The organism is Lysinibacillus sp. FN11, assembly GCF_024628845.1.
Classification (GTDB): Bacteria; Bacillota; Bacilli; order Bacillales_A; family Planococcaceae; genus Lysinibacillus; species Lysinibacillus capsici.
This window is the reverse complement of record NZ_CP102383.1, coordinates 2,018,501-2,132,270: the sequence shown is the minus strand read 5'-3', so window position 1 is coordinate 2,132,270 and position 113,770 is coordinate 2,018,501. Positions and strand designations below refer to the sequence as shown.

Annotated in this window: 144 protein-coding genes, 6 pseudogenes and 1 other annotated feature (2 of these 151 cut by a window edge); of the genes and pseudogenes, 115 read left to right on the top strand and 35 right to left on the bottom strand. The window is 37.0% G+C overall.

Features of this window, described 5'->3' with window-relative positions; genetic code table 11:
• The 6 genes from NP781_RS11525 to NP781_RS11505 all read left to right on the top strand — a co-directional run.
• Positions 1–165 carry the end of a GNAT family N-acetyltransferase gene (locus NP781_RS11525; RefSeq protein ID WP_221682934.1) on the top strand. The gene continues 309 nt to the left of window position 1, outside the view, so only the last 165 of its 474 coding nucleotides appear in the window; the start codon falls outside the window, past its left edge; the stop codon is at positions 163–165.
• Between the two features lie 46 nt (positions 166–211).
• Positions 212–868 carry a hypothetical protein gene (locus tag NP781_RS11520; RefSeq protein WP_257522333.1) on the top strand — a complete coding sequence of 219 codons (657 nt, stop codon included), beginning with the start codon at positions 212–214 and terminating at the stop codon, positions 866–868.
• A 159-nt stretch (positions 869–1,027) separates the two neighbouring features.
• Entirely contained in the window at positions 1,028–1,783 is a 756-nt protein-coding gene (locus tag NP781_RS11515; RefSeq protein ID WP_257522332.1) for an SDR family oxidoreductase, read from the top strand.
• Between the two features lie 343 nt (positions 1,784–2,126).
• Positions 2,127–3,002: a cation diffusion facilitator family transporter gene (locus NP781_RS11510; RefSeq protein WP_306831947.1), complete on the top strand. Its 876-nt coding sequence runs from the start codon at positions 2,127–2,129 to the stop codon at positions 3,000–3,002.
• Positions 3,003–3,093: 91 nt separating this feature from the next.
• Entirely contained in the window at positions 3,094–3,216 is a 123-nt protein-coding gene (locus NP781_RS25640; protein WP_341275683.1) for a hypothetical protein, read from the top strand.
• Positions 3,217–3,488: 272 nt separating this feature from the next.
• Positions 3,489–3,689, top strand: a complete 201-nt coding sequence (locus NP781_RS11505) for a cold-shock protein (RefSeq protein WP_004225195.1) — start codon at positions 3,489–3,491, stop codon at positions 3,687–3,689.
• Positions 3,690–3,913: 224 nt separating this feature from the next.
• On the opposite strand, the gene NP781_RS11500 is transcribed toward NP781_RS11505, so the two are convergent.
• The 4 genes and pseudogenes from NP781_RS11500 to NP781_RS11485 form a co-directional block, all read right to left on the bottom strand.
• Positions 3,914–4,312 carry a hypothetical protein gene (locus tag NP781_RS11500; RefSeq protein ID WP_257522330.1) on the bottom strand — a complete coding sequence of 133 codons (399 nt, stop codon included), beginning with the start codon at positions 4,310–4,312 and terminating at the stop codon, positions 3,914–3,916.
• Between the two features lie 218 nt (positions 4,313–4,530).
• On the bottom strand, positions 4,531–4,647 hold the full coding sequence (locus NP781_RS11495; protein ID WP_004225198.1) for a YjcZ family sporulation protein: 117 nt from the start codon (positions 4,645–4,647) through the stop codon (positions 4,531–4,533).
• Between the two features lie 348 nt (positions 4,648–4,995).
• Positions 4,996–5,103 (bottom strand): annotated as a pseudogene (locus NP781_RS11490) (manganese catalase family protein); the annotation flags it as partial.
• 92 nt (positions 5,104–5,195) lie between these two features.
• A complete protein-coding gene (locus NP781_RS11485; RefSeq protein ID WP_257522329.1) occupies positions 5,196–5,705 on the bottom strand; it encodes a DUF3231 family protein in 510 nt (169 codons plus the stop codon).
• Positions 5,706–5,975: 270 nt separating this feature from the next.
• Here NP781_RS11485 and NP781_RS11480 point away from each other — a divergent pair, with 270 nt between their 5' ends.
• From NP781_RS11480 to NP781_RS11440, 9 genes are all read left to right on the top strand, one after another.
• Positions 5,976–6,113, top strand: coding sequence for a hypothetical protein (locus tag NP781_RS11480; protein ID WP_221682930.1), 138 nt, complete (start codon positions 5,976–5,978; stop codon positions 6,111–6,113).
• Positions 6,114–6,208: 95 nt separating this feature from the next.
• Positions 6,209–7,054, top strand: a complete 846-nt coding sequence (locus NP781_RS11475) for an MBL fold metallo-hydrolase (protein WP_257522328.1) — start codon at positions 6,209–6,211, stop codon at positions 7,052–7,054.
• 343 nt (positions 7,055–7,397) lie between these two features.
• The gene (locus NP781_RS11470; RefSeq protein ID WP_257522327.1) at positions 7,398–7,703 is read left to right on the top strand and encodes a YfzA family protein; all 306 of its coding nucleotides are present in this window, start codon (positions 7,398–7,400) and stop codon (positions 7,701–7,703) included.
• A 15-nt stretch (positions 7,704–7,718) separates the two neighbouring features.
• A complete protein-coding gene (locus NP781_RS11465; RefSeq protein ID WP_036076388.1) occupies positions 7,719–8,090 on the top strand; it encodes a GntR family transcriptional regulator in 372 nt (123 codons plus the stop codon).
• Positions 8,091–8,095: 5 nt separating this feature from the next.
• Positions 8,096–8,962, top strand: coding sequence for an ABC transporter ATP-binding protein (locus NP781_RS11460; RefSeq protein ID WP_004225204.1), 867 nt, complete (start codon positions 8,096–8,098; stop codon positions 8,960–8,962).
• Entirely contained in the window at positions 8,955–9,560 is a 606-nt protein-coding gene (locus NP781_RS11455) for an ABC-2 transporter permease (protein ID WP_221682928.1), read from the top strand. The genes NP781_RS11460 and NP781_RS11455 overlap by 8 nt, the downstream gene beginning before the upstream one ends.
• Positions 9,561–9,891: 331 nt before the next feature.
• Positions 9,892–10,266: a DUF6713 family protein gene (locus NP781_RS11450; RefSeq protein ID WP_257522326.1), complete on the top strand. Its 375-nt coding sequence runs from the start codon at positions 9,892–9,894 to the stop codon at positions 10,264–10,266.
• Between the two features lie 95 nt (positions 10,267–10,361).
• On the top strand, positions 10,362–10,730 hold the full coding sequence (locus NP781_RS11445) for a hypothetical protein (protein WP_048392639.1): 369 nt from the start codon (positions 10,362–10,364) through the stop codon (positions 10,728–10,730).
• Positions 10,731–11,183: 453 nt separating this feature from the next.
• Complete coding sequence (locus NP781_RS11440; protein ID WP_257522325.1) at positions 11,184–11,663, top strand: GNAT family N-acetyltransferase; 480 nt, start codon at positions 11,184–11,186, stop codon at positions 11,661–11,663.
• Between the two features lie 131 nt (positions 11,664–11,794).
• Here the strand turns inward: NP781_RS11440 and NP781_RS11435 are convergent, their stop codons facing one another.
• Together NP781_RS11435 and NP781_RS11430 are read right to left on the bottom strand one after the other, a co-directional pair.
• A complete protein-coding gene (locus NP781_RS11435; RefSeq protein ID WP_257522531.1) occupies positions 11,795–12,205 on the bottom strand; it encodes a DMT family transporter in 411 nt (136 codons plus the stop codon).
• 168 nt (positions 12,206–12,373) lie between these two features.
• Positions 12,374–12,735: pseudogene (locus NP781_RS11430) on the bottom strand (DMT family transporter); the annotation flags it as partial.
• Between the two features lie 273 nt (positions 12,736–13,008).
• On the opposite strand from NP781_RS11430, the gene NP781_RS11425 reads away from it, so the two are divergent.
• Complete coding sequence (locus NP781_RS11425; protein WP_257522324.1) at positions 13,009–13,569, top strand: hypothetical protein; 561 nt, start codon at positions 13,009–13,011, stop codon at positions 13,567–13,569.
• Positions 13,570–13,903: 334 nt separating this feature from the next.
• Here NP781_RS11425 and NP781_RS11420 read toward each other — a convergent pair whose 3' ends face one another.
• A complete protein-coding gene (locus tag NP781_RS11420; protein ID WP_257522323.1) occupies positions 13,904–14,068 on the bottom strand; it encodes a DUF2197 domain-containing protein in 165 nt (54 codons plus the stop codon).
• A 28-nt stretch (positions 14,069–14,096) separates the two neighbouring features.
• Complete coding sequence (locus tag NP781_RS11415; RefSeq protein WP_257522530.1) at positions 14,097–14,657, bottom strand: TetR/AcrR family transcriptional regulator; 561 nt, start codon at positions 14,655–14,657, stop codon at positions 14,097–14,099.
• Between the two features lie 572 nt (positions 14,658–15,229).
• Here NP781_RS11415 and NP781_RS11410 point away from each other — a divergent pair.
• The 3 genes from NP781_RS11410 (at position 15,230) to NP781_RS11400 (ending at position 17,327) form a co-directional block, all read left to right on the top strand.
• Complete coding sequence (locus NP781_RS11410; protein WP_257522322.1) at positions 15,230–15,634, top strand: helix-turn-helix domain-containing protein; 405 nt, start codon at positions 15,230–15,232, stop codon at positions 15,632–15,634.
• 255 nt (positions 15,635–15,889) lie between these two features.
• Positions 15,890–16,279: a VOC family protein gene (locus NP781_RS11405; protein WP_009370423.1), complete on the top strand. Its 390-nt coding sequence runs from the start codon at positions 15,890–15,892 to the stop codon at positions 16,277–16,279.
• 727 nt (positions 16,280–17,006) lie between these two features.
• Positions 17,007–17,327 (top strand): DUF1827 family protein, encoded by a 321-nt coding sequence (locus tag NP781_RS11400; RefSeq protein WP_221682921.1) that lies wholly within the window; start codon positions 17,007–17,009, stop codon positions 17,325–17,327.
• A gap of 213 nt (positions 17,328–17,540) precedes the next feature.
• Here the strand turns inward: NP781_RS11400 and NP781_RS11395 are convergent, their stop codons facing one another.
• The gene (locus NP781_RS11395; RefSeq protein WP_257522321.1) at positions 17,541–17,738 is read right to left on the bottom strand and encodes a hypothetical protein; all 198 of its coding nucleotides are present in this window, start codon (positions 17,736–17,738) and stop codon (positions 17,541–17,543) included.
• Between the two features lie 193 nt (positions 17,739–17,931).
• Between NP781_RS11395 and NP781_RS11390 the strand changes: the two genes are divergently transcribed.
• Both NP781_RS11390 and NP781_RS25635 read left to right on the top strand, forming a co-directional pair.
• The gene (locus NP781_RS11390; protein ID WP_004225224.1) at positions 17,932–18,180 is read left to right on the top strand and encodes a hypothetical protein; all 249 of its coding nucleotides are present in this window, start codon (positions 17,932–17,934) and stop codon (positions 18,178–18,180) included.
• A 656-nt stretch (positions 18,181–18,836) separates the two neighbouring features.
• Entirely contained in the window at positions 18,837–18,986 is a 150-nt protein-coding gene (locus NP781_RS25635; RefSeq protein ID WP_373880554.1) for a phosphatase PAP2 family protein, read from the top strand.
• 244 nt (positions 18,987–19,230) lie between these two features.
• Here NP781_RS25635 and NP781_RS11380 read toward each other — a convergent pair whose 3' ends face one another.
• The 3 genes from NP781_RS11380 to NP781_RS11370 form a co-directional block, all read right to left on the bottom strand.
• Entirely contained in the window at positions 19,231–19,653 is a 423-nt protein-coding gene (locus NP781_RS11380; protein WP_221682918.1) for a ferritin-like domain-containing protein, read from the bottom strand.
• A 66-nt stretch (positions 19,654–19,719) separates the two neighbouring features.
• Positions 19,720–19,983 (bottom strand): translation initiation factor 2, encoded by a 264-nt coding sequence (locus NP781_RS11375; RefSeq protein WP_255601712.1) that lies wholly within the window; start codon positions 19,981–19,983, stop codon positions 19,720–19,722.
• A gap of 214 nt (positions 19,984–20,197) precedes the next feature.
• Positions 20,198–20,539, bottom strand: a complete 342-nt coding sequence (locus NP781_RS11370; protein WP_004225235.1) for a hypothetical protein — start codon at positions 20,537–20,539, stop codon at positions 20,198–20,200.
• Between the two features lie 1,173 nt (positions 20,540–21,712).
• Here NP781_RS11370 and NP781_RS11365 point away from each other — a divergent pair.
• From NP781_RS11365 to NP781_RS11355, 3 genes and pseudogenes are all read left to right on the top strand, one after another.
• Entirely contained in the window at positions 21,713–21,979 is a 267-nt protein-coding gene (locus tag NP781_RS11365) for a hypothetical protein (protein ID WP_221682916.1), read from the top strand.
• A gap of 152 nt (positions 21,980–22,131) precedes the next feature.
• Positions 22,132–22,650 (top strand): annotated as a pseudogene (locus tag NP781_RS11360) (terminase small subunit).
• Positions 22,622–22,819 (top strand): hypothetical protein, encoded by a 198-nt coding sequence (locus tag NP781_RS11355; RefSeq protein ID WP_221682968.1) that lies wholly within the window; start codon positions 22,622–22,624, stop codon positions 22,817–22,819. Before NP781_RS11360 ends, NP781_RS11355 begins: the two are co-directional and overlap by 29 nt.
• A gap of 175 nt (positions 22,820–22,994) precedes the next feature.
• Here the strand turns inward: NP781_RS11355 and NP781_RS11350 are convergent, their stop codons facing one another.
• Both NP781_RS11350 and NP781_RS11345 read right to left on the bottom strand, forming a co-directional pair.
• The gene (locus NP781_RS11350; protein ID WP_221682913.1) at positions 22,995–23,525 is read right to left on the bottom strand and encodes a hypothetical protein; all 531 of its coding nucleotides are present in this window, start codon (positions 23,523–23,525) and stop codon (positions 22,995–22,997) included.
• Positions 23,526–23,696: 171 nt separating this feature from the next.
• Positions 23,697–23,957 carry a hypothetical protein gene (locus NP781_RS11345; RefSeq protein ID WP_221682912.1) on the bottom strand — a complete coding sequence of 87 codons (261 nt, stop codon included), beginning with the start codon at positions 23,955–23,957 and terminating at the stop codon, positions 23,697–23,699.
• A 146-nt stretch (positions 23,958–24,103) separates the two neighbouring features.
• Between NP781_RS11345 and NP781_RS11340 the strand changes: the two genes are divergently transcribed.
• The 3 genes from NP781_RS11340 to NP781_RS11330 all read left to right on the top strand — a co-directional run bounded on the left by NP781_RS11340 (position 24,104) and on the right by NP781_RS11330 (position 25,688).
• Positions 24,104–24,289 (top strand): hypothetical protein, encoded by a 186-nt coding sequence (locus NP781_RS11340; protein ID WP_257522320.1) that lies wholly within the window; start codon positions 24,104–24,106, stop codon positions 24,287–24,289.
• A gap of 257 nt (positions 24,290–24,546) precedes the next feature.
• Positions 24,547–25,368, top strand: coding sequence for a DUF2785 domain-containing protein (locus tag NP781_RS11335; protein WP_257522319.1), 822 nt, complete (start codon positions 24,547–24,549; stop codon positions 25,366–25,368).
• Between the two features lie 98 nt (positions 25,369–25,466).
• Complete coding sequence (locus NP781_RS11330; RefSeq protein ID WP_004225265.1) at positions 25,467–25,688, top strand: hypothetical protein; 222 nt, start codon at positions 25,467–25,469, stop codon at positions 25,686–25,688.
• Between the two features lie 42 nt (positions 25,689–25,730).
• Here NP781_RS11330 and NP781_RS11325 read toward each other — a convergent pair whose 3' ends face one another.
• The 4 genes from NP781_RS11325 to NP781_RS11310 form a co-directional block, all read right to left on the bottom strand.
• A complete protein-coding gene (locus tag NP781_RS11325) occupies positions 25,731–25,919 on the bottom strand; it encodes a hypothetical protein (protein ID WP_257522318.1) in 189 nt (62 codons plus the stop codon).
• Positions 25,920–26,073: 154 nt separating this feature from the next.
• On the bottom strand, positions 26,074–26,196 hold the full coding sequence (locus NP781_RS11320; RefSeq protein WP_004230338.1) for a hypothetical protein: 123 nt from the start codon (positions 26,194–26,196) through the stop codon (positions 26,074–26,076).
• 114 nt (positions 26,197–26,310) lie between these two features.
• A complete protein-coding gene (locus tag NP781_RS11315; protein WP_257522317.1) occupies positions 26,311–26,547 on the bottom strand; it encodes a hypothetical protein in 237 nt (78 codons plus the stop codon).
• A gap of 56 nt (positions 26,548–26,603) precedes the next feature.
• A complete protein-coding gene (locus NP781_RS11310; protein WP_257522316.1) occupies positions 26,604–26,900 on the bottom strand; it encodes a hypothetical protein in 297 nt (98 codons plus the stop codon).
• A gap of 226 nt (positions 26,901–27,126) precedes the next feature.
• Here NP781_RS11310 and NP781_RS11305 point away from each other — a divergent pair, with 226 nt between their 5' ends.
• On the top strand, positions 27,127–27,540 hold the full coding sequence (locus NP781_RS11305) for a LuxR C-terminal-related transcriptional regulator (RefSeq protein ID WP_257522315.1): 414 nt from the start codon (positions 27,127–27,129) through the stop codon (positions 27,538–27,540).
• A gap of 36 nt (positions 27,541–27,576) precedes the next feature.
• Here NP781_RS11305 and NP781_RS11300 read toward each other — a convergent pair whose 3' ends face one another.
• Positions 27,577–28,344, bottom strand: coding sequence for a MerR family transcriptional regulator (locus NP781_RS11300; protein WP_257522314.1), 768 nt, complete (start codon positions 28,342–28,344; stop codon positions 27,577–27,579).
• Between the two features lie 395 nt (positions 28,345–28,739).
• Between NP781_RS11300 and NP781_RS25630 the strand changes: the two genes are divergently transcribed.
• The 7 genes and pseudogenes from NP781_RS25630 to NP781_RS11270 all read left to right on the top strand — a co-directional run bounded on the left by NP781_RS25630 (position 28,740) and on the right by NP781_RS11270 (position 32,514).
• On the top strand, positions 28,740–28,865 hold the full coding sequence (locus NP781_RS25630; protein WP_373880545.1) for a phage terminase small subunit-related protein: 126 nt from the start codon (positions 28,740–28,742) through the stop codon (positions 28,863–28,865).
• Positions 28,866–28,892: 27 nt separating this feature from the next.
• Complete coding sequence (terS, locus tag NP781_RS11295; protein ID WP_373880544.1) at positions 28,893–29,522, top strand: phage terminase small subunit; 630 nt, start codon at positions 28,893–28,895, stop codon at positions 29,520–29,522.
• Positions 29,522–30,061: pseudogene (locus NP781_RS11290) on the top strand (PBSX family phage terminase large subunit); the annotation flags it as partial. The gene terS and the pseudogene NP781_RS11290, both read left to right, overlap by 1 nt.
• Positions 30,040–30,396, top strand: a complete 357-nt coding sequence (locus NP781_RS11285; RefSeq protein WP_221682902.1) for a phage portal protein — start codon at positions 30,040–30,042, stop codon at positions 30,394–30,396. The pseudogene NP781_RS11290 and the gene NP781_RS11285, both read left to right, overlap by 22 nt.
• The gene (locus NP781_RS11280; RefSeq protein ID WP_257522313.1) at positions 30,393–31,409 is read left to right on the top strand and encodes a phage head morphogenesis protein; all 1,017 of its coding nucleotides are present in this window, start codon (positions 30,393–30,395) and stop codon (positions 31,407–31,409) included. Before NP781_RS11285 ends, NP781_RS11280 begins: the two co-directional genes overlap by 4 nt.
• A gap of 141 nt (positions 31,410–31,550) precedes the next feature.
• Positions 31,551–31,772: a hypothetical protein gene (locus NP781_RS11275; RefSeq protein ID WP_066036394.1), complete on the top strand. Its 222-nt coding sequence runs from the start codon at positions 31,551–31,553 to the stop codon at positions 31,770–31,772.
• A gap of 205 nt (positions 31,773–31,977) precedes the next feature.
• Positions 31,978–32,514, top strand: a complete 537-nt coding sequence (locus NP781_RS11270) for a DUF4355 domain-containing protein (protein WP_257522312.1) — start codon at positions 31,978–31,980, stop codon at positions 32,512–32,514.
• Positions 32,515–32,842: 328 nt separating this feature from the next.
• On the opposite strand, the gene NP781_RS11265 is transcribed toward NP781_RS11270, so the two are convergent.
• The 4 genes from NP781_RS11265 to NP781_RS11250 all read right to left on the bottom strand — a co-directional run bounded on the left by NP781_RS11265 (position 32,843) and on the right by NP781_RS11250 (position 36,140).
• A complete protein-coding gene (locus tag NP781_RS11265; RefSeq protein WP_257522311.1) occupies positions 32,843–34,012 on the bottom strand; it encodes a tyrosine-type recombinase/integrase in 1,170 nt (389 codons plus the stop codon).
• Between the two features lie 136 nt (positions 34,013–34,148).
• Positions 34,149–34,649: an ImmA/IrrE family metallo-endopeptidase gene (locus NP781_RS11260; protein WP_257522310.1), complete on the bottom strand. Its 501-nt coding sequence runs from the start codon at positions 34,647–34,649 to the stop codon at positions 34,149–34,151.
• Positions 34,650–34,741: 92 nt separating this feature from the next.
• Entirely contained in the window at positions 34,742–35,809 is a 1,068-nt protein-coding gene (locus tag NP781_RS11255) for an ImmA/IrrE family metallo-endopeptidase (protein WP_257522309.1), read from the bottom strand.
• A 16-nt stretch (positions 35,810–35,825) separates the two neighbouring features.
• Positions 35,826–36,140: a type II toxin-antitoxin system RelE/ParE family toxin gene (locus tag NP781_RS11250; RefSeq protein WP_257522308.1), complete on the bottom strand. Its 315-nt coding sequence runs from the start codon at positions 36,138–36,140 to the stop codon at positions 35,826–35,828.
• Between the two features lie 109 nt (positions 36,141–36,249).
• Here NP781_RS11250 and NP781_RS11245 point away from each other — a divergent pair, with 109 nt between their 5' ends.
• Entirely contained in the window at positions 36,250–37,059 is an 810-nt protein-coding gene (locus NP781_RS11245; protein ID WP_257522307.1) for a sce7726 family protein, read from the top strand.
• A gap of 329 nt (positions 37,060–37,388) precedes the next feature.
• Here the strand turns inward: NP781_RS11245 and NP781_RS11240 are convergent, their stop codons facing one another.
• From NP781_RS11240 to NP781_RS11230, 3 genes and pseudogenes are all read right to left on the bottom strand, one after another.
• Positions 37,389–38,162: a beta family protein gene (locus NP781_RS11240; protein WP_257522306.1), complete on the bottom strand. Its 774-nt coding sequence runs from the start codon at positions 38,160–38,162 to the stop codon at positions 37,389–37,391.
• A 332-nt stretch (positions 38,163–38,494) separates the two neighbouring features.
• A complete protein-coding gene (locus NP781_RS11235) occupies positions 38,495–38,689 on the bottom strand; it encodes a hypothetical protein (protein WP_237898084.1) in 195 nt (64 codons plus the stop codon).
• A gap of 224 nt (positions 38,690–38,913) precedes the next feature.
• Positions 38,914–39,144 (bottom strand): annotated as a pseudogene (locus NP781_RS11230) (helix-turn-helix domain-containing protein); the annotation flags it as partial.
• Positions 39,145–39,302: 158 nt separating this feature from the next.
• Here NP781_RS11230 and NP781_RS11225 point away from each other — a divergent pair.
• From NP781_RS11225 to NP781_RS11150, 17 genes are all read left to right on the top strand, one after another.
• Complete coding sequence (locus NP781_RS11225; protein WP_257522305.1) at positions 39,303–39,536, top strand: helix-turn-helix transcriptional regulator; 234 nt, start codon at positions 39,303–39,305, stop codon at positions 39,534–39,536.
• Positions 39,537–39,607: 71 nt separating this feature from the next.
• A complete protein-coding gene (locus NP781_RS11220; protein WP_237898081.1) occupies positions 39,608–39,874 on the top strand; it encodes a helix-turn-helix transcriptional regulator in 267 nt (88 codons plus the stop codon).
• A gap of 187 nt (positions 39,875–40,061) precedes the next feature.
• Positions 40,062–40,784 carry a Rha family transcriptional regulator gene (locus tag NP781_RS11215; protein ID WP_257522304.1) on the top strand — a complete coding sequence of 241 codons (723 nt, stop codon included), beginning with the start codon at positions 40,062–40,064 and terminating at the stop codon, positions 40,782–40,784.
• Positions 40,781–41,089, top strand: coding sequence for a hypothetical protein (locus NP781_RS11210; RefSeq protein WP_257522303.1), 309 nt, complete (start codon positions 40,781–40,783; stop codon positions 41,087–41,089). Before NP781_RS11215 ends, NP781_RS11210 begins: the two co-directional genes overlap by 4 nt.
• Before the next feature lie 134 nt (positions 41,090–41,223).
• Positions 41,224–41,502, top strand: coding sequence for a helix-turn-helix domain-containing protein (locus NP781_RS11205; protein WP_237898078.1), 279 nt, complete (start codon positions 41,224–41,226; stop codon positions 41,500–41,502).
• On the top strand, positions 41,490–41,765 hold the full coding sequence (locus NP781_RS11200; RefSeq protein ID WP_257522302.1) for a hypothetical protein: 276 nt from the start codon (positions 41,490–41,492) through the stop codon (positions 41,763–41,765). The genes NP781_RS11205 and NP781_RS11200 overlap by 13 nt, the downstream gene beginning before the upstream one ends.
• Before the next feature lie 60 nt (positions 41,766–41,825).
• Positions 41,826–41,960, top strand: coding sequence for a hypothetical protein (locus tag NP781_RS11195; protein WP_255409617.1), 135 nt, complete (start codon positions 41,826–41,828; stop codon positions 41,958–41,960).
• A gap of 193 nt (positions 41,961–42,153) precedes the next feature.
• Complete coding sequence (locus NP781_RS11190) at positions 42,154–42,312, top strand: hypothetical protein (protein ID WP_257522301.1); 159 nt, start codon at positions 42,154–42,156, stop codon at positions 42,310–42,312.
• A 104-nt stretch (positions 42,313–42,416) separates the two neighbouring features.
• Positions 42,417–43,136: an ERF family protein gene (locus NP781_RS11185; RefSeq protein ID WP_237898075.1), complete on the top strand. Its 720-nt coding sequence runs from the start codon at positions 42,417–42,419 to the stop codon at positions 43,134–43,136.
• Positions 43,137–43,324: 188 nt separating this feature from the next.
• Positions 43,325–44,332 (top strand): DnaD domain-containing protein, encoded by a 1,008-nt coding sequence (locus NP781_RS11180; protein WP_257522300.1) that lies wholly within the window; start codon positions 43,325–43,327, stop codon positions 44,330–44,332.
• Between the two features lie 4 nt (positions 44,333–44,336).
• Positions 44,337–44,639 (top strand): DUF6877 family protein, encoded by a 303-nt coding sequence (locus tag NP781_RS11175; RefSeq protein WP_257522299.1) that lies wholly within the window; start codon positions 44,337–44,339, stop codon positions 44,637–44,639.
• Positions 44,632–45,216 (top strand): single-stranded DNA-binding protein, encoded by a 585-nt coding sequence (ssb, locus tag NP781_RS11170; protein ID WP_257522298.1) that lies wholly within the window; start codon positions 44,632–44,634, stop codon positions 45,214–45,216. Before NP781_RS11175 ends, ssb begins: the two co-directional genes overlap by 8 nt.
• 12 nt (positions 45,217–45,228) lie before the next feature.
• Positions 45,229–45,417, top strand: a complete 189-nt coding sequence (locus NP781_RS25625; RefSeq protein WP_312130982.1) for a DUF6011 domain-containing protein — start codon at positions 45,229–45,231, stop codon at positions 45,415–45,417.
• Positions 45,407–45,952, top strand: coding sequence for a Holliday junction resolvase RecU (locus NP781_RS11165; RefSeq protein ID WP_257522297.1), 546 nt, complete (start codon positions 45,407–45,409; stop codon positions 45,950–45,952). The genes NP781_RS25625 and NP781_RS11165 overlap by 11 nt, the downstream gene beginning before the upstream one ends.
• Before the next feature lie 2 nt (positions 45,953–45,954).
• Entirely contained in the window at positions 45,955–46,698 is a 744-nt protein-coding gene (locus NP781_RS11160) for a hypothetical protein (RefSeq protein ID WP_257522296.1), read from the top strand.
• A gap of 11 nt (positions 46,699–46,709) precedes the next feature.
• The gene (locus NP781_RS11155) at positions 46,710–47,228 is read left to right on the top strand and encodes a hypothetical protein (protein ID WP_257522295.1); all 519 of its coding nucleotides are present in this window, start codon (positions 46,710–46,712) and stop codon (positions 47,226–47,228) included.
• Positions 47,209–47,640: an ASCH domain-containing protein gene (locus NP781_RS11150; protein WP_257522294.1), complete on the top strand. Its 432-nt coding sequence runs from the start codon at positions 47,209–47,211 to the stop codon at positions 47,638–47,640. The genes NP781_RS11155 and NP781_RS11150 overlap by 20 nt, the downstream gene beginning before the upstream one ends.
• Before the next feature lie 53 nt (positions 47,641–47,693).
• On the opposite strand, the gene NP781_RS11145 is transcribed toward NP781_RS11150, so the two are convergent.
• Positions 47,694–47,816, bottom strand: coding sequence for a hypothetical protein (locus NP781_RS11145; RefSeq protein ID WP_257522293.1), 123 nt, complete (start codon positions 47,814–47,816; stop codon positions 47,694–47,696).
• 333 nt (positions 47,817–48,149) lie between these two features.
• Entirely contained in the window at positions 48,150–48,437 is a 288-nt protein-coding gene (locus tag NP781_RS11140) for a hydrolase (protein ID WP_257522292.1), read from the bottom strand.
• 437 nt (positions 48,438–48,874) lie between these two features.
• Here NP781_RS11140 and NP781_RS11135 point away from each other — a divergent pair, with 437 nt between their 5' ends.
• The 35 genes from NP781_RS11135 to NP781_RS10965 all read left to right on the top strand — a co-directional run bounded on the left by NP781_RS11135 (position 48,875) and on the right by NP781_RS10965 (position 73,701).
• Positions 48,875–49,360: a sigma-70 family RNA polymerase sigma factor gene (locus NP781_RS11135; RefSeq protein ID WP_257522291.1), complete on the top strand. Its 486-nt coding sequence runs from the start codon at positions 48,875–48,877 to the stop codon at positions 49,358–49,360.
• 468 nt (positions 49,361–49,828) lie between these two features.
• Complete coding sequence (locus tag NP781_RS11130; protein WP_257522290.1) at positions 49,829–50,383, top strand: hypothetical protein; 555 nt, start codon at positions 49,829–49,831, stop codon at positions 50,381–50,383.
• 127 nt (positions 50,384–50,510) lie between these two features.
• Positions 50,511–51,473: a terminase small subunit gene (locus NP781_RS11125; protein ID WP_257522289.1), complete on the top strand. Its 963-nt coding sequence runs from the start codon at positions 50,511–50,513 to the stop codon at positions 51,471–51,473.
• Positions 51,460–52,920, top strand: coding sequence for a phage terminase large subunit (gene terL / locus NP781_RS11120; RefSeq protein ID WP_257522529.1), 1,461 nt, complete (start codon positions 51,460–51,462; stop codon positions 52,918–52,920). The genes NP781_RS11125 and terL overlap by 14 nt, the downstream gene beginning before the upstream one ends.
• Before the next feature lie 6 nt (positions 52,921–52,926).
• The gene (locus tag NP781_RS11115; protein ID WP_257522288.1) at positions 52,927–54,267 is read left to right on the top strand and encodes a DUF1073 domain-containing protein; all 1,341 of its coding nucleotides are present in this window, start codon (positions 52,927–52,929) and stop codon (positions 54,265–54,267) included.
• A complete protein-coding gene (locus tag NP781_RS11110) occupies positions 54,260–55,030 on the top strand; it encodes a phage minor head protein (protein WP_257522287.1) in 771 nt (256 codons plus the stop codon). The genes NP781_RS11115 and NP781_RS11110 overlap by 8 nt, the downstream gene beginning before the upstream one ends.
• Before the next feature lie 293 nt (positions 55,031–55,323).
• A complete protein-coding gene (locus tag NP781_RS11105) occupies positions 55,324–56,445 on the top strand; it encodes a DUF2213 domain-containing protein (protein WP_257522286.1) in 1,122 nt (373 codons plus the stop codon).
• A 26-nt stretch (positions 56,446–56,471) separates the two neighbouring features.
• Complete coding sequence (locus NP781_RS11100) at positions 56,472–56,918, top strand: structural cement protein Gp24 (protein ID WP_257522285.1); 447 nt, start codon at positions 56,472–56,474, stop codon at positions 56,916–56,918.
• 16 nt (positions 56,919–56,934) lie between these two features.
• Entirely contained in the window at positions 56,935–57,834 is a 900-nt protein-coding gene (locus tag NP781_RS11095; RefSeq protein ID WP_257522284.1) for a DUF2184 domain-containing protein, read from the top strand.
• Positions 57,834–58,154 (top strand): hypothetical protein, encoded by a 321-nt coding sequence (locus tag NP781_RS11090; protein ID WP_257522283.1) that lies wholly within the window; start codon positions 57,834–57,836, stop codon positions 58,152–58,154. Before NP781_RS11095 ends, NP781_RS11090 begins: the two co-directional genes overlap by 1 nt.
• 21 nt (positions 58,155–58,175) lie before the next feature.
• On the top strand, positions 58,176–58,550 hold the full coding sequence (locus NP781_RS11085; protein WP_257522282.1) for a DUF4054 domain-containing protein: 375 nt from the start codon (positions 58,176–58,178) through the stop codon (positions 58,548–58,550).
• Entirely contained in the window at positions 58,551–59,012 is a 462-nt protein-coding gene (locus tag NP781_RS11080) for a phage virion morphogenesis protein (RefSeq protein ID WP_257522281.1), read from the top strand.
• Entirely contained in the window at positions 59,012–59,353 is a 342-nt protein-coding gene (locus tag NP781_RS11075; protein WP_257522280.1) for a hypothetical protein, read from the top strand. The genes NP781_RS11080 and NP781_RS11075 overlap by 1 nt, the downstream gene beginning before the upstream one ends.
• Positions 59,350–59,835 carry a phage neck terminator protein gene (locus NP781_RS11070; protein ID WP_257522279.1) on the top strand — a complete coding sequence of 162 codons (486 nt, stop codon included), beginning with the start codon at positions 59,350–59,352 and terminating at the stop codon, positions 59,833–59,835. The genes NP781_RS11075 and NP781_RS11070 overlap by 4 nt, the downstream gene beginning before the upstream one ends.
• A 4-nt stretch (positions 59,836–59,839) precedes the next feature.
• Complete coding sequence (locus NP781_RS11065) at positions 59,840–60,865, top strand: DUF3383 domain-containing protein (protein WP_257522278.1); 1,026 nt, start codon at positions 59,840–59,842, stop codon at positions 60,863–60,865.
• A 13-nt stretch (positions 60,866–60,878) separates the two neighbouring features.
• Positions 60,879–61,268 carry a DUF3277 family protein gene (locus tag NP781_RS11060; RefSeq protein ID WP_257522277.1) on the top strand — a complete coding sequence of 130 codons (390 nt, stop codon included), beginning with the start codon at positions 60,879–60,881 and terminating at the stop codon, positions 61,266–61,268.
• 29 nt (positions 61,269–61,297) lie between these two features.
• The gene (locus tag NP781_RS11055) at positions 61,298–61,567 is read left to right on the top strand and encodes a hypothetical protein (RefSeq protein WP_257522276.1); all 270 of its coding nucleotides are present in this window, start codon (positions 61,298–61,300) and stop codon (positions 61,565–61,567) included.
• A 13-nt stretch (positions 61,568–61,580) separates the two neighbouring features.
• On the top strand, positions 61,581–61,814 hold the full coding sequence (locus tag NP781_RS11050) for a hypothetical protein (protein ID WP_257522275.1): 234 nt from the start codon (positions 61,581–61,583) through the stop codon (positions 61,812–61,814).
• 4 nt (positions 61,815–61,818) lie between these two features.
• A complete protein-coding gene (locus NP781_RS11045; protein WP_257522274.1) occupies positions 61,819–63,957 on the top strand; it encodes a phage tail tape measure protein in 2,139 nt (712 codons plus the stop codon).
• Positions 63,958–63,968: 11 nt separating this feature from the next.
• Positions 63,969–64,493 carry a phage baseplate protein gene (locus NP781_RS11040; protein ID WP_257522273.1) on the top strand — a complete coding sequence of 175 codons (525 nt, stop codon included), beginning with the start codon at positions 63,969–63,971 and terminating at the stop codon, positions 64,491–64,493.
• The gene (locus tag NP781_RS11035; protein ID WP_257522272.1) at positions 64,490–64,807 is read left to right on the top strand and encodes a phage baseplate plug family protein; all 318 of its coding nucleotides are present in this window, start codon (positions 64,490–64,492) and stop codon (positions 64,805–64,807) included. Before NP781_RS11040 ends, NP781_RS11035 begins: the two co-directional genes overlap by 4 nt.
• A complete protein-coding gene (locus NP781_RS11030) occupies positions 64,800–65,636 on the top strand; it encodes a phage protein (protein WP_257522271.1) in 837 nt (278 codons plus the stop codon). The genes NP781_RS11035 and NP781_RS11030 overlap by 8 nt, the downstream gene beginning before the upstream one ends.
• Positions 65,633–66,130 (top strand): Gp138 family membrane-puncturing spike protein, encoded by a 498-nt coding sequence (locus tag NP781_RS11025; RefSeq protein ID WP_257522270.1) that lies wholly within the window; start codon positions 65,633–65,635, stop codon positions 66,128–66,130. The genes NP781_RS11030 and NP781_RS11025 overlap by 4 nt, the downstream gene beginning before the upstream one ends.
• A 17-nt stretch (positions 66,131–66,147) precedes the next feature.
• A complete protein-coding gene (locus NP781_RS11020; RefSeq protein ID WP_257522269.1) occupies positions 66,148–66,462 on the top strand; it encodes a PAAR domain-containing protein in 315 nt (104 codons plus the stop codon).
• 9 nt (positions 66,463–66,471) lie between these two features.
• Entirely contained in the window at positions 66,472–66,828 is a 357-nt protein-coding gene (locus tag NP781_RS11015) for a contractile injection system sheath initiator (RefSeq protein ID WP_257522268.1), read from the top strand.
• Positions 66,806–67,984: a baseplate J/gp47 family protein gene (locus NP781_RS11010; RefSeq protein WP_257522267.1), complete on the top strand. Its 1,179-nt coding sequence runs from the start codon at positions 66,806–66,808 to the stop codon at positions 67,982–67,984. The genes NP781_RS11015 and NP781_RS11010 overlap by 23 nt, the downstream gene beginning before the upstream one ends.
• Positions 67,977–68,645: a DUF2612 domain-containing protein gene (locus NP781_RS11005; RefSeq protein WP_257522266.1), complete on the top strand. Its 669-nt coding sequence runs from the start codon at positions 67,977–67,979 to the stop codon at positions 68,643–68,645. The genes NP781_RS11010 and NP781_RS11005 overlap by 8 nt, the downstream gene beginning before the upstream one ends.
• Entirely contained in the window at positions 68,642–68,950 is a 309-nt protein-coding gene (locus NP781_RS11000; protein ID WP_257522265.1) for a hypothetical protein, read from the top strand. Before NP781_RS11005 ends, NP781_RS11000 begins: the two co-directional genes overlap by 4 nt.
• On the top strand, positions 68,943–69,542 hold the full coding sequence (locus NP781_RS10995; protein ID WP_257522264.1) for a hypothetical protein: 600 nt from the start codon (positions 68,943–68,945) through the stop codon (positions 69,540–69,542). Before NP781_RS11000 ends, NP781_RS10995 begins: the two co-directional genes overlap by 8 nt.
• 2 nt (positions 69,543–69,544) lie before the next feature.
• A complete protein-coding gene (locus NP781_RS10990; protein ID WP_257522263.1) occupies positions 69,545–71,971 on the top strand; it encodes an Ig-like domain-containing protein in 2,427 nt (808 codons plus the stop codon).
• Complete coding sequence (locus NP781_RS10985; RefSeq protein WP_257522262.1) at positions 71,971–72,186, top strand: XkdW family protein; 216 nt, start codon at positions 71,971–71,973, stop codon at positions 72,184–72,186. Before NP781_RS10990 ends, NP781_RS10985 begins: the two co-directional genes overlap by 1 nt.
• Positions 72,186–72,341, top strand: coding sequence for an XkdX family protein (locus tag NP781_RS10980; RefSeq protein ID WP_257522528.1), 156 nt, complete (start codon positions 72,186–72,188; stop codon positions 72,339–72,341). The genes NP781_RS10985 and NP781_RS10980 overlap by 1 nt, the downstream gene beginning before the upstream one ends.
• 67 nt (positions 72,342–72,408) lie before the next feature.
• The gene (locus NP781_RS10975; protein WP_004227828.1) at positions 72,409–72,732 is read left to right on the top strand and encodes a hypothetical protein; all 324 of its coding nucleotides are present in this window, start codon (positions 72,409–72,411) and stop codon (positions 72,730–72,732) included.
• Position 72,733: 1 nt separating this feature from the next.
• A complete protein-coding gene (locus NP781_RS10970) occupies positions 72,734–73,000 on the top strand; it encodes a holin (RefSeq protein ID WP_036079338.1) in 267 nt (88 codons plus the stop codon).
• Positions 73,000–73,701, top strand: a complete 702-nt coding sequence (locus tag NP781_RS10965) for a peptidoglycan recognition protein family protein (protein ID WP_081977510.1) — start codon at positions 73,000–73,002, stop codon at positions 73,699–73,701. The genes NP781_RS10970 and NP781_RS10965 overlap by 1 nt, the downstream gene beginning before the upstream one ends.
• A gap of 57 nt (positions 73,702–73,758) precedes the next feature.
• On the opposite strand, the gene NP781_RS10960 is transcribed toward NP781_RS10965, so the two are convergent.
• Together NP781_RS10960 and NP781_RS25520 are read right to left on the bottom strand one after the other, a co-directional pair.
• Positions 73,759–74,724: a Ger(x)C family spore germination protein gene (locus NP781_RS10960; protein WP_306831830.1), complete on the bottom strand. Its 966-nt coding sequence runs from the start codon at positions 74,722–74,724 to the stop codon at positions 73,759–73,761.
• Positions 74,696–74,920, bottom strand: coding sequence for a Ger(x)C family spore germination protein (locus tag NP781_RS25520; protein ID WP_306831827.1), 225 nt, complete (start codon positions 74,918–74,920; stop codon positions 74,696–74,698). Before NP781_RS25520 ends, NP781_RS10960 begins: the two co-directional genes overlap by 29 nt.
• A 1,179-nt stretch (positions 74,921–76,099) precedes the next feature.
• Here NP781_RS25520 and acnA point away from each other — a divergent pair.
• A complete protein-coding gene (acnA, locus tag NP781_RS10955; RefSeq protein WP_048393126.1) occupies positions 76,100–78,805 on the top strand; it encodes an aconitate hydratase AcnA in 2,706 nt (901 codons plus the stop codon).
• Positions 78,806–79,018: 213 nt separating this feature from the next.
• Positions 79,019–80,509, top strand: a complete 1,491-nt coding sequence (locus tag NP781_RS10950) for an S-layer homology domain-containing protein (RefSeq protein ID WP_257522261.1) — start codon at positions 79,019–79,021, stop codon at positions 80,507–80,509.
• A gap of 54 nt (positions 80,510–80,563) precedes the next feature.
• Here the strand turns inward: NP781_RS10950 and NP781_RS10945 are convergent, their stop codons facing one another.
• Positions 80,564–81,148 (bottom strand): DJ-1/PfpI family protein, encoded by a 585-nt coding sequence (locus NP781_RS10945; protein WP_257522260.1) that lies wholly within the window; start codon positions 81,146–81,148, stop codon positions 80,564–80,566.
• A gap of 141 nt (positions 81,149–81,289) precedes the next feature.
• On the opposite strand from NP781_RS10945, the gene NP781_RS10940 reads away from it, so the two are divergent.
• The 7 genes from NP781_RS10940 to ileS all read left to right on the top strand — a co-directional run bounded on the left by NP781_RS10940 (position 81,290) and on the right by ileS (position 88,329).
• On the top strand, positions 81,290–81,733 hold the full coding sequence (locus NP781_RS10940; protein ID WP_221682896.1) for an Lrp/AsnC family transcriptional regulator: 444 nt from the start codon (positions 81,290–81,292) through the stop codon (positions 81,731–81,733).
• A 63-nt stretch (positions 81,734–81,796) separates the two neighbouring features.
• Complete coding sequence (locus tag NP781_RS10935) at positions 81,797–82,312, top strand: sigma-70 family RNA polymerase sigma factor (RefSeq protein WP_221682895.1); 516 nt, start codon at positions 81,797–81,799, stop codon at positions 82,310–82,312.
• Positions 82,305–82,442, top strand: a complete 138-nt coding sequence (locus NP781_RS10930; RefSeq protein WP_257522259.1) for a hypothetical protein — start codon at positions 82,305–82,307, stop codon at positions 82,440–82,442. Before NP781_RS10935 ends, NP781_RS10930 begins: the two co-directional genes overlap by 8 nt.
• Positions 82,439–83,272 carry a DUF3221 domain-containing protein gene (locus tag NP781_RS10925; protein WP_257522258.1) on the top strand — a complete coding sequence of 278 codons (834 nt, stop codon included), beginning with the start codon at positions 82,439–82,441 and terminating at the stop codon, positions 83,270–83,272. Before NP781_RS10930 ends, NP781_RS10925 begins: the two co-directional genes overlap by 4 nt.
• A gap of 197 nt (positions 83,273–83,469) precedes the next feature.
• Complete coding sequence (locus NP781_RS10920) at positions 83,470–84,015, top strand: hypothetical protein (RefSeq protein WP_257522257.1); 546 nt, start codon at positions 83,470–83,472, stop codon at positions 84,013–84,015.
• A 19-nt stretch (positions 84,016–84,034) separates the two neighbouring features.
• Complete coding sequence (locus tag NP781_RS10915) at positions 84,035–84,877, top strand: DUF2785 domain-containing protein (protein ID WP_257522256.1); 843 nt, start codon at positions 84,035–84,037, stop codon at positions 84,875–84,877.
• Positions 84,878–84,936: 59 nt separating this feature from the next.
• Positions 84,937–85,175: a binding site (T-box leader), on the top strand.
• A 61-nt stretch (positions 85,176–85,236) separates the two neighbouring features.
• Positions 85,237–88,329, top strand: a complete 3,093-nt coding sequence (ileS, locus tag NP781_RS10910; protein ID WP_257522255.1) for an isoleucine--tRNA ligase — start codon at positions 85,237–85,239, stop codon at positions 88,327–88,329.
• Positions 88,330–88,371: 42 nt separating this feature from the next.
• Here the strand turns inward: ileS and NP781_RS10905 are convergent, their stop codons facing one another.
• Positions 88,372–88,974, bottom strand: a complete 603-nt coding sequence (locus NP781_RS10905; RefSeq protein WP_221682890.1) for a LysE/ArgO family amino acid transporter — start codon at positions 88,972–88,974, stop codon at positions 88,372–88,374.
• A 110-nt stretch (positions 88,975–89,084) separates the two neighbouring features.
• Between NP781_RS10905 and NP781_RS10900 the strand changes: the two genes are divergently transcribed.
• Together NP781_RS10900 and NP781_RS10895 are read left to right on the top strand one after the other, a co-directional pair.
• Positions 89,085–90,539 carry an aminotransferase-like domain-containing protein gene (locus NP781_RS10900; protein ID WP_257522254.1) on the top strand — a complete coding sequence of 485 codons (1,455 nt, stop codon included), beginning with the start codon at positions 89,085–89,087 and terminating at the stop codon, positions 90,537–90,539.
• A 324-nt stretch (positions 90,540–90,863) separates the two neighbouring features.
• Entirely contained in the window at positions 90,864–92,048 is a 1,185-nt protein-coding gene (locus NP781_RS10895) for an oxalate decarboxylase family bicupin (RefSeq protein WP_263081739.1), read from the top strand.
• Positions 92,049–92,084: 36 nt separating this feature from the next.
• Here the strand turns inward: NP781_RS10895 and NP781_RS10890 are convergent, their stop codons facing one another.
• A complete protein-coding gene (locus NP781_RS10890) occupies positions 92,085–93,236 on the bottom strand; it encodes an MFS transporter (protein ID WP_221682887.1) in 1,152 nt (383 codons plus the stop codon).
• Between the two features lie 97 nt (positions 93,237–93,333).
• On the opposite strand from NP781_RS10890, the gene yeiL reads away from it, so the two are divergent.
• From yeiL to NP781_RS10875, 3 genes are all read left to right on the top strand, one after another.
• Positions 93,334–93,996, top strand: coding sequence for a transcriptional regulator YeiL (yeiL, locus tag NP781_RS10885; RefSeq protein ID WP_257522253.1), 663 nt, complete (start codon positions 93,334–93,336; stop codon positions 93,994–93,996).
• Between the two features lie 385 nt (positions 93,997–94,381).
• Positions 94,382–96,133, top strand: a complete 1,752-nt coding sequence (locus NP781_RS10880; RefSeq protein WP_257522252.1) for a methyl-accepting chemotaxis protein — start codon at positions 94,382–94,384, stop codon at positions 96,131–96,133.
• Between the two features lie 172 nt (positions 96,134–96,305).
• The gene (locus NP781_RS10875) at positions 96,306–97,865 is read left to right on the top strand and encodes a methyl-accepting chemotaxis protein (protein ID WP_257522251.1); all 1,560 of its coding nucleotides are present in this window, start codon (positions 96,306–96,308) and stop codon (positions 97,863–97,865) included.
• Positions 97,866–97,887: 22 nt separating this feature from the next.
• Here NP781_RS10875 and NP781_RS10870 read toward each other — a convergent pair whose 3' ends face one another.
• On the bottom strand, positions 97,888–98,199 hold the full coding sequence (locus NP781_RS10870) for a hypothetical protein (RefSeq protein ID WP_257522250.1): 312 nt from the start codon (positions 98,197–98,199) through the stop codon (positions 97,888–97,890).
• 284 nt (positions 98,200–98,483) lie between these two features.
• Between NP781_RS10870 and NP781_RS10865 the strand changes: the two genes are divergently transcribed.
• On the top strand, positions 98,484–99,464 hold the full coding sequence (locus NP781_RS10865) for a diaminopimelate dehydrogenase (protein WP_009371727.1): 981 nt from the start codon (positions 98,484–98,486) through the stop codon (positions 99,462–99,464).
• A 331-nt stretch (positions 99,465–99,795) separates the two neighbouring features.
• Here the strand turns inward: NP781_RS10865 and NP781_RS10860 are convergent, their stop codons facing one another.
• A complete protein-coding gene (locus tag NP781_RS10860; RefSeq protein WP_257522249.1) occupies positions 99,796–100,110 on the bottom strand; it encodes a hypothetical protein in 315 nt (104 codons plus the stop codon).
• Between the two features lie 211 nt (positions 100,111–100,321).
• Here NP781_RS10860 and NP781_RS10855 point away from each other — a divergent pair, with 211 nt between their 5' ends.
• The 12 genes and pseudogenes from NP781_RS10855 to NP781_RS10800 form a co-directional block, all read left to right on the top strand.
• Entirely contained in the window at positions 100,322–103,510 is a 3,189-nt protein-coding gene (locus NP781_RS10855) for a winged helix-turn-helix domain-containing protein (RefSeq protein ID WP_221682882.1), read from the top strand.
• Positions 103,511–103,714: 204 nt separating this feature from the next.
• Positions 103,715–104,533: an alpha/beta fold hydrolase gene (locus tag NP781_RS10850; protein ID WP_257522248.1), complete on the top strand. Its 819-nt coding sequence runs from the start codon at positions 103,715–103,717 to the stop codon at positions 104,531–104,533.
• A 1-nt stretch (position 104,534) separates the two neighbouring features.
• Positions 104,535–105,068, top strand: coding sequence for a GNAT family N-acetyltransferase (locus tag NP781_RS10845; protein WP_221682880.1), 534 nt, complete (start codon positions 104,535–104,537; stop codon positions 105,066–105,068).
• A 380-nt stretch (positions 105,069–105,448) separates the two neighbouring features.
• Positions 105,449–106,684, top strand: coding sequence for a substrate-binding domain-containing protein (locus NP781_RS10840; protein ID WP_257522247.1), 1,236 nt, complete (start codon positions 105,449–105,451; stop codon positions 106,682–106,684).
• A 60-nt stretch (positions 106,685–106,744) separates the two neighbouring features.
• Entirely contained in the window at positions 106,745–107,521 is a 777-nt protein-coding gene (locus tag NP781_RS10835) for an ABC transporter ATP-binding protein (protein WP_221682878.1), read from the top strand.
• Positions 107,496–108,202: pseudogene (locus NP781_RS10830) on the top strand (ABC transporter ATP-binding protein). Before NP781_RS10835 ends, NP781_RS10830 begins: the two are co-directional and overlap by 26 nt.
• 15 nt (positions 108,203–108,217) lie before the next feature.
• Positions 108,218–109,090, top strand: a complete 873-nt coding sequence (locus NP781_RS10825) for a branched-chain amino acid ABC transporter permease (RefSeq protein WP_004227888.1) — start codon at positions 108,218–108,220, stop codon at positions 109,088–109,090.
• Positions 109,087–110,103 carry a branched-chain amino acid ABC transporter permease gene (locus tag NP781_RS10820; RefSeq protein WP_221682875.1) on the top strand — a complete coding sequence of 339 codons (1,017 nt, stop codon included), beginning with the start codon at positions 109,087–109,089 and terminating at the stop codon, positions 110,101–110,103. The genes NP781_RS10825 and NP781_RS10820 overlap by 4 nt, the downstream gene beginning before the upstream one ends.
• A complete protein-coding gene (locus NP781_RS10815; RefSeq protein ID WP_257522246.1) occupies positions 110,100–111,104 on the top strand; it encodes a 3-oxoacyl-ACP synthase in 1,005 nt (334 codons plus the stop codon). Before NP781_RS10820 ends, NP781_RS10815 begins: the two co-directional genes overlap by 4 nt.
• A gap of 12 nt (positions 111,105–111,116) precedes the next feature.
• Complete coding sequence (locus tag NP781_RS10810) at positions 111,117–112,028, top strand: intracellular short-chain-length polyhydroxyalkanoate depolymerase (RefSeq protein ID WP_257522245.1); 912 nt, start codon at positions 111,117–111,119, stop codon at positions 112,026–112,028.
• The gene (gene fabG, locus NP781_RS10805; protein ID WP_257522244.1) at positions 112,012–112,743 is read left to right on the top strand and encodes a 3-oxoacyl-ACP reductase FabG; all 732 of its coding nucleotides are present in this window, start codon (positions 112,012–112,014) and stop codon (positions 112,741–112,743) included. The genes NP781_RS10810 and fabG overlap by 17 nt, the downstream gene beginning before the upstream one ends.
• Before the next feature lie 14 nt (positions 112,744–112,757).
• Positions 112,758–113,770, top strand: partial view of a class I adenylate-forming enzyme family protein gene (locus NP781_RS10800; RefSeq protein ID WP_257522243.1) — the 5' portion only. The gene runs 463 nt beyond the window's last position; the window shows 1,013 of its 1,476 coding nt (coding positions 1–1,013); the start codon lies at positions 112,758–112,760; its stop codon lies off the right edge, out of view.

Genomic DNA, 113,770 nt, shown 5'->3' with positions numbered 1-113,770 from the left:
GTGAAATGTGTTACGTCGCCTATTAACGAAGTGTCCATCGCCTTCCATAAGAATCTCGGTTTTAGAATGGAAAAGGGTGACAAGGTGATCGATAATACGTCCATTCATAGTAATTATGGTGGTGAAAATCAAGATCGTGTGTTGTTTTATAAAATTCTACCGTAATTTACTTTAGATAATTGGCATATAGTCCCGAATAAGGGGGCTATACATGTTTATTAAAAGGTTATTTACGTTATGGTTTCTACTTTTAAGCATTGTTTGTGGTGCATTTTTCTTTTTTGCAAATGCACCTATTCAATATGCTGAAAAAACCAATGTTTCTATGTCACAACCTAGTAATGATGAATTATTGCGTTATATTCAGCAATATCAATTTTTAATTAGTGAGATTTCTTATACATTGCGCAAAGAATCCTATAGCTTTCTATTAGATTATGGAATTTTACCTAATGGAAAAATAGAGCTCCTTGTGTCATTACCCGACAAGGTCGATCACAAGACAAAGCAACATATAGAAGAAACAATGCTGGACGTTATCAAAGCTAATGAATTAAACCCCATCTCTTTTCAAATAACATTAAAGCAACTCTATGAGCCAGCAGAAACGATCTCAACTCGGCTAAGTTATAATGATGTCATGGCCAATCTATTTGAGACAATGTTTACACAAGATTTTGGCACTTTCAGCGTTGACCATAGTATGACGTCTGAGGAAATTCAAGTAAGGATTAATTTAACAGAAGAGAAAAATGACAAGGCTAAAAAGAAGGCTCAACAGTTAGCCGAAGATACGATAAAGCAACATCAATTTGATGTAGAAGCCTTTTCTATTGAAGTTCAAAATCAGATTAAAGTTTTAGATTAGAAAATTAACACGAATTTTGTTTGACTAGGTATGGTGGTCATTTCAAAGGATGTTCAGTGTAAGGGCTTTGATTTCTAAAAACGGAGCAGACCATTATGGTAATGCTCTTTTTTTATTAATAATCTCAATAACCATCAAAAAGCATGGGGGTAAAAAGAAATGAAAAAAACAAAACGTAAAATAGCAATCATTACAGGTGCAAGCCACCCTCAAGATATTGGAACAGCTATTTGTAGAAGATTGGCTACGGACGGTGTCAATGTTTTTTTTACACACTGGCATGCTGATCGTAAGTGGATAGGAGAATTCAAACAGGAAATTTTGAGTATGGGTGTTTCATGTGAAGAAATGTCAATTGATTTAGCAGATTCTCAAGCTCCAAAAAGGATACTCCAAACGGTTTTCGAAAAACTAGGTGTACCTTCTATTTTAGTAAATAATGCTGCCCATTCAGCACAAGATGGTTATCTAGCGTTAGATGCTCAAACATTAGACGAACATTACGCGGTGAATATGAGGTCAACCTTACTACTTTGTGTGGAATTTGCACGTCTTTTTGAAAAAGCTAATTTAAATTCAGGGAGAATCATTAATATGACATCTGGTCAAGATTTAGGTCCTATGATGGGAGAGCTAGCCTATGTAGCAACGAAAGGGGCAATTTCAGCCTTTACTAGATCATTAGCACAGGAGCTAGCACCACTGGACATTACCGTCAATGCTGTCAATCCAGGGCCAACAGATTCTACATGGATGAATGATGAGATTAGGGGTTATCTGTTACCTAAATTTCCAATGGGTCGAATTGGGACACCACTGGATGTGGCCAAGGTGATTAGCTTTCTTGCTAGCGAGGAGGCTACATGGATAACTGGACAAATAATCCACTCAGAGGGCGGATTTCTACGAGGATAATTGAGATGAAAAGCCTTGCTACAGTTGTGGCAAGGTTTTTTACATGCTTATAAGTACGTAAAAAGGGTCACTCCCGAAAATGGAAATGACCAAGGTTTGTTAGGTGTGTTCGTTGGAGGAAAAAATCTTAAAGAACAGATACACTACTATTTTATTCGGTTAGTATAATAATTTCTAGGCTTTGAACCAGTATCTGAGTTTCTTCCTAAGGGCTTTATTTTTTCCCCTCATCAACACTTTTATATTCCTCCTACTTATGTATAGTAGTGCAAAAAGGTTGCTGTAGACCCACTCGATGTTGGGTTGTTATGATGATAATGTACGTAAGTGGGAGGTAAGTGAATTGGAAGCAGGAAGATATAATAATCTTAAATTAGGTGAACGTGGTGCCATCATCAGTATTATTGCATATATAATTTTATCCATCATAAAAGTTGGCATTGGTTACTTGAGTGGTTCAGAAGCTTTAAAAGCGGATGGATTGAATAATACGACAGATATTATTGCCTCTATTGCAGTACTCATTGGACTAAAGCTTTCACAAAAACCAGCAGATCATGATCATCGCTATGGTCATTGGAAAAGTGAAACCATTGCATCGATGGTCGCTTCCTTTATTATGATGGCCGTTGGTATTCAAGTATTGATCGGTGGTTTTTCTTCCATTTTTCAGGGTGGAAAAGAGTCGCCGGATATGGTTGCAGCCTATGTAGGGGTAGGATCAGCATTGGTGATGTATTTTGTCTATCGTTACAACAAACAATTGGCTGAAAAGATCAATAGTAAAGCCGTTATGGCTGCAGCTAAAGATAATTTGTCAGACGCTTGGGTAAGTATTGGAACCGCTGTAGGAATTTTGGGGTCACAACTACATATGCCTTGGTTAGATACGGTAACTGCGATCGTTGTAGGTTTCATCATTTGTAAAACAGCTTGGGAGATTTTCAAGGAAGCTTCTCATGAACTATCGGATGGATTTGATGAGAAAATTCTGCAAACATACAAAGAGATTATTTTAAAAATAGATGGCGTTAAAGGATTGAAAGAAATCAGAGGAAGAAATTATGGGAATAATGAGGTAATTGATGTCGTTATACTTGTAGATGCAAAGCTAGATATCACGAAAGCACATGATGTTGCTTCGGTTGTTGAAAAAAATATGGTGGAAGAGCAAGGAGTTTATGAAGTGCATGTCCATGTGGAGCCTAAGGATGCATAGGGCAATTAAGTCCTAAAATGTAATATTCAGCTTCAAAAAAATATACGGAATTAATGAGGTAAGGAATATCGCTATTGAAATACAAAAATAATTGCCTCTAGCTACGGGTTATCATACTGTTGGGCTAAAGGCTGATGGCACGATGTTAGCTGTTAGCAGGAATAATGAAGGCCAAGGTAATGTAGTTTCCAACTCCTCAATAAATAATCTGTAGCTACTTAATGGCGGTGAAATGACTAATTTTACCCCTTTAAATAAGTGGTATATGAAAGTTTTAGCCTTTCATTGATAAAAAATTTCACTTTACACTGGACTAATACGATTTTTTATCATATACTGTATGTAATAGAATCTTTCTTAAAGAAATAATAAATTCACATATTACAAAGAGTAATCGTGTTTTGTTAGTTACTTTTTGTAATATGTGAATTTTTTTCTTTGGAAGTTGTATGATTTTATTTAATAACATTATTGGAGGTCATTTAAATGACACAAGGTACAGTAAAATGGTTTAACGCAGAAAAAGGTTTTGGTTTCATCGAAGTAGAAGGCGGACAAGACGTATTCGCTCACTTCTCAGCTATCCAAGGTGAAGGTTTCAAATCACTTGAAGAAGGTCAAAAAGTTGAATTCACAGTTGAAGAAGGTCAACGTGGACCACAAGCTGCTAACATCGTTAAACTTTAATTTTTAAATGAAGAAAAACATTCTTAAATAGAGTGTTTTCAGTAGACAAAGTCGATTTTTTCGACTTTGTCTTTATTTTTTCTCATTACATTTCAAATCAAAATACATTTGTTACTTGCCTATCTCGACGAAAGAAGTGAGGATGTGAGGTTTTACCAAGAAAGGTCTACCATTTAATAAAGGATGTAAAAGTAACAGGAAGGAGTTTGTTCAGTATGACCTGTTTACATATCAAAACTACCTAAAACCATAAAATCTACAATAACACCACTTACTGGATTTTCTGATCCTAATACACTAATCCCTAATACTGTCACACCACTAATATTTGTAATATTAGCAGAGACATATTTCCCACTAATATTCTTCTCTCTCATTTGAACCCTCGGTCTTAAGTTTATCGTTGAATTTGTCGAGTATACACTTGCCACTGCATAGTCAATAGTAGATAAGAGCGGATTGCCATTAGCTAATGCATTGTCTGTAAAATATAATGTGGCTATTCCATTTGCATCAGAGGTAGCTTGTCCATAAACAATTCGCTTTACTTTTTTTGGATTTGCATCTCCTGCTTTAAACACCTGCATGACTGTTGGGGCAAGTGTAATAAAATCAATGCTCATAGGCATTCTCCTTTGTTATTTTTAGCCCTAATTATGCTTGATATATTCTATGAACTGTTTGTTAGATTAGTACACTGTGTGAATAACAAACTTGACATATGTAAGCTTCCTACATATATGCTTCTATGCTACAAAGTAAGTAGTAAAAAAGGGTCACCAAGGTGGGAGACGACCCTTTGATCCTAGTATGAATATTTGAGGATATTAGAAGGTAAATATTAATGATATAAGAAAGTAGCGCCAGCAATAATTAAAAGAATAAAGAGGACAACAATTAGAGCGAATGATAAATTATCATGCTTGCCATAGTTTGAACCGTAAACTTCATATCCCATATGAAAGTCCCTCCTTTCGAGAAGCTAGAATATGTAAAGTATAGAAAGCTTCAAGCCAAATAATCGAATTTAGAACGAGATATAAATAAATGAATAAATATTGAAGGGTCACTCGGCTGAAAGTGACCCTAAGTAACAATTCGGGAGGTACAGGTTAAACTAGATTAGCTTAACACTACTATTAATATGAAAAGTTAACTCATTGTGCATAGTTTATTGCCTTTAAAATAAAAATAAGACTATCACGGTCAACCAACGTCACAGCCTATGAAGTGTGCGATACAAATATAGTCTATTTATACATTCAAAAAGCTGCAGCGTCGCAAACGCTACAGCTAAAAATATTTTATTTTTCAGGCCAGGACTATATTCATTTGGCATCTCTGGCATAACAGGTAATGGGAATCCTTCTGGTGGAGGGGACACATTTAATTCTCCACCATTTCTACTTGGAGTTTGTGCTTAGAAGTTTTCCCCTAATCTACCCCTAAAGCATATCCCATCTATACGTACGTATCTACGAGTACTGTACTAAACTAAGGGAATGTTTATTTTTCAGGATAATTAACATGTAATGGTGGTGGTACAAGCCAGCCTTTATTTTTGTTTAAACGTAAAAGTTTTGCACCAAGTTGAGCTTTAGCCATATGGAATTGCCCATACATTAATGCGATGTCTTCACGAGTAGAAGTACCCATTGCCTGACTACATGCAACTAATCCAGCTGCTAGGTCAGCAGTAAGGGCAGCACTTATTTCTGGATCATTAAACTTAGCACCTGGAGGAATATCTTCAAGTCTTGCTACAGGTCTCTCAGGTGATGCAGGAGGTAGTGCAATCCCGTTTGTTTTTAGAATTTTTTCTAATTGCTTTACTTCTTCCCTGCATGTTTCGATGATATCTTCAATAATTTTTTTAAGATCTTCATCACCAGCATGATTATAAAATGTTTGATAGCCAGAAATGATGCCATAGTCTGCAATTAAACCCGACCACACACTAAATACCTCACCATAATGCAACGGTTCATCTTTTGGATTTCCACCAAGAATACCCATCTGTACACATCCTTTTCTTATTTTTCGCCGTTAAAGCTATGTTAGTATGGCTGAAAAAATAAGTAAAATTCACTTTTAATAAAATTTTTAATGTAAAAAATAAAAGAAGCCACAGAGAAAGAAATCTCTGCAGCTCTTTAAGTAGTGAGACACTACGCACTTATAGAATGGGTGTTTTTTGGTTATTTATACGTTTGATAGCTTTGAAAAAAATGAAAAGTATAGATTTTCTTAATAAGGCCACTTTAAAGCATATTGGAGGTGAGTGTTTTGTCAAAAGAAAAGCAAAAGAATGAAGCAGAGCAAGAAGAACTAGCAATGGAATTTAATCCTGAAGAATTAGAAGCGGTAAAAGAGGAACAAGAGCAAAAGAAAGAACAACCCTTCAATAAAAAAGAAAAGAAGTAAGAAGATAAGTATGCCATGCTGTGGCATTTCCATAAATAAAACTTCATTGTTGTGCTTGAACCTCCAATGACTTAATTGAAAGAAGATGATTTAAAATGGACAAGAATTTGAATTACGGGGAAGATTATAAATTTATCCCAGCAACTTCTGTTGGAAGCGGTGTAGGTATAGACATATTACCTGATTTATATCAATACACGATTCAAATTGTAAATATTGTACTTTATGGTGAACCCCAGATGAAAGATTTTGTGCTAATAGATGCGGGGATGCCCAAAAGTGCGGATGAGATCATTTCAGTTGTTGAAGAACGTTATGGTTCTAAGTCTCGACCGAAGGCAATTATACTGACTCACGGTCATTTTGATCATGTCGGAGGTATCATAGAATTAATAGAGATGTGGGATGTTCCTGTCTATGCGCATACATTGGAAATACCCTTTTTATCTGGAAAACAAAATTATCCAGAGCCTGATCCAACGGTCAATAACGGCTTGGTTGCTAAAATGTCACCTATTTTTCCAAATGAAGCTATAAATTTAGGTGGTAACCTCAAAGTTTTACCTTCTGATGGTAGTGTTCCATTTATGTCAGGTTTCCAATGGATTCATACGCCAGGCCATTCACCAGGGCATATATCTTTATTCCGTGAGAAGGATAAGGTGCTTATTGCTGGCGATGCATTTGTTACGGTCAAACAAGAATCTCTTTATAAGGTGATTACACAGACAAAAGAAATCAGTGGTCCCCCTCAATATTTTACAACAGATTGGCTGGCTGCTCGAGCATCTATTGAAAAATTAGCCATACTAAAACCTTCCGTTGCCATCACAGGGCACGGATTACCAATGAAGGGCGAAGAACTGACAAGCAATCTAAAAAAACTTGTCGATGATTTTGATCAAATCGCACTACCCAAGCAGGGTAAATATTTAAATTAATTAAGGAAAAAACAAAGAAAAAGCCGCAGCGTCGTCACACGCTACAGCCATTGTCTTGCCAATTTAGTCAGATGATTCATTATATCATAAATTATCAAATTGCAACTGTAGAATGAACATATTTGCATGACAAGACACAATCAATGGCCAAGTAGTTAATAGGAGCCTGTTTTGATAATAGCTATCAAAACAGGCTCCTTCTATGTATTTGAATGCCACAGCTCATTTCACGGTAAAATTTCCTTTAAACCCAAAAAAAGTGGTTGAACAAATTTTTTAATTGTGTATATAATGTTTATATAGTATATATACAATATAATTAATTGGTGGGGGGATTGTTTAAGTGGTAGGCACTGAAAAAGCGCATGAAAGTAATCTGTTAAAACGATGGATTATCACTATCTGTATATTTTTAATTGTTCAATTGATCTTTATTACGGTCGATGGCACTGCTCTGGAGCCGAACATGAACGATAGTAATAATTTAGTTGCCAGAATGGGAAGATGGATTTTGGATTCGAGGCTTTTCTCCGAATGGATAACACCTTATTCCTTTCCTTTTTTTAATATGTGCATCACAATCCATGTTATTGCTATACTGATTGCAGCACTAGGGAGTATTTTTTCAACGATATTCTCAAAAAAATAAAGAAGAGGGATTGGCATGCAAATAATTATTTCGAACAGTTCAAAGGAGCCAATTTATGAACAAATTACGAATCAAATTAAATCACTTATTTTAGCAGGTGAACTACAGGAGGGCACAGCCATACCATCCATGCGCAACCTCGCAAAGGATTTACAAATTAGTGTAATAACAACAAAACGGGCTTATGAGGAATTGGAGAAGGCAGGCTTTATCTATTCCATTGTTGGCAAAGGATCGTTTGTAGCGGAGCAAAATTTGGAGGTTATACGGGAAAAGAAGCTGAAGGTTATTGAGGAACAGCTGAGTGCGGTCATTGCGAATAGCAGAGAAATAGGCCTGTCACTTGAGGAGCTAAAGGAATTATTGAAGATTTTATACGAGGAGTGAAAGGGATGGAAAATGTAGTCGAGTTAAAGAATGTAACAAAGAGGTTCAAAGGCTTTTCCGTAAATCATATAAATTTACAGGTAAAGCGAGGCTTTGTAACGGGTTTCATTGGAGCGAATGGAGCGGGTAAGTCCACAACGATAAAAACGATGATGAATCTATTACGGCCAGATGCTGGAGAAGTTAAGCTTTTTGGATTGGACTACAAGACGCATGAGAAGGAGATTAAGCAGCGCATTGGGTTTGTATACGATGGCAATATATTTTTTGAAGGGTTGAACTTAAAAGATATAAAACGTATCGTTGCACCTGCTTACAAGCGATGGGACGATACATTATTTTATCAATACGTAGAACAATTCGAACTACCGCTTAACAAAGCAATCAAAACATTTTCAAAAGGGATGCAAATGAAGGCTTCATTGGCAATAGCCCTCTCACATCATGCAGAGCTAATCATTATGGATGAGCCAACAGCAGGATTAGATCCCATTTTTAGACGGGAGCTGTTAGATCTTTTACAGGAATTAATGGTTGATGGCAATCGCACCATTTTCTTTTCTACGCACATTACAACTGATTTAGATCGTATCGCAGATTACATAGCTTTTATACAGAAAGGGGAATTAGTATTTAATCAATCTATACACGATGTAGCTGAAAACTATGCCCTCGTTAAAGGCGAGTTGAATCTACTTGATAGAGACACTGAAAAAGCATTTGTTCATGTACATCGTGCATCTACAGGATTTGAAGCGTTAACGGATAATATCAAAGCAGCGAAAAATATTTTTGGAGACACAGTTATTATTGAACGTGCCTCTCTGGAAGATATCATGTATTACTTTAAAGGAGGCATCCATCATGCTTAACTTAATTAAACGCGATGTCATACTACAGAAAAGGCAGCTAGTACTTTTTATTCCTTTTATCTTAGTTTTTATTTTGGTGGGGACACCACCCGTTTTAATTTTTCTGGTCGCCAGTATTTTTATTCCCTTTAACACGTATGCATACGATGAAAAAGTTGAGACGAATATATTATTAAACTCCTTACCATACACACGTACAGAAATTATCGCATCCCGCTATCTTGGAGCGATTGCCTATATGATTTTATCCATAGGTGTTACAAGTCTAGCGCTTCTAGCTTTCAATAAACATTTTACGATATCTGACATTGCCATTGGTAGTGGCTTATTCTTACTATTTGCTGCGCTTACCTTCCCATTATTTCAGATATTTAAACAGGGTTATATTACAATTGTTATACTTATTAGCTTTATCCTCTTAACTTGGATTTCACGACCGATTGCATTGTATATGAATGAACACTTAACAACGATTAGTGATTTTGTAGATAACACATCCGTTACGGTTATATATACAGGGTCGACACTTTTCATTATGCTAATCTATATTATTTCTTGGGGGATTACACATATTATTTACCAACGAAAAGCCTTCTGATTGTGTGCTTTTGTTTACTCCTAGAAGATTACTTGAAAGTGGTCAAATTTAAAATTGAATGCAAGATGAATTTAAATGTCTAAATGCAAAAATTAATGAAGTAAAAAAGGTTATAACTGATAATCATCCTTATGAAGAACCTATAATAAATATAATTCCTTTATTAAACTAAAAATTCATGCAGTTAAAAAATGTATAGAATACCACTAATATAAGAAAAAGAATGAAAGCCTCCTTAGTCCTACAAATCGACATATTTAGGCGTGTTTACTTAGTATTTCGTTAGTGATTTTATAGTAACATTTGGTATATATACTGTAGGAGGTTTGATATGCCTGATTTATTACTCATTCTTTTTTTATTTAACTTTTCTTTATTTCTTCTGCACGAAATGGATGCAATAAGACGCTCTGAGTGGCGATTGTTTATAATACTTAAAGATTTGGAAGATTCAAAGGCTTATAAAGTATTCACTTTTATTCACCTGTTTCTTTACGTATTCATCCTTTCCTTACTTTTCAGTCAGTATCAAACCATCATTTTTGGGGTCCTTGATTTATTCTTCATTATTCATGCAATCCTGCATTTATTTTTTGAAAGGCATCCTCGAAATGAATTTAAAAATAGGTTTTCAAGATCCATTATTTATCCAATGGGGGTCCTTGCGGTAATACATTTAGCACTATTAATTAATATTTCGACTTAATTGTATTATAAACGAAGTTTTCAGCTAGTAATTTGCAGAAAATTATTCCAATTTGTTGGTTTTCTGCTTATTATAAAGATGGAGGTGATTATCAGATGTATAGTAATACGGCAAATATGTTGAAGCAAACGAACAATCTTATCAATGCATTGAAAAAATTGAAACAAAATCTATCTTTTGTGAAATTGTATATTAATAGCGATAGAATACTGGCTATCTATTTTTTAAGTAATGCGTATAGTGATTTTAATTTATTTAAAACAATTTATTTATCTGTAACACCTGGTGATCAAACGATTGATAAGTTTTTACAGGAGTATGAAAAATTCTTTGTAGAAGTGAATAAATACTTAGAGGTCTTTAATGATGATAGCGTTGTCGAGGATAGACTTCATAAGGAAGTTTTGTTTGCGATTAATGAATTAGAAAGATATTTGTTAAATCTGTTAGATGTGTATAGATAAAAAGTTAGACATTCCTTATTTCTGAGGGGTGTCTTTTATTTTAAAGAAACTTCTTAGATAAAGCCTCTCTGTTTATAGGGATAGTGTTAGAAAATGAATAAGGAATGGTAAGGGATGGGAGAATGATTAGAAAAATTGAAATGGGCTTGTTTGTAATTGGAGTAGTCATGGCCTTAATAGGTATGCCTTATTTATTGGGGTATTCAACGAATGCATGTTTAAAATATCCTCTCTATCTAGGGTTAATATTAATGGTTGCCACTATACCTGTAACCATATCCAAGAGAAAGTATAAGTAACAACAATGCCAAGGTACTCAAATTAATGTAGAGCCTAGGCATTTTTAGGTGATTTTTTTATCTAACGTACGTGTTTTTTCGAAATTTCAAATAAAAGAATGACCACAACCTAATAAAATGGTAAAGTATAGAAAAGTGAATGGAGAATTATGTAATGGAAAAATTGAAGAAGGTTGAATTAAAGCATTTTTCAAGTGAATATATGCAAGAACTGAACGCTTTTGTCCTTACTGAAGAGCAACAACAATTTTCTGCACTGCCGAGCAATTTTGAGGAAATTAATGAAGGACAGCATCGCATTGTAATTCTAAGTGAAAATACACCTGTTGGTTTCTTTCTCCTAAATTCTAATGAACGAGTTAAGAAATATTCTACGAATAGAAATGCGATGCTCTTATCTGCATTATCAATTAATCATACGGAACAAGGGAAGGGCTACGCAAAACAAGGAATGACATTACTAGTTGAGTTTGTTAAAGCAGAATTTCCTAATTGCGATGAAATTGTTTTAGTTGTAGACAAAGATAATATACCAGCACAGAAACTATATGTAAAAGTAGGGTTTGAAGATACGAATGAAAGGCTAATAGGACGTATCGGCGAAGAAATCATCATGAGGCAATTAATAAAATAAAGATGGACCACAATCGTTACCAGAGTTTATGCTACATTTCGTAGATGAACTCTGGTTTTATGTTCTGGGGGAAATGTCGCATCCATTCTTGAAAAAGAGTTTCATCGTTCAAGGTCAACAAAGGAAATTATTTAAAATAGCCTAATTAAAATTACACCAGCTATCATCACCATTAAACCAATTATTTGTAAAGGTTGAATTCGATTCTTTATCGAGTTAAACAATCCGAATTGCTGTACCAGTAGGCTACCAGTGATTTGACCGAATAAAGCAAGGACTACAGTTTGGCCATTTCCAATTTGATTGACAAGAAACACATTGATTAGAACATAAGATCCTCCTAAGATCCCGCCAATCCATATCCACCAAGGAGCAGATTGTTTAAAAGGCTCTTTAATATTTGTGTAAGAACGATCCTTTAACCCAACAATCATAATCAAGGTAATAGTACCAACAAAGAATGAAACAAGGGCTGCATGAGAAGAAGAGTGAAGAACTTTACCTAATTGCCCATTAACAGCAATTTGGATAGCTAGTAACATTCCTGCTAGAATGCCTACTATTCGCCAAATCCATTGATTTAACATCCTCTCCTTATTTATTTGAGGTGAATACTGCTCATTTTTCTTTCTTCGTATAGCTGTTGCTACAAAGACACCGATTAAGACTAACGATATACCAAAGATTCGATTCCATCCAAAGGAATATTGTGTGGAGTTAAACCATCCATTATGATCGATTAACATACTCATGAGAGTCATTCCAAAGATCGGTAGGATGGCCGTTTGCACACTTCCCAATTTAGGAAACAGAAGAATGTTAGTAGTTATCGCAATAGCGCCACCAATTCCCCCAACCATATATAGATAGGTTGGTTCAACAATAAATCTAATGGAATCCCCAGTGATGAACCACTACTTACTAATGTAATAGTTAAGAAGATGACACCAATAGCGAAGGAGATCATGGAAGCTAAAAAAGGAGAAATCACAAACTTTCTTAATTGAGCATTAATGGCTGTTTGCACAGCAAAAATAGCTCCAATACTTATAGCCAAAAGTACGGCAAACATAAAAATTCATCACAACCTTTGTTGAAGAAATGTAAAACAACGCATGATTGATTATATCAAAGTAAGTGTTGAATTTTATAAAGTTAAGCATTGAACGCTTAGTAGGAAATAGATTTTATTAATGATGTCGAACGTCACCAGTTTAAGCACATTAAAGTTGACGAAGAAATGATGTTTCATGTATAGAAGCGGTTAAGAAATAGAGCTTTATGTTAATAAAGTATAGTGTAATCTCTTCATATTCTGTATATTGGTGTATGAGGAGGAGATTTAATGGCAAGAAAATGGATACTACCATTATTTTTATTACTAGGTGTTTTGATCTCTGGTTGTAGTGAGGGCCAGGAAAAAGGTAGCAAAGATGGTGGAGATGTAGAAGTAACTATTCCAGCTATATTTTTTGAGGGTCAGGACATTGATTCTGTTATTTCAAAGGCAAAAAGCAGTGGGATGAAGGAAGTCAGTAAGAATGAGGATGGTTCTTTAACTTATAAAATGTCTGAAACAGAACATAAAGAAATGATGAAAGGTTTAAAAGAAGGCATTCTAGCAAGTGTAGATGAGCTTAAAGCAAGTGAAGAGTTCAAATCTATTAAAGATGTAACCTATGACAAGTCTTTTTCAGAATTCACTTTATCTGTAAACAAAGAAGAATTTGATAATAGTCTTGACACAATGGCCTCATTAGGACTAGCTTTAACAGGTATGTACTATCAATTATTTAATGGTGTGGATGAAAAGGATTATAAAGTCAAAGTAATTTTTAAAGATGAATCAAATGGAGATGTAATTAACACGATAGTTTATCCAGATGATTTAAACAAGAAAAATTAATCGGAAGAGCACCTAACATAGGTGTTCTTTTTAAATGCTTTGAGTGCAATCGAGTTGTGCAGTAGTAGTTGTTCCTGATTCTTGATTGCTTTTTATTTTTGCAAAGGTTTTGTGTTCAAAGTAGAATGTCAGCAGCAAATTCTTAATGCACACATGAATAGGCATAAGAAAATGATAGAATTTGTTTTGAAAAACGACTGACGATAGCATAGTTGTAAGTAGAGATAGACCTAAATGATTCCACAAAGCCCAGATACTCATTAATTTTGAGCCTGGAATTTATACTTATTTAACTTGTAGTCCCTTTTATTATTCTCAAGATCTGCTGAAGGAGCTATCTAAAGAAATTTTTAATAGCATCCATACGAATTTTGCTATAACATTCTTCGCAACGAAAAATCTTATCGGTTCTTTCCTTTAACTGTCTGAATCTCAGTGACCCCTCGTATACTTTGAATTTATTTCTACAACTAGAACAAATTACCTCATAGTAATGCATAGCTATCCTCCTCAAGTTTTCTGACATATTATTTTTTAGTTGATTTAACGAATATTGTAATTAGTTCTCTCGTATATTCCTCAACATTTAACTGGGGATTTCTCATTAATTCAATAGTGAAACCGTCAATGGAATTTCTTATCGCTAACGCCATTACTCTTGAACCCAATTTGGTGAATTCTCGGAAAACACCCGCGTGCATTCCTAGTGTAAGTATGTTTTCTATGGGAAGAAAAATAGCATCATCATGGTCCGCCGCAAATCGAAGTTTGCCATCAGCAGTTCTTTCATTAGAAACAATTTCAATGACAGCGAAAACATGTTGCCGATTTTCATCTATGAATCTAATATTTGATTCAATATAAACGCTAAGCATATCTAAAGGAGATTTTTGATTTTCTATTAGAGGAGCAGTATAAGCTTGACATGCCATATAGTAATCATAAATTACTTGCTCTAATAATTCCCCCTTGCTTGCAAAGTGATAGGAGATAACCCCCTTACTGATTTGTGCACGCTTTGCAATTTGACCTAAAGAAGCTTGAGCGTAACCCACCTCTGCAATGGTTTCAATAGCACATTCCACAATTTGAGTTCTACGAGCTTTTTCAATAAATGACTTTTCTTTTTGATTAGTTGTTTTATTTTTTTACTCATGCATTTATTTTAGCACGGTTGTACTAATCAATCGATTAAAAAAACATTTAGGGAGATTCCTAAATGGAGGCTTTTCTTTTACTTCGAATTTAAACCAAAGCTTGTTCAAGGCTGTTGACATGGAGTCGGCTCCATCTTTTAAGATGAATGAAATCAAAGAATGGAGTGATGGAGATGATAATTTTTACGATTATACTAATTGGGTTGTACGCAGTTTTAATAGGAGTAGCAGGGATAAAAAAATGGAAAGAAGTTGGATTTGAAGTACGAACATTCATATTTGTTATCGTATCGATAAGTATTCTCTTAATACTATGTATACCAAACAAAGGTTGGTTATTTATATTACTGATAATTGCATTTATCTTGTTACATATACTAGCAGTTACAGAAGGGAGGTTAACACATGGACGAATTACTTTCAGCCATCATATCATTCGTTTGATTTTCCATTGTATAATTGCCCTAATGGTTTATAAATTTATATTATAGAAGGGGATCATAATGAAAATTGGTGAATTTGCAATATGTACTGGTCTTAGTAAAGATACGATACGTTATTATGAAAAAATGAAATTATTGCATCCAGAAATTAAAAATAAGCACCGCAATTATAACAAGAAAGACATTGATACAGTGGAAGCAATCCTTAAACTTAAACAAACGGGATTTACTCTTCAAGAAATCAAAATGCTTTTTGATTGGTCGGGAAATATTGATCAAAATAAAAAACTGACAAAAGAAGAAATACAAAACCTGCTTGAAATAAAAGTTATATTCCAAGAAAAGTATGAGCAGATGATACAAAGAGAACATCAGATTAAACAAATTAAACAAGTTTTATTAAATACAGATAATAAAATAAAACAAATTTTAGAGAAAAATAAAGAAGAAAATTGTTGGTTTTAATGAGGTGTTTAGAAAATAAAGGATTAGAATATACCAATAACTAAAGCTGTTTGACGTTCTAATTGAACGTTTGAAACGAACGTCTGAAGATGAGAAACAATATTTTAAGCTGCTTCTATTTAGTTATTTCTAAAAGTGTTGTTCCTTCAACTTATCGAGAAGGTTAGTACAAGAAGGAATAGTAGAATATCACGTTGAAATAGAAAAAATATAGAGTTCCACAAGTAGAAATAAATTATTAAGGAGGATGTATTTGTGACTAGCCATGACTACAAATCACCAATAAAAAACAGAATTGGAGGTGTATTTGTTCCAGTTCGTAACCTAGAGAAAGCAAAAGAATGGTACAGAAAAATACTAGGTTTGGAAGGGGGAGAAGAATATTTTGGACATTTATTCGTGGTACCTATGAAAGGTACAGCTGGATTAATTTTAGATTCCATGCCAAAGTGGAGAAAAGAAGATGGTGATATTTCCACTTACCAAGTTCCGTCAATTCAGCTTTTGACCGATGATATTGAAGCTTCTTATCAATTTATGAAAGAGAATAATGTTGAACTTGTTACAGAGATTCAGGATAATTTTTATTTTGTGTTCAAAGATTTAGATGGCAATTTACTAATGATTTGTAAAGAAGCTTCTTAAAAAGATGTGAACATTGCCTTTGGGACTTACTAAATAAATCAAACCTTATTGAGTTGATCTACAGTCTGCTAAAACTACTGGAGGTATTAATAAAACAGAAAGATTACGAAAGAAAGTGGTGCTTCAATAGCAACTGAATATGCATTGTACAAACTGAGGTACAAAAGTGCGCGTACCGCAGTTAAATACATTTAGATACGCTTCGTTAGACAGGTATAGAAACCCCTTGATATCAAAGGGGTGGGGAGGTTCGGTGTAAACCGTACCTCAATTTGTACCCCACTTTTAATATTTTTAGAGAGATTGATCAAAATGAAAGAATTGACGCATTACTTGCAACGGACCAGTCTGTGGAATTGCAGATTTATAAAAATTAGAAGATAGTCTATAACAATGAAAGCAAAACAACAAAAATATCCAAGATTTTATGATATTTTGTTCAGAAGTTGTACAGGTAGAAGTGTTAATCTACAAAAGCAATACTCCGACGACAAAAAAGCCCAGGTACTCAATTAATTTTGAGCCTGGATTTTTTTGTATTTAATATTTTATCATTAAAAAATTAACGAGTTATATATAAATCTTAGCTTTATAGTATTTAGAAGAAAGAATTTAATCACTATCAAATAACAAAATATTTTTATTTTCATAAATTTTACCTTGCTAAAGAGCAAACACTTGTTCTATTATAAGTACAAACGAATGTTCTGAAAAAGGAGAGGTCAAAATGGCGAAAATATATAATTTTCCAACTAAAACATTTCGAGATATAACAAAAGAAAGAGTCGATGTTGTAACTATTGCTTCTGGTTTTATGGGTGGCGTTGTAAAGGTATATGAATGTGAAGGGACAGTCATTATTCATAGTGAAAATAAGAAATCTAGCCATGCTAGTATTTCAAATGATCTTGGTCAGGTTAAAGAATGGGAGATTAGATATACAATAGAACATATTTTAAAAAGAGGCATTACAGAGGTGAATATAAAAGTTAGTAATACAGGAGTTGTTCATATTCGTAATAAAGAAATTAATTTACTTTCTCAGTAAAGTCAGGTCACTTATAAAAATATGAGTACTGGTTATATCGTTAATAGTCTTTTTTAAACGTAGATGGCAACTATCACTTCGACTTTTAGAGGCTTTTTAAATTGTTCCTGCTAACTCTGATAGCAAGTAATTATCAAATTGCTTGGAATGATCATGTACAAGAAATAACAGGTCAATTGGAGTTAAATATCTAAGAGATATTGTTCTGTAAAGTTATTTAACTTTTAGAGGTTTTACAAAGAATGAAATGAACATAACAGAAACCCCTATAGCAATGAGTAGTATTGCAATAGATTTATTTGAAATAAATCTATTGTATTCTAGGGCACCTGTTAATCTCGCTGATCCGATTGAAAGTGATACGATGCCTAAAACAAATATGATATGTCCAATTTTAGAATGTGTTTTCATTTTATAACAACTCCTGATATTTAGGTAATGACTTACGAAATAATAACATGATTAGGTAATATTTGAAAATGTGGTTTGGTTTGATTATTGCACAATATGAGTATTTGATGTTGATGGAGGAAGTACAAAATTGCGAAAGTCAATATGGGCTGTCAGTAAATTGATATGAATTGATAATAAAGGAGTATGTTTTATGAAACCATTTATGTTACGTCATAAGCTGGGGTGGCTACCTAGCAAATTAGAGTATCGCAGAACCTATACCATAGGTTTTAAAGTTGAAACATACGATAGTTATACTTTCAAGCTAACAAAGAATAGTAAGTATGTAAGATTAGTAAATAACAATAAAGAAATGGTTGTTAGGAAAAGAGAATTAAAGAGATATTTCAAGGATGGTTGTTTACAGTTTCTAACTACACAATATGAGGAAGGTGCTTGAAAGATAGTAAACTATTAACCTTTTTCTTTTTTTGGTTTAACAAAGTAAGAAATGAACATTACAAAAACGCCAATAGGTATGTATAGTAGTGCAACAGATTGATTTGGAATAACTGAATCATATTCAAGGAAACCAGATAATCTTCCCACTCCAGTTATCATCAAAGTAATACCGAAAATAAATATGATATATCTATTTGTAGAATGTATTTTCAACGCATAACAACCCCCGAGGCTTCCTAATAATTTATATAAGGATAACATAAAGTGGTAAATATTGCATTATTCAGATTGATTCAATTATACATTATGAATATGCAAAAAAAAACACGTTCACTTGTACGTGTAGAAACGAGCAATTGAGACAACTAATCATTAAGAGTTTCAAATCAAAATGACAATAATATTAGGATAATGCTCATGTGCGCCAAGTATTGCTTTCGTTTTGGCTGAAATTATAGGGAAATTTGCAGGGTTATTACATTTTAATCACCAACCATTTGCTGTCCTTTCGAATACAAATCAGTTGATAGAAAAAGAATAAATAATTCATTTCCAAGTGATCATACCATATTATTTTTTTCATTCTGTATGTCCCTTTGGTTATTGAAAAAAGGAAAATGGATTCTATGGATTTTGCTTGCTATATTAGTCTGAATTTCACGTATTTGGATAGGAGTTCATTATCCTTTAGAGGTAATTGTAGGTGCTCTTATTGGAATTATTTCTGCAATAATCATTTATTTTACACTTTCGAAATTAACACTAAGGGAGAGGAACTACAGGCTGTTAGAAAAGTTAGAGTAAGAACCACGCTAGAAGCGGCTAATGTTAACGATAAGCAAGGTGCAAAAAATAGAAGAAATGGTGCAGAATGTGCCTGAAATAGTGGATGAATCTGTCAAAGAACAAAAATATGAACAGCTGAGTTTGTTTTGAAATTAACATATACAAGTTTAGTTTTTTATAGCTCTGTAGTGAATTGAAAGTATTATTCATAAGTACAGTTAATAAATAAAAAAACCGACATTTAGTCGGTAATGTTTCTTTATCAATATTGGTTAATAAAGAATAAAAACCAAACTGCGTGATTCTGTTCGTCTGAAGCATTGGAACTAAATTGATTACTAATATAAGGAATATTATATTCTCTAGCAACACGGTGATAAAATTCAACTGCTTCTTGTTCATCTTTAAATGCAGTTAGGATACCACTCTTAAAATTCTGTGGTAATGTTTCGTTTATCTGTGGAGATGGTTGTTGACCAGTTAGGTAAGTATAGGTATAAACAAAACCTTGGAAATGTCTCATTTCATCTTTTCGTATTTCTAGTATACGATTTTTAACTTCTTCATTTGGAGCAAGTTGTGCTAAATGCTTATAAAATCGAATAGCATTATATTCGCCATTAATGGCTTTATTAAGGTCGAGAATTAATCTATTGTTTAAAGTTTGTTGTACATTGTATTGCAAATGTTTACCCTCCTTTTTACTTATTATTTTCAATGTCATTTTTAAAAGTATTTAGGAAAAATTAGGTTATTTCATTAATTTTTTTACTTGTTTTAGTTCGTTTATTAAATAATCTATTTGCTTCTGAAGATCTTCTACTTCTTTAGATTGGTCACTATTTTTGGCTTGAGGATTCTCGTTATTTGATTTTTCTAGAGCATTTAATGCTAAACCAGCTGCAACAGCAGAAAGACCATCGCCCAGAGTTGCAATTGAGGCCCCAATATAGGCAAGTCTTGCTATCTGAATTTCTGTAGTCACAGAAGGTTGTTGTGGATTATTTTTATTCATTTTAATTAATATCCCCTTTACTTTCATAGTGATGAATTACCTCAAACGTATTCTATGTATTTCAGTATAGAAAGGTGACGACAAAAATTGACTGTAGGGTTTTACTCAAAGCCTCGATCAGAGAGAAATTGAAAGGGGAAATGAATAATACGAAAAGCCTTATAACTGAGTATAAGGCTTCCTAGATTTTAATTGATAAAATCTGTTTATAAAATTAAAGAATCGGTGTTAATTCTGAGTTCACAAATCGTTGGGCATCGATGATTACACCTGAAGCTGTTCGACCGTAAACGCTGTATAATCCGCCTGTTTGATTAGGAACAATCTCAACTTCATATTGAGCAGATCCACCTACACTTGGCGTTACAAAAGTAGAAGCGTTGGCATTAGCAGCAAAAGGTGTTGTTGATAATAATTGTCTCGTGCCGTTTAGTCTGAAAACCCTTACTACTCCTGTTAATAAACCTCCAGTGAGATTAAGAACTTTGATACGAACGCTAGATGCATTAGCTGGTAGATTTCCTGTATTTTCAATTGGCCCAGTAGTTAAAGGCATGTAATTTTCACCTCCATTTAACGAAAGATTAATAATCTGCAGATTACCTTTTCATAATATGCATTACGCTTCTACATTCATTAGACTTATTAATCAAGTTTCTTTAAAAATAAAAGCAAAGTGTGAATTGTTTAGTAGAAAGTGTAATAGAAGTGAATCTGTAAACAAAGGTGAATCCATATACAAAGACAAAATACCGTAGTAGTAACACCTAATATTGTGTAAGCGATATTGAAAATTTTAAAGATTAAACGAAAATAGAACGATTATACATTTTTAGAAGATTTATTTGGTAAAATTATGTATCGTTTAGAAAACAAATTTTGAGGTGTCAAATGGATTTAAAATTAATGGAGCAGTATAGTTGAATAACGATATGGGTTTTTGTGGTAAAATAGTAGACGGTAGGTGCATCTTAATCTTTACAGGAAAGAATAGCCAAACCAGAAGCAATAATCTTTGAGAAAGCAGCCTTAAACTAAGAGGCCCGATGTAGTTAAGTTTATGAAATGTTACAAATGTGCCAAATGGAGGGGAGGTCGGACAGGTAAATCCTTCTTCACTTGGTATTTATAAAAGCCTAAATGCAAACAATATGTGCGGGTTGTGAGAAAAATCAATGTTTCTTTAGATTCTAAGCCCCATGTATATCAGAAAATGCAATCATAACTGGATTAGTTTTAAATGTACGTGATAATACACTAACAGCTGCAGATACAGTAACGGCTGAAGAAAGTTATTAGTAGAAGCTGTGGTTTTACTGACCCCATTTCAACAGGTGTTATTGCTTCAGTAACAGGGCCAAATACTGCCGCAAACCCCAATTGCTGTGGTTCAACAACAGCTAACTATGCTATAAATAAATGTGATTTATTATCTGTCAGAATTGTAACAGGTGATGGGGCTCTTCCATTTGGAGCAGCAGTGACAGTTATGTATGTACTTCCTTCATTAATTTACAAAGCCATAACCAATAGGTGTGGCTTTTTTATTATGCAATTAACTATGAAAATGGTAATTTGTTAAATAAGTTAAACACCTTTATAATGGTGTTAATTAAATAGGATTTAAGAGGTGTTTTTATTCCATTTCCTAAGATGTTAATTAATATCTCATGTATTAAAAATATACATGGTAAAGATGACTTTATAGAGAGAAAGGAAGAGTCGTTAAATGATTAAAGACACAAACAATCAGGATGATATATTGGATACTGAAAAGATTTTAGAAAAATATATGGAGAATTTAGAATTAATTCAACAGTCATTAAAACAGCTTGAACTAGACACTTCTAGATTGCAAAGTCAGGGATTTGTTGAAATAGAAAAGTTGGCTAATGAGTTAAGTATGTTGCAGAAACTTTCAACAAGTATAGAATTTAAAGCTAAGCTTATTACATGTAATAAACATGATTCCATAGAGTCATTACCGGATGAATAAAATACAAAAGTTTATTTATACTTTATGTGTAATAGAGTTTTTTTGATAAATAAATATAGCTTTCAGATCACGTTCATTCGAGCGTGGTTTTTTATTTTCATTGAATTAAGCAACTAGCATAATGGGGTGATTACAAAACAAACAAATGAGAAATGGCTAGAGCAAGGGATCCAAGATGTGATCAAGCGTATAATATTTACAAAGCTCATAACGGTAATATAAAGCAAAAGGATATAGCTGAGCAACTAGGTGTATCTGATGGAACTATACATGGGTGGAAAAACAAAGATAGCTGGTATGATCGTCTTGAAGCGGAATCGCAAGCAACTGTTCAGTTTGATATTGTCCCAAGTGACGGTCTCAACGATAAACAGTTGCTTTTTTGTATGTATTACGTTAGATACTTCAATGCTACAAAAGCTTATCAAAAAGCATATCAATGCGACTAGATAACAGCTAATCGAAATGCTCATCGTTTGATGGTAATTGAAGGTATAAAAGAAGAAATCATGCGGTTAAAACAGCAATTAGCTGACAGTGTGATGTTAGATGCTCGTGATGTGTTGCAAAGGTACATTAATATAGCATTCGCTGATATTACGGATTATTCAGATTTTGGCAAGGTTGAGGAAATTTTAAAAGATGAAACCGGCAAGCCGCTTCTACCGTGATTATGTTGAATATGTAAATCTTAGCCATTATAAGCGCTTTTTTCATACTGAATTAATTTGTGATGTGCTCCAACGTGTGGTCGATGGTGAACAGTTATCTATATTAATAGAGATGCCACCACGACATGGTAAAAGTATGACGGTAACAGAATCGTTTCCGTCTTTTTGATAAGCGGGTAATAGCTGCTGCATATTCAGATGGGTTAGCAACCAAGTTTGGGCGTCTAAATCGTAATAAGTTTAAGTTTTCACATGATCTATTTAATGTGCAATTGTCCGAGTCCAATGCAATTTTGGTCTAAATAATTTTGCTAGAGTAGTAAAGTAATTTATGGATAACCATATTAATATTTCCTTTTTGTAATTAATCCGAATTCATATATAGCTTCTAACTTACCATTATAAAATTCTAAACTTACCCTAGAATTTTCTTCTACACCGTTTTCTCCCTTATAATTAAGTTTATCTCCATCTTTGTGCAAGGCACCGTATCCTACGATTTCTTTTACGGTTTCTTCACTCATACCTACTTTGAGCTTTCGAAACTTTTCGGGCGTAATGGTTGAGATTTGTTTTATTGGCTTTTCTTCGTCTGAAAAAAACAATTCTATGGATTGTCCAATTACTAATAATCCTATTATACTAATCAAAATTAGTGCAATTTTTTTCGGCCATCTTGATGGAGTCACTTCTCTATAATAGTAGGTTCTATTTTCTGACTCTCTTACTGTTTCCGAATGATTAAATTCTATATGAGTTTCTATTGTATAATCTTCTGATACTGCACCACAATATTCACATACGTATATTTCAGTGTTTTCTTTGTGAAATTTTTTATATGAGTTTGTAGCTAAACAGTTAGGGCAATTTTTCATAAATACCCCTCCTTACCTTTTTATTTACCATTTTGGGAAACTTCGTTATACGTGTATATAAAAAAGCACAGGTACTTAAATATTTGTGCCTGGGCTTTTTTCATTCTTTTAACAGAAAGATTGAGATAGCATAAATACCCTTGTTCATATAACAAACTTTTATTTTATAATTTAATATAGTTTAGATATCGTATCAATAATAAAATAAAGGATCATAAGTCCTATCCCAATTGCTAGAGCCTTACCTGAAGATTTTTCTTTTTGCACATCATTTTGGACTTCGTTTCGTACTCTCTCCGACACTTCTCTTGTTTTTCTCGTCGTAATATCTTCAAAAATCGTATTACAGTATTCACATTTCACAAATACTAAACCATCTCTATATACTTTCTTAAAAGGATTACTAGCTAAACAATTAGGACAATTATTCATTTGTATTCACCTCAATATATCTAACTACTATTTACCATTTTAGGTAATTAGATATGTTTTGTACATAGAAATAAAAGTCGGTCATCGGTTTTATGGAAGGGAATTAACCTAAAATGTAGGAATATCTATAAAAAGGGGTGAAGATTATGAGCTATGAAGTAATAGTGCCAGTAAAATTTTTATTCAAACGCAAGCCTGACAATGTACCAATTATAGGTTTATCAAGCTTACATTTAACACACGAAGAATATAAAGCACTAACAGACGATGTTGCTTTCAACTTTTTAAGGGCAAAGGGTTACAACGTAATCAGAATGGTCCGCAGAGAATGAAACTATCATACCCGTTGTTACAAAGTAGAATGAAACAAAAAGAGCCAAAAAGTAGTTAATGAATAATGAAGCTGTTTAAATATGGAAAGTTCATTATCTGTTCGCTTATAATTAAATAAGTGAACAGATGTTTTTTTAAAAAGGAGAAAAAATTAGTATTCAATATAGGAAGGGAAGAAGGGTACGGAAAAAGCCGTATAGTTAGTAGAAACCCTTGAAAAAGTTAGTTCAGATAATTCCTAGTAGGAGCGTGTAAAATGAATTTAAAAGAAAAGTTGATATTAATAAAAGAAAATGGGTACCAAGCACCTCCCGATAGATTTCAGTTGATACTAGAAATGATAAATAACATCGGTTCTTTGGATGCCCAACTACGTGATGAGCTAATTTATACAACCTTATCACACTGGATTCCTGATAATACTCTAACAGCAAACGAACTAGAACAACTTCTTCCGGTTGTTTTGGATAAAAGCCATTTGCTTTTTAAGCTTGGTGAAACAAATACAGACTCTGTCTTCACTCGATCTTTCTCCATGCTAGTCATACCGCTCCTCTTCACAAGGCATAGAGAATCACCATTTCTCTCAAGTGAGCAAATTCATCACATAAAAGAGAAAGTATTTTACAGTGTACAAGAAGAGCGAGATTACCGTGGGTATGACGAAGAAAAAGGCTGGGCTCATGCCATAGCCCATGCAGCGGATGCTTTAGATGATTTGGCACAATGTTCCGAACTGGATAAAAATGACCTCTTAACTATCCTCGATTTGGTTTACGAAAAGATGACCATAACAGATCGAATTTACTCCGATGGGGAAGATGAGAGAATGGTAAAATCCATAATCAGTGTTTTAAATAGAAAAATACTTAGTCAGGCTCATGTAGAGCAATGGATTCAAAGTTTCGGTGATGTGGAGAAAAATTCAGAATTTCTCCCTGCCTTTAAGCAAAAAAATAATATAAAGAACTTTTTGAAAAGTTTATACTTTCGTGTTAAATTTTACAAAGTGGATGCCACTCTCTGCTCGACTATCGAGCATACATTATATAAAGTAGAAAAAGTTTACTATTCTTAATTAAAAAAATGAGGGGAAAGCACCCCAAGTTGAAGAGATTATAGCCAGTTAGGCTTATAAAGAAAGTCACTCATTCGAAAAACAGTGAGTGACTTTTTTTGCATTATTTTCAAGTGAGTACATATTCTCTATCACCGTTGCCTAAGTTAAGTGCTGCAGGCATGGAATTCGGAAAAAAATTAGAGGGTGATGAACTGTACTTTGGTGATTTTATGGATGGTCGATATGAATGGGAGCTGAAAACAATGAAAGTTTTACTTGAGCCAGTGCCAGCTAAAGGGCAATTGAGCTTGTGGAATTGGGATGATGGGAGCAAGTGAAAGATATTGTTCAGAAAAAAGGCCAATTGGCTTATATTCCAATCAGCTTCTATTTCTTAGCTTTTTTTCCGTTTCAATACCTACACTGAAAACAGCGAAAATCATACCAATAAAAAATATGATCTGAAAGAATCTGTCTGCTGTCCAATGCCCCAAAAAGTTCATGAAAACAAAGATGATAGCTAAAATTGTTGAAACAACTTGCACAATAAAACGTAAATTTCCAGGCATTTGTATACCTCCAATTTATGTAAATTATATCTCGCTTTAAGATTAACATGAGTTGGGTGTTAAAACCATTTTTTATTACTGAACATTTTGAGGATCGTGTCAGAAAGATATTGTTCAGTAAAAGATGGGATTCCCATCTATAAGATAGTAGTGTTTAATTCGATTTGCTTTTTTCAAGTTCTTCGATACGTTTCTCTAATTTCTTAATCTTCATGTCATTAAGTAAAGCAATGATTAAAGCAATCATTGCAAAGGTAGAAGCAACGAATAAACTCATTCCGGAACCCCTAATATTTGTTAATTATATTATACAATAGGTTGTTTAATGGAACAAATTACATTGCTGATATGAATTACTGAACATTTTGAGGATTAAATAAAAATAGAGCGATTAAAGCATCGCTCTAAAAAACTCATAAAATCCCATGTTCATTGGGATAGCCCAAATAAAGAATCCAAGAAGGGCAATTGGGCCAAGCAAAAAGTTGTAAACCTTCTTTGGCAAAATACTGCCCAATAGGATTTTATAAATTACGGCACATCCTATCATTACAACTGGCAGTAAGATCAGTGGTGGTATAAAAAACAACAGACTGCCGCCACTCGATATATCTGTAAATATATCCATTGAATTACCCCTTTATGTATTTTTTGTAAATTGTAACACAAAAAAGTTACAGTGTCCTAACTGGTAAAGCAAACTAAAAAGGATGTAAGGAAATACGAAAAAAGGAAATAGACATAATCGTCTATTTCCTTTTTCATAGCTTTTAATTTTGCTTTATGTTTGGCTTTTGGAATCGAGTGATACTGCTCGTATCGGCACATTCTACATGAGCAATGAATTTTTCCTTTGCTTAATGTACCACGTACAGGCATGAACTCACTTTCTCGTAACATTACATCTTTTAAAATCGACCATTTCTTTCGAATGATTCGCTCTCTCTGATGGCGAATATAGGTTTTAGAACGATTTTTCAACAATATCAGCTCCCTTGAGAAACCCAAGCTTGCAGGGAGGTCAAGGGAAGAAACAGCACTCCCTACAAGCTTGGTTTGTAGCTGACATATAGAATTAATTGGTTCACATCATCATTCCTTTTTTGAAAAAGCCGCAGCGTTTGCACACGCTACAGCTCGAATTGGTTTATGCCCTTTTAAGACAATCTAGTAAAAGTAGTATATCACAACTTAGGAGGGCAAACCTATGTTAAAAGAAAGAACACTAACGATTACACCAGATGCTTTAGATTCAATGATTACAGACTACCACTGGATGGTTAACGCCATCAAAGAAATGCGAGCAGAAATGGTTATAGGGGCAAAAACGGCACAGTATGGGATTGAGGCTACACTACCAAAGGCAGTAGGTGGTGTAGGCGATCCAATTATGCAGGAAGCTATTAGACGTTCTAAAAATATTAAGCGTGTTGCAGAGTATGAGAAGAAGCTTTTAGAGGTTCAGAAGCTAATTGAACGAGTTAATGGCGATAGAGAAGTTCAGGTATTGAACTGGATGTTAGACGGCAAATCACAACGTTGGATAGGCCAACACATGGCTTTATCAGCAACGAGCATTAAACGTAGTAAGGATAACATTGTAAATCAAATGATGGAATGATGTAGGGGCCTTGTACCCCTACAAATAGAGTTGTTTTTATTCCATTTCTACTTGTTTCATATAATATTCTATTGCTTGATTAAACCATTTTTGTTCATCTTCAGCGAAAGGAGAAATTGTCATATATTCAAGTTCTTGAATATCCAGTTCTTCCACATTAGTATCAGCTAACTTTTGTATTAAATCGTCACCAAGAAATGAAAAAATTGAATCTAAATAGTTTTTGACCATCTCTTGTACTTTATAGTCATCTATAGGTTTACCATATAATTGTTTCATTTCTTTAGATAATTTAATAAATGTTTTATCCAAGGTAATTTTATCATCCTCTGATTTGATTGAAAGCTCTTCTTTGATGTCCGTTAAACTATGACGTTCCATCCATTCTTCGTGTTTATGTTCTACTTTCATATTGTATATAAGGCTAAATAATATCGTACTATCTACTTCTCCTTCTTCTTCGACTAACTTTATTACTCTATTAATCGCTTGGATTGATTGTTCAATTTTTTCCTTTTCACTTACTAAAGCATTTAAATGCAGAGATAAACTTTCATTCAAATCAACGTTAAAACTTGACTCATGTAACAAAATAGCTATTTTATCTAGACTATACCCTAGGAATTTTAGGCTGAGAATTTTTTGCAAGGTAATAATATCTTGAAAATAGTAAGTGCGATGCCCTGAAGAAGGATTCTTTTCGGGTTGTAGTAAACCAATTTCATCATAGTAATGCAAAGTAGGAATTGGAATTCCTGTCTTTTCAGAAAATTCACCAATAGAAAACTTTTTAACCTTATTCATCAAAATTCCTCCTATCAAAAGTATAGGTTTATCATATAACCTAAAGTAACTTGAGGTTCAAGAGGGAATTTTAAAAAGTTCTTGAAAATTTGTTGTAAAAGTTACAAATGTGATAGATGTTACAAACGTTATATATGTTACATTCGTTATAGATTAGGTGAGCTAAAAATAATAATGTAAAATGGGAGGCAGGACGGCGTGGTAAGGTTTTCCTCTATTGGTATTTATCAAAACCTAAATATTAGGGAAAGACAGACCGACGACCGGACCCGCGCTCCACAAGTTCGTTCGGAGCATGACATACATGGCCGGCTCATATTTTTAAAGAAATGTGCAACTAGCATAATGAGGTGATTACAAAACAAACAAATGATGGAGGTGGTGGTGTATGAGATATGGCTAGACCTAGAAATCCGAAACGTGATGAAGCGTTTCAAATGTGGCTTGAAAGCAAAGGGCAAGTGCTCCTGAAGGATATTGCAGAGCAGTTAGATTTATCCGACTCACAAATCAGAAAGTAGAAGAATCAAGATAAATGGGATGATCAATTGAAAGGTAACGTTACTAAATCCAATGGTAACGTTACTAAACGAAGTCGGGGGGCTCCATCAGGTAATTCCAATGCTAAGGGGCATGGTGCACCAAAGCAAAATCAGAATGCAACAACACATGGATTCTTTGCTAAGTTCTTGCCTGAAGAAACACTCGAAATCATGGAAACGTTGAACGAGCGTTCTCCAGCCGATCTAATCTGGGATCAGATACAAATACAATATGCTGCAATTATAAGGGCTCAACGTATTATGCACGTTGAATCAAAAGACGAAATCATAAAGGAGCTCAAAAAAGCAAAATACGAATATTATCCGCGTTCTAAAGAAGATGACGGAGGCGTAGAAAAGGCTGTAACTGAAGAAGAATATGAATTCCAATTCGCATGGGAAAGACAGGCGCAACTACTCACTGCTCAATCAAGAGCAATTGGGGAGTTGCGTTCTTCTATTCGTCAGTTTGTTGAGATGGCTGACCAGGACGATGAACGACGCTTGAAGCTTGAGCAGATGCAATTGTCCATCGATAAAACAAAAACCGAAATTAGCAAACTCAAAAACCCTGATAGTAATAAGCAAGAATCAGAAATTGCGAAAATGTTACGTCGTATGGCAGGTGATGAATAATGTCAGAGCTCACACCAAAACAAAAAGAGGTTATGGACTGCTTTATTCATGAAAAACCTAAAATATTAGCTGCTAGTGGTGCCAAGAGGGCAGGTAAGACATTTATTCTTATACTGCTTTTTTTAATGCATATTGCTAAGTTCGAAAACCAAGGGCTCTCTTTTATTATTGGTGGATCCACACAAGCAAGTATTCGTCGGAATGTGCTTGATGATATGGAGGCTATCTTAGGTAAAGAATTAAAGTTGGATAAAACTAATGCTGTTCATGTATTCGGTAATAAGGTTTATTGCTTTGATGGAACCAATGCGGATGCATGGAAAAAGGCACGTGGTTTTACTGCAGCAGGTGGATTTTTAAACGAAGGTACCGCATTACATGACATGTTTGTCAAAGAGGTTATCTCACGGTGTTCATATCCAGGGGCTCAAATCCTCTTAGATACTAACCCAGAAAATCCAGCACATCCAGTTAAGACAGACATTATCGATAAAGATGGACAGTTACGTATAAACTTATGGCGCTTGAGAATAAATGCAAAACGATGGAGCGAAAGTTTACGACAGCTTTACGTTACCAATTCAAAGTTTTATGTAGTGCATGGGCCAAAAAAGGTATTTGCTCAAAAGACGATTACTTGAAAGTTTGGTATGAATATAAACGCAACATTCCTATTGATTTGCTGTCCGAGGCTCAGGCATCACAAGCGTTAAAAGGATTAGTGTCAGAGCGTACTCGCCTTTCTAAGTTGTCTGTTGTTGATGATGTGGAGTATGAACTTGAAGAAATGCAGAAGGATGAACAACTGTTTGGTAATGGGCTTGAACCTTTGAATGAGGATGACGAAGATTCGAAAGAAGTTGATGAGTCATGAATCAACAGAAAATCAATCGTATCTTAGATGATTTAGAAGCTAAAGCTGAGAGGGATATTGAGATTGTTTTTGGACGACGATTAAAGACGATACTATTTCAAATGCTTGAGATGCATAAGAAGTTCGGTAAGAACGGTCAAGCTACTTGGACAGACGTTAACAAATACAATCGCTTTAATCAAGAGATGAAGTTGATTGCACAACAGTTGAATGCTGATTACAAAGAGATTATTAAACTCATACAAGCTTCAGAGGAACGACTTTATATTGAGAGATACTTACTAATGGCTTATCTCTTACAACAGTCTACAGGCGAAGAAATGGGCTTTAAAATACCATCTGTTGAGGTGATTCAAGCAGCGTTAACAAATCCTGTTGAATTTTTAACACTTCCGAAGATATTTGAAGCTCATAGGAACGAAATTATTAGGCGTTTGAACATCGAGATAGCTCAAAGCCTACAGGCTGGTGAAAGCTACACAGACATGGCAATTCGAATCGAGAACGCAATGGGATGGACAAGGAAAAAGACTATTCTTGTTGCCAGAACAGAAGGTGGTCGAGTAAGGTCGCAAGTTGACCTAGCTATTGAGGAACAGGCGAGCAAAACAGCAAAATTAACAAAGGTATGGATGTCATCACTTGATATGAGAGTTCGTAAGTCTCATAGAAAGCTAGATGGTCAGAAAGCTGATAAAGATGGCTACTTTCACTATGGCAAGTGGAAATCAAAAGCACCGAGGTTATGGGGCATTGCTTCAATGGATATCCAGTGTCGTTGTCATACGATATACATGATTAATGGCAAGCTTCCTGAATATCTAAGAGGTAGAGATTACATGGATGATACTTACCAAAAGCAATTGGCTGCACGTATTGATGCTTATATGTCTGATCAAGGGCTAACTTATAGACAAGCTTTTAACAAAGCGTATAAACAGGTTAAACCGCCGAGTGTAACGGTGCCATTTATGAGTTATGAAGAGTGGAAGAAAAAATTTAGCGCAAATTGAAGTTTGAAAGTTTCTCAAGGGTAATCAAAATTATTTTGTAATTAAGTAAGGAAAGTTATATAAGAATTTTAATCGTGTGGTAAAATAAACCATAATAACGTATGGAAATAACAAAAAACATTTAATTAGGAGGTGGATTTTATGAATGATAAGAAGAATAATAAATTACAAATTTTAGCGATATTGCTGATGATATCATTATTGGTTGGGGCATTTGTTATTTTTTACTTAGGTCATTACATGGTGGGTTCAGCTTTATTTGTAATTTTTATGCTTATTTTGAACGGTATTAGTAGTTGGAAGAAAATGAAAAATGATGAGTACATTCATTTGAAAAATTATAAAAATAATGAGAAATGGTAATTAAACTACTTATTCTGCTTTTTCAAAACTTGGTTTTTTCTCATGATATTAATCAAAATTGTTATAAACCTACACAAGTCATTCTCTTAGAATGGCTTTTTATTTTTGTCTTTCCTCTCGAAGACGTTATAAAGAACGAGAACAAATACACTATTGAACAGTTTAGGGATTCATTCGAGTAACTAAATTGGGCAAGGAGGAAATTATGAATCAAAATCCATTCAATCTTAAAACGTTAATACCTTTAGATATTCAAATGCTTGCGGGAGAAGGAGATCCTAATCCAGAGCCAACGCCTGAACCTACACCGGAGCCAGCATCAGGAGGAAACGGTCAAGGGGCTACATTGACACTTGAATCGGTTCAATCATTTCTAAACGACGATGATGAGGGTAAGAAATGGCTTCAATCATTTGCTGATACTCGAGTAACTGATGCGATTAAAACGTACGAAACTAAAACTCTTCCAAAGAAATTAGAAGATGAGATTTCCAAGCGTTACCCACCAGAATCGGAGGAAGCGAAACAGTTACGTGAGTTAAAGGCACAATTTGAGCAATCTCAAAAAGAAGCTGCGCGTGAAAAGTTGTTTAATCAAGCTTTATCTACTGCTACTGAAAAGAGCTTACCAGCAAAATTAGTTGGGTTCTTTGTAGGCGATGATGCAGAAAAAACAACTGCCAATTTAGGCATCTTAGAAAATATTAACTTTAAAGGAATTTATATCGTTCTTTCCTTATAAGAGAGTACCTGTCCAAACCTTCTTTATCTACATTTTTACGAACTGGGGCACCATTTTAAAAAAGTTACAGGTGCCCCAGCAAGTGCCCCAAAAAATACCCAGTTAAATACATTTAGATACACTTCGTTAGACAGGTATAGAAACCCTCATTAATACAAAACCTTGATATTATGCACATCAAAAAATTAAAAATATCAGGATAGAAACCAAGGTCATAAGTTATGCTTATAGTTATTTTTTTATAAACCCTTTGATTATCAAGGGTTGGGGAGGGGCTAACCGCATTGGTGCCCCAAAAAGTGCCCCATTTTAAATGAAAAATAGTGTTTTAATCGAAATTGACTATTTCACTTAGAACTTGCATTGCTCTTTTCTCTCGATCTGCAAACGAATGGGCGTAGGTTTTTAAAAGTGTAGAAGTAGTCATACCAAGGATTTTGGCAATCGTTGTTGGCGGTGTACCGGATGCAATTGAGATGGTAGCAAATGTGTGTCGTAAACCATGAGGAGAGATGAGTTTAACGTCATATAATTCATGCATTAAGATTAGCGTTAATCTAGCTGCATTTTGATTAAGAGGCTTGCATGTTTTACTTATAAAGACAAGATCATCCTCGCTATGTTGAATCCCGAAAATTAATTTTCTTTCGATACACCATTTTCTATAACGATCTAATTGTTTACTTAGTACCTCTGTCATATCAATACAGCGAATACTGTTTAGTGTTTTGGCCGAGCGCTCCCCATAAAAATCACGAGTACGATTGATGTAAATTAGATTATTCTTAAAATCTATATCGGACCAACGTAAACCTCCAGCTTCGCCACGTCTCATACCAGTAGCTGCTAGAATAGAAATTAAAGTATATCTAGAAATATCACAAGATTGCTTTACACATTTAAGTAAGTATTCTAGCTCAGTCGGAGTTAAATAATTGCCCTCGACTTCATCATTATTAATTTTTTCTATCCTAGGTAATTCAGCTTTCGCAATGCGGTTTTTATCCAAAATATCATCTTCTACAGCAGCATTAATACATCCAATGAAAAAATTATGATACATTTGAATGCTTTTTGGAGCAGCTATTAAAGATAATTTATCAATAAATTCAGATTGGTATAAACTTTTGGACAGTCGAGATAGCTTATATCTACCAATATAAGGTTTAATGTAAATTTCAATTACGTTACGATAAGTTTTAGGGGAGGTACCTTTCCACTTTGATTTTTTACGATCAAAATAAATATCTACCCATTGAGCAATTGTCATGTTTTCATTAAATATTATTTTTTCTCCACCATTTAAAACAGTAGCCTTTAATGCTGTTAATGCTTTTTCAGCTTCGATACTAGAGTTAAAGTTTTGTCTCGTTTTTTCTCTACGTACTCCAGTATGGTCATAAAATTTGTAACGGTAGGCAAATTTCTTCTTCTTGTTTGAATCATAATACCAATAAATATTTTCCTTTTTAGTACTATTAAGTTTCTTTCTAACCATATCGTCCACTTCCTATCTAACTGACCCGGACAGGTACATTGATTAGAGTTTAAGGACAATTAGAACATCACTCCTTCCACAGTAATTTGAAGCAGATAACCTATATTAAACTCACTTATGAACTGTCCTATATTCATCATCTCATATTTAGACAGGCCATATTATGCAACCTCTGCATAATCTGCTTATTGTTATATTGTGTTAATCTCCTGAAAGCAAAATCGTATTCTACGTTAAAGATTTGCGTTACTTTCATAATTGTTTGTGGTGTATGGTCGTCTATTGATATAGCCTCCAACATAAAAGTAGGAATACAAGCGTGGTACATAAAACTGTTGGCCTTGAATTCCTGGTACTCGCGAAATAGGGGATACATATGAAATTGATCACCTGTATGTAATAGGACATGTGATAGCTCATGGCAAAAGTCTTGCCATTGTAGCTGTGGCGATTGATTTTCATTAAGAAAAATATAATGCCGCCCATTAATAAATAAGGCCTGACTCTTATCTGACCAATAAAAAACTTTCAATCCCATTCTAAAAGCTACTTCTTCAACAAGCAGCAGGGTAGGGTCTGTAATGCCCAAGCGAGTGTAGAATTGTTGAACATAATCTTCAAGATGTGTATAGTGCATGTAAATCAACCCCTATAAGACAATAAAAAGAACATATGTTCCGTTATAATATACAATAAAACCCCACTTTTGGGAAGTGGGGTTAAATTCAATTATCTATCTTTTAAATAGTTTAATTTGTCAAAACTAATATATCCATCATGTTGTAGTCTGGCTAGAACTATACCAGGTAGAACATCTTGGGTTTGGGCAAAATCTCTAATGGTATGCTCATCAAAATGCATATTAGAAACAAATTGAGTATAAGCAGACTCATTAATGAAGAAGTCCCTTGCAAATTTGTTCGCTTCAAATTCTTTTTTATCAACATCATATTCTATAACTTCGTTTTCCATCGTAATGATTTGTTCACCTGGTACATAATGCAGAACTAGATGACCAATTTCATGCATTAGAGCGAACCAAGTATGATCATGCGTCTTAAATCTACCACTAATAAAAATTGCAGGTTTATTATTATAAGTTGTAACAGCCCCACGAACTTTACTATTTTCTATAGCATTATAAAAAACCAAATAAATTCCAAGACGGTTTAACAATTTTCTTGCACTTTTTAGAGATTTTTTATAATCATTATTTAACGCCAATAATTTAAAACGATCTAAAGACTCCATTAATTTTTCTTTATTATAATTAACTTTTGATAAGTCTTTATTTTGAAGATCAATTTCTTCTTTAGCTAAATTTAGCCAAATTGCAATCGCTTCTTTTTCACCTCCGTCTTCCATAAAATCAATATTTAAATTTGTATATATATCATCAAATTGTTCGAAATTATTAAGACCTAATAACTTTAACATTTCATTTGCTTGTTTATTTAAGTCCCAACCCAACCCACTGAATATTTCATTAAATTTGAATCTTTTAGCAAATGAACTCAATTGATGAGAATTATATTGACTTAATGTTAGGTTCTGATTTTCAATAAATTCATGATATTTATTTTCATAATTAATCCAATAAGATGATGGGATTTCCGGAAAAACACTTGTCAACTTTTCTGCTAGTTCATCTGTTAAACCAGCTTTTCCATCTAATAAATTTTTTAAATCTTTTTCATTAATACCTAATATTTCTGCACACTTTTGTTCATTTATATTGGAAGCTTCTAAATATTCTCTGATAATAGAGCCTATATGTACAATGAATTCGTTAGTCATTGATCTTCCTCCTTTCTTAGTGGTAGTCACTTATTGTTAAAATTTCAATTGAAGTAATTGTTTTTAAATCTAATTCATTCCAATCGCCTGTAGGCTGCAAAATAATTCTAAAGTTTTTAGAAACGTCTATACCCCAGCAATTTTCGTAATCTCCATTTAACTTATGTCTACGTGGTGGAGGGATATGAGGGATTTGTTCTAAATTATTTGCTGCACGTAATTCGGACAATCTATTTATAAGGTTTTTATAAATTTGTGTATATTCTCTTTTTATTAAACGTTCATTAGTTAAAACTTTTTCTAATTTACCTGTATTATAAGAAATATTCATTTGGAACCTCCTTTTAATAATTTTATAAACAATAATATCTATTCTTCTAAGGATTATAGACTGACATTCACACTATGTAATATAATTGTCTTAGATAGGAGTATATATAATGTTTAAAAAAAATACTTATTTTGAATACGCCCAGTCACTTTCAAATCAATACTCTACAATTCTGAGTGAAGCATTAATTGAAGAAAAGTTGTTAGAAATATTTAATGGGCAACTACCAATAGATAAAGAAAATTTTAATATGACAGCAAGAGAATTTCTAAATACCTTTTTGTTACAAAATTACCCTAATGAAACTGCAGTAAAATCAACATTTATTAATAATATTCTTTTTAAAACTAGAAATCATGTATCTATCTTTGAATTAAATGTAGGGCAGAGCAGGCTGGATTTATGTAAAATTAGCACATTTAGTACTGCATTTGAAATAAAAACAGATTTAGATACACCTCAAAGATTAAAACAGCAATTGGATGATTATTTCAAAGTTTTCGAAAAGGTGTATATTATATGTTCAATAAATAATGTTGATAATATGATTAATTATACTCCAAAAGAGTGTGGAATTTACACATACCGTATTACAAGAAATGGAAGATATATCTTTAAAAAAACTAGAACCGCCCAAAAGTCTAATAATATTTCATCATCTGCTCAATTATCGATTTTAACTAAAAGAGAGTTATCCACATATTTTACATGTCCTTATTTAGAAAATAAAGATGATATGATTGAAAGAATACTTAATACTGTCGATAATGAAGAAATTAATAAAAACTTTAAAATTTGTTTAAAAAATAAATTTCAATCTAAGTGGGAGTATCTTGTAGAGCATAGTTCAGATATATTAGAAATAGATTATCAATGGTTCTTCAAAAATAATATAACACCAGAAATAGTATACCTATAATTAGGTATACTATTTAGTTGCTTGCTCTTGTATATATCTAGTTAATGTTATGTTATTCCAAGTGGCCCAGTTTCCAAATTTAACTTGCATTTGTTCAATTTTGTTCATTGCAGTACATGCATTACTAGAATCGAAATACCAGCGTCTAAACAGCACATCATTTCTTACAAATCTATACCCTCTGACACCGATACTTGAATCATCATGTTTAATGGAATAGAAGGCATTATCACTTTTACAGTAGATTAATGCTAATGCTGTTCCTGTACCACCGCCACCTCCATCAATAGGTAAGTCATCTTTTAAACCACCGAAATCACCAAAACCATCTAGTTTATAGCGTTTATATAGGATAGAAGCCTTATTATTGATTTTTTTGTAAATTCAAGATGTTCATAATCACCATTTTTTAATTGTCTTGATCGAGGAGAATTTAATAATATTTTTTTTGCAGTAGTTTCAAAATCGCGAAAGTCCTCTAATTCTATAAACTTTGAATCAATATTTTGATTTCTTATATCTAACATAAGATAATCATTTTCTGTCAAATACTCTTCAAAAACTTCCTCAAATTCTTCAAAAACACCGTCAGTGACCCTTATTGCGATACTTGAATTAGAATCTCTTAATTGTTTAATTAATTGTATCAAATCAAATTCACTGATGTTAAATCCTTCTTTAATTGAGATAACAGGTATTAAGTTTTTATAATCTCCTATCTCTAGCATTCTGGTTTTATAGTAGGAAAAATCTCTACTTAAATGAATAGATAGTTCAACATTACTAAATGATCTACTATCATCATATTCATTTGCATAAAATTTAAAAAAATCAATAAATGCCTTTTTACCATTTAAAAATTCTTCTATTCTTTTCAACGTGATAATATCATCATCAGTTGGAGGTAATTTGATTTTATATTTCCTATTGCTATTTGGTTTTTTTTCGTATACATAATTACCTGCTTCATCGGTTTTATATCGCGTTAAATAAAAGTCTCTATAAATCTCTATCATCGGTATAATAGAGTCATTGAAATATCCGTTCATTGTCTGAATTACTCGTACTTCTTCATCACGATTTTTCATAATAGGTACATACATCTTAATCCCTCACTTAATTTAATTATTTTATAGATACTATTGCTTGCGTAAATATACCTATGTAATTTGTAAAAAAAATAATATAAAACATAAATGAATAATACTTCCAATAGTAGTGCTATTAAAGGACATGATATTATCATGTCCTTTAGATTGAAAATTTAATATACTTAGGTGCTGGGCGCTCGTGGGTATATTATTGTTTCCTTACTCAATACCTATGCGTTGCACCTTCTGACTACGTAAAAGGATTCGTCAGCTTGGCTCAAAGTTGCCATAGCATTTTGCCTTAGGTTTCCTTTGAATTCACCCAGTACTTTCTCTATAATTACTTATAGAGTGGGCATTATAATACCAACTGCGCTGTTATCAAATGCAGATGCAACTCGACTTACTGCTCCATATAACTCTGTGTTTGCAAGAGATGACTTATGGTTTCCTAAGAATTTATCCATAGCGTCACCCTCTTTTGTGAAGTTACTTACAGCACCGTAAACTGTATCATCAGCGAATGCTCTTGCAGCCATCAATTTGTTATCAGGATCGCCTTTATGCGGTCCTTTCTTTATGTTTCCATAAAGTTCAGCATACGTGTTCACCCTAAGTAGTAACTGAATTTATTACAATTCACCATTATCCTTCAAAATCTCCCACATCTTTCGAAGCTTCTCCAAATCCTCTTCCTTCGATTTCGGCAATTCTTTGTACCATTTTTCAAGGGTAGGGTTATTGGCGAAAGCCTGGAACTCAGCTTCGTCTTTTTCTTGTTGAGAAAGGGGGCAGGATTATTTGTATTACCTAGTAGGTAATCAGTTGTCGTATTTAATGAATTTGCTAAAAGTACAAGCATTTCATTAGAAGGAGTACTGTGCCCATTCTCATAATTACTGATGGTACCTTTAGTTGTTTGAACTTTAATTGCTAATTGTTCTTGTGTCATTTTTTTTGCTTTTCTGGCTATTTTCAAACGATGGTCCAACATGAAATCACTCCTTGTACAAGTAAATTGTACTATTTATTTATGATCTGTGCACAATGAAAACTAAAAGTACAAAAAAGTCATACAATAAGTATTGACGTATGAGAATCTTGTTGTTATTATTTAAGTACAAGTTATTCATACAAAGGAGGTTGTACTGAATGAAAAACTTGAATTTGATTTCTGCTAGAAAAAAGAAACAACTTACTCAAGCCGAATTAGCAAATTTGCTTAAAACTGTTAGTAAAGCTGCTATCTCTAATTGGGAAACTGGATACTCAAAACCTAGGTTGGAAGTAGCTTTGGCTGTTTCGAAAATTCTAGAAGAAGATGTAGCCTTTTTATTTGGTTATAATGTACAAGGTTCTTGTACAAAACGACCTGCTATTTCGTGAGAAATTTTATTCATCCTAATAGCTCACGAAGCGGTAGCAACGCTAATCCAACAACGAAAGGGGGTGTGAGCATGACTAAATCAAAGCGTAAAAAGAAACGCAAAGAGCAGTTTCCTTCACAGCAATTTCGAAATCTTAAAGGTTCTAAACGCGAACGAATGATTGCTGAACGAAAAGCCAAGGGTCTTTCACAGGGACAACTCGGAAAATTAATTGGTTGTTCAACTGCTCTGATTAGTCATTTAGAGGTTGGACGAGCTAATCCAAATATAGAGCTTTCAATGAAGCTAGAACAGGTTCTAGAAACACCATTTTTTGAATTGTTCCCAGACTTATAAAAAAGTTCTTGACTTGAGGTTGTCTCCTTTTTTCCAATTTTAAAGTTAAATATACTTCGTTGGATAGGTCAAACTCGTAAAAAAAGTTAGATACATCAGAATACATCAGGATAATAAGCAAGTTAATTCCAAAAATGTCAAAACGCCAATTTCTATAATAAATAGTATTAGAGAAGGAGGTCTCAAAATGAATCAATTATCAAGGAATATCCCGAGTACAGAAGTTGCAGAAATGGTCGGGCGTGACCATAACGAAGTCTTGAAAGATCTGAGACGCATTATTGCTCAATTAGGAGAGGGGAATTTACCCCAGTCCTATTTCATCGAATCTACTTATACAAATAGTCAAAACAAGCAGCAACCTTGCTTCTTGTTAACTAAGAAGGGGTGCGAATTATATGGCACTCGTATGACTGGCAAAAAGGGCACACAATTCGCGGTTAAATACATCGAACGCTTCAATGAAATGGAGCAACATATTGAAAAGCAACTATCACAAGATCCTATCACATTAGCGCTTGAATCAGCGTTAAATACGCGGAAGCAATTGCAGAGCATCCAAATGGAAGTTGTTGAAGTTAAAGAAACTGTACAAAACCTTGTTGTCACGATGCGTATTGATGGCAATCAAGAATCTCAAATCAGCAAACGTGGTCGTGAAGTTGTGATCGCCGCGTTAGGTGGTAAAGAATCGAATGCATACAAAAAAATAAGCCGTCAAGTATTTTCAGCTTTTTGGAGAGATTTCAAGAATCATTTTGAAGTCCCGAGGTATGGAGAAATTCCTAAAACACGTTTTGCTGAAAGTATCAAATTTATCTCCATGTGGCAGCCATCTACTACGCTGAGAATGGAAATTAACGCGTACAACCAACAAGCGTTAAAACTTGTTGAAGGTGGTGCCAAGTGACTGTGATTAAAAATGATACAGATATTACTCAATTGGTACTCGAGAACGCTGGTCTTACTAAAAAAGAACTATTAGAAAGGTACGACCAAATAGTACAAGCCACCATTAGGAAACGAACACTGTATTGGGATATCGATGATCTAGTTCGAGAAACTAGATTTAGTAAAGCGTCATTAGAAAAATATATTCTTTGCGATCCTCGAATTAGGGAGCACCAAAGACAACTAGGTTCAAGATACAAACGAGTTTGGTTAGCAGAACCTACAGCTAAAGTGCTCGATGAAATTTTGAATAAAGATTACTAAAAAATAACTACCCGGACAGGTATGTAGAAGAGATTGGGGCAAACAATCTCATATCTCAACTATAAAGATAACTTAATAGAGAAACCATGCGTGGTAAGCATAATATGCACTTTCTGCATAAGGAGGTGATTTCATTGCATGTAGATGTTGGAGAGTTAATCAGAAAGTGCCGCAAGAAAGCAAAATTATCGCAGGAAGCCTTCGCGGAGCTTATGCATACTACGCAATCTACGATTAGTCGAATTGAGCAAAATCTCATTGCTTGTGAAGCTAAATTTTTAGCTCGAGCAGCAGCTATTACAAATTCTCAAGACACAGTAGTAGCAGCATTATTTAGCGCAGATGCAGCAGTGCAGTTTTTACAGACAGTACCAATGTTTATAGGAGGAGGAATTTTCAATTGGATCATGTAAAGAAATTAGAGTTAGAGATAGCCGCAAAGAAAGCATGCATTGAGGATTTACAAGGAGCCATGGCATTTCATAGACAGCACGGTACATACAACTTAGCAGCTGAATGTGCTTGGCGGATTAAAAAGGCAGAACATGCTATCAGACGTTTAGAAATCCAGCTACAAGATAACAAAAATTTTGGTGGTTTAATTCAAGATTTTAGTAGGCGAGGTATTTCCCTAAAGGTGGTGAAGAAACTTGCTAATGAAAATATTAAAAGTTAATAAATGGAGTAATTTGTCATTGCAAGAACGCTTAGTGTCAGTAGGGAAGTGGTGGTCAGCATGGTGAAATGGCTAGTGAATTATTTGTATATGCCAGATGACGGCCGGGATCAAGAACATAAGGAGTTCTGTGTGAAATGCGGAATTGTCATGGTTGCTATTGGCGTACCAATCATTATTGCTTGCTGGCAATAAAAAAGCTGCTTAATCGTTGGAGCGATTAAACAGCAGATCTAAGTTTAGTCTCAATAATTATAACATATATCCTCACGTTTGCGATTTTCGACTCGCTCTCGTCAAGCAGTCTATAACCCGTTCCTCCCCTTGACGGATTGCTTTGCAGTTATAGGCTGCTTGATGGGATTCCATCAGAAAGTAGGTGATTGAAATGCGTATTGTGTACTTCAAGCGTTTATCAGATCAAAAAGAATTTCGATTTTTACAAGTTAAAAACACAGGGCTTGAAGGCGTCGCTAAAGATGGGGAAGTTGTGACATTGAAATTTGCAGAACGTTCCACTCTTTATTCACAAGCATATACAAAGTAAAAAACCACTGTTTGCGGCAGTGGTTTGAAAAAATATTTGCAAAAATAGTTACTTTGTATTTTACGCCCAAGACTTCAAAAAATCAACTAACTAGGAGGAAGAATATGCTTTTTTCCGAGAGTAATGTAAACATTTCGGCAGCATTAGCTAAAGCATGGGCTACTATTCAAACACCAAAACATAATGCAAAAGTAAATGTTCGCACCAAAAATGGTGGTTCATATACGTTTGAATACACGGATCTCAATGGCATTTTAGATGCTGTCAGACCAATATTTGTCCAAAATCATTTATCCATCATTCAGAACAGCTATACAACCGTTGAAGGGAATTTAACAATGGCTTGTGTAGAAACCATATTCCTGCATGAATCAGGAGAGTATGTGAAATCTTATCCACTCAAATTCCCAGCTGCCAACAGCATGCAAGATTTCGGTGGTCAGATTACTTATATGAAGCGCTATAGCTTGTCGGCTATGTTAGGACTGGCTACCGAGAAGGATGATGATGCAAATGGAGCGAGCGGTAATGATTATCAATATATGAATCAAGCTTCTCCAAAGCAACCAAATAACAGTGGTCAGCCACAGCAACAAAAAAATCAACCTAATCACACAGGTTTAAGGACTCAGGAACAGTTCAATGAAATAGCAAAATTGTTGAGTGAAGTTGCCACAGCATATGGTTCCGATCCTAACACAGTTTATAACGGTGCTATGCAGAGGTGCAAAATTCCTGATAAGAATTCGGATTTATTAACAGTGAAAGAAGCGGATAGCTTAATTCAATATTTACGTGCTATCAAGATGCAAGTGCCTCAATGAATTCTGTACCGCACAGAGTGTTGTTACCACAGTGGATTTTTGAACAGGCGGCAGACGATGAAAAGGAATTATATCGCCTAATACGCCGCTACATGTGGCAGAGCTATCAAGATTACAAAATTATCAAAATAGAGGGTAGCTTCGCCATTTGTGAAAGAACAGGTAGATTTCTATAGGAGGTTTAACTGATGGAGAGTAAAAACATCGTTAGAGTAGTCAAAAACAAAGATTATACAGTTATTAACAATACATCGCTTTATGACACGAAATTAAGTTGGAAAGCAAAAGCCATCCATGTCTTTATGCTCTCTAAACCAGATGATTGGACATTTCATAACAGCGAACTTACACAATGGGCCACGGATGGTGATACATCATTTGATACAGGGTTGAAGGAATTAAAGAAATACGGCTATGTCAAAAAGGAAAGGCGCCGTGGCAAAAACGGAAAATTTGAATGGGTCACGGTGGTATATGAAGTTCCGCAGCTTGATGGGGAGCAGGAGCAACCTATAGACAAACAGCCATTACCTGATTCACCATCCATGGAAAATCCACCTATGGTAGAACCATACCCCGAAAAACCATCCATGGAAGATCCACGAGTGGAAAAACCATTAGTGGAAAATCAAGGACTACTAAATACTAATATACCAAGTACTGATTTACTAAGTACTGATAGATTAATTAATAATAATGATGATGAAAAGGAGCCACCTGCATCCACAGCATCAGAGAACCAAACTGCTCCTCCTACACAGAATGCATTTGCGTTTTATGAGCAGAATCATTTTGGAGCGTTAGGATCTCTAATCTTTTTCAAAATTGACCAATGGATAAATGATCTATCAGAGCCTTTAGTTATACACGCGATGGAGAAGGCTGTGCTGAACGGAAAAACAAACTGGGGTTATGTCGAGACCATTTTAAAAGATTGGTATAACAAGAAACTCTTCACGTTGGAAGCAGTAGAGGCAGCAGACTTGCAGTGGAAGAATCAACAAATCCAAGCAAACAAGCAGCAACGTAATCAGACAAAAAAGTATTATCAGCAAAAAAATAGACGTGAAGAGGTTGTTCCAGGATGGTTTGATAATCGGCATGACGCTGTTCCAAATGATATAACCGAATCAACATCAACCATGGATTTTGAAGCTGAGCGCCAAAAAATCTTAGAAATGCTAGGGAAGGGATAACGCTATGAGCAGCCATGAAGAGCATATGAAATTACGGAAACATTTCGCCAGGGTTGCTCAGGCAAAAGGTACTTTTACTAATGGCACTGACCAAGCACTGGTACGGGCAGTGACACATGATGAAGTAGCGAAGCGTATTAACCAGCTTGTCAGTGAGTATCAGTTCCCCCTTCCAGTCCTACAAGACGTACAGAAGCGGTTAAGTGACAGCAACTGCACCGATTATGCAATGCAACAACTTAGATATTTAGAAAACAATGTGCATGCTGGCATCGCAACAAAAAGGGAGGATTCAAACAATGATTAATCGTGTCGTATTAGTTGGCCGTCTTACAAAAGATCCTGAGTTACGTTACACACCGAACGGTATAGCATCATGCCGCTTCACAGTAGCCATTAACCGTACATTTGCCAATCAAAATGGTGAGCGTGATGCAGATTTTATTAACTGCCAAGCATGGCGTAAAGCAGCTGAAAATCTAGCAAACTATCAGCGCAAAGGGGCACTGATTGGTTTAGAAGGTCGTATTCAAACGCATAGTTACGAGGATCAGAATGGACAAAGGGTGTATACCACAACGGTTGTAGCGGACAGTATCCAATTTTTAGAGTCACGTAGTCAAGCTAGTGGTCAACAGCAGCCTAATTCATATTCATCACAACAGCAACAACCTCAATATGGCGGACAAGCTTACGGCAACAAACAGCCAAACTATGCCGGCGGGCAATCACAGCAACAATTCGGTGGTCCTATGCCAGGGCAAGGTGCTTATCAGCAAAATCAGCCGCCTATGAATCAATCTAGCTATACAAGAGTAGATGAGGACCCATTTGCGAATAGTCGAGGACCGATAGAAGTGTCTGATGATGATTTGCCATTTTAGGAGGCTGATAGGATGAGGCGTTGTAAAAGATGCAACAGACCCTTAAAAAATGGAGAATCCATTGTAAGACAGTATGGGGTTACTTGCTGGAAGCGGCACTTGAATGATCTTGAGCAAGAGTTTTTGAAGAACCAGCTCACCATTTTTGACGTGCTAGAGGCAGAAAATCATGAAGAAATGAGGGCGCAGAATGTTTTATAATCAATCAACGAAGCAGCGTGCGAAATCAGTAACACATGCTGACCGTGGCAAGTTTTTAGAACGTGTCATTGATATGGCCAACACAAAATATCGTAATGCGGGATTAGCTGACATTCGTAAAATTCCAACGCCTGTACAAATTACAAAAGATAAAGGCTCCCAAGTAGAAGGACGGAAGGAAAAGCCTGAATGGGTGGACTATGCAGGTGTCTGTAATGGAACAGCAGTGGTATTTGATGCAAAGGAAACGAAGGGCAAAAGTTTTCCACTCCAAAACTTACATGATCATCAATACGAATTGCTCCGCTCCTGGTACGAAAAAGGCGCTATCACTTTTCTACTTGTGTATTTCAGCGAGTTGGATAAATACTATCGCTTACCATTTCCACCGCTTCAAGCGGCTTGGCAGACAGCTCAAAGTGGTGGGCGTAAATCGATTCCACTCGCAACATTTGAAGAACATGCAAGCGAAGCTGTATCGATGGATGGCTATACTTTGCACTACTTGCTGCCATTTATCGAAAGTAGGTGGTGAGGATGTTACAGGGAAAATGTGTTGATACTGGTGGCTCTACTAATCTTACAAAAGGTGAACTTTACTATCTTTTCCCACATGGCGGTCATGCATATTGTGCTAGCCGCTTCCCTAGACCTGGGTCTCAATTTGGGGCCTACCAAGAGAATCACTTTGAGCTAGTGGATGTTGCTATTGATGCACCAGGACGAGTACTTAATAAATATTTGGCTCGTGTAGTGAAACCACCCTCACATTTTTATCAAATTGACGAAGAATACATCATTACGGAGCCACGAGCAGATGGTTACTACAGTGTGTTTTTTAAGCATCGTCCAGATGGTCCTCCGATTGGCGCATATAAACGTACGGAATGTTTTGAGCGTATTGTGTCTCTTGAAGAATCAGCAAAAGACACAGCTACCATATTTGAGGTGGGTGACATTGTAGAAATTATAGACGCATCGATTATAAAACGTAAACATTATGAAAATGGTGTGCAGGCAACGGTGATAGAGAATTTTTATGGTTGCATATCAATTCAAAGAAATGAACCTGTAGATAAAATGGTCATAAGTAGCGTGCTTTTAGTAGGAGAGGATCTACAGGCTATTAAAAAAGTTAAATTAAGAACCTTACTAGAAGCGTTTATGGTGAACGATAAGCCGAAAAAGGTAAAAAAATCGATAGAGATGGTGCACGATAAGCCTGAAATTGTGCACGTGCCTACCAAAAAACAAGAATATGAGCAGTTGAGCTTATTTTAGGAGGGACTGAAATGAATGAGCAATTAAGTTTTCGTGATGAATTACGAAAGCAAGAACTAGAACGCCCATGGTTTTTACAAGCAAGTTCTGCACCAGTTGTCCGATTTGAAGGAAGTAAATCAGAGCGAAATCTACCAAAGGGATCATTATGTTTTGTTAATGGCTGCAGATCAGGTGAATTTGATACCCATGTTTGGTCCCGAAGTAAAAGTTCATTTGTAGATTACTTAGATTTAGTGCCGATGAAAGTAATCGACTTTACAGAGGAAGAATTGACACGAAAATATCCAAAAAGGTGGGAGCATGTACGAATTATTTCAAATGCCACACTACAAGTTGTAGACGAAGGTTTACTTGCTGTCATTGGACCACAATGGTGTGAGTTAACAGAGAAACTTTCCAAAGGTGGATATACCCAAAATCGGAGAGTGGATATGCTAACTAGTCATTTTGATGGTTACAAACCCGCACGTCTTTTGGTCTACAAAGACGAATTAGAGGAGAACACAAATGAGAGCAATCACAATTAAACAACCTTGGGCTACTCTTATTGCTTTAGGTGAGAAGCGGTTCGAGACACGTAGCTGGCAGACGAAATATCGAGGTCCAATTGCTATCCATGCTGGTAAAACAATGGATAAGGAATATTGTGAATATCCGCCAATTAAGAGAGCGCTTCAAAGACATGGAATTAAAAATGAAGATTTACCACTTGGAGTTGTCGTTGCTACTGCAGAATTAGTTGAATGCCATTTGATACCGAACGAGTTAAGTGCTGCAGGCATGGAATTCGGAAAAAAATTAGAAGGTGATGAACTGTACTTTGGTGATTTTATGGATGGTCGATATGCATGGGAGCTGAAAACAATGAAAGTTTTACTTGAGCCAGTGCCAGCTAAAGGACAATTGAGCTTGTGGAATTGGGATGATGGGAGCAAGTGAAAGAAATTGTTCAGTAAAAAAGATGGGATTCCCATCTAAAAATAGTAGTGTGTTTAATTCGATTTGCTTTTTTCAAGTTCTTTGATACGTTTCTCTAATTTCTTAATCTTCATGTCATTAAGTAAAGCAATGATTAAAGCAATCATTGCAAAGGTAGAAGCAACGAATAAACTCATTCCAGAACCCCCTAATATTTGTTAATTATATTATACAATAGGTTGCTCAATGGAACAAATTACATTGTTAATATGAATTATTGAACATTTTGAGTAAATAAACTAAAAACGGGTCACTGAGTGTGAGTGACCCTAAGTAACAATTCAGGAGGTTCCTGTTAAACTAGTTTAGCTTAACACTACTATTCATATGCTTAGGTAACTTGGGTTTTATAGTTTATTGCCTTTGGAAAAATAAAAAGTTATGTCTTAATGTAGGCTAAATTTAAAACTCTTTGTTTGGAGAAAAGAAGCCTACCCATAGAAGAATAGACTTCTTTAAAATTAAAACTACTATACTGGTAATAGAATAGCTTCAATATCTTTACAGTTTACAACTAGAGTTCTAGAGCCATCTAGAAAATATGCGCAACAATCTTCATTGTTTAAGGAAAGAAATCTTACATTATTAAATTCTCTACCACTCTTTAAAAAGATGTTAACTCGAGAATTAACTTTTAAATCTCTTAATTGGTCACAAGCACAGCCTATGCAACGATTGCTCTCATTTGAAACGTTGCTTACTCTTGAATTGCAAGAGGAGCATTTTTTTCTAGCTGCTGGATTTCTATTAACACTCATCGTATACCCTCCTTTCATAATAGATTTAAGGTATCGTAACCTTATATTCTTAATCTATGAAAAGAATTGTAAATTGGCTGGTAATTTGTCTATTCTGCAATAAATAATTTTATAAATAAAGTACAGAACAAATATAAATATTTGTGTATAGTTAATAGTCTAATGTTATTTTATAACTATTTTGTAATTAAAAGTTAATATGAAACGCAGAATAAACTAAGTATCTTTATACACTACAATAAACTAATATTTACTTAAATTTAATGAAAAAGTTTGGTAATAATTATACTTACCAAACTTCTAGGTTTAGTATATTCGAGATATTTTTGAAAAAGAAAAAAGCCGTAGCGTCGACTCACACTACAGCTAGAAATGGTTTATGCCCTTTGATGGCCTCACAGATAAGTCATTATAACACAACTTAGGAGGCCAAACCTATGTTAACAGCTCAAACAGTAAAAGAAGTATGGTCAGAGGCAGACATTGATTATCTAGTGAAAAACTATCGTTTCTGGAAGAAAGAAATTAATCGGTTAGAAAGAGTTTTATATGGTAGTTCAAGCTCAATGGTTTCTTGGGGGGTAGCTCAGTATGGAATAGATGCAGCAATGCCAAAAGGGAGTTTGATTCGTAGCGTAGAAGAGCTTAAAAGAATGGATGTACGTGAACGTGGTCAGATAGCGCGATTAGAAAAGCTACGTACTTATGTATACGCGTTAGAGGTAGCTTACAATCTAATTGACGATGAACAACTTAAAACCATTTATGATTGCTTACTTGATGGAATGACGTACAGACAAATCGCTGAACATCTATCAGCATCTAAAGATTATGTGCGGTTAAAGAAACAAATCATTTTTAGCCAGATTAGCCAAAATAGCCAAATAAGTACTATTTTGACCTACGAAAAATTTGCAATGTAAAATGGGAGGCAGGACGGTGCGATAAGGTTTTCCTCCCTTGGTATTTATAAAAACCTAAATATTAGAGGAAAACAGACCAACGGCCAGCCTATATTTTTTAAGTGATTAGATGTCTTAATTAATAATAAAGAAGTGGTTTTCATGTGAACTTTTGTCCACTTTCCATTAAATTCAATTAACTAACAATAAAGTTCGCGGTAATGCACTATTTAGAACCATAATCTGTGTATATGCCATAGGCTTTTACCTATGAGAAACGTCTTGTGAGGAATAGGATGTAGAAGTGGCTTGAGTAACCACTAGAATTATTTAAACACATTTTTTTATCCCCTTGTTAAAAGACCACAATTATTAGTGGTCTTTTGTATTATTATAAAAAACTAACTAAATGAATTGTACATAGTATAATTGTCTATTTCCTTTATCCCTAATTGAATAGTGTAGTAAAAACAAGGAGGGATTTTAAAAATGGGATGTAGAAATTGTAATAAAGCTTGGAATCACCACCATGCAAACAATATGTGCGGTTGTGAAAAAAATCAGTGTTTCTTTAGATTCAAAGCACCATGTATACCAGAAATGAATGGAGTAACTCCACCACCACCAATTAATAACGCAAGAGTGTGTGAAATTTATTTAGCAACAGATGAAGCAATAGCAAATGGTCAATATTTAGGATTAGGTACCGCGTCCGCGCTATTCCCGCGAAATACGGTTGTTATACCAGAAAACGCAATTATAACTGGATTAGTTTTAAATGTACGTGATAATCCATTAACAGTTGCAGATACAGTAACAGTTGAAGTAGTTATTAGTAGAAGCTGTGGTTTTACTGACCCGATTTCAACAGGTGTTATTGCATCAGTAACAGGGCCAAATACTGCTGCAAACCCCAATTGTTGTGGTTCAACAACAGCTAACTATGCTATAAATAAATGTGACCTATTATCTGTAAGGATTGTAACAGGGGATGGGGCACTTCCATTTGGAGCAGCAGTAACAGTAATGTATGTACTACCGTAAATTAATTTTTAAAAAACTATATTTTATCAAAAACCACGAAAAAAATCGTGGTTTTTTATTTTGGAAAGCAATTGCATATAGGCGATTTATAAACAATCAAATGTGGAGGTGGTGGTGATTATGAGATATGGCTAGAGCAAGAGATCCAAGACGTGACCAAGCATATGACATTTACAAAGCCCATAATGGTGAAATAAAGCTTAAGGATATAGCAGAGCAACTTGATGTATCTGAGGGAACTGTACGTGGGTGGAAAAACAAAGATAGCTGGGATGATCGTCTTGAAGCGGAATCGAATGGAACGTTCCAATCAAAACAGCAGAAAAATACGGAACGTTCCGTAAAAAAGAAAACGAAAAAAACGCAACGGAGCAAAGCGATCCCAGAAGCGGAATCGCAAGCAACTGTACAGTTTGAAATCGTCCCCAGTGACTGTCTCAACAGTCAACAGTTGCTTTTTTGTTTGTACTACACAAAGTATTGGAATGCCACGAAAGCATACCAAAAAGTGTATGGATGTGACTACGCTTCAGCGATGAGCAATGGCTCTCGATTGATAAGAAATGATAAGGTTCGAAAGGAAATTCATCGATTGAAGGCAGAATTAGCAAACGGTATTATGCTGGATGCACGCCAGGTCTTACAAAAGTACATCGACATTGCATTTGCTGACATCACCGATTTTGTGGACTTCGGCATGCGTGAAGTGGAGGAGCCTATGCTAGATGGCATGGGGGGCGTAATCTTAGATAAAGATGGAAACCCACGAATGCAGACATACAAGGTAAATACAGTGCACTTCCATGATGCCACAGAGGTAGATGGCACGATCATAACCGAGGTCAAAAAAGGCAAGGATGGTATCAGTGTGAAGCTTGCTGACAAAATGGCAGCACTTGCAATGCTTTCAAAGTACACCGATTTATTAAGTGATGAACAGCTAAAAAGGTTACGTGAAGAAAAATTAAAAGTAGACATTGCAAAAGTACGTTCTGAAACAAAAGGTGCTGGAGGTGGCAACACCACAGGCGTTGATTTAAGTAATTTAACGACGGAGGAGTTGAGAGCCATTGCTAATTCTAAGCGATGAGGAAATGAGCGCATTGGAAAACGAAGCGGACAAAGAACTTGCACGCCGCTTCTACCGTGATTATGTTGAATATGTACATCACGGCCATTATGAGCACTTTCGTCATACTGAATTAATTTGTGATGTGCTCCAACGTGTGGCCGATGGTGAACAGTTATCTATATTAATAGAGATGCCACCACGACATGGTAAAAGTATGACGGTAACAGAATCGTTTCCGTCTTTTTATTTGGGCAAAAATCCTGATAAACGGGTAATAGCAGCTGCTTATTCTGATGGGTTAGCAACCAAGTTTGGTCGTTTAAATCGTAATAAGTTTAATGAGTTTTCACATGATCTATTTAATGTGCAATTATCCGAGTCCAATGCAGCTACAAAGGATTGGGGAATCCAATACAGACGTGGCGGAATGATCTCAACTGGTATAGGTGGTTCTATTACTGGGCAAGGTGCGGACTTGATGATTATTGATGACCCAATCAAAAATATGAAAGAAGCTATGTCGCAAACGATACGAGACAGCATTTGGGATGAATGGGAAGCCACGTTGTCTACACGGTTACATGATGGTGCGTCCGTAATCGTTATTATGACTCGATGGCATGAGGATGATCTGATTGGCCGTTTACTTGCTCGTAGCCCTCGTAAATGGGTGCGCTTGCGATTGCCTGCCATTGCAGAGGATGAACATGATCTATTAAACCGTAAAATTGGCGAGCCGTTATGTCCAGAGCTCGGCTTTGATGAGAAATGGGCTGAGGATAAAAAGGCAGAGGTTGGATCACGAACGTGGGCGTCTCTTTACCAACAAAGACCCGCTCCTGCAGGTGGTAATATCTTTAAGCGTGAATGGGTTAAATACTATGTACGTGACGAGCAAATGAAGCGGGATTGGGGTCTAAGTGATGATGTCATAGTATTACCAATTCACTTTGAAAAGATGGCTCAATCTTGGGACTGTACATTTAAGAAAACAGAAAGTAGTGACTTTGTTGCGGGCCAAGTATGGTCACGAAAAAAGGCACAGTATTTCTTATTAGATCAGGACCACAAACGTATGAACTTCCCAGATACAGTTAAAGCAATTCGCGCAATGACTGACAAATGGCCAAAAGCTACAAGTAAATATATTGAGGATAAAGCGAACGGCTCTGCTGTAATAGATACATTAAAAGATGAAATCAGTGGCATTATTCCAGTTGATCCTGATGGTGGTAAGGAGGCACGTGCAAACGCGGTGTCTCCTTTATTTGAAGCGGGTAACGTTTATTTCCCTCACCCGAATATGTGTCCTTGGGTGAATGATGTCATAGAGGAAATGGTGAGCTTCCCTAATGGGGCTCATGATGACATGGTGGATGCATTGACACAAGCACTGAATCAGCTATATACGAATAATTCAAGCTTGTTAGATAGAACAAAAAAATTGTTAGGTATGGGTAGGTGATGAAGATTGAGTGTTCTCGAAGTAGCTAAGCAGTACAAAGAGGATTTTATGCAAGGTCATGGGAAAGCAGGTGCTAAAGATAAGCTTACTAGACAAGTACCTGGTATTCGCAGAAAGTTAACCCATGCTGAAATATCTGCCCTATATGCAGATAATCCAATAGTACAAAATATTGTCGATATTCCAGCGGAGGACATGACAAGGCACTGGTTTACATTACGTATGAAGGATGACCAGCTTGCACGAGATATAATGGCGCGATTAGCAGACCTTAAAGCGAAAGATGCTTTTAAGAAAATGAGGATGTACGAACGTATGCGTGGTGATGGATTTATTTCCTTAGGCGTTACCCAGCGAAGTAAATTCGAGTTACAAGATCCATTAAAGTTAGATAGTCTACTTTCTATAGATTACTTGCATCCATTCTCATCAATGAAAGTAAGCGAGCTTTTAATCAATGATGATGTATTTGATAAGAACTATGGCAAGTTGGAAAATTTACGAATTAGCCGCGCATCTAGGAGTGGGATACAAGCCGTAGAGACAGAAACACTTGTTCATTATTCTCGAGTGTTGCATGACCAAACAAGGCGTTTAGAGGATGAAGAACAGGGCATGTCGCTGTTAGAGACACTATATGATGCTATTACAGTACTTGATACATCCTTATGGTCCGTTGGACAGATATTGCATGATTTCACATTTAAAGTGTATGAGTCTGCTGACATTGAGAACTTATCGAAAGAAGATAAGAAGGAGCTCGCGATGATACTGGACTTTATGTTTAGAACAGAGGCGATTGCTCTTATTGCTAAAGGAGAAACACTTACAAAGCAAACAACTCCCGTATCCGGTATGAAGGACTTACTCGACTTTGTATGGGATTATATATCCGCTTCTGCTCGTATGCCTAAGAGCGTCATTAAAGGACAAGAGGCTGGCACACTAACAGGTGCGCAGTACGATGTTATGAATTACTATGCACGCATTACTTCTGCACAGGAAAATGAAATGAAGCCGCTTCTCGAACATCTTATCCGAATGCTATTATGGGCTGAAAAAGAGCCTGGAGGTCGTATTAATCCAGATACAGTTGAATGGGAAATTAAATTTAATCCACTTTGGTCTGTCGATTCTAAAACAGATGCAGAAATCCGTAAAATCGTTGCAGAAACAGACCAGATTTATGTATCTAATGGTGTTATCTCTTCTGATGAAATTAGAGAGACCCGCTTCGGACAGTTCGGCGTTTCTGACGATTTCAAATTTAGCGGTGACGATGCACAATGGCAGCGTATGGCCAATGAAGTATACAATGCTTGGAAGGAAAATGGACAACATGGCTAAGCGTGTGCCACCTACTCGTTTTCCTGACGTTGTGGCTGCATCATATTTCCGTTCTATAGATAAATTGGTTCAAGAAGCGGGCAAGGCGACTCTTTTGTTATACGATGCTTCAGTAAAAAGTGAAATGATGAAAGATAGTCGAGATTATGTGCAAGATGGTCCATTTGATTTCTTTAGGAAATTGACAAGTCATATCAAAAAAGCTGTTTCAATTGTGTACTCACAGCGAAAGGTGATTATTGCTGCTACTTCTTTTATGAAAAATATAAATAAAGTGAATAAAACCAATATGGAACAGCAAGGAAGGGTACGAGGCATAGACCTAACGGCTACAGAGACATGGATTGCTCCTTTTATGAAAGAGAATATCCAGAAAAATGTTGACTACATTACAAATATCCGTGATGAATATACTGAAAAAATTGAATCGATTATTTATGATGGTGTAAGGGATGGCAGTAGCTACAAAACAATTCGTGAGCAATTGGAAGAGCAAATAGGTATGTCTCAACGCCGTGCTAAATTTATTGCTATAGATCAATCAGGTACATTATTTGGACAGATGACAGCACAACGTCATCAGAATATGGGCGTAATGAAATTTAAATGGAGAACATCGAAGGATGAACGTGTCCGTGATTCTCATAAAATTCTTGAAGATAAGATATTTTCATACGATGATCCACCTTCTGTTGGGTTACCGGGTGAAGATTTTCATTGCCGATGTATTGCACTGCCTATTTTTGATGATGAAGAAGATTAATTTGTTTAAAACAGTAACACAAGAACAAAGTCGTAGTAATACGGCTTTTTATTATGTGGAAAGCAGGTGATTTATTGTGAATGGTTGGTTTCTATCAATAATTATTATACATGTATTGTCTTTAGGTATTACATTAGCTCAACATGGAAAACCGAGAGATGGTAAATATAACTTTTTCAGTACATTGCTTTCATGTGGAATTATTCTTACATTGATGTATTTTGCGATTAAAACAGGTTTTTAGGATAGAAGATATCTTATATATGATTATTCGTTTGAGGGGAGGTGAAACATTGAAATTACAACGCTATGACCGGAGTTTAATAAACGATTATGCAGAAACACCAGAAGGATATTTAACGGTACGTGTGCCGATTACTCGTCCTGGTGTTTTTCCTTATGCACGGCAGGATGGTACTATCCAAATGGAAGCGAAGTTGCCTGATGAAATATTTAGTGATCGCACAATGCATTCAGCCCGCTCCAAACCGATTACAGATGAGCATCCGAACGAACCGGTGACTCTAGATAATTATCAGGCTTATGCTAAGGGTATGAGTCATACAGACGCCCACGTGGAGGATTTGAAACTTTATGTTTCTATGACTATCACTGATAAAGATCTTATTCAAAAGGTTTATGATGGCAAACGAGAAATCAGCATCGGATTTATGAGTGATGTTGTGGCAGAAGCGGGCACATATAATGGACAACCATATGAGTATGTACAGCGAAACATTGAAATTAATCACATTGCTATTGTAGATCAAGGACGAGCGGGTCCAGAAGTGGCAATCCGTTCCGACTCAGACGCATGGCAAATAGATTCAGATGATGACAAAGGAGGAACTACTTTGGTTAAGTACAAGATTAATGGGAAAGAATACGAAATCGATCCCGCAGTAAAGGCACACATTGAAAGCTTAGTGGCTTCAAAAGAGGATGAGGATGAGGAAGAAGAGGAAGAAACAGATCCGAAAAATAAAAATAAAAAGACGGATGCCTTAGATGCTTTACAAGGCCGTTTTGATGCTTTAGAAGTTAAATTACTTAAAACGCAGCAAGAACTTGCTAATGAAAAGGCAAAGCAGGTATCAGAAGATGAGCTTGATAAAAAAGTGGAGGAACGTGTGCAACTAATAAGCGCGACAAAGCCGCTTCTTGGTGATTCTTTTGATTTCTCAGGTAAAACAGATCGTGAAATTAAGGAAGCGGTTATTGCATCAACTAAACAGGATTTTAAAGGCGATGGGAAGTCAGATGACTATATCAACGCCTTTTTTGATGCAACGATTGAGCAAGTCTCTTCACTAGGGTTTTCGTCTACTGGTGCTAATTCCATTATTACTGGTGATTCAAGAAAAAATACTGATGTAAATGCAATGCGTGAAAAGCGTTTAAACATGCGTTCTTAATTACTAATTAAAAGGAGGGCTATTTCATGCCTATTATAAAATACGGACAGTACATGCCACTAGCGGGCAGTCCAGGACAATTAGCAAACTATCAAGAGTATGCAGCAGACAGCTACCCAGCAAAAGAAAATATTCCATTTGGTGCTTCTGTACAACTTAGCGCAGATGGGACAGGGGTTGTGCCAGTGAAAGTAGATGGGAAGCCTATTGGTATTGCATTATCACGTGGCATCCATGACTACACAACGAATGCAGATGACCAAAAATATTTAGTTGGCCAACCAGTGCCGGTGGTTAAACGAGGAAATATCTTTGTTGTTGCTGGAGGGGATGTCACAAATGGCATGGCTGTACAAGTTGATGTAGCAACAGGCAAGTTTGTTGCAAGTGGTGGAATTGATTTCTCGCGTGCTGTATTCCGAGGAAATGCTACAGTTGATTCATTAGTTCAAATTGAAATTAATTTACCTTAAAGGAGGAACATAATTTATGTCACAATTCCGTGAAGATGCACTACTACGCCCACAAGATTTAGAGGCTGTAGATAAGAAAATTTATGAGCCAAAAAAAGAAGAGTTAAAGGCTCGCACTATTTTAAATGTCAAAACAGACGTACCTGCAGGTGCTGAAACTTATTCGTATGATGTCATGACACGGTCAGGAGCGGCTAAAATTTTAGCGCCAGGAGCAACAGACATCCCACTAGTTGATGCTGATTTAAAACGTCATACAGTCAATATTTATTCCATTGCTACAGCATTCAATATATCCGTACAAGAAATTCGTAATGCACAAATGGCGCGCCGTCCCGTTGAAGTGACAAAAGCTGATACAGCACGTAAAGCCATTGCAGAAAAGGAAAATAAACTCGTTTGGGTGGGTGACAAAGACCATAATATTTTAGGTGTGGTCAATGCCACTGGTATTCAAGTGCTAGCAGTGCCAAACAATGAAGCAGGTACATCTACAAAATGGAAGGACAAAAAAGGTGTCGATATTGTTGAGGACATCAAAAAGGCGAAAAACTTAGTTAATAAGTTACCTGGTCATGAAGCAGATACGCTTTTCGTAGCTGCAGAACAATATGAGCATTTAGAAAAAGTCTACAATGAGCACACAATGCAAACGTGTTTACAGTACATCCAATCACAAAATTGGTTCAAGCGTATTGATTATACATCTGATCTTAATGAGCAAGGGACAGGAGGAACAGATTGTTTCTTAGTATTTGATTCTTCACCTGATGTTGTTGAAATGCTTGTATCGATGGATATTACGCGCCATCCTCAGGAATACAAGTTCCCTAATTATAAGATTCCGCTTGAAGAACGCTGTGGTGGTGCCATTGTTCGCTATCCAATGGCTATTGTTCGTGGGGAGGGTATCTAATGCTATTACACAACAAAGGTGATTACACACGTATTGCAAATGATGTAAAGGTTATACCGGGGGCAAATACATTACCAGAAGCTGAATATTTGGCTTTTATTTCGCATCCAATCATTAAAAGCTTGATTAAAAGCGGCGAAATTGTGGTGCCAGAAGGACAACATACCGCTTCTCTCAAGGATTTAGACGCAGATGAAGCAATTAAACTTGTAAAAGATACGTTTTCTATCGAATTTTTAGAGAAATTTAAAGAGGATGAGAAACGTAAAACAGTTCTAGCAGCTATTGATGCTCAAATTGCTGAAATTCAAGGGAATTAATATGAAAGTGAGGTATGGATCATGCCTGCTTTAACAACTTTAACAACGATCGAACGTGTACGCTTGCTAGGTAACGAATTTGACGCTATATCTGATGCAAGGTTAGAAATGTGTATTGAGGATGCTTCGCTTGAAGTATCCTCTTTGGGTATTAATGAGGCGCATTACGAGCGTCTTACACGCTATTTAGCTGCACACTTAGCTATTTTATCTACAGAGCCAAAACAAGCCGTTATACGCGAAAAAGTAGATGTTATAGAACGTCAATACAGCGATCCAAATAAAAATATTGGTCTACTGGCTTCTAAATACGGTCAAGAATACCAAAGAATTTTAGAAGATTTAGCAGAACTAGCAAATGAACCGAAAAAACACTTGAATTTGACGGTGATATAAATGGGAGTCCAGATTAACAGTAATAACAATATTCCACGTGTCATCCAATCATTAAGGGATTTGAAAAAGTACGAAATTGAAGTAGGCATTTTCGGAAGTGATGGCGCTGAATACGTCATGATTGCAGGTGTACAAGAATTTGGTATCACTATCCGTAAAGAAAAAGGTAATATCGTGATTCCTGAACGTTCATTCTTGAGGTCCACATTCGATGAAAAGAATAGAGAATGGTTCAAGTTTATGAAAAAACAATTGGAACATGTTTTAAGTGGTCGTATAAACGCTCGTGTTTTGTGTGAGCGACTTGGGGCAAAGATGGTAGCAGATGTTCAGGAAAAACTAACGGATATAAATAGCCCCCCAAACGCAACTGCTACAATCGCTAAGAAAGGGTCTAGCAACCCTTTGATTGATACAGGAGGGTTGCGTCAAAGGATCACATACAAGGTGGTGAGACGTTAATGCCTGAAAAAATGTTGTTTGGTTCAGTCATTCAATCGCAAGGGGTGCCATTTATTGCCCATATGCAAGGCGAAGGTGACTATGTTGACGGAGAATGGGTTACTGGGCAAGAAATACCTAAGGAAATGACAGGGATTATTTTGCCTCTCAGCAATGACGATTTAAAGTATACGGAAAACGGCACATTCACAGTGAAAGAAAAGAAACTACTAACCATAGATCAAATACCAGAAGGTACAAAGGTAGAGTACAATGGGCAAAAATATACTCTTCAAGCTTTTAAAGACTATTCCGTATATACTGACGTCAATATATATTTGTTGAGGTGGCGTGAGAAATGAATTTAATGAAATTAATCCGCAACGAGATAGCTACTGATAGGTTTTTAAAAATTATTCGTGCCGACCAGACAGGAGATATACCGACATTACCTTATGTTACTTATAAAATAATTGGTGATCGAAAAGGACAAGGAAGAGAAAATATTTCTCATGTAGATCAGCCAGATTCTTTAATTGAAAAACGGACACAAGAACGCAATTTCACGGTTTCATTTAATACGTACGGAACTTCGCATGATAACGCTTTTGAAGTGGCTTCACAGCTTCGAAAGTGGTTTGAAGGGCGAGGTTCTTTCTTTTTGGATGGATTAGGGGTAGCAGTTGCTAGTATTTCAGAAGTGGGAAACCGAACAACTTTTCTTGTGGATGCCTACGATGAAAAATGGGGATTCGATGTGATTATTCGATACAACGAAACAGATCAATATGAAATTGATTACTTCGATAAAGTTGAATATGAAATAACAATAGAAAGAGAGTGATTGTATGGCTGCATCCGATAAATCACGGTTTGTAGAGGTCAATATTACACGTGAGACAAAGCCAGTTGCAGAGAAAGGTTTTGGATTACCGTTGCTTCTAGCAACAAATAAAGATTTAAAGTACAAGATCTATACAGACATTTCCGAAGTAGCGGAAGATTTTGCGGAAACAACAAAAGAGTATAAATTAGCTACACGTATGTTTGGCCAGTCGCCAAAAATACGAGAGCTTGCTTGCTATGGGATCTCATATGTTTCAGGTGCCGATGATATTACAGCATTACCGGCCGCATTAAATGAACTTGTAAAAACTAATAACGATTGGTTTTATCTTGTATCAGTAGAAAGCGGCGATGCAGAAATCAAGGCATTATGTGAATGGGTTTCAACACAAGAGAAAATTTATGGGGTTACGACTAAAAATATTGCGTTAACAGAAGAATTGAAAAATAAATATGAAAATGTTTTAGTGTCAGTGCACGATGATGAACATGCTTACCACGCCGAGGGTTTGATTGCTTATGGTGCTCCACAGGTAATTGGTTCTTTTGTCTTCAGTCATAAGCAAGTCAATGGTGTTAGTGCTGCTAAGTTATCCAATGCAGAAATTAATACAGTGATCGCAAACAATGCCACGACGTGTATAAATGAAATGGGATGGCTGATTAATGCAAGTGGTAAAGCAATTGGTGGAGAATATTTGGATGTTATTCAAGCAGATTATTTCTTACGTGCAAGACTCCGTGAGGATGTATTCCAAAAGCTTGCTAGCGTGAAGAAGATTCCTTATACAGACGCGGGTATTGCACAAATTGTAGCTGTAATGGACAGTCGATTCAAATCGGCTTATCGCCAAGGCATTATTGCAGAAGATGACAACGGCGAACCAGACTATCAAATTACGTTCCCACGCCGTAAAGATATTCCAAAGAACACAATCGCACAACGAATCTTACCAGATATTAATTTCCGTCTAGTGATCGCAGGCGGGGTGGAGAAAGTACAAATTAATGGTGTATTAACACTGTAAGGAGGCTTTTTAAATGAGTGTACACAATTTTAAAAATACACAAGCTGTCGTAGCTGGCAATATTTTGACCGGCTTTGGTGATGGAGACGCAATTTCAGCAGAGCCAAACGAGGACAAGTGGACACAATCTGTTGGTGCGGATGGTAATGTATCATGGAATGAATCTAATAATGAGACAGGTACATTTACATTTAAACTGAAACCTGAATCAGCATCTATTCCTGTACTTCATCAGCTTTATAAAAGTGGTGAATCGTTTGATGTTATGCTGCATGATACAGAATTGAATACACGTGTGACAGGGGAAGATTGCCGTATTCAAAAATGGCCAACATTCTCACGAGCAGAAGAAACCGAACCACGTGAAATTGTTATTTTAGCAGCACATTATAAAGAAGATTAATTGATTATAAAAATAGGAGGAATTTTATCATGGCATTTAAACCAAAAACTAAGGAATACACATCGTTAGAGGGTAACAATCAATATACATTTCAAACAGTATTGCCATCAGTTTGGGCAAAAATAGAGGATAAGATTACTGATAAAGGCGGAAAATTATTGTTATCAGTAGCAATGCCTGAAATGCTTGACAAAGTGGTTGTTGCACCATCAGGATTGCGATTAGATGATTTTGAATCGTGGGCAGAGCTAGAAGAAGTAACGATGGCAGCCTATAAATTTCAACGCCAAGGTAAATAAGCAATTACTACAATTGAGGAGCATAGATCATGTTCCTCAATTTTTTATTGAACAAGCGAATAAGCAGTTTTGGCGATATTTAATCCCGGAATACTTCCCTGCATACCGGCCAGAGGATGTCGATTTATTAGATCAAGATGAAATTTTAGAACATCTAGCAGCAATACACGAGCGTAGAAAGCGTGAACAGGAGCAAAGGCAAGGTATAGAAAAATTAATTGCTGCTATGTTCGGCAAAAAGGTGTGATTAAATGAGTGATACATTAAGGGATATGTATGTATCGATAAGTTTGCGTGACCAAGCAACCTCAGCCTTAAATCGAATTGATCGTCTGGTAGATAGTGTTCAAAGACATTTTCATGGTATGGGTAACAATATAGACACATCTACAAGTGGTTTCCATTCATTAACGAGTGCAGCGCATCAACTTGAAAATGAGGTAAGTAGTACACATGCGGAAATGTTGCAATTAAATAGTGTTGCAACTGAGAGTAATAGTGTTTTCACAGGAGTGCTTGGTAAGATTACGGCTGTTGGGGGAGCTTTAGGTGGGATTGAGTTAAGTAAATCTCTAGTATCTACAGCTATGGAAATGGATGCTGCTTTCAGTCAGTTAGAAGCACAAACTGGCTCAACAAAAGTTGGATTAAGAGATCTTGAGGGCGTAGTAAAAGATGTATTTCGAGCAGGATTCAGTGAAAATATAACTCAAGCATCCGAGGATATTGCTACATTGCGAGGACAATTTAAAGATTTTACAACAACAGAATTAACAGGGACAGCAAAAGGAGTTTATACGGTTACAGAGACATTTAATCAAGATTTTAATGAAGTTTCACGTACCGTTGCTGTTCTAACTAGAACTTTTAAAGAGTTGGATGCAACAACTGCATTAGATGGTATCACATATGGTTTCCAAAATGGATTGAATTTTTCTGATGAATTACTAGATACCTTACGTGAATATGCGCCTCAATTTAAAGACATGGGTATGTCTTATGAGAATATGTTGTCGGTACTGCAATCAGGTACAGAAGCTGGGGCATGGAACTTGGATAAAGTTGGCGATGCAATCAAAGAAAGCCATTTGCGTATGGGTGCTTTAGACAAAGCGACAGTAGAAGCTTACAAGTCTATGGGGTTCAATGCAGAAAAATACGTAGATAAAATCAGTCAAGGTGGCGAAGTTGGGAATAAGGCTTTCCAAGAAATTGTAGGAGCTCTTATGGATGTCGAAGATACGACAGAACGAAATCAGCTAGCTACTGATTTGTTCGGAACACAATTCGAAGATCTTCAAGAGAAAGTTATTTTTTCGATGGCCGAAGCAAGTACTGCAACAGCAGAATTTGGAGGTGCTACACAAAAAGCAGCTGATGCATTACAAAATAATTTTGGAACACGTGCATCAAAAGTTTGGCGTGATTTAAAAATTGGTATGGTGGAAGCCTTTCAAAATGAAGAAATGCAAAATGTTTTAGGTAGCATCATGACGGACATTGAATCTGCTGTACCAAGCATCAAAAGTGCATTTGCTGATTTTGCTGGTATTATTACCAATGATGTTAAACCTGCATATGAAGGTTTTAAAAGCGGGTTACAATGGACTGTTGATAATAAAGAATTAGTAATAGCCGCAATAGCTGGTGTTGCTGGTGGTTTTGCAACACTAAAAGGGATTACTCTCGTAAAAACAGCACTGGATTTATATAAAGCTAGTACAGTTGCGAGTACATTTGCTACGCACGGCTTTAATGCTGCTTTGAGAGCAAATCCAATAGGACTTGTTGTAACAGCAATTGGTTTGTTAATTGGGGCTGGGGTCTATCTGTATCAAAACTGGGATACTGTAAAACTTAAAGCTGGCGAACTATGGGCTACAACCAAAGAAAAATTTGCAGGTATCAAACAATCTGTATCAGACTTTGTACAACCGGCCATAGGATGGTTCGAGTCAATTGGACAAAAATGGAACAGTTTTAAAAATTCTTTATCCAATTTTAAAGTACCCAAATGGATTTCTACTGTAGGAAGTAAAATAGGTAGTTTGGCTGGCGGTGGTGTGTTCAAAGGATTATTTAATGGCTCACACGCTACAGGGCTTGAACGTGTACCCTACGATGGATACGTTGCTGAGCTGCATGAAGGGGAATCTATTTTAACAGCACGACAATCCAATGCTCTTAGAAGCGCAGGGATGTTATCTCAAAATTCGGATGGCACTCCTGAACTTAATATGGGTAGCGGGGGCACAGCTCAACAATTACCAACATCTGGTGGAGGTCATCAATTTGTTTTCAACATTACAGGAGATAATCCACTGGATATAGCTCAAAAAGTCCGTGAGGTAATTAGTGAAGTGTTGGGCGAGGAATTACAAATTATGTAGGTGGTGATGGGATGCCGTATATAAAAGATGTATTAATCGATGTTATTACTAAGGTGTCGATGCCAGAATCGTCTACAACGACTGACCATGCGCTTGAAGATGGTGAGCAGATTACAGATCATGTGAAAAGTAACCCTATCACCATCTCATTAACAGGGATTATCCTTGATGATACACAGGAAAAAGTGTTAAAGCTTCGGAAATATCGAGAAGCTGGTGAAATCATCGATTTTGATTACATGACGTCATTAAAGCATGTTGTCATAACGGACTTTTCACATGATTATGAAGCAAAAATTAAAGATGGATATGCTTTTACAATGACGCTCAAACAAATAAAAGTAGCTAAGGTTGCTAAATTTGTTAGTGTTTCTATTCCTGTTAAAAAACAAACAAAACCGGTTTCCAAAAAAGGTCGTCAACAGACGAAAAAGACACCTACTTCCGCATCAAAAACAAATAAATCAAAATACACGACACCTCCTAAGAGTTCATCTGGTGGTGGTCAAGCTGGGTTGGAGGGGCGTAAAAATTGAATGAATACATTGAAATTGATAAAGATGAAATTCCCTATTCTTTTGAGATAGAGCTTGCAGGGGAAGTGTTTGAAATAGAGGTTAACTACAATCAGACATATGATTTTTTCACTGTAGACTTATTTAAAGATGGAGGAGTTCTTGTTATTGGAGAAAAACTTATCATCAATCGCCCTCTATTCGAAAATCGTGTAAATATTGACTTACCTAAAGTACAAATAATTCCTAAAGACCGTGCTAATTCTGCCACTCGTATTACATACGAGAATATGAATGAAACGGTCTTTTTATATGTAGGTGATTCAGATGAGTAATTTATACATGCGTAAAACTACATTTTTAATTAGTGATCGAGAAATTACAGATCCGTTAACTATAAAATTTAGTGTACCATTTGGTGACAATGAAAAAGTAGATACGATTGATATTAGTGTGTATAACCTAAAAGACAGCACTATAAATGCCATTGCTACTAATAAAGCAGCTATTTTAAGTGCTGGCTATGTAGATGACAATGGCGTTATTTTTGCGGGTACACTCAAGAAAAAAGAAACAAAGTGGGAAGGGCTAGACAAAATCACTACTTTTAAGTGCATTGATTGCACTATGGACTATACAAAAACGGTCATCAAACGAACCTATGGCCGTAATACGCATGCCTCTCTTATTTTAAGAGAATTAGCACGTGATGCAGGCCTTGCAATCGGTGATATTGATTTGCCAGTAGATTTTATATATCGTTCAGGGAAAGCCCTGAATGGCAAAATTAAATTTTTAGTATCAGAGATTGCAAAAGACTGCAAAGCAAAACTGCATATCAATAAAGGACGTATGTATGTACGTGATCGAGCCAAAGGGGACAAATTAGGACTAGATATATCAAAAGAAACTGGTCTTATAAATGAACCAGAGGAAATCGAAGAGGAAGTAAAGGACGAGAAAAAGTCCAAAACTAAGAACCCTAAGAAAAAGCTTAAAGGCTACAAAATTAAGGTTTTGTTAAATCATAAAATCACAACAGATGTCATTATCAAACTAACCTCAAGAAAAGTTAATGGGCTTTTCCGTGTATCTAAAGGTGAACATAAGGGCGATACATCCGGCCAAGAATATTATACAGAATGTGAGGTTGTGCCAGTATGACGAAAACATCTATGACACAGTTTGTAAGTGAATCAATTGAAGAAAATTTAATGAATATGAATACATGCTTAATATGTGAAGTGCTTGAAGTAGACATGAATTTGTATAAAGCTGATGTCCTACCATTAAATGATCCGGAAGCAACTCCTATTTTAGATGTACCGTTTAGTTTTTGGCAAACAGAACAATTTGTCATTCAGGTGCCATTCAAAAAAGGTGATATTGTATTAGTTGTTTGTTCACAAGCTGATATTGACCCTCTCATGTTTGGAGGTGGCGAGGCAGCTAGTCGATCTTTTAGTGCAAATGATGCCCTGATCGTGGGTGGAGTTAATTTCTTCACCAAGCCGCTAGAAAATGCCCATCCTGATGATTTACTTATTTCGGATAAAGTTTTTGAAAATAAAATTAGAATTCAGCCTGATGGAGCAATTTATATAGAATCAGAAAATACGATTATTGCAAAAGCACCGACGATTCATTTAAATCCATAAAAACAGGAGGGAGCAAAATGGAAAGACCTGTAGCAAGGGTTACAGATAGACATGAGGGAATATGTAGTCACGGGGCACCTTGTTGTCCTCATGGTGTTAGTGGACCAATTGTAGAGGGAAGCCCCGATACATTTACAAACAGCCTACAACAAGCTAGAGACGGTGATTTAGTTCATCACAATTGCCCACACTGTGGTATAGGCTGGGTTGTTGCGAGTAGTGAAACAGTCCTTGTAAATGGTAAAAAAATTGCACGTTTGGGTGATGTGGTGATTTATCCGGGCGGAAGTGGAAAAATAGTTGAATCAAGTCCAGATGTTTTTGCCGGGTAGGGGGATTCTATGCACACGTTTAAGTATAATGATGATGGCGATTGGGTGTTTAATGAGCTTGTACATGGTGATGAGCAGCTCATACAGAATTTGAAGCATTTGTTACGCACAGTGGTTGGGGAATGGATGTTCAATGATAATCACGGTTTTAGACGCATAGTCATTGAACAAAAAATACCCAATAAAAAGCAAGTAGTACAAGCCATGCATGATTGCTTATACCAAGAACCGAGCGTTGCTGAGGTTTTAAGTGTTGATTATGAGTTTAATCGTATTAGACGACATCTTACAATAAATTTCAGGGTAAGAACTGTAGAAGGAAGAGAGATTGGAGGGGAGGCTATTGTTAACCAAGTCGGGATTTAAACGGCAAAGAACGGCTGATTATTTGCCAGTAATTGAAGAACAAGCACGAGACCTATATGGTGATGATGCTGATTTATCAGATCGCACACCTGTTGGTAAAATGATTCACTTGCAGGCCCAACAAAGGGCAGAAGATAATGAGCAACTTGAAATGGTATATAATGCTCGTTTTGTTGATACTTCTGAAGGAGCAACACTAGAAGCTAACGTTAAACGTGCATTAATTACTCGTAAAAGGTGGATAAAAGCTTCTGGAGAGGTAATCGTCAATTTAGACAAAGGAGCAAAAATTAACACTGGTGATTTGTTTCGTACAAAATACAATGTGTATTTTAAAGCATTAGAGGCTATAGACGCAGTGGAAGATGGCAACTACCGTGTGAACGTTGAGTCGCTTGAATATGGAGCTATAGGCAATGTAGAATCAGGGGATATAAGTATAATTGTGAACCCACAAAGCGGCATCAATTCGGTAACGAATCCAGATGCTTTTTTTAATGGCCAAGATGAAGAAACAGACGCGGAATTGCAGGATCGTTACTATGCATCGCTTGGAAAAGTCGGTGCTCGGCGTGTAGAATCCATCGAAGCTAATGTGCTTGATGAAGTGGAAGGGGTACGAGCGGCTATTACAATTGAAAATGACACGAATGTTGAAGATGCAGAAGGACGCCCACCACACAGTATTGAAACGGTTGTACTTGGAGGTTTAGATGAAGAAGTAGCAATGGCTATATTCCGAAAAAAGGGCGGTGGTATTCGTGCCTATGGCTCTACTGTATATACATTTACAGATAATCGTGGAATCGTGCATGAAATCGGTTTTACACGGGCTACAACAGTCAGTGTTTACGTAAAGGTATATATCAAAAAGGGTAATCAATTCCCGCTAAACGGTGATGAATGGGTCATTGGTCAAGTAGTCAAATACATTGGTGGTACATACGATGGTGTGCTGCACCATGGGGTAGGTATGAGTAAAGATGTCGTTTGTACAAAAGCCGAGGCCCGTGTGTTATCTATAGATGGAGTTGAGGATGTTCGTGTAGAGTTTTCAACAGATGGTATTACTTTTGAACCGCAAAACGTATCCATTGCATTTCCTGAAGTCGCAGAAACTGATGAATCCAAAATCGAGGTGTTGAACCTTGTCTAATCAACGATTACAAACTTTATTGGACCGTATGCCACGACATTTTACTCGAGCAAAAGATAGTAATAACTATAAATTACTTTCCATTATTGCAGAAAATGGTGTTGAAAATTTAGCTATACAGCAAACTATTTTGAAATATTGGGATGTAGATCAGGCAGAGGGATATGGATTAGATCGTCTAGGAAAAGATGAGGGAATTTCTCGTGGGGGTTGGGATGATGAAGAATATCGCAAGATGATTAAAATTCAATGCATTCTCAATCTATCAGAGGGCGATATAGACACTATGAACCAGATTATGGACGCATATATGGGCAATGATTTCATTGGCTTTGAGGAAGGTTGGAAAGAATTTGAGCCAGCTACTCTATTACTCAACATTCGTGCTACAGCTAAAACAATTCCGGATACATTAGTGAAGCGTATTAAAACAGCAGGGGTAGGCATTTACATTCTTTTAAATGAATTGAACGAATTTATTTTATTACATGCCGGCACATATGCATGGCAGATAAATTATAAAATTTGTAGCCGTTTTAAAACAGCACCAACGCATGGAGCGTTAGGAAAAGAAATTATTAATGTTATTGATGGTATTTACGGCTTTAAAACAAATAGCCGTATTTGTGGTCGATTTAGAGCAGGGGGTACAAGTCAATGAATGAGATACAGCCAATAATGATTGAGTTAGTGCAAAAATATTTAAGTGATATGGTTGCAGGCGCAAAAGTAACTATTGATGGTGTTGTTCATGATAAAGAAATCTATCATACAAGTAATAAGTATGGGTTGAGAAAGTATGTAAAATTATCGATGGAACAAGGCTTAGTAACTCGTGCTGCATTGGTAGACAGCTACGGTCGTGAGTTGTATGTGAAAACCATGAACTACCAAAAAGGCGTTCAAGGGTATGTAATTGCATTTCCACTACAAATTGAAACAAAGGAAGTGAAAGAAAATGCGTAATCTTATGAATGGTGAAATACCATTAAATTTTAAGAAGAATCCATATGACCGCACCCAATGGCATGATGATGTTACTGACCCAGTAACTAGTGAAGTTATTGAGGATGGAACACCATTCATGTCTGAGTATGCTAACAATTTTGAGTGGGGAATTTATAATGCCTATCGTTTTTTAATTGAAATGTATCGTCAGATGGAGCGTATGCGCGTTCAGTTAGAACTTGATGGTCGTGTGCCTGGCAACAGTGGAACTTTTGCAGATGTGTTAGATGGCAGTTCAAATAAAATTAGTTTGGACAAAGCCTTAACAGACATTATTGAGGCAGTGGCAATTGGTACAACAACTTTAAAAGTGGCCAGTGTAGAAGGATTTACAGCTTTTACACAGGTCACTATTTTTGATGATGTGACGAAAGAGGACGTTTTGGTTACAGCAATTGGTACAAGTACAATTACGGTACGAGCCCTAAAAAATGCGTACAAAAAGGGTGCTAAAGTGGCTCGTAGTAATGTAGAAATTGACACTGTGAATGCTGAAATGGGCGTAGGCGATTGGCGGACATTTAATGTCGAACTAGTGGAGGTGGTATAAAAATGCCGCAGTATTATTATGATAAGTTTACAGTTATTGAAACGCCTATCTATGAACATACGTATACGTGGGGTAGTGAATTAAATACTTTCGAGTACGTAAAAACAGGTTATGAGAGCTTTAGTTTTGATAAAAACACAGGTAAATTTACGCTAACGGGCGCACAATTAACGGCCAACAGTTACAACGGAGGCCCATCACCAGTTTTTACTTTAAGTGGAAATACCAATCAGCAATTAATACAAAACTATATACAAGTCGCTGGATTGCCTATTATGTTCAAAATGGCAACGGTCACACAAAAACTAGTACGCACAGACTATTCAAAAGGCTCACTCGTACAATCCAACATTGCTGCAGAGGATGGCACATATCCATCCAACGGACGTCATATGGACGGTTATTGGTATGTCAAGGGGGCAGTAGTTAACACAGCGCCAACAATGCCAGGAGCATTTACACAACCATCAGGAAATCTCGAAATCGGGGATTCGAAGGTATTTGCTGTGGGTTCATCTTCTGATGCAGAAGGTAATTTATCCAAATACATTTGGGAAGCATCTGTAAATGGTGGGGCATTCTCCAAGGTTGGGGAAACAACAGTAAACAGTCTAACATACACTATTCCAACAGCGACAAGTCTTAAGATGCGTGTTAAAGCTGTCGATACGACAGGGTTAGAGAGTGCATATCGTGACAGTAGTTTATATACTGTAATACCACCGCAGTATTGGTGGCAACGTTACACTGCTATAGAAAGATTTATATATGTACTCAGTTGGAAAGAACTTTATTCAAGAAATGGTATTACTGCTATCTTATTGAACGGATATACGTCTTTTAATTTCGATTCACAAACAGGGAGCGTTGTTCCGAATGGGAGTCGTATAACAGCAGGACTTGATTCAAGCAATCATATTAGTCCTGCTTATGATTTTGGACAATATAGTTCTTATCCAGGGCATGCCTTTTATCGTATTTTATCTAGCCCTTCCTCGCCAAACAATTTTACTTTTTATGGATCTGTTATTACACAACAAAGTGATGGCCATATTAAGGGGAGTTATAAAGAAACCATTCAAGCGGGTTATGCAGCATATGTCGATAATGTTAGAAATACTGATAATTATTGGTATGTGAGAGGGAGCCGTGTAAATCAATCTATCGCTCCACCAAAACCATTCACATCACCAACAACAGGTAAAAAGTTTAAGCCGAATGAGGTTGCTACTATTACTTTTGGAGCTTCAAATGCTTCTAATCTATCACTTTACGAAGTAGATTACAGATACAACATTACAGGTGCATGGACGCCATTACCATATAACAACACATTAACTCGTAGTTTGAGAATCACTACCGATAAGGCACTAAAAACGCTTGAATTAAGAGTACGTGCTAAAGATACAGGTAATGTGTATTCGGATTACGTATATTCTGAAACGTTTGAAATTGAGCATAATGTAGTACCAACTGTTACATTAACTGGTCCTGGCGAAAACACTACTTTGTATGAAAATGATACTTTTACTATCGCAGGTACTGCTTATGATGACGATGCCGATCAGTCAGTAACAGTGTATTACCAAATCAATAGTGAGCAAAGGAAAGTCTTAGCAACAAATCTAAGTAAAACTCAAATTGCTTTATCCAAACAACTAATCTTTAAAGGTGGAAAGCTGTTTGATGGCGAGGTAGTATTAACAGATACATTAGCAGAAGGTGTACCACATACCTTGAAGGTTTGGGCGGTAGATAATGAGGGAGCACAATCTGCAACGATAGAGCGAACATTTTATGTCGTTCCTAACCGAGCTCCACTTTTATCAGTAGACGCTGTTGTGCCAAGTGGAATTATTAATACTGATAAATTTAAAATCAGTGGTACTGCATCGGATCAGGACGCTAATTCGAACATTAAAGTTAACTATAGAATTAATGGGGCTAATCCAGTTGAAGTTTACAACGGAGCAGGTGGCGCTTGGGAATTTGAGGTTTCTCTTGCCCAACTCGTAGTCAATGAAAATACAATAATTATTGAAGTAATCGACAATTACGATGCTAAGACAAGTAAAACGATAAAACTCAATAAAAATGAATTGAAAACGCCTATTTTGCAATCTGTAGCGAGGTATAAAATTTCTCCTCCAAAAGGTTCAGCAAGAGGCGTTTTAATATGGGTTCAACGTGACGAGGAATTGGATTTAAAAGTTGAATTATCAATGACATTGGTTGGCGAGCAGGAGCAATATGTATTACTTGAAGCAGACCCAGACAAGATAGTACCTGTTACTGATGGGATTGTGGAAGATGAATATTACCATGAAACTGTAGAACCAAAGGACAATATCATCCTTAAATTAACCACAACTAGACCCAACATAAATATTGACAATAAAATTTATTTAATTATGGGGGTGGTTGAATAATGCAAAGACGTAGAAGATTACCTGATGGCTCATGGGGTCCGCTTGAAAAAGTGGGGTCAATACCTACTACAGAAGACCAAGTAATGTCTTTAGGTGAACAATTGGCACAAGAAAAAATGAAGAATATACAAAAAGACCTCTTGATTAATAACTTAGGCTCGCAGCTAACACAACTGAAATTAGATGTAATTTCAATGAAAGGTGGTGGAGAATGATGGAGTTTTGGCAAATTGCTTTTATGTTCAAGTGGGTGACTGCTGAACAATTAAAAATTGCAGTAAAAACGGAGGCCAATCCATTTGGTGAGATTACACCTGAACAATATAAAGCTATAACAAAAAAAGATTTTGAGACGCAAGCAGAAGCTTAGCGTTATTTTTTATGCCTTCATAGATAGATGTGAGGGCTTTTCAAATTTTTATGTTGAGGTGAGGACAGTGGAGCTTTTAGTAATAACAGGGGCGGGTATAGCTGAAAAAGTGGCCAATAGTTCAAATCCGTGGATTTACTTGTCAATCATATTAATAATCGCGGTTTTGATTGCTGGACGTTACATTTTCAATTATTTAATACAACTAGATCAATCGCATCGTGACGAATCAAAAGAACGGGAAAAAGCATTAATGACACACTTAGAACGTTCTAATGAATCACAAGAAAGGACAGCAAATGCATTAGAAGGAATTCATTCAAGTCTTTCGACATTAGAGGGTCGAGTTGACCGTATTGAAAAACATACTTATAACAAGGAGAGTGCGTAAAATGGATTTAACAAATATTTTTATGATTGCAATCGGAATGGTTGCAATTGTCTTAGCGGTTGCAGAGGTACTTAAAAAGACTTTTAATCTAAATACCCAATACATGCCAATCACATCTGTAGTGATTGGTATTTTTATTGGTTTGGTGTTATGGCCTTTAGCCAGCTACCCACTCTATGTAATGGTGATTGCTGGATTTTTTGCAGGATTAACAGCATCAGGAACATTTGATTTACTAAAAGCAGCTAAAAAAGAAGGTGAGCAGTAATGTCTTATTTAATTGAAAAACGTTTAATGTCTGGATTACCGAATGTACGTTTAGATAGCGCTAAATATGTAATTGCTCATGAGTCTGGCAACCCAAATAATTGTGGACCGAACGCATTAGAAAATGAAATTGCATATATGAACCGAAATAAAGCAAAGGCATTCACTTCCCACTGGGTAGGTGGTGGAGGACGTATCGTGCAAATTGCGCCAGTTAATCGTGTTCAGTATGGTTGTGGTCCAAAAGGGAATCCACTTAGCTACGCACAGGTTGAGTTGGCTCGAACAAATGACAAAGAACAATTTAAAAAAGATTATGCAGCTTATATTTGGCTTTTGAGAGAACTTGCAAAAGAGGCAGGTATACCAGTTGTATTGGATGGGGCAGGTAACGGTATCAAGTCCCATCGATGGATTACTGACAATCTAAAAGGCACAACTCATAGAGATCCTTATGATTATTTAGCGAGTATGGGAATCTCCGAGGCACAATTCAAGCTAGACATTTTAAATGGCTTGGAGGAAGTAAAAAGGGCTCAAATTACAGAAGCTAAAGTTATGTTTAATGATACAAAAACTATTCCAGCTGTGATTATAGATGGTAGGACGCATGTTCAAGTACGTAATATTGCGGATTTGTTAAATTTAAAGCTTGTCTATAACAATGAAAGTAAAATAACAAAATTATACGAAGTAAAATGATAATATCAGCTCTCTTGTAATTCAAAGGCCCATTACCAATTAAGGTAACGGGCTTTTTTATTCTTCAATTGTCTCATCAAAAGTTTTTCTTCCTGGATTTATTTTATTAACATCAACATTTATTTTACTTATTGAATCTTCCGTTAAAGGTATTTTTCCATTATGCTCGATTTTTTTCCACACCTTTACATTACTCCTGTATAGATATTCTGATAAACGATATACATCAGCATCTAGTTTTAGACCTTCTTGATACGTTTCTTTAATTTCCTTTTCTATTTGTTTAGCGATATTTTTTCTCACTTCATCCGTAGTAATTTTCCCTTTAAACCCATTGAGTATTCCTTGTATTTTGATATCAACTTCAAATTGAACTTGATTGTTTTTATTAACAATTGGTTTAACTTCGAGATTTAAATGATCTAAATCGATAGTTAGATAATCCCTTTCACCACCTTCTATTTTAATTGTGACTTCTCCCCGACTTGTCTCTTCATTCATCCATTGATTCCCTCTTGCGGAGGAATCTGTAATAAAACCTTTAACCCCATCTTTTGAGAGAATACCTATGCCAGAAAAAGTGGTTTCCTCCGTTTGTTCCTTATCATTTTCCCAATTTTTCATTATTTTCACATAAGGTATACTAACCTCATGGCTTGGTTCATTTAAACCAATAATTAATTCCCTCAAATTTATAGGTTGAATAAATGATAATTGTTTATTAGTACTAAGTGGATTACTTAACTTTGAAGCTGTCATAGAATTTCGCAATATTGGTGTTACTAGCATTAATTCATTAATAGGATCCTTTGTGCAATAGACCCAGATATGATATCTTGTCTCTCGAAAACGAATAAAAGTATCAATAACAGGAATGCTTCGTTCATTTTCCATGGCACGTTCTGAGAATATTAGGTATCTCATATGCCCCCAAAAGATCTCTTGATCAGATGAACGATACAATTTATAAATCGCTTCTTCAATTGTTTTACCTTCAGCATACCCGACTTCCAGCAGGTTCAACATCACCGCCCGATTGCTGTGATCTAGCTACATCAGCAAAATTGATAATTTGTAAGTAAACTTTATATTTATCGTCTTCAAAATCAACCCCAACGGCATTGATATAGTACATTCTTTGAGGTTCCGTTACATCCCAACAGCCTGCCAGGAGCAGAGTAGAGGATAAAATAAGAAATAATAATTTATTCATTGTCATTTTTTCGCCTACTTTTATTAATAAAGTGTAACTTTAGTATTCGCCTACAGTTTTGGTTCTAAACTATAAAAAAACACTTTTGTACTAGGGAGGCAAATAACAGTATGTTGATAAAACAGATCGTTAGTTCTATAACGCATCAAACAAACGTTCTTATCAGGAGAAATAAAAATAGCAAAGTCAAAGAAAAAAGATCCAGCTAAAATGGTTGCCGAAAAACTGAAACAACCACCTAAACACCCTGAACGTGACTAGTTTGATCTTGAGGAACTTAGCTATAGTTTAAGTGAAGTGCATTACATTTGATCAGATCCAAAAAGCTTCCTTACTAGACGATGATGATTAAAAGAGAAGATCACTTGGTACTAAACGTGTATATAAAACTTGATATGGCCATCAAATCATTACAGTGTGATTATGACAGCTATTAAAACTTTTGTAGAAGATGAAGTGATGAGATATGTCCTCAAACCGTTGATAAAACAGGATTGAGGACTTTTGGTTGATTTGGTCTTACAACCAAGAATATTAACGAGAGAAATTACCGGCGATAAAGTGTTTCTTTAGGCCAGCCTTGGTAAATTATCAGGTTTATAAATATTATCCTCTGAAGAATCTACACCTCCTACTAATTATTAGAGAATTAAAAAGTGTCAAATAAAAGAATTCTCCATAATGTATTTACTCTCTTGGTAGTTATTTGTAATAATAAAAATGTATTAATATAGTAGAATGTTGTTTGTATTTAAAAAATAAAAATGCCACAGATAGTGGCAAAGAAATAATATTAACTTTAAAGGAATTTATATCGCTCATTCCTTATAAGAGAGTACCTGTCCAAACCTTCTTTATCTACATTTTTACGAACTGGGGCACCATTTTAAAAAAAGTTACAGGTGCCCCAGCAAGTGCCCCAAAAAGTGCCCCAGTTAAATACATTTAGATAGGCTTCGTTAGACAGGTATAGAAACCTTCATTAATACAAAACCTTGATATTATGCACATCAAAAAATTAAAAATATCAGGATAGAAACCAAGGTCATAAGTTATGCTTATCAAAAAAGATAATATTAATGTAATTTACTTATGAATATAAATGCGCTATCATGGGTATTGGAGAAAAGATGCTACACATTTTTAAAGCCTTTTCAAAAAGATATATATTAGGGGGATCCGCAAATGGCACAAGGTAATTTACACAACAGCCGTGCATCATTCGAAGTGAATGGTAAAACTTACAATTACTATGACTTAGCTGCGATTGAAAAAGCTGGCGTTGCAAAAGTTTCAAACCTTCCTTACTCAATCAAAGTATTATTAGAATCTGTTTTACGTCAATATGATGCGTATGTAATTAAAGAAGAACACGTAAACGAATTAGCAAAATGGGGTAACGGTGCTGACCCAGAGGCAGAAGTACCATTCAAACCTTCTCGTGTTGTATTACAAGACTTTACTGGTGTACCAGTAGTTGTTGACCTTGCATCTCTTCGTTCTGCAATGAAAGAAATGGGCGGCGACCCAAGCAAAATCAACCCTGCTATTCCAGTTGACCTTGTTATTGACCACTCAGTACAAGTTGACAAATATGGTAATGCATCTGCATTACAAGCGAACATGGACCTAGAATTTGAACGTAACGCTGAGCGTTATAACTTCTTAAAATGGGCTCAAACTGCTTACAATAACTTCCGTGCTGTACCACCAGCAACAGGTATCGTTCACCAAGTAAACTTAGAGTACTTAGCTCCAGTTGTACACGTAAACGAAAATGCTGACGGCACATTCGAAACATTCCCAGATTCAGTAGTAGGTACTGACTCTCATACAACAATGATCAACGGTATCGGCGTTCTTGGATGGGGCGTAGGTGGTATCGAAGCTGAAGCAGGTATGCTTGGTCAGCCTTCATACTTCCCAATTCCAGAAGTTATTGGTGTTAAATTAGTTGGCGATCTTCCAAATGGAACAACTGCTACTGACTTAGCATTAAAAGTAACACAAGTATTACGTCAACGTGGCGTAGTTGGTAAATTCGTTGAGTTCTTCGGACCTGGCGTATCTAAATTACCACTAGCTGACCGTGCGACAATCTCTAACATGGCTCCTGAATATGGTGCTACATGTGGTTACTTCGCAATCGACGAAGAATCATTAAACTACATGCGTTTAACTGGTCGTGACGAAGAGCACATTGCGGTTGTAGAAGCTTACCTAAAAGCGAACCACATGTTCTTTGATCCAACATTAGAGCCAGTTTATACAGACGTTTTAGAAGTAAACTTAGCTGAAATCGAACCAAACCTTTCTGGTCCTAAACGTCCACAAGACTTAATTCCACTATCTCAAATGCGTTCTCGTTACAAAGAAGCAGTAGTGGCACCACAAGGTACACAAGGTTTCGGTTTAACAGAAGATGAATTCGAAAAAACTTCTGTAGCGAAATTCGCTGAAGGCGATGTAGAAATTCCAACAGGTGCTGTTGCGATTGCTGCGATCACTTCTTGTACAAATACTTCTAACCCATACGTATTAATTGCTGCGGGCTTAGTGGCGAAAAAAGCTGTAGAAAAAGGTCTAACAGTACCGAAATGGGTAAAAACTTCTTTAGCACCAGGTTCTAAAGTTGTTACTGGTTACCTTGAAGATTCAGGTTTACAAACATACCTTGACCAAATCGGTTTCAACACTGTAGGTTACGGTTGTACAACATGTATCGGTAACTCAGGTCCATTATTACCTGAAATCGAAGAAGCAATTAAAGCAAATGACTTATTCGTAACTTCAGTTCTTTCTGGTAACCGTAACTTTGAAGGTCGTGTACACCCACTTGTAAAAGCTAACTACTTAGCTTCACCACCACTTGTTGTTGCTTACGCACTTGCTGGTACAGTGGATATCGATCTACAAAAAGATTCATTCGGTAAAGACAAAGATGGTAACGAAGTATTCTTCGCTGATATCTGGCCATCAACTGAAGAAGTTAATGCAGTATTAGGTACTGTTGTTAACCGTGAGTTATTCCAAAAAGAATACGAAACTGTATTCACAGCGAACGAAAAATGGAATGCAATTGAAACATCAACTGAGTCTCTATACACATTTGATGACAAATCAACTTACATCCAAAACCCACCATTCTTCCAAGGTCTTGCAAAAGAGCCAGAAGCTATTAAAGGCTTAGACGGCTTACGCATTATGGCGAAGTTCGGTGACTCAATCACAACTGACCATATTTCTCCAGCTGGTGCAATCGGTAAAGATACACCTGCAGGTAAATATTTAATTGAAAACGGTGTTGCAATCCGTGACTTCAACTCTTACGGTTCTCGTCGTGGTAACCACGAAGTAATGATGCGTGGTACATTTGCAAACATCCGTATCCGTAACCAAGTTGCTCCTGGTACAGAGGGTGGATTCACTACTTACTGGCCAACAGGCGAAGTAGAGTACATCTATGACGCATGTATGAAATACCAAGAGCAAGGTACTGGCTTAGTCGTACTTGCTGGTAACGACTACGGTATGGGTTCTTCTCGTGACTGGGCTGCGAAAGGTACATTCCTACTTGGCGTGAAAACTGTTATCGCACAATCTTACGAGCGTATCCACCGTTCTAACCTAGTAATGATGGGTGTTCTTCCACTTCAATTTATGCCAGGTGAATCTGCTGATACATTAGGCTTAACTGGTAAAGAAGAAATCTCTGTTAACATTACTGACAACGTAAAACCACGTGAAATCTTAACAGTAACTGCTAAATCTGAAGACGGCACAGTTAAAACTTTCCAAGCTTTAGCTCGTTTCGACTCAGAAGTAGAGGTAGACTACTACCGCCATGGTGGTATCCTACAAATGGTTCTACGCGCAAAAGCTGCTGAGTAATCATCACCATAAAAACCGATCTCTTAGGAGGTCGGTTTTTTATTTATTAAGAGAGTGTTGGATAGAAGTGACCAAAATATGTATAAATAGCACCAAATGACGGATTTAATGGATAATTATAATTTAATTTCCAATGAACCTAGCATTTTTCCAATTCTTTCGCTAAAATTAATAGGTAAGCATTAAATTTACATAAACGGGGGACGATTGATTATGACAAAGAAAAAACATAAGTTTTATACAGCGGCAACAGCTGCAATGGCGGTTACTGCTGTTGCAGTAGTACCTGTATCGGCGGCTAGTCCATTTTCAGATGTGAGTGAGGATTATGCGCATTATAATAGTATTTCTACATTGCATGCAGCAGACATCATTAATGGTTTTCCAGATGGTACATTTAAGCCTTCAAAGGATGTGACACGTGGACAAGCAGCAAAGATGATAGCAAGTGCTTTTCATCTAACTACAACGGATACGGCTGTCGAGAATCCGAATTTCAAGGATGTCGACTCATCTAGCCCATACTATAAAGCGATTGTTACATTAGTTAATCTTGGCGTTGTACAAGGCTATGAGGATGATACATTCCGTCCAGATGACACAATTACTCGTGGTCAAATGGCAGTAATGGTAGCAGAGGCTGCAGGTTTAACAGCAGAAGGTAAAAGTCCATTCACAGATGTACAGCAAGATAGTCCATTTGCAGATGCAGTAACAGCCCTGTATGAGGCAGGCATTGCGAAGGGGGTTACTGCCACAGAATTTGGTGTAGATAAAAATGTTACACGTGGTCAATTAGCAACATTTATTGTGAACGCATTAGGCTTAGCTGAGGATACACAGCCTACAACGGAAGTAAAAGAGGAAGAGCCTAAAGAGGAGCAAGTAACAGAAGAACAGCCTACTACAACACAGGATAGTGCTTTGTTAGAGGAAGTATTTACGAAAACATTAGCCAAGCAAAAAGAGCTAAAAAGCATGAAGGCTACCATGACGATCTCTCAGACAGTAGAGGCAAACGATGGTAAGGAAACCATGAAAATGGATTCTAAAGGCAACATGAAGATGGAAATTGTTACAGAGCCAATGCAATTCTTTGCTGATGGTTCAATGGCTTTAACAGATCCAACAAGCGGTGAAGCGATTAATTTGCCGATTAAAATGTATATGACGGCTAAAGATGGTATGTATATGTATGAGGCAGAACAAAAGGCCTGGGTAAAGTTCCCGAAACAATTATTTGAAGATGTACTGAGCCAAACAGGAATGCAGCCAGATGCAACTGAACAATTGGAAATGCTACAAGCATTTGCTGAAGATTTCACATTAGTAGAATCAGCAAACCGTTATGAGTTAACATTAAAAGGTTCTGGCGATAAATTCACAGAGCTAGTGAAGCAGCAGCTTGGCGCAATGGATTTAGGAATGGAAGCCGATCTAGAGGCACAATTAGGCAATATTTCCTTTGATGGTCTCACATATAAATTATTGATTAATAAAGAAACATTCGATGTAGAAGAAATTGCTATGGATATGACATTAAAGATGCAAGTAGAAGGCAATTCGATCAAAACAAGACAGCAAACAACGATTAAATATCATGATTTCAATGCGGTAACTACAATTACGATTCCAAAAGATGTGCTAGACAATGCAAAGGAAATGGATTTAAGTGCATCAGAACCAGCACCAGTAAGTAAATAATACAAAAAGTAGGTTTATGCCAAGTATATTGGTGTAAGCCTACTTTTTTATGCTTTAGTGGAAGCCCATTAATTCTTTTACTTTCGCTGTGTTTGGAGCAGATGTTAGAGTTTCTAGTAAGCGAAAGGCAACATCAAAGGCTGTTCCTGGATTGGAGGAGGTGATGATATGATCAGTTTGCACAATACGCTCGTTGACAATTGCTGCGCCATAGCCCTTTAGCTGTGTTAAACGTTTACTTGTTGGATGATTATAGGTTGTTGCTTGACGATGCTGAAGAATCCCACTGTGGCCTAAAATAAGAGAAGCTACACAGATTGTTGCAATCGGTTTTTTCTGTTCATCAAAGTGACGAACGACTGCCTGGAATTCCTCGCTAAACGCATCCTCATAAAAACCGGCTTCCTCAAAGCCTCCAGGAATCGCTAATGCATCAAAATCCTCTAATACAATTTCATGGAGCAATTTTTCAGGAGTGACTTTAAAATTCCAGGTGCATTGCAGCTGTTCATGCAGGCCGACCGTAACCACATCTGTTGTACCATCTCCTTCCCACTTATTCCAGCCGAGCACATCAGTAAAGACGCTTGCCTCCACCGCTTCAAAACCATTTGCTAATAGTAACAATATTTTTTTCATGTTTGATTTGCCTCCTTTATTGATATTATTGTAAACAAAAGGGAGAAAAGATTACATACCTTGTATAATGGATTTTAGGTAAAAAACTTTATTTGAAAAGGTATTATGTTATAAATAATTTATTTAGAAAGGTGATGGACCATGGATCATATTGATACACAAATATTACAGCAGTTACAGCAAAATGCCAAAATCTCCATGAAGGAATTAGCCACTACCGTTCATTTATCCTCTCCTGCCGTTATTGAAAGAATCAGAAAGCTAGAGGAGCAGGGTGTGATTGAGGGCTATCATGCAAAGGTAAATCTGAAAAAGATGGAGCGTACGATTGAAGCCATTATTTTATTTAAGTCCATTGATTGTAAAAGTCTTTCTTCATTTTGTAATGCTCATCCTGATGTTTTGGCATGTTATCGAGTGGCTGGGGAAATTAGCTATATTGTTAAATTAGCGACCTATTCAGTAGAAACATTAGAACAATTTATTGATGCGGCTATGCCCTATGGCACACCTTCTACTAATATCGTGCTATCTTCAACGGAAAAACAAGTGATTACACCATTTGCTGACAATGATTTGGGGTAATTGACAAAAAAGCAAACCTCGAAGCCGCGAGCTCCGTTTATAGGGTAGAGAGGAGGAAGAATGTTGCTAATTCATGAACTGGAAAGAATAATGGAACAGCATACAGAGAGGCTTATTCGTCTTGCCTTTTACTATGTGAGAGATTTACAAAGTGCCGAAGATATCGTACAGGATGTCTTTATTAAATTCTATGATAAACAGCAAAACTATGAGGAACGTGGGGAGCTAAAGGCGTATTTATCGAAATTAGTTAGTAATCGAAGTAAAGATTATTTACGCAGCTGGACCTATCGGAAAATTCAAGTGCAACAGAAGATTTTTCCGCAGCAAACCGTTATGAGAAGAGATATGCTTGTACAGCAAGATGAACGTACTTTGATTGAAAATGCGATTCTAGCTCTCCCTTTCAAACAGCGAGAGGTCATTATACATTTTTATTTTGAAGAAATGCCTGTGGTAGACATTGCAGAGCTGTTAACGATTCCTGAAAGCACCGTTAAAACAAGGCTACGTCGTGGGCGAGAGTTATTGAAGCTACAATTACAGCATGTTGAATGGGAGGTGCTCCTGCATGAGTAAAATGGATGCTCGCGTAGTAAGGGATTTATCAGAAAGTAAAAAGCGTGTGATGACAAATGTGGTTCAGCATTTACAGCAACGCCATGAAAAAAATCGGCAAAACGCTGGCCATATGGTGTTTTGGCTATGATTTTAAGTGTCTGCATAGGGCTGTTTATATATCAGCAATATAATGAACAACAACAGCAAGCTTCTACTATTCCACCCGTATTAGATGAGCGGATTTTAGAGCTATATTTACAACTTGATTCTTTTATGAACGGAAAGAATCGTTTATATAAGGCAAGCTTTGATAATTTTTTATATTTTGAATCGACCTTTGCTTATGCGCAATCGAAAAAATTAGTACCTACACAAGAGCAAGTAGATAAGGCACTCGAACAGTTCATGCAAGAGTGGAGCTATGAGGATGATACTCGGCCAACTTATGATAAGCTTCTGCAAATGTTGCAAGTCACAAACGAAGGGTTTATAGAGAACTATGGCAAGCCAATTGCCTATAAAATGGCTACATTTGATTTATTATGGGAGGTAAGCCAAGCCGATTATAAGGATGTAAGTAATCCCATTCGTACATGGCTTGTTGAGCAAGCAGCCATGAATTATTTAGAACAACATTATCATAAAGACATTGCCTCCTTAAGAGAAAAATATAAAATCCCAGAAAAGGACAGCCAAATGAAGCTCATCAGAAGTGGAACGGTCTTAGCGATCAAGGAACATGAATTTTTAGTTGTCTCAGGCGTCTTGGCTAGCGAGGTTGGGCAAAAATCTGTAGATGAATTAGTGCAAAAACATAGTAATGGTACATGGTTCCCTCTAGTGGATGTTCCGCAAACACTTTCAGTTGGTGATCGAGTAGAAGTACAGTATAGACAGTCGATTGGGAACGATGACACTCAGCCATTCCTTGATTATAAGGATATCGTAGAGATGAAAATAGTAAAGGAATTTCACTAACAAGAAGCTAGACATTTAATGATTTTAGAATGTCTAGCCTTTTCTTTAGATTTGGATTCATATACAATAGTTGTAATATTTTTCTAAAATAGAGGTGTTGATTTGGTATTTGCTATATTAGATAATGCGACAGCGTTTTTCCTAAGCTTACCTCTTCTACTGATTTATTTAAAAAGTATGTCACAGGAAGAATCCTTTTGGCGTTGGTCAATGCCCTTATGGCTGTTGAATTACTTTTGCATTCGATATTTTGTCTCGGATGGAGAAATTTTTGGGTTGTCCTCTTTTGGCAGCTACTATTTTTATGGCCAATTAGTCTAGCAATCTATATCTATTTATACAACAAGGAAAAGAAGTGGGCATTTTATATAGGCTTAAAGAAAAAGCATGTTGTGATTGTGGCAACATTGATGCTGCTATTTGGGAGCTCACTCGTTTATTCACTTTATCAGGCAAATCAGCAGGTGATTGCGTTCCATCAGCAAGTAATGCAGGAGCTTGAGGATAGTTCAGATCGACAGCTTTATTTGATGCACAATACAATGAAGCCTACGACGCTTCTTGAAGTAGCGGATGATATAGCTGATGTGCGAAAGGGGCAGGCGAATGCATTTACCTTTCCTTGGCGCAGTAAGGTGATTGTACACCAAGATAATTGGCAAAAGGAATTTACATATGTCCGTTTTAATGAGAGCTGGAAGTTAGATGGGATAAACCGAGAGAGTGAGTATCAAAATAAATAAGCAAAGGGGAGTCAAAGAGTTGATACAAGATGTACTGAAGGAAGAAAAATTAAAGGATCGATTAAAGGCATTGAAAAAGGGGCAAGCAATAATGGAGCTAGAAAATCAAGAGCAGCTTGTGCATTCCATGTTAGCACATATCGGTTCTATTGATAGTGAGCTACGAGATACTTATATTTATGGCAGCTTTTATGAATGGATTTTAGAAAAAAACTTGCTAGACCATCGTTGCTTAACGGAGTTATGGGATTATAGCTTAAACCATTTAATAGTTAAGGGGATTGGAGAAAAGGAATCAGATTGGGTCTTTACTCGCTCCTTTACATCATTATTAGTAGCGCTTATTTTAGCAAGAGATCTACAGGATAATTTTTTGCCCAAGGCTAGCATAGAGGACTGTCAAACAAAGTTACTAAGCTATGTATCATCTGAAAAGGATGTAAGAGGCTATGTGCCTGGCAAGGGATGGGCACATAGCGTGGCGCATGTTTCAGATGCTATCGATGAACTAGTGAAAAATCCAAAATCATTGAAAACAGCCTATCCGGATATGTTACATGCATTATGGTCCATCTATTTACAACCGGATTACATTTTTATCCATGATGAGGATGACCGACTATTAGTGCCTATATTCGCGATGTTGGAGCAGGGGCTGGAACAAAATGAAGTCATCCATATAGTTCAGCAAATGCCATTAACCTTAGCCTCAATGAAGGAACATCTGAGTGAAGAACAATACAGAATAGTGCTATTCAATAGTAAAACATTGCTGAAGAGCTTTTTGATTCAAACCATTCAACAGCCACAATATGCTGATCTCCATCAAAGTATTGCCACTTGTCTCAACGAAATTTTTTAAGATTGTCCATTGTTGACAGACAATTGGTAATTTGCTAAGATGAAGGACAATAAAAGCATACAAATTCGTTGATGAGAAAGAGTAGTGTTTCACTTTGTTCTACAGAGAGCCGACATTTGGTGGAAGTCGGTGTGCAGGTGTTACATGAAAATCCTCTCTGAGAAGATTAGCTGAATGGAGTAAGCTAATCCGGGTGTCTACCGTTAAAAAGAACACGTATGATTGTACGTTGCTGAGTGCTATTGGCCATCGTGTCAATAGAATTAGGGTGGTATTCGCGGTTAACCCCGTCCCTTTTCCTTGGGACGGGGTTTTTTGTATGCCTTTTATACAAATTCGCTTGTATAGGAGGAACTAATATGCAGAAAGAACAAAAGAAAGAAACAACGGTTGAACGAGAAACAAGGATTCGTACATTATGGGCGCAAGAAGGGACCTTTGCCAAATCCGTAAGTAATCGCGCTGGACAGCAGCCCTTTGTATTTTATGAGGGACCCCCAACAGCAAATGGTTTACCACATGTCGGCCATGCCTTTGGTAGAACCATAAAAGATGTGGTGGCACGTTACAAAACAATGCAGGGCTATTTAGTTGAACGAAAAGCAGGTTGGGATACACATGGGTTGCCTGTGGAATTAGGGGTAGAAAAGGCATTAGGGATCTCAGGAAAGCAGGAGATTGAGAACTACGGGGTGGAGCAATTTATTCAAGCATGTAAGAAGAGCGTTTTTACCTATGAGCAAAAATGGCGTACCTTTACAGAGCAGCTTGGCTACTGGCTTGACATGGATGAACCTTACCTAACATTAAGTAATGACTATATTGAAACTGTGTGGCATATTTTAAGCCACGTTCACAAGGAAAAACTGTTATACAAAGGACATCGCGTTTCACCTTATTGCCCTAGCTGCCAAACTTCCTTAAGCTCTCATGAGGTGGCACAGGGCTATAAGGATGTCAAGGATTTATCCGTCACTGCAATGTTTAAGCTAGAGGATCGAGACGAATATATCTTAGGCTGGACAACGACGCCTTGGACATTACCAGCCAATGTAGCCTTGGCTATGAATCCTGCTCTTCGATATGTCCGTGTAAGGCATGCAAACAGCATCTATATACTAGCCAAATCGTTGGTATCAAAGGTTTTTTCAGAGCCTGTAGAAATATTAAGTGAGCATGACGGACAGGAGTTTGCAGGTGTTTCCTATCAATCGCCATTTTCCTATGTAACCGTCCATAAAGGACATATCGTTGTCATGGCAGATTATGTGACAGAGCATAGTGGAACAGGAATTGTACACATAGCACCTGCTTATGGAGAGGACGATTATAAAACGGTGCAGGAACATGGCTTGTCCTTTGTCAATGTAGTTGATCTAAAAGGTTGTTATACAGAAGCGGTACCTGAGCTTGTTGGACGTTTTGTGAAGGACTGTGATGTCGACATCATTAAAATGCTTGCAGCAAAAGAGCTTTTATTTGCTAAAGAAAAATATGAGCATAGCTATCCACATTGCTGGCGCTGTGATTCACCATTATTGTACTATGCAACAGATAGCTGGTTTATCAAAATGTCGGCATTAAAAGAGCAGCTTTTACAAAATAATCAGCAGGTGACATGGTATCCTAGCCATATTAAGGATGGACGATTTGGCAACTTCCTAGAAAACTTAGTGGATTGGAATATTAGTCGTAATCGTTATTGGGGGACACCACTCAATGTGTGGATCTGTCAGGATTGCAATCATGAGGAGGCACCTAACAGTGTTGCAGCACTACAACAATTAGCCAAAGGAGCTGTCAATGAACAATTAGAGCTCCATAAGCCATTTATAGATGACATTGTCTGTACCTGTCCTGTCTGCCAAGGCGACATGAAACGTACGCCTGAAGTTATCGATGTTTGGTTTGACAGTGGCTCGATGCCATTTGCCCAACAGCATTATCCTTTTAAAGATGTAGCGAACTTTCATCATCAGTTTCCAGCAGATGTGGTCATTGAGGGAATCGACCAAACGCGAGGATTTTTCTATAGCTTATTAGCAGTATCGACCTTATTTACAGGAAAACCACCTTATAAAAATGTGCTATCGTTAGGGCATGTACTCGATGAGCATGGACAGAAGATGTCCAAAAGTAAAGGCAATGCTTTAGAGCCTGTTGAGTTAATCGAGGAGTATGGAGCAGATGCTCTACGTTGGGCATTTTTAGTTGATAGCTCCCCATGGAATCCAAAGCGTTTTTCAAAGAAAGTTGTCTTAGATGCGAAATCTAAGCTGGTAGATACACTCGACAATACGTTTAAATTTTATGATATGTATGCCCAGATCGATGGTTTTACGTATGATGCTACAAATACAGGTACACGTTCACAGCTAGATCATTGGATATTGTCCCGCTTACATCACACTATCCAGCTTGTCACAGCCTCCATGGATGATTATCAATTTACACAGGCTACACGGGAAATTGGTCAATTGGTGGAGGAATTAAGCAACTGGTATATTCGTCGTTCGCGTGCTAGATTTTGGGCAAATGGAATGACAGCAGATAAACGAGGTGCATTTAGCACACTTTATGAGGCACTGACATCCATTTGTCAATTAATAGCACCGTTTACACCATTTATAGCAGAGGATATCTACCGTCAACTATGTGGAAAAAGTGTTCATCTTGAGAAATACCCACTATTCGACGATCAACTAGTGGATGTGAGGCTTGAACAAGAAATGGCAACAGTCTTAACAGTTGTGGAACTTGGACGTAGCATTCGCAATAGTCAGGGAATAAAGGTCAAGCAGCCTTTAAGTGAACTCATTGTTGCCCTAAAAAGTGAACTGTCGGATTACCAAGCCTATAGCGAACTCATTCAGGATGAGTTAAACATCAAAGCTTGTAGATGGACACATGATTTTTCTGCCTATGAAAGCGTGCATTATAAGTTAAACTTTAAATCAGCTGGCGCGGCATTTGGTCCAAAGGTTAATCAAGTAAAAGAGTATGTGTTGGCATTAACAGATGAAGAGAAACAAAGGCTACAACATCATGGAACAGTGGATCTCATGATGGACGGTCAACAGCTAACATTATTAAGAGAACATGTAATAGCTGAATCAATCGTCAAGGACCATTATATTTTAGCAGAGGATAGCACTTGCCGTGTCTTGATGAATGTTCAACTCACAGAGAGCTTACTACAAGAAGGACAAATACGAGAATTAATTCGTACAATACAAGATGCACGGAAAAAATGGCAGCTACCAGTGGCGCAATATGTATCGATTGCCTTTAATGGTAGTGCAGAGGTAATTTTCAATATTCAGCAGCACGAAGCGTTATTACAAGAAAATGTATTAGTTAAAGCTATTCATTATGGTGAGGAATGGCCTCATGCAAAATCCATTGAGACGGCATTGTTTAATGAAAAGCTCACTTTATTTGTTTCTCTATAAAAGAAAAGCTCAGGGTTACCTCCTGAGCTTTTTCTATGTACGTTAAAATAAGCCACTTGCGAGATAACATGCTGTTGCCCAAATAAAGACAGCGGAGCATTTATTAAATACTCGCATCAATTTTCCAGAGCCGTCTAGTTTTTTGAACGAGGCGCCAGTCAAAGTGAGACCGAAAAACCATAGCCAGGAAATGAACACACAAGCAATAGTGAACATCATTTGCTCGGCTCCACTATATTTTAATGCGCTTGTACCAATAACACCGATTGTATCTAAAATAGCATGTGGATTTAGAAGTGACACAGAGAGGGCAAAGAGAATTTGTTTTTTAATAGGCAATGCTTCGCTATTTTCAGTGTTGGCTGGATTTGAACGCCAAATGCTATAGCCCATGTAAAGTAAAAAAACGATACCAATACCCATTAACGTGATACGCAGCCACTCAAACTGTAGAACAATTAATGACAGACCGAATACCGCAAGTAGAATAAGCAGTGTATCACAGATCGCAGCTGTCACACTCGCTGGCAAAGCGCGTAATAAATTTGGTTGTGTAGCACCTTGTGAAAAAACAAAAACATTTTGTACGCCTAATGGCAAAATGAGTCCAAATGCTAAAATGATCCCATGAAGAAAAGCTTCCAACGATCATTCCTCCTTTCTTTACTTATTTTAGATATGGTATAACTAAAAGAAAACGACCAATTGGTTGGTTTTTTATCCACCCAATTCTATAGCATGGAAGGAGAGGGAACATGAGCTGGCAGCCGAATAGACGAAGTGATAATACATTACAGCAGCAGATTGTACAGTGGGTAACGGCCAATGTGGAACGAGGAGACTGGGCAGCAGGGACAAAACTACCTACCCAAAGACAGCTGGCCATGCAGTTCAATGTGAATCGTAGCACAGTTCAGCAGGCTTTAGAGGAATTAAAAGCAATGGGCATTCTTGAAGCAAAAGTAGGCTCTGGTGTTTATGTTACGTACAATTCCTGGCATGCATTAATCCAACAAACACAGCCGAATTGGCAAACTTATATCGAAACAAGCATCCACAAGCCAAACTACCACACCATCCAATTAATTAACGAATACGAACAGCGTGAGGATGTAATACGTTTAGGAACGGGAGAGCTAGCACCCAGTTTGTTGCCTACCGAGGAAATAGAAGCTTCACTGCGAGAGCTATCCTTTCAACCCAAAGCATTAGGCTACTCTTCGCCACAAGGCAATGATCAGCTCCGTAAAGCTATTTGTAAATATGTTCAAAAAAGAGGCATTCCCGCTGAGCCTCAAAATGTCTGTATTGTCTCAGGGGCTCTTCAGGCACTACAATTGATTGCTGTTGGCTTATTAGAGCAAGGGTCTATTGTGTTTCAGGAGCCAACCTCCTATTTAAATTCTGTTCACCCTTTTCAGTCGGTTGGCATGCAAATGATTAGCATTGATCGTGATGAACAGCTTGCTCAAACATTGGCGCAAAGGAAACGAAAGAAACAAGCCGTGTTTTATGCCATACCTACTTTACATAATCCAACAGGTCATGTATGGACAACACGAGAAAAAGAACAGCTATATGAAGCCTGTCAGACATCACGCATTCCGATTGTAGAAGATGATGTTTATCATGAATTGCTTTTTGAAGAGGCATCACCGCCGCTTAAGGCCATGGATAATAGCGGACAAGTTCTTTATATTGGCAGCGTCTCTAAAACCTTAAGCCCAGGGCTACGCATTGGTTGGCTCATCGGTCCAACCACTGTCATTGAGCGGTTAGCTGATATAAAAATGCAAACAGACTATGGCTCAAGTGCCATTTCTCAAGAAATTGTCCTACATTGGCTGCAATCAGGAAAATATGAAAAGCATCTCGCAGGATTACGTCAACAATTACAGGAGCGAGCCGATTTTACGGAACAGCTTTTAAAGGTGACATTTACAGATGTGGCGAATTGGAGCAAACCAAGAGGAGGCTTTTATATTTGGCTCAAGTTTCATGAGCCGCTTGTAGATAAAGACTTCTTTATGATACTGTTGCAGCAACAAGTATTAATCAATCCAGGCTATATCTACGATCCACAAGATCATCATCATATTCGTCTATCCTACGCCTATGCAACCTATGAAGAATTACAGGAAGGCTTACAAATCCTACATGAATGTGCGGTGGAGGCTATTGGACGAAGAGTAAGTAAGGGTTTGTCCTGAAGTTAGGGAAACGAGAGAAGGTTGCTCTACATAGGTTGAGAAGTGATCAAAGAAGTGAGAAACCCGCTCTAAAGTGGTTGAGAAACGATCAAACAAGTAAGGAACCCGCTCCAAAGTAGATGAGAAGTGATCAAACAACTGAAGAACCCGCTCCAAAACCAGTGAAAAGTGATCATATAGCAAGCTCCTCTCTCAATTAAATATCCAGGCTTAGCCACCCAACCCACTGATAGAAAAGAAAGTGAATAATCCAAGCCGTGTATCCATACATTTTAGAAGAATAGAAGTATTTTATTTTGATTACGAACATAAAGAGGTGAACGATTGGAAAATTTGCCACCGGGTTATTTTCAGGTGCCTCAGCCTATTCGAGGTGATGGGGCTGGAGGGGTGGATAAGGGGCCACGGGATATTATGAGGGACTTAGAAAATCCTGATATGCTGGTGCCACCAACGACTGATGCGGGTTTGATTCCAAATTTACGATTCTCGTTTTCAGACACGCATATGACCTTAAATCAAGGTGGGTGGTCACGGGAAATTACGGTTCGTGAATTACCGATTGCTACGACTTTGGCGGGTGTGAATATGAGTTTGGCACCAGGGGGCGTACGTGAGCTGCACTGGCATCAACAGGCGGAGTGGTCTTATATGCTGCTTGGTCATGCTCGCATTACGGCTGTCGATCAAAATGGTTGTAACTTTATAGCGGATGTGGGACCTGGTGATTTATGGTATTTTCCGCCTGGCATTCCTCATTCCATTCAAGGACTTGAGGACGGCTGTGAATTTTTATTAGTATTTGATGATGGGCATTTCTCTGATCTGAATACACTGTCAATTTCGGATTGGTTTGCTCATACGCCAAAAGAAGTGTTATCAGCGAATTTTGGGGTTCCTATCGATGCTTTCGATCACATCCCGAGTGAACAAGTATATATTTATCAGGATCGGGTTCCGGGGCCAATCGATTCTCAGAAAGTGCCATCTCCTTATGGGGAGGTTCCGCAAACCTTTAAACATCGTCTGTTGGCACAGCCTCCATTAAAAACACCTGGAGGCAGTGTGCGCATTGTCGATTCGACTAATTTCCCAATCTCTAAAAATATCGCGGCTGCACTGGTGGAAATTGAGCCAGGGGCGATGCGTGAGTTGCATTGGCATCCAAACAACGATGAATGGCAATATTATCTGCAAGGAAAAGGCCGTATGACAGTTTTCACAGGAAATGGAACGGCTCGAACATTTGATTATCGGGCGGGAGATGTTGGCTATGTCCCATTTGCCACGGGGCATTATATTGAAAATACTGGAACAGAGCCATTATGGTTTTTAGAAATGTTTAAAAGTGATCGATTCCAGGATGTATCCTTAAATCAATGGATGGCGTTAACTCCTAAAGAATTGGTGCAAAGAAATTTGCAGGTTGGTCCTGAGTTGCTTGAGGCTCTCAGAAAAGAAAAATGGCCAGTAGTAAAATGTCCTGGTTTTTCCTATTATCCGAAATAATCAAAGCGGGTGAGGAAGTTCTCACCTGCTTTTAGTTTAATATTGATATTTTTTGCGTGTCAGGAGCAAAATAGCGATGGCTGGTATTGTACAAATGAGCATGGCTGCGAAGGACAGACCTGGCGATATTTCGTATAAATAGCCACCTAAAAATGTAAGGATGGCGGTACTTAAGCCCATAGCTAATGCAGAGTATAAACCCTGTGCATTAGGTATTTGTTCCTTAGGTAGCGCTTTTGTTAAGTAGCGAATAAAGGCAAAATGGGCTAATGCAAAGGATAATGCGTGCAAGGTTTGGGAAGCGATAAATACCCAGACATTTGGGAACATAAAGATTAGTAACCAACGTAGGGAAGAGCCACTCGCTGCTAAGAGTAATAAGGACGATGAGCGCCATTTCGTCAATAACGTATCAGCCTTCATAAAGTAAAGAATTTCACAAATAACAGCGATATTAATAATCATACCCATATAGAATGGATCAACCTGTAAATCTTCTAAATAAATATAACCATAGCTATAATAGGAGGCATGTGCACCCTGTAGCAAGATGACGATGAATAAAACAATGGGGAAGCCTTTGATAGTCCATAGTGTTTTCATCGACAATGATTTTGCACGCTGTTCTTTTGTTGGGACTACCAGTAATTCCTTTGGTGTTGCAAATTGCTGCATAAGTAACATGCCCATCAACCCTATAATCATGCTCCAAAAGATGATGTTCTTTCCAAAAACGCCTGTCAGCATACTAATAATTAACACAGCGATGACAAAGCCAAATGAACCATAGGAACGGCTTTTACCATAATGAATATTGCCATACTGGACAAGCGTAGCTGCACTGCTTTCCACAGCAGGTAATAGCGCTGGGTAAAAAACACTAAATAAAATGGTCACGATTAATAATGCTGTAAAGCCTGTGCTTGGAATATAGAGCAAGGCAGTTAGCAACGAGCCTATTGCTAAAATAGTAATGAGTCGTTTATTGTGTACATATTTTGCAAGTGTTGGGAAGAAGAAAAGATTGGATGTGGCACGAGCTAGGAGCCCACAGCCCATCACTACACTTGCCTGCGAGACGGTTAGATGTTTCGCATCCACCAGCCAACCTGTCCAGTAGGGTAAGAAAATGCCCCAAGTGATAAAAAATGTAAAGAAATTCTGAGAAAGCCATCGTTGATTGTTCATATAATTTCCGTACCTCCATTAACTATGTTGAATAATAGCATGTTCATCGCTACAATAATGTGAGATATCTCATATTTTTTATAGGGGAGAGTAAAAAATGCATATTTTAACAGCTGAAGTCCGTACCCATTATCTTGAAAAATATCCAATCGATGATTTTTTCTCATTTGATATCAATCCCTATTTAGAAGTCCGCCAGTTTGACAAGGGTGAGTGGATCTTCCAGGAAGGCTCATTTCCAGACACCGTGTATTACATGATAGAAGGAAAGGCGAAGCTCTATATGACACATAAAAATGGGAAGGTTTCACTTATTGAATACCTAGAAGCCCCTCTATTTATGGGGGAAATTGAATTGTTAAATGAGGCTAGGTATACAAAGGGGATACAAACCGTCACCAAAACAATTTGCTATTCGATTACACAGTCATGTAAGGAGAAGTTACTTGCGGATGCCTTATTTTTACGTAGACTTTGTGTATTTTTAGGTGAAAAAGCGACAAAAATGACATCTAAATATACACAAAATCAGGCATATCCATTGGAAAATCGCTTAGCAGCCTTTATCCAATTATCTGCCGACCAAGGTGTCTACAGGGAAAAACATACGGAAATCTGTGAGTATTTAGGAGTTTCTTATCGCCATTTATTATATGTTTTGGCACAGTTTTGTGAAGAGAAGATATTAGAAAAGCGGAAGACTGGCTACCAAATTATTGATAAAAAACGTCTCGCGCAGCTTGCACAGGAAATACTATAAAAACAACCAATCCATAAAGGAGGGTCTCAAAAATTATTTGAGATCCTCCTTTTTTTCTTTGAAGAGCAGAGCGTAATTGCCTAATTAAAAATAATTATTCTAGACAAACTAAGTATTCTTTCACTGTACAGAATTGAACTGTGATAAAACTCCTGTATTTTTCAAAAAGTAGAATAGTAAAAATTAATAGGACTTTTATAATGGTTCTTTAGAATTTAATTTGAACTAAAATCTTACATTTTATAGATTGTTTTTCTTAGTACCTGTGTTTATACTATTTTTAGTTATGACAGCTAAGAAAACACATGAGAAAAAATAAGAATAATAAAAAGGAGGAGTTGCAACGCCTTTAGCCCATTTGCTAGAGCTATGCAGCGAGTGAAAAATGTTTTTTTCTAGGAAAGTAGCTGGAGATTATAATTATTTTTCTGCAATAAACTATTCAGATATAGAATCCAATGAGCGATTTAAAGAAAAGTTAGATTTTTTAGCCTTTTCGAAAAATAGGAGAGAGCTAGTTCGTTATTTACGTACTATCTATGAAAATAATCGAAAGGAAATTTTAGACAACCTAACTGAACGTTTATATGACGTACAGGACTTTGTAAAAATAGCTCAGAAGTACCCGGAGATAGGAGGAGAAAAGCAATTAATCGATGACTATTTTGAGAGCTTGTTTGAGGACGAATTAAATCTTCAATATGTTTTTAAAAGAAGAAAATTATCATCCATACTTTTAAGTGTGGGGATATTACCTAATCAAATTATTGCTATCTATATGTTAATCAATCAATTGATGATCCCGCTTATCGTAAAAGAATTAGCTCGAAATCCTAAAAATATGCTGGATGTTTTGCTTGCATTCGAAAGCCTATTGAATATAGATCAGCAAATTATCTTTGAAACCTATATAGAAAACCAGGCTAATTCTGTTGTGACAGGATTAGGGGAAATTATTAAATATAATACACAACTCGTTTCAATCAAAGAACTAATTGAGTTCCAGGAGGTGCAGCAAAAAGAAATTATTGCCGCCAATCAATCGATGCAGGTTTTAGAAAACAGCATTGAAGAAATTGCTGTTTCTGTAAGTGATATTTCCGCTCAGACTAAAACAGCATTGTTTGAATTAAATGAAGATCTCGCCTCTTTAAAACATGTTACGTCTATTTTGCAGGTAACGGATGAAAACCAAAAATCAATGCAAGTAAATATCGGTCTTTTAGTAAACCATGTAAACAGTGTGGCGAAGTTAATGGAGTTAATTAAATCGATTGCTGATCAGACGAATCTTCTGGCACTCAATGCAACAATTGAGGCAGCAAGAGCAGGAGAGGCAGGAAAGGGCTTTACAGTAGTTGCGGAAGAAATACGTAAATTGGCTGATGATACAAAATCGTCCGTACTTTCTATTCATACGGACATCAATGAATTACTGCTCATAACAGCAGACATACAAGACGTTACACAGCAGTTCGCCAAAGACTTGCATAAAGGCGTAGTCGATACAGCGATGATTACAGAAACACTTACAAATTTAAACGATACCATTCAGCAGCAAGGTATTCGTTTTGGGGAGATTGCAGAAACAGCTAAAAGTCAAGCTGCATCGGCTAATTATATTGCTGAGTGCAATCAAAATATCACTGAGAGCATGGAGAAAAGTAAGGAAATTGTATTTCATATGGGCTCCTCCATTTACCAACTAAGCAATATGATTGATGATTACCGTACCAAAACGATTTCAAATAATTACATCATTAGTCAGGAAGATATTATCGAATTAGCGATTACAGATCATTTGCTCTGGAGTTGGAAAATTTATAATTTACTATTAGGATTTGAAAAAATGTCCGAAGAAGAAATAGCCTCCTATCAAAATTGTCGTCTCGGTAAATGGTATTACGGGTTAGGAAAAACATTGCTTGGAGATAAAGTTATTTTCAAAGAGCTCGAAGAACCCCATATGCTCATCCATGAGCTGGCAAAAAAAGCTGTACAGGCATTCAACCATGGCTACAAAGATCAAACGGAAGCTTATCTTCGTGAAATTACTTTGGTTTCTCATAAAGTAGTGGATAAGTTACAGCAATTAAAAGCTCTTTTAGTGAGTGAAAAACAGCAATATGAACGTTAAAAGGGTCTTAGGTTTTAAACATTTCTGGAGGAATAAAAATGGGCATAATTAAACTTAAATCAGTGCGTCAGAAAAATTTATTTGGTTTTTTGCTTGTCTTACTGCTAATGATTATTCTTTCTATTTTTACCATTGAATCGATGAAAAAATTCATAGAGATACCGATCATATCATGCAAGAGCAGCTACCATTGCTTATGCTGGATCAATCAATGGCCTTTAACACAGCAGAAAAAATTGCATTAGCTAGAGGCTATATTTTGACAGGTGATAGTTCTTATAAGAATGAGTTTCAGAAATATGCTGAGCAAGCCAGTATTCTAGAAGAAGAGTTGCTACAACAAACGGAATCTCCAAAGACCGAGGAGCTTCTATTGTTAGGAAGAAAATGGAATGAAATGATTGTTGAAAATGTTTTTCCGCTTTTTGAGCAAGGAAAAATCGAACAAGCTGAAACGATTTTAAATGGGGAGGCTCAAGACTACGCAAGAGAATTAATGAGTGGTTTTACAGCTATGGCTGACGAGCGTAAAAAGGAGGTATTACAACAAGGTATCCAAGTGATTGAAATAGGTAATAAAAATATTCAATTCAACTCGATTTTCACTATTCTGATAGTTCTAACAGGAATTATTATTGCCCTATTTGTAACAAATGGTATAGTGAAACCTATCAAATTGGTTATGAAACGTTTACAAAAAATTGCTGAAGGTGATTTAACTGATCCACCATTAAAAGTTAAATTTCAAGATGAAGTGGCAGAACTGATGAAGGCATCTAATTTTGTTAGTGAAAATAATAATCAGTTATTGCAGCAGGTAAAAGTATCTGCGAAGGAATTACATCAACAAATTGGCTATATTGCACAATCTGTAAAGGATGTATTTAATGGATCAGAGCAGATAACTGAAACGATGATAGAACTTGCCTCAGGCACCGAAGCACAAGCAAATTTAGCAAGTGAAATGGTTTCTAAAATGGAAGTATTTTCTAAGAATATTTGCGAAATGAATGAAAATGGTCAGCATATATTTCAGAGGTCACATGATATCTTAGATATGACTGGTCAGGGAAAAGAGTTAATGGATCAATCCTTGTTACAAATGTCCATCATCCATGAGGTATTTGAGGGGACAGTAACGAATGTCAACAATTTAGAAAAGCAGTCTCAAGAAATTAATCAGCTTGTCACTGTGATTCGAGAGATTTCTGACCAAACGAATTTATTAGCATTGAATGCTGCAATTGAAGCAGCTCGTGCAGGTGATGCGGGAAAAGGCTTTGCTGTCGTAGCAGAGGAAGTAAAGAAATTGGCAACTCAAGTTTCCTATTCTGTAGTTGAAATTACAGGCATTGTGGAGAAAATTCAACAGGAAACCAACACAGTGACAGAATTTCTGCAAAAGGGGTATGTAGAAGTCGTGAGGGGATCAGAGCAAATGAAAATGACTGGGCATACCTTTGAAAATATTAATGAAGCCGTTAAAATGGTGACGATTACTATCCAAGATACATCTGAAATAATTGAAATCGTCATGAGGGATAGTGAAAGTGTAAGTAAAATGATTGAGGAAATAGCTGCTGTCACAGAGGAGGCTGCAGCTAGTGTGGAGCAAACCGCTGCATCCGCAGAGCAATCCAGTAGCTCGCTTCAAGTTGTTACGAGCAGTGCAGATCAGTTAACCCGAACAGCCGATCAACTAGAGGAATTAATCCAGTTTTATAAGTTATAAATTAAAAATGGGTTTGACTTCTTTAAATGAAGTCAAACCCATTTTTGTTGTATTCACTTTTTTTAATGAACCAGCGAGCGATATCCTTTCCACTATGGTAAAATTCCACTTCATTTACCTTGTTTTTTTGGATGGAGAGGTCAGGGATGTTTTCTAAAACGTCAAAAGGTAAAACACCGATACATAAATGATTATTTGTTAGATAATCTCCTTGTTGCTTACTGCCACTTTGTATCGATTCACTATGCTTGTTCATTGAGTTTTGTGTCATATGGAATGCAAGTAGTTCTCCTTGTGCCAATGCTGTGCTTGATGAGTAACCAGTACTTTTCATTCAACATGCCCCCTTTTGTCGTTACATTTATTGTACAAGACTAGATGGGAAAATAGCCGTTATTTACAAGGCTTTTACAATAACTTTAAGGTACATGGAAGATTTAGTAATTTGTAACCGTATTCATACCTTTATGGGATATAAACCATAGAAAACTGATATAAATTCTTTTTAAAAAACTCATACTCAAACTATTGTGAATTTTTCTAACACGAAGTATTATTGTAATTAGATTTAACGTGAAAGTTTTCACAAAGTCGCGAAATCGTTAGGAGGAATTTTTAATGAGTGCAATTCGAGTAGGTATTGTAGGATATGGAAATTTAGGACGTGGTGTGGAGTATGCCATTTCACAAAATCCAGATATGGAATTAGTAGCAGTGTTCACACGACGTGATCCTTCAACAGTAAACGTAGCAAGCAATGCGAGCGTATATTTAGTAGATGACGCTGAAAAATTCCAAAACGACATTGATGTTATGATTTTATGTGGTGGTTCTGCAACAGATTTACCAGAGCAAGGTCCACATTTTGCACAATGGTTTAATACAATTGATAGCTTCGATACACATGCGAAAATTCCTGAATTTTTCGATGCTGTAGATGCAGCGGCACAAAAATCTGGTAAAGTATCTGTTATCTCAGTTGGTTGGGATCCAGGTCTATTCTCTTTAAATCGTCTACTTGGAGAATCAGTATTACCAGTTGGTACAACATATACATTCTGGGGCGATGGCCTAAGTCAAGGACATTCAGATGCTGTTCGTCGTATTGAAGGCGTAAAAAATGCTGTTCAATACACATTACCGATTAAAGAAGCGGTAGAACGAGTTCGTAACGGTGAAAACCCTGAACTAACAACACGTGAAAAACATGCACGTGAATGTTGGGTTGTATTAGAAGAAGGTGCAGATGCAACAAAGGTTGAACAAGAAATTGTCACAATGCCTAACTATTTCGATGAATATGACACAACAGTGAACTTCATTTCTGAAGATGAATTTAAAGCAAATCATACTGGTATGCCACATGGTGGTTTTGTCATTCGCAGTGGTGACAGTGGTGCAAACGATAAACAAATTCTCGAATTCTCATTAAAACTGGACAGTAATCCAAACTTTACATCTAGCGTATTAGTGGCTTATGCACGTGCAGCACACCGTTTAAGTCAAGCGGGTGATAAAGGTGCGAAAACAGTATTTGATATCCCATTCAGCCTGCTTTCGCCAAAATCAGCTGCTGAATTACGTAAAGAATTACTATAATCATAGCTAATGATCCCGATTATCATATAGTTGATAATCGGGAATTTTTTTAAGCCTAATTTATTTGCTAAAGTTCGTTGCCAATAAAACGGTACGGTTGTGTTATGATATTTCGTCCATCTTAGAAATTCATCTACATGTCGAATGCCAAATTCTAAGACTGCTTGATAAATAAAAATGGAGGCGTATTGTGTGGGAAGATGAAGTAATGCTTCCTTTATAGCAAGAATAGTTTTTCTAGTTGCCGCTGTTAAATTTTCTTTCATAAATGATACTAAGTCTTTGACATTGCCCCTTTTTGGCTATTGGAAAATAACCACATATCCATATTTCACTCAAGTTCCTCCGCTCGGTAAAGCAGTTTAAAATAATATCCATTAAAATCGGAACTCGTATAATCTCTATATTTAAGTTCAATGACGTTCTTATTCAGTGTAAGCATGGCTAATTCGCTCATTATGATGTGAGGATTAGGTACATCATAAAATGTTTCAAGGTCAATATCGGGGGAAACCATCAAATTATAAGCAGCTGCCCCTACTACAAAGCAATCGCCTACAGTGCGCCATTTCTGAATCAATTGTAAGTCAGTTAAAACTCTTTCTGCTTTCTGTTTCCTTTTCATTGCTCTATCAAGACTATTCATTTATCCACTTTTCTTCTAAATTTTAGTAATATAACAGAGTAAAAAAATTAGGAAGAAAATACAAACTAAATTCTACTTCCATTCCACAAACAAAAAATGGGGATAAAATCTATAAAAATACATAAAAAATATGGTAAACTGTCAATAATTTAATAATCTGAATTTTTGTAGAAATTTTTGTAACCTTACAAAATATGGAGGTTATGTTTAAATGACAGCAGATATTGTTATTCAATCAAAATGTATGGCGCCCAATCCATCCACGCATTGCATTAATAGAGCAACACTAATGCGAACGCTAAAGAAAACTCGTCATCATACTTGTACTTTTTTGCATAGCGGTGCAGGGTATGGTAAAACAACCATTCTAACTCAATTTCTTGCAACCGAATCAAGTACATTTTCTTGGTACAGTATTTCTGATGAAGATGATAATTTATTACCCTTTTTGAGACATCTCTTTTTTAGTATACAGCGCGTCGTACCGAAGTTTGGTCATACATTTGGTGGATGGGATCAATTATCACGCTTTCCTAAGATGGATGAGCTCAATCGTTGGTATAAGCTATTTATCAATTGCCTCTGTGATATAGAGGAGCCTCTTCTCATCGTGATTGACGACTTTCACCTAGTAGACCATGTTTTTCCTATTAATTATTTCATGGAAAAAATCATTGAATTTGCTCCACCTAGCATTCATTTTATTATTGCTTCAAGAACACTACCCAATTGGGATATTATGAGGAAATTAAGGCTGCAAAAAAAATGGTTGGTTATGAAAGAGGACGAACTGGCCTTTTCAGCTGAGGAAATTGCGGTGTTTTTCGAAGAATATGTAGATGTACATTTATCCGAAGCTGAAATAAAAAAGGTTTTAGAGATCACTGAGGGCTGGGCCATTAGCCTCTCTTTATTGGCAGAGCAATGGCATCATGCTTCGTTAGATCATTGGCTGAGGATTCCCACAAATGAGCTATTCACATATTTATCAGAGGAAGTTTATAGTAGAATGACTGCTACTGAGCAGGAGACTATCTTAAAATTAGCGATTTTTCCAACTTTTTCTGCGGAGTTATTGGAAGCGTTTTATGGCACTGAGATTGCGCAAATGCTAAATGCATTAACTCAGCGTCATTTATTTATTCAACCTGTGACAACAGATGGCTTATATCGTTTTCATGCATTGTTTAGTCGATTTTTAGAAATGAAATGGCGACAGTTTCCAACTCTACATGCGGATCTTCATAAACAAGCAGCTTTGTATTATGGAGAACTTCAAAATATTCAAGCTGTCCTGTATCATGCCTTTAAAACGAATGATCATCATTTTTGTGGAGAGCTACTACAGCTTCATGCAGAATCAATCGTACATGCTGGTCAATTTGAATGGTTGCTCGAAAAAATCAATCGATTTAGTGCACAGGAAAAAGATAAATTTTATAAATTATATTATTTTGAGGGCGAATGTCATCGCTACCGAGCTTATTATGAAAAAGCAAAACAATCCTATGAAAAATGTGCAATCATCGCACAGCAGCAGCGTGATCACCTATTTATGACAAAGTCTCAAGCTGGGATAGCCCATATTTACTTAGACACTATTCAACCAGCTTTAGCAGAGCCATATCTTGAGAAAGCATTAGAGCTTGCGAAACATACACCATTGCGCAAAGAGGAACTACTAGAACTTCAACGGCAATACGCTGAAAATTTAGTGAATCTAGGGAAGGCCAAGGGTGCACAGCTCTTTATGGAGGACGTTGCATTGCCAGAGAATGTCATACAACGAGCGAATGTCGATGTGCGTGTTTTACTACGAACAGGACAACTACAGGAAGCCAAGGAGTTATTAGCGCAGCGACTTGAATTACCGCCTCAGCTTGTTGCAACCCATCGTGAAAGTGAACTGCTGGCAGCTTTCGTTTATGCATTGTTAGGTCAGGGCAAAGAAGCCTGGTATGCTGCCCAACATGGAATTCGAAGAGGAATAAAGGAGAAGTCTATTTTCATAGAGGCGGTTGGGTATATCAGAAAGGCTCATGCACTGCTGTTAATGGATTATCCAGATCATCAGGGGGCATGTCAAGCCTATGAAAAAGCATTGACCCTCATGAATGCCATTAATATTTCTCGTGTGAAGGCTGAGCCATATATGGGGTTAGCCATTGTCAAACATTCGTTAGGAGATATGGTAGCGGCGAAGAAATACTTAGCACTGGGCTTACAGGAAACCGAGCAAGTTCAAGATGCTTGGATGACTGCGCTTATTCTTTTAGCAGAAGTAAAAATCATCCTTACTGAGCAAGAAATGGGGAGAGCGAAGCAATTATTAAAGAAGACACAGCAACTATTTCAGGAGTGCGGTGATCGCAATGGCTTGATGCATGTGTTATTTTATCAATCAATGATTGCCCTGAAAGAGTGTAATAAGAAGCCGTTTCAACAGTATTTTCAACAGTTTGCACAACTATGTGTTTCAAATGGCTATGAATACTTCTTACAAAGACCAACGATACTTGGTCCAAGCAATCGAATGGTTTTTTACGAGCTATTGCAATTTAGTCAAATATGTCAGATGGAGCATCCAGCTATCTTATCATTGCAAAGTCATTTTCAGGTCGAGGATAGTATTAGTTATCCGCATGATGAAGTACAGATGAATCTTTTTGGAAGTTTACATTTAATTCGTACACAACGAAAGCTGGAAGACAAAGAATGGCAACGTGATAAATCGAAGGAATTATTCGTGTACCTCTACTGCCATCGCCATCGCTTTACTCCAAAGGAAGAAATAGCACAGGCATTATGGCCCGAGCGTAGTGTCGAGTCCTTGGATCGAGATTTTAAGGTGGTCTTAAATACGTTACTCAAAGTGTTAGAGCCACAACGCCATGCAAGACAAGAGGGCTTTTTCATTCAGCGGAAAAATAATATGTATCAGTTACAAAATATTGCTTTTCTCCAAATTGATGTTGAACGCTTTCACTATTATTACAGCTTAGGAATGAACGAATTTGATCCACAGCTGTCCAATGAGTGGCTCTTATTAGCAGAAGCAAGCTATACGGATGTGCTCTATGCGGAAAAAAAGCAAATCGACTGGCTAACGCAGGACCGTGAAAAGCTACAATTTTTATATATCGAAGTTTTGGAACGATTGGCACAAAATGCAACAAGGCAACAGCAATATAAAAAAGCCATTTTTTTCGCAGAAAAGATGCTACGCGAGGATGCACTTTGGGAGGAAGCGTATCGCCTGCTCATGTACAGCCACTACCAGCTCCAAAATCGCTCTCTTGCCTTAAAATGGTATGAAAAATGTGTCCAGCAATTACAACAGGAGCTTAACACAACCCCAATGGAATCCACCATGTCAGTTTATGACTTGATAATGGGTTAGCCAGTGTTGTTTAGGCTAAGCGAAGTGATTCGAACTGCTCCTAAGTAGTATGAAAGTGCTCCTATTGAGGGGAGGCCCGCTCCTAAGAGTAGACAAAGCGCTCTAATTAAGGCTAGAGCCGCTTATAAACCGTGTCAACTCGCTCCAACAGTGGCGTAGTCTATATAAACTATAAAAAAATGTAACCTATTTGGAGGAACAACAATGCCATTTTGTCAGACGAAAAAAGCGAATATATACTACGAAATAATTGGAACAGGGATACCTATCATCATGCTACATGGTTTTTCTCCTGATCATCGTTTGATGAAGGGCTGTATGGAGCCTGTATTTAAAGAAAGTGAAGGGTGGAAACGTATTTATGTGGATCTTCCAGGAATGGGGAAGACAACAGACTATACATCGATTCAGAACTCGGATGAAATGCTAGAAGCAATTATCGAATTTGTACACACAATCATTCCGCAAGAATCGTACCTGTTGGTTGGTGAATCTTATGGTGGCTATTTAGCGCGCGGTATTATGAGGAAATCAGTGGATCAACTTTTAGGTACGGCCTTTATTTGTCCTCTCATCATTCCTGAAAAAGAACAACGTACGGTGCCACCGCATTGTATTGTACAAGCAGATACTGCTTTTTTATCAACATTAAGTCAGCAGGAGCAAGATGATTTTATGTCTAATCAAGTTGTCTTAGATGCCTATAATTGGGAGCGCTATTCAACCGAGGTGTTGGCAGGGTGTAATCTAGCAGATCAGGCATTTTTAGAAAAAATTCAGCAAAGCTACGGATTTTCCTTTACCGTTGACGAAAAGTCCTTTGATAAGCCAAGTCTCTTTTTGCTTGGTAAACAAGATTCTGTGGTTGGCTATAAGGACGCGTTTTCACTTCTAGAGAAGTTTCCCAGAGCAAGCTTCGCCATTTTAGATAGAGCTGGCCACAATTTGCAGATCGAGCAACCTGGATTGTTTACTGAGCTGATGAGTGAATGGCTGAGTCGTGTAGAGGGAGAGATGGATTAAAGTGATACTTGCAAATGATAAATTACTTTTAAGAGAATTTAGGCAGCAAGACTGGGTTGATGTGCATAAATATGCCTCCCAGGAGGTTGTTAGTAGGTATCAAACATGGGGACCGAATTCAGAAGAGGATACAAAAGAATTCATTCAGGATGCTCTCGATGAAGCCACACAAACACCAAGGGAACGATATGTTTTTGCTATTATTCATCAAGAAACGGTAATAGGTGCAGTAGAAATGATGATTAAGGATTTTACAAATAAAGTTGGGGAAATTGGCTATATTGTAAATCCAGACTATTGGGGTAAGGGAGTAGCAACGCAGAGTGCTAAATTATTGGTCACTTTTGGCTTTGAAACATTAAAGCTCCATCGTATTTATGCAACTTGCGACCCTCGAAATATTGGATCATCTAAAGTGTTAGAAAAAATAGGAATGTCAAAAGAAGGAGTATTACGTGAAAACATGTTAATGAAAGATGGCGTTTGGCGAGATTCATTATTGTATAGTATGTTGAAACAAGAATGGTTATCATGAAACGTACGATTAAAAGTCATCTTTACGGTATAAAACTAGGCAGAAGGAAAAAAGCAATAAGAATCCAATGTATCACTGCAATAATGAGAAACAAATTATAAGAAATAAATGTGAACTCTAAAAAGCAAGAATGTTGATTTCTAAACATTCTTGCTTTTTGTTTTAAGAAATGTTGTTTAGTTGCCATTCTGGTTCGCTGCATTTTCGGAATAGAACTATGTTTGTCCCTGTCGTTACGCTTCGCTACACTTTCGGGACAGAGCTAGGTGGCTCATATTTGAGCCATCTAGCTTGTAACTAATTTGTAACTGAACTTTTATATAGTGTTGTCATAGCAAGAAAGCGCTTTCTAGGGAGCTTATTTTGAAGGGGGATATGGGATGAGGAAGCAGTGGTATTGGTTTCTTTTAGTGATGTTGGCTGTGTTGTTGGTGGCTTGTAATGGGGAAACGAAAGACGGTGCAACGGAAGCGGATTCTTCTGATGGGGAGACGAAGGCGGTCACTGCGGAAGGCGGCACAATTAAGATTGGTGTGCTTGCATCGTTAACTGGGGCACTTGAGTCATATGGGAAGCAGACACAGCGAGGATTTGATTTAGGCATTGAGTATGCAACAGGCGGCACGATGGAGGTCAATGGTAAGAAAATAGAAATTGTATATGAGGATACAGAGACAAAGCCAGAGGTGGCTGTGCAAAAAGCGACAAAGCTTTTAGAAGATGATCAGGTTGATTTTTTAGTCGGCTCTTCAAGCTCGGGTGATACGCTCGCTGTTCTACCGCTTGCCGAGGAGTATGAAAAAATTATGGTGGTAGAGCCTGCGGTGGCTGACAGTATTACAGGTTCAGAGTTCAATGAGTATATTTTCCGTACAGGTCGTAATTCATCACAGGATGCCTATGCAGCGGCAGCGGCTATTGCAGGTAAAGGTGTGAAGATCGCTACATTTGCGCCAGATTATTCGTTTGGCTGGGATGGTGTGAATGCCTTTAAAACAGCAGCGGAGGAATTAGGGGCTGAAATTGTACTAGAGGAGTATGCAGATCCTGCTGCAACAGACTTTACTTCCAATTTGCAAAAGGTGATTGATGCGAAGCCAGACTATTTGTTTGTGGTATGGGCAGGGGCAAATTCACCATGGAATCAAATTGCAGATCTTAAAATTCAAGAAAAGGGCATTAAAATTTCGACGGGTGCGCCGGATATTATTGCGCTTCAATTTATGAACCCATTGGTTGGGATGGAAGGCTTCTCGGTGTATTATCATACACTTCCTCAAAATGATGTCAATCAATGGTTAGTAGATGAACATCAAAAACGTTTCAATGAAGTGCCCGACTTATTTACTCCTGGCGGCATGTCTGCGGCGATTGCTATTGTGGAGGCATTGAAACAATCGGATGGGGATGCAGACGCCAACAAGTTAATCGACGTTATGGAAGGTATGTCCTTTGAAACACCAAAAGGGACGATGACATTCCGTGAAGAGGATCACCAGGCTCTACAATCCATGTATTCGATTCGCTTAGAGCAACGAGATGGTGTGGATTATCCAGTACCAGTACTTATTCGGGAGCTAAGTCCTGAAGAAACAGCACCCCCCGTTATGAATTAAAGAATTGAGAGGCAGCATGGCTGTCTCTCTACATAAACGTGAGAAGGAAGGGAGTAGAGAATGGAGCCTATATTATATACAGATAATTTAACAATTCGTTTTGGGGGACATACGGCTGTGGATAGCGTTAATTTTCAAATGCCTGAGAAGCATTTAAAGTCCATTATTGGGCCGAATGGTGCTGGGAAAACAACCTTCTTTAATTTGATTAGTGGTGAGCTAAAGCCAACTGCGGGTGATGTGTATTTTAAAGGGCAATCACTAGCCCAAAAGTCAGCCATCGAAAGAACTCGAATGGGATTGGGACGATCTTTTCAGATTACCAATGTATTTCCAAACTTAACAGTTCTCGAAAATGTTCGTTTAGCCGTCCAATCCAAGGAGAGAATTCGTTATCAGCTATTCCGCCATTACAAAAGCTATCAGGCAATTACGGACAAAGCGGAGGAGTTATTGGCACTTGTGCTACTCGACAATAAACGAGATGCCCAGGCAACAATGCTATCCCATGGAGAGAAAAGAAAGCTTGAGATTGCCATGCTACTCGCGTTAGATACAGAAATTCTACTGCTCGATGAACCAACTGCAGGGATGTCATTAGAGGAAGTACCTACGATTTTAGAAATTATTCGAAGCATAAAACAGCAGGGGGATAAAACCATTTTGCTCATTGAACACAAAATGGATATGATTTTGGATTTATCGGATTCTATTATGGTGTTGTTCAATGGTCAGCTATTAGCAGATGGTTCACCAGAGGAAATTATGAATAATGATACTGTGCAACATGCATATTTAGGAGGGCTGTACGATGACCACCTTACTGACATTAAATGAGGTTCACACGCATATTGGTCAATATCATATTTTGCAGGGCGTTAATTTTGAAGCGAAGGAGGGGCAGGTTACTGTACTGCTCGGACGCAATGGCGCAGGGAAAACGACCACCCTAAAAACGATAATGGGTTTAACGCCTGCAACAAAGGGTGACATTGCCTTTCGCTCCCAATCGATAAAAAAAGCCCTACCTATAAGGTGGCTAAATTAGGAATCGGCTATGTACCTGAAAATCAAGGGATTTTTGCAGATTTAACGGTAGAGGAAAACATGAAGGTAGCGATGCGCAAGGAGGATTCAGCCACATTAGAGCGACAGCAATATGTGCTAGAGCTGTTTCCTGACTTAAAGAAGTTTTGGAAAAAGGCTGGTGGGCATTTATCGGGTGGTCAAAAGCAAATGCTGTCCATGGCAAGAGCCTTTATCAATGATAGCCAATTAATACTGATAGATGAGCCTTCCAAGGGACTTGCTCCGATAGTTGTGGAAAAAGTGATGGAAGCGATTGTGGAAATGAAAAAGAAAACGTCCATTGTTCTAGTGGAGCAAAACTTTATCATGGCTAGTCGAATTGGTGATACCTATTCATTAATTGATGATGGGAGAACAGTAAATTCGGGCAATATGCAGGATTTGATTTATGATGAAGAGCTAAAACGCAAGTATCTTGGTATTGGATAGAGGGGGTGACTAACATTGGAGCTATTGGTCAATTTAATCATTAATGGTTTGGCCACTGGGATGTTAATTTTTTTGCTAGCAGCTGGTTTGACATTAATTTTCGGTTTAATGGATGTATTGAATTTTGCGCATGGTGGGTTATTTGTTTGGGGGGCCTATGCGGGCATCTTTACCTATATGTTGACAGAAAGTTTTATCGTTGGGATTATAGGCGCGATTGTGACTGGAGCGTTGCTTGGACTGCTGACAGAGAAATTCATTATTACGCCTGTTTACGGCAATCATATTCAGCAAATTTTAATTACCTTAGGGTTGATGCTCGTTTTGCAGGAGCTTATTAAGGTGGTTTTTGGTCCAAATGGGGTGGCAGTAAAAACACCAAGTTATTTAGCAGGAAGCTGGGAAATTGGTGATGTGATCATCATTAAATATCGTTTATTTATTATTGTCATAGGGTTTGTGATTTTTGGTATTTTCCAATATATGCTGAAGCGCACGAAGATTGGCTTGATCGTTCGGGCTGGTGTGCAGGATAAGGAAATGGCGCAGGCTCTCGGTATTCATATTAAGCGTGTATTTTTATATGTCTTTATGGTGGGCGCTGCTCTGGCGGCACTTAGTGGGATGTTGATGGCTCCCTATTCAGGTGTGATTTATGCAGAAATGGGCATGGAGTATGCCATTTTAGGCTTTATTGTTGTGGTAATTGGCGGTATGGGTAGTTTTTCCGGCTCCTTACTTGCAGCGATTTTAGTGGGGCTAGCAGGTAGCTTTATGGCTTATTATGTCCCTGTGCTGTCACTAGCGGTCAATATGATTTTAATGGCAATCGTTTTAATTTTCCGTCCTCAGGGGCTGTTTGCGATGCGAAAGGAGCGAACATCATGAACCACAAAATATCCTTACGCGCTTTCGCTTTTTTCCTGTTACTTGTCATTTTTATTATCCTTCCTTTTGTCAATGATTCAAGGACACTACTTATTTTACTCACACAAATCTTTATTTTTGGGATATTGGCAATGAGCTATGATATTTTACTAGGCTATACAGGCATCGTCTCCTTTGGGCACGCCATGTTCTTCGGTATTGGTGCCTACACAACAGCAGTCATGCTTAAGCAGATGGATCACACACTCTTGATTTTTGTACTGTCTATCGTGATAGGCATGATACTAGCAGGCTTCATTAGCTTTTTAGTAGGTTTATTAACCTTACGCTTAAAAAGTCATTTTTTTGCGATGCTGACGCTAGCTTTTTCGGGGTTATTTTTAGTCTTAGCTGAAAAGTGGCGCTCTGTTACGTATGGCAATGATGGCTTTACATTCAGAGCACCTGATCTATTTAGAGATCGAATGACCTTCTATTTCTTTGTGCTAGCAAGCTTGGTTGTCATCTTTTTGGCGCTCTACCGCTTTGTTAATTCACCAACAGGTCGTATTTTAATTGCCGTCCGTGAAAATGAACAACGGACGAAATCTTTAGGCTTTAACACGTTGCACTATAAAGTCATTGCCTCAGTTGTGGCAGGCATTGTAGCAAGTTTTGCAGGCTCCTTATATGCAGTGTCATTGCGCTTCGTTAACACGAGTGTCATGGCCATGGATATTACGCTGGATGCATTGTTAATGACGATTATCGGTGGGGTTGGTACTTTAGTGGGGCCGCTATTAGGCTCGGCAGTGATTGAATATGCGCAACATGCACTGTCAGGGCTTGCAAGAGATTATCCTATTTTTGAACGTTGGATTATCTTCTTCGGGATTCTCTATATTTTAGCTGTTATCTTCTTCCCAAAGGGTATTATTGGCTCACTAAGATTGCTCTTTTGGAAGTGGCGAGGAAGGCTAAAGCAACGAAAAACGACAGGTCCCCTGCCTCAGGAAAAGGAGCGATTTGAATGACAGTCGGTATTGTAAGTATGGGTATTTATCTACCCCAACAGAAGATGACATCGCAGGAAATTGCGGCTGTTTCCAATATTCCTGAGGACATTATCCGTCAAAAAATGGGCATTCATGAAAAGCCAATTCCTGATAAGTCTGATCATACAGTGCAAATGGGTATCTGGGCAGCACAGGAAGCGATTCAAAAAGCGAATATAGACCCTAAGGATATTGATGTTGTCATCTATATGGGGGAGGAATATAAGGAATATCCACTCTGGACAGCCTCTATTAAAATGCAGGAGGAGCTTGGTGCAGTTAATGCATGGGCATTTGATGTGCAATTACGCTGCGGCACTACAATCATGGCGTTGAAAGTGGCGAAAAGCCTAATGGCCTCAGATGACACGATACGAACCATTCTGTTAGCAGGTGGTTATCGCAATGTTGATTTTATCGATTACAGCAATCCACGAACGCGCTTTATGTACAATTTAGCGGCTGGGGGAGGCGCCATGTTATTACAAAAGAACTATGAAAAAAATCTGCTATTAGAGACAGATATTATAACGGATGGTTCTTTCTCAGAGGATGTAGTCGTGCCAGTTGGGGGAACGAAAAATCCTTTAACCCCAACCCATTTAACCGAAAATTTATATAAGCTTGACGTTTTGGACCCCATTGGGATGAAGGAGCGGCTAGAACAAAAATCTTTAAGCAATTTTTTGAAGGTCATTCGCAGTTCTTTAGCGAAAAGTGGATACAGTGACGATCAGCTAAATTATTTAGCGATGTTGCATATGAAAAGATCTGCACATGATTATATTTTAACGGAGCTTGGCTTACAACAGAAGCAGTCTAATTATTTGCAAGACTATGGACATATTGGTCAGATTGATCAAATTTTGTCCCTACAGCTAGCACAGGAGCAAAATCAAATTCAAGCAGGCGATATTGTGACGCTTGTTAGTGCTGGCATTGGCTATGTATGGGGCGCTATCACAATACGTTGGGGATAAGGGGGAAATGGCATGGTAAAAACGATTCAACTAGCAAATGGAGAGACAATGGCCTATCGCAAGCGATCAGGTGGAGGTCATCCTTTAGTGTTGGTACATGGCAATATGACATCTTCTAAGCACTGGGATATTCTGATGAATGCTTTAGACGACAAATATACTATTTATGCGATAGATTTACGTGGTTTTGGTGAATCATCCTATCTTAAGCCAATCACTGCTATTAAAGATTTTAGTGATGATGTCAAGCTATTTGTGGATGCCCTACAACTGCAAAGCTTTGATATGATTGGTTGGTCAACAGGTGGAGCTGTCTGTATGCAGTTTGCAGCAAATTATCCAGGATACTGTCAACGACTGATTTTACTTGCGTCTGCTTCTACACGTGGCTATCCATTTTACACGGATTTAGGAACAGGCAATAAAGCCTCCTTTAAGCGAGCCTATCATTATGAGGAGGTATTGGTGGATACATCCAAAACAAAGCTTATTCAAGGCTTCTACGATGCAAAAAATGTGGATGGCTTACAGTCTATATGGAATGCATTAATTTATACGCATCATCGACCAAACGAAGGGAAATATCAAGAATATGTAGAGGATATGCTTACACAGCGCAATTTAGCAGAAGTATATCATGCACTCAATACATTTAACATAAGCGCTGTTGACAATGAGGTGGCAAAAGGCTCTCGGGAGGCCTTGTTGCTTCATATCCCAATTTTAGTGCTACGAGGGGATCGTGATTTGGTGATTACAGAGGAAATGAATGCAGAGTTATTACAGGATTTAGGCAAAACAGCACAGTTTGTAGGTCTAAAAGACTGTGGGCATTCACCGTTAATCGATGATTTAGCACAATTAACAGCTGAAATTGAAGCTTTTTTAGAAATTGGAGGAAGACAGTATGCGTTTGAACAATAAAGTGGCTATCATTACTGGGGCTGCAAATGGTATTGGCTATGCGGCTGCTGAACGTTTTATCGAGGAGGGGGCATGGGTGTTTATCGCCGATTTTGACGATAAAGCAGGCATTCTAGCAGCACAACAACTAGGTGAAAATGCTGTATTTATACAAGTAGATGTTGCAAGTAGAGAGAGCGTTAAACAGCTGGTGACGGCAGTGATCGAACAGGCAGGACGGATTGATATTTTAGTGAATAATGCGGGGATTACAAGAGACGCCATGCTGACAAAAATGACGGAGGATCAATTTCAACAGGTGCTAGATGTCAATTTGACAGGTGTCTTCCATTGTACACAGGAGGTCATTCCCTATATGGTGGCAGCAGGTGGAGGCAAAATTATAAATACATCCTCAGTTAGTGGAGTATATGGCAATGTTGGTCAAACTAATTATGCAGCGACAAAAGCAGCGATTGTAGGTATGACAAAAACATGGGCGAAGGAGTTAGGGCGTAAGGGGATTAATGTTAATGCAGTGGCACCTGGCTTTACAGAAACAGATATGGTCAAAAAAATGCCTGAAAATATTTTGGCTCAAATGCGATCAATCGTCCCCCTACAACGCCTAGGGACACCACGTGATATTGCCAATGCCTATTTATTTTTAGCATCTGATGAGGCCTCCTACGTTCATGGGCATACTCTGCATGTGGATGGCGCAATTATGATGTGATAGGGGGTAGTCAAATGTTTGTTGAGCAAGAATGGATTTTAAAACGTGCAGCTTTAACACCTCACCACATCGCCTTGATTAATTTAACATCAAAGGAACAATGGACCTACCAGCAATTATCTGAGGAAATCGGCAAATGGAGTCAATTTTTCGAACGGCAGCAGCTACAAAAAGGAAGTAGAGTAGCTGTTTTTGCGAAAAATCATATCCAATTGTTTGCTGTTTTATTTGCCTGCGGGCTACGTGGGCTCATTTATGTGCCGTTAAATTGGCGCTTAAGCAAGGAGGAGCTAACACAAATTTTGGAGGATGCGACGCCTGCTATCCTATTATACGAAGAGGATAGTTATTGTCCCTTGGTTTTAGAAAAAATGTTTTCACTTCATGTTAGCCAGCATGAGAAGGAGATACAACCAAGTAGGCAAGACGTGGATGTGGATGATCCTTGGTTAATGATTTATACAGGAGGCACGACGGGTCAGCCAAAGGGGGTAGTGTTATCCTTTCAGTCGGTCAATTGGAATGCCATGAATACTATTATTAGCTGGGGTTTACATGCTCAAGATCGGACATTAAATTATATGCCGATGTTTCATACTGGTGGCTTAAATGCTTTATGCATTCCCTTACTTATGGCGGGAGGAACCGTCGTTATTGGCGATAAATTTGATGCAGAGGAGGCACTACAAGCAACGAACCAATATCAAACGACAATTTCTCTTTTTGTGCCAACTATGTATCAAGCAATGATTGCTACGAAGTATTTTCAGGAAAATCAATTTCCTTCCATGAAGGTATTTTTATCTGGCGGTGCCCCGTGCCCTCATCCTATTTACGATGCTTTTTATAATAAGGGATTATTTTTTAAAGAGGGATATGGTTTAACAGAAGCAGGACCCAATAATTTTTATATTGACCGAGAGCGTGCCTATGCAAAAAAGGGGGCTGTCGGGAAAAGTATGCAATTCAATGAAGCTAAAATCATCAATCATATAGGAAAAAGTTGTGCACCTGGAGAAGTAGGAGA

Bases quoted from the DNA above. Each gene is read 5' to 3' on its own strand.
- NP781_RS11520 (WP_257522333.1), top strand. From the start codon at position 212: ATGTTTATTAAAAGGTTATTTACGTTATGGTTTCTACTTTTAAGCATT.
- NP781_RS11515 (WP_257522332.1), top strand. From the start codon at position 1,028: ATGAAAAAAACAAAACGTAAAATAGCAATCATTACAGGTGCAAGCCAC.
- NP781_RS11505 (WP_004225195.1), top strand. From the start codon at position 3,489: ATGACACAAGGTACAGTAAAATGGTTTAACGCAGAAAAAGGTTTTGGT.
- NP781_RS11500 (WP_257522330.1), bottom strand. From the start codon at position 4,312: ATGAGCATTGATTTTATTACACTTGCCCCAACAGTCATGCAGGTGTTT.
- NP781_RS11495 (WP_004225198.1), bottom strand. From the start codon at position 4,647: ATGGGATATGAAGTTTACGGTTCAAACTATGGCAAGCATGATAATTTA.
- NP781_RS11485 (WP_257522329.1), bottom strand. From the start codon at position 5,705: ATGGGTATTCTTGGTGGAAATCCAAAAGATGAACCGTTGCATTATGGT.
- NP781_RS11475 (WP_257522328.1), top strand. From the start codon at position 6,209: ATGGACAAGAATTTGAATTACGGGGAAGATTATAAATTTATCCCAGCA.
- NP781_RS11465 (WP_036076388.1), top strand. From the start codon at position 7,719: ATGCAAATAATTATTTCGAACAGTTCAAAGGAGCCAATTTATGAACAA.
- NP781_RS11460 (WP_004225204.1), top strand. From the start codon at position 8,096: ATGGAAAATGTAGTCGAGTTAAAGAATGTAACAAAGAGGTTCAAAGGC.
- NP781_RS11455 (WP_221682928.1), top strand. From the start codon at position 8,955: ATGCTTAACTTAATTAAACGCGATGTCATACTACAGAAAAGGCAGCTA.
- NP781_RS11450 (WP_257522326.1), top strand. From the start codon at position 9,892: ATGCCTGATTTATTACTCATTCTTTTTTTATTTAACTTTTCTTTATTT.
- NP781_RS11445 (WP_048392639.1), top strand. From the start codon at position 10,362: ATGTATAGTAATACGGCAAATATGTTGAAGCAAACGAACAATCTTATC.
- NP781_RS11440 (WP_257522325.1), top strand. From the start codon at position 11,184: ATGGAAAAATTGAAGAAGGTTGAATTAAAGCATTTTTCAAGTGAATAT.
- NP781_RS11435 (WP_257522531.1), bottom strand. From the start codon at position 12,205: ATGTTACTAGCTATCCAAATTGCTGTTAATGGGCAATTAGGTAAAGTT.
- NP781_RS11425 (WP_257522324.1), top strand. From the start codon at position 13,009: ATGGCAAGAAAATGGATACTACCATTATTTTTATTACTAGGTGTTTTG.
- NP781_RS11420 (WP_257522323.1), bottom strand. From the start codon at position 14,068: ATGCATTACTATGAGGTAATTTGTTCTAGTTGTAGAAATAAATTCAAA.
- NP781_RS11410 (WP_257522322.1), top strand. From the start codon at position 15,230: ATGAAAATTGGTGAATTTGCAATATGTACTGGTCTTAGTAAAGATACG.
- NP781_RS11400 (WP_221682921.1), top strand. From the start codon at position 17,007: ATGGCGAAAATATATAATTTTCCAACTAAAACATTTCGAGATATAACA.
- NP781_RS11395 (WP_257522321.1), bottom strand. From the start codon at position 17,738: ATGAAAACACATTCTAAAATTGGACATATCATATTTGTTTTAGGCATC.
- NP781_RS11390 (WP_004225224.1), top strand. From the start codon at position 17,932: ATGAAACCATTTATGTTACGTCATAAGCTGGGGTGGCTACCTAGCAAA.
- NP781_RS11375 (WP_255601712.1), bottom strand. From the start codon at position 19,983: ATGAATAAAAATAATCCACAACAACCTTCTGTGACTACAGAAATTCAG.
- NP781_RS11370 (WP_004225235.1), bottom strand. From the start codon at position 20,539: ATGCCTTTAACTACTGGGCCAATTGAAAATACAGGAAATCTACCAGCT.
- NP781_RS11365 (WP_221682916.1), top strand. From the start codon at position 21,713: ATGATTAAAGACACAAACAATCAGGATGATATATTGGATACTGAAAAG.
- NP781_RS11355 (WP_221682968.1), top strand. From the start codon at position 22,622: ATGAAACCGGCAAGCCGCTTCTACCGTGATTATGTTGAATATGTAAAT.
- NP781_RS11350 (WP_221682913.1), bottom strand. From the start codon at position 23,525: ATGAAAAATTGCCCTAACTGTTTAGCTACAAACTCATATAAAAAATTT.
- NP781_RS11345 (WP_221682912.1), bottom strand. From the start codon at position 23,957: ATGAATAATTGTCCTAATTGTTTAGCTAGTAATCCTTTTAAGAAAGTA.
- NP781_RS11340 (WP_257522320.1), top strand. From the start codon at position 24,104: ATGAGCTATGAAGTAATAGTGCCAGTAAAATTTTTATTCAAACGCAAG.
- NP781_RS11335 (WP_257522319.1), top strand. From the start codon at position 24,547: ATGAATTTAAAAGAAAAGTTGATATTAATAAAAGAAAATGGGTACCAA.
- NP781_RS11325 (WP_257522318.1), bottom strand. From the start codon at position 25,919: ATGCCTGGAAATTTACGTTTTATTGTGCAAGTTGTTTCAACAATTTTA.
- NP781_RS11320 (WP_004230338.1), bottom strand. From the start codon at position 26,196: ATGAGTTTATTCGTTGCTTCTACCTTTGCAATGATTGCTTTAATCATT.
- NP781_RS11315 (WP_257522317.1), bottom strand. From the start codon at position 26,547: ATGGATATATTTACAGATATATCGAGTGGCGGCAGTCTGTTGTTTTTT.
- NP781_RS11305 (WP_257522315.1), top strand. From the start codon at position 27,127: ATGTTAAAAGAAAGAACACTAACGATTACACCAGATGCTTTAGATTCA.
- NP781_RS11300 (WP_257522314.1), bottom strand. From the start codon at position 28,344: ATGAATAAGGTTAAAAAGTTTTCTATTGGTGAATTTTCTGAAAAGACA.
- NP781_RS25630 (WP_373880545.1), top strand. From the start codon at position 28,740: ATGGCTAGACCTAGAAATCCGAAACGTGATGAAGCGTTTCAAATGTGG.
- NP781_RS11285 (WP_221682902.1), top strand. From the start codon at position 30,040: ATGGCGCTTGAGAATAAATGCAAAACGATGGAGCGAAAGTTTACGACA.
- NP781_RS11280 (WP_257522313.1), top strand. From the start codon at position 30,393: ATGAATCAACAGAAAATCAATCGTATCTTAGATGATTTAGAAGCTAAA.
- NP781_RS11275 (WP_066036394.1), top strand. From the start codon at position 31,551: ATGAATGATAAGAAGAATAATAAATTACAAATTTTAGCGATATTGCTG.
- NP781_RS11270 (WP_257522312.1), top strand. From the start codon at position 31,978: ATGAATCAAAATCCATTCAATCTTAAAACGTTAATACCTTTAGATATT.
- NP781_RS11265 (WP_257522311.1), bottom strand. From the start codon at position 34,012: ATGGTTAGAAAGAAACTTAATAGTACTAAAAAGGAAAATATTTATTGG.
- NP781_RS11260 (WP_257522310.1), bottom strand. From the start codon at position 34,649: ATGCACTATACACATCTTGAAGATTATGTTCAACAATTCTACACTCGC.
- NP781_RS11255 (WP_257522309.1), bottom strand. From the start codon at position 35,809: ATGACTAACGAATTCATTGTACATATAGGCTCTATTATCAGAGAATAT.
- NP781_RS11250 (WP_257522308.1), bottom strand. From the start codon at position 36,140: ATGAATATTTCTTATAATACAGGTAAATTAGAAAAAGTTTTAACTAAT.
- NP781_RS11245 (WP_257522307.1), top strand. From the start codon at position 36,250: ATGTTTAAAAAAAATACTTATTTTGAATACGCCCAGTCACTTTCAAAT.
- NP781_RS11240 (WP_257522306.1), bottom strand. From the start codon at position 38,162: ATGTATGTACCTATTATGAAAAATCGTGATGAAGAAGTACGAGTAATT.
- NP781_RS11235 (WP_237898084.1), bottom strand. From the start codon at position 38,689: ATGGCTGCAAGAGCATTCGCTGATGATACAGTTTACGGTGCTGTAAGT.
- NP781_RS11225 (WP_257522305.1), top strand. From the start codon at position 39,303: ATGAAAAACTTGAATTTGATTTCTGCTAGAAAAAAGAAACAACTTACT.
- NP781_RS11220 (WP_237898081.1), top strand. From the start codon at position 39,608: ATGACTAAATCAAAGCGTAAAAAGAAACGCAAAGAGCAGTTTCCTTCA.
- NP781_RS11215 (WP_257522304.1), top strand. From the start codon at position 40,062: ATGAATCAATTATCAAGGAATATCCCGAGTACAGAAGTTGCAGAAATG.
- NP781_RS11195 (WP_255409617.1), top strand. From the start codon at position 41,826: ATGGTGAAATGGCTAGTGAATTATTTGTATATGCCAGATGACGGCCGG.
- NP781_RS11190 (WP_257522301.1), top strand. From the start codon at position 42,154: ATGCGTATTGTGTACTTCAAGCGTTTATCAGATCAAAAAGAATTTCGA.
- NP781_RS11185 (WP_237898075.1), top strand. From the start codon at position 42,417: ATGCTTTTTTCCGAGAGTAATGTAAACATTTCGGCAGCATTAGCTAAA.
- NP781_RS11180 (WP_257522300.1), top strand. From the start codon at position 43,325: ATGGAGAGTAAAAACATCGTTAGAGTAGTCAAAAACAAAGATTATACA.
- NP781_RS11175 (WP_257522299.1), top strand. From the start codon at position 44,337: ATGAGCAGCCATGAAGAGCATATGAAATTACGGAAACATTTCGCCAGG.
- ssb (WP_257522298.1), top strand. From the start codon at position 44,632: ATGATTAATCGTGTCGTATTAGTTGGCCGTCTTACAAAAGATCCTGAG.
- NP781_RS25625 (WP_312130982.1), top strand. From the start codon at position 45,229: ATGAGGCGTTGTAAAAGATGCAACAGACCCTTAAAAAATGGAGAATCC.
- NP781_RS11165 (WP_257522297.1), top strand. From the start codon at position 45,407: ATGTTTTATAATCAATCAACGAAGCAGCGTGCGAAATCAGTAACACAT.
- NP781_RS11160 (WP_257522296.1), top strand. From the start codon at position 45,955: ATGTTACAGGGAAAATGTGTTGATACTGGTGGCTCTACTAATCTTACA.
- NP781_RS11155 (WP_257522295.1), top strand. From the start codon at position 46,710: ATGAATGAGCAATTAAGTTTTCGTGATGAATTACGAAAGCAAGAACTA.
- NP781_RS11150 (WP_257522294.1), top strand. From the start codon at position 47,209: ATGAGAGCAATCACAATTAAACAACCTTGGGCTACTCTTATTGCTTTA.
- NP781_RS11145 (WP_257522293.1), bottom strand. From the start codon at position 47,816: ATGAGTTTATTCGTTGCTTCTACCTTTGCAATGATTGCTTTAATCATT.
- NP781_RS11140 (WP_257522292.1), bottom strand. From the start codon at position 48,437: ATGAGTGTTAATAGAAATCCAGCAGCTAGAAAAAAATGCTCCTCTTGC.
- NP781_RS11135 (WP_257522291.1), top strand. From the start codon at position 48,875: ATGTTAACAGCTCAAACAGTAAAAGAAGTATGGTCAGAGGCAGACATT.
- NP781_RS11130 (WP_257522290.1), top strand. From the start codon at position 49,829: ATGGGATGTAGAAATTGTAATAAAGCTTGGAATCACCACCATGCAAAC.
- NP781_RS11125 (WP_257522289.1), top strand. From the start codon at position 50,511: ATGGCTAGAGCAAGAGATCCAAGACGTGACCAAGCATATGACATTTAC.
- NP781_RS11110 (WP_257522287.1), top strand. From the start codon at position 54,260: ATGGCTAAGCGTGTGCCACCTACTCGTTTTCCTGACGTTGTGGCTGCA.
- NP781_RS11100 (WP_257522285.1), top strand. From the start codon at position 56,472: ATGCCTATTATAAAATACGGACAGTACATGCCACTAGCGGGCAGTCCA.
- NP781_RS11095 (WP_257522284.1), top strand. From the start codon at position 56,935: ATGTCACAATTCCGTGAAGATGCACTACTACGCCCACAAGATTTAGAG.
- NP781_RS11090 (WP_257522283.1), top strand. From the start codon at position 57,834: ATGCTATTACACAACAAAGGTGATTACACACGTATTGCAAATGATGTA.
- NP781_RS11085 (WP_257522282.1), top strand. From the start codon at position 58,176: ATGCCTGCTTTAACAACTTTAACAACGATCGAACGTGTACGCTTGCTA.
- NP781_RS11080 (WP_257522281.1), top strand. From the start codon at position 58,551: ATGGGAGTCCAGATTAACAGTAATAACAATATTCCACGTGTCATCCAA.
- NP781_RS11075 (WP_257522280.1), top strand. From the start codon at position 59,012: ATGCCTGAAAAAATGTTGTTTGGTTCAGTCATTCAATCGCAAGGGGTG.
- NP781_RS11070 (WP_257522279.1), top strand. From the start codon at position 59,350: ATGAATTTAATGAAATTAATCCGCAACGAGATAGCTACTGATAGGTTT.
- NP781_RS11065 (WP_257522278.1), top strand. From the start codon at position 59,840: ATGGCTGCATCCGATAAATCACGGTTTGTAGAGGTCAATATTACACGT.
- NP781_RS11060 (WP_257522277.1), top strand. From the start codon at position 60,879: ATGAGTGTACACAATTTTAAAAATACACAAGCTGTCGTAGCTGGCAAT.
- NP781_RS11055 (WP_257522276.1), top strand. From the start codon at position 61,298: ATGGCATTTAAACCAAAAACTAAGGAATACACATCGTTAGAGGGTAAC.
- NP781_RS11045 (WP_257522274.1), top strand. From the start codon at position 61,819: ATGAGTGATACATTAAGGGATATGTATGTATCGATAAGTTTGCGTGAC.
- NP781_RS11040 (WP_257522273.1), top strand. From the start codon at position 63,969: ATGCCGTATATAAAAGATGTATTAATCGATGTTATTACTAAGGTGTCG.
- NP781_RS11030 (WP_257522271.1), top strand. From the start codon at position 64,800: ATGAGTAATTTATACATGCGTAAAACTACATTTTTAATTAGTGATCGA.
- NP781_RS11025 (WP_257522270.1), top strand. From the start codon at position 65,633: ATGACGAAAACATCTATGACACAGTTTGTAAGTGAATCAATTGAAGAA.
- NP781_RS11020 (WP_257522269.1), top strand. From the start codon at position 66,148: ATGGAAAGACCTGTAGCAAGGGTTACAGATAGACATGAGGGAATATGT.
- NP781_RS11015 (WP_257522268.1), top strand. From the start codon at position 66,472: ATGCACACGTTTAAGTATAATGATGATGGCGATTGGGTGTTTAATGAG.
- NP781_RS11000 (WP_257522265.1), top strand. From the start codon at position 68,642: ATGAATGAGATACAGCCAATAATGATTGAGTTAGTGCAAAAATATTTA.
- NP781_RS10995 (WP_257522264.1), top strand. From the start codon at position 68,943: ATGCGTAATCTTATGAATGGTGAAATACCATTAAATTTTAAGAAGAAT.
- NP781_RS10990 (WP_257522263.1), top strand. From the start codon at position 69,545: ATGCCGCAGTATTATTATGATAAGTTTACAGTTATTGAAACGCCTATC.
- NP781_RS10985 (WP_257522262.1), top strand. From the start codon at position 71,971: ATGCAAAGACGTAGAAGATTACCTGATGGCTCATGGGGTCCGCTTGAA.
- NP781_RS10980 (WP_257522528.1), top strand. From the start codon at position 72,186: ATGGAGTTTTGGCAAATTGCTTTTATGTTCAAGTGGGTGACTGCTGAA.
- NP781_RS10970 (WP_036079338.1), top strand. From the start codon at position 72,734: ATGGATTTAACAAATATTTTTATGATTGCAATCGGAATGGTTGCAATT.
- NP781_RS10965 (WP_081977510.1), top strand. From the start codon at position 73,000: ATGTCTTATTTAATTGAAAAACGTTTAATGTCTGGATTACCGAATGTA.
- NP781_RS25520 (WP_306831827.1), bottom strand. From the start codon at position 74,920: ATGACAATGAATAAATTATTATTTCTTATTTTATCCTCTACTCTGCTC.
- acnA (WP_048393126.1), top strand. From the start codon at position 76,100: ATGGCACAAGGTAATTTACACAACAGCCGTGCATCATTCGAAGTGAAT.
- NP781_RS10950 (WP_257522261.1), top strand. From the start codon at position 79,019: ATGACAAAGAAAAAACATAAGTTTTATACAGCGGCAACAGCTGCAATG.
- NP781_RS10945 (WP_257522260.1), bottom strand. From the start codon at position 81,148: ATGAAAAAAATATTGTTACTATTAGCAAATGGTTTTGAAGCGGTGGAG.
- NP781_RS10940 (WP_221682896.1), top strand. From the start codon at position 81,290: ATGGATCATATTGATACACAAATATTACAGCAGTTACAGCAAAATGCC.
- NP781_RS10930 (WP_257522259.1), top strand. From the start codon at position 82,305: ATGAGTAAAATGGATGCTCGCGTAGTAAGGGATTTATCAGAAAGTAAA.
- NP781_RS10925 (WP_257522258.1), top strand. From the start codon at position 82,439: ATGATTTTAAGTGTCTGCATAGGGCTGTTTATATATCAGCAATATAAT.
- ileS (WP_257522255.1), top strand. From the start codon at position 85,237: ATGCAGAAAGAACAAAAGAAAGAAACAACGGTTGAACGAGAAACAAGG.
- NP781_RS10900 (WP_257522254.1), top strand. From the start codon at position 89,085: ATGAGCTGGCAGCCGAATAGACGAAGTGATAATACATTACAGCAGCAG.
- NP781_RS10890 (WP_221682887.1), bottom strand. From the start codon at position 93,236: ATGAACAATCAACGATGGCTTTCTCAGAATTTCTTTACATTTTTTATC.
- yeiL (WP_257522253.1), top strand. From the start codon at position 93,334: ATGCATATTTTAACAGCTGAAGTCCGTACCCATTATCTTGAAAAATAT.
- NP781_RS10880 (WP_257522252.1), top strand. From the start codon at position 94,382: ATGTTTTTTTCTAGGAAAGTAGCTGGAGATTATAATTATTTTTCTGCA.
- NP781_RS10875 (WP_257522251.1), top strand. From the start codon at position 96,306: ATGCAAGAGCAGCTACCATTGCTTATGCTGGATCAATCAATGGCCTTT.
- NP781_RS10870 (WP_257522250.1), bottom strand. From the start codon at position 98,199: ATGAAAAGTACTGGTTACTCATCAAGCACAGCATTGGCACAAGGAGAA.
- NP781_RS10865 (WP_009371727.1), top strand. From the start codon at position 98,484: ATGAGTGCAATTCGAGTAGGTATTGTAGGATATGGAAATTTAGGACGT.
- NP781_RS10860 (WP_257522249.1), bottom strand. From the start codon at position 100,110: ATGAATAGTCTTGATAGAGCAATGAAAAGGAAACAGAAAGCAGAAAGA.
- NP781_RS10855 (WP_221682882.1), top strand. From the start codon at position 100,322: ATGACAGCAGATATTGTTATTCAATCAAAATGTATGGCGCCCAATCCA.
- NP781_RS10850 (WP_257522248.1), top strand. From the start codon at position 103,715: ATGCCATTTTGTCAGACGAAAAAAGCGAATATATACTACGAAATAATT.
- NP781_RS10840 (WP_257522247.1), top strand. From the start codon at position 105,449: ATGAGGAAGCAGTGGTATTGGTTTCTTTTAGTGATGTTGGCTGTGTTG.
- NP781_RS10835 (WP_221682878.1), top strand. From the start codon at position 106,745: ATGGAGCCTATATTATATACAGATAATTTAACAATTCGTTTTGGGGGA.
- NP781_RS10820 (WP_221682875.1), top strand. From the start codon at position 109,087: ATGAACCACAAAATATCCTTACGCGCTTTCGCTTTTTTCCTGTTACTT.
- NP781_RS10815 (WP_257522246.1), top strand. From the start codon at position 110,100: ATGACAGTCGGTATTGTAAGTATGGGTATTTATCTACCCCAACAGAAG.
- NP781_RS10810 (WP_257522245.1), top strand. From the start codon at position 111,117: ATGGTAAAAACGATTCAACTAGCAAATGGAGAGACAATGGCCTATCGC.
- fabG (WP_257522244.1), top strand. From the start codon at position 112,012: ATGCGTTTGAACAATAAAGTGGCTATCATTACTGGGGCTGCAAATGGT.